Source organism: Jutongia hominis (assembly GCF_014384965.1).
Classification (GTDB): Bacteria; Bacillota; Clostridia; order Lachnospirales; family Lachnospiraceae; genus Butyribacter; species Butyribacter hominis.
The window spans coordinates 115344-230686 of sequence record NZ_JACRSW010000032.1 but is presented as its reverse complement, the minus strand read 5'-3'; the positions used below and the strand labels follow the sequence as shown (position 1 = coordinate 230686).

Below are 115343 nucleotides of genomic sequence, written 5' to 3'. Positions count from 1 at the left end.
GGCAACCGCAGCACTTCTGGCACTGAAAGCACTGCCTAAGAATCTTGAAGAACCGGACAGGCCTTTTGTGCCAAGTGTAATGCGGTCTTTGTCATCGGCTCTGGGAGTCTATGATTTCAGCAGCGGCTATCAGCCGGACAAGGTGTATGATTTTAATACAGAAGCCTATCATACGAAAGTGACGATCAGTAAGAAAGGAACGTATCTGGTCATTGAACGTTATCAGGCAGCAGCTAATAATATGTTGAATGGAAAAGCCTATATTTACCGGATTGATAACCGTAAGCTGGTACAGTGTGTCAATCTGGATGACATCAGTAAAACAGCGATACATACCTCTTCACATATGGCTTGTCTTACAAATGATGAAAAGATATTTTATTATCTCGGAAAAGACGGACTTTGTGCCATGGATCTAAAGAGCGGTAAAGAGCTTTTTACCGGGCAGAAAGGCTGTCAGATGGTATTGAGTGAGCAAAATGATGTGATTTCTGTTTATGATGATGATACGGCAACGTTATATTCTTATGCTACAGATGGCAGATTACAGGCACAGACAGCTTTATCCGCACAGAAAAAATATGCACTATATTGTATCAGCCCTGACAGCAGCATTGCGGTTCTGTCACAGGATGCTAAAGACGGTGTCGGAATCTTACTTGCTGACACGTCGAATGGCGGCACGCTTTTTGTAGATAAAAGCGAAAGCTGCAGTCAGATCTCATTTATCAATGATCACAGTCTATGTTTTGTGCGGCAGGATACACAGATGGGAAAGAGCCACATCGTTGTTTATGATCTGAATGAAAATGCAGATGATTATCTCGTAGATTCCGAACGAAGCAGCATTGGAACGATTGCCATGTCAGGCAATGAAACCTGCTTTTTCTATGTCGATAAAGACGTTTGTGAAGTCAGCAACAAGACCGGAAAAGTGATTTGGAAAAATACATATTCTTCCGATGTGACTTCTGTGAAAGCACAGGGCAATTATTTAATGGTTACACTCAAAAACGGACAGAGTTATTTTTATAACAGCAAAAAACATCTGTTGATCAACCAGTCTGCCGGAAATGAAGAAAATTTCTATGCAATGGCGTTAAATGAAGATTATGCCTGTAGTGCGGATTTTTGGGGGAAGAATATTCGTTTATACAGCAATAAAAAGAAGACAAGAAAAGACGTGACAACAAAAGAGATTATAACAAATACCACACAACGTCCTGAAAAGTGGTATACTGCTTCATCAAATGGAAAGACAATCCTGCTGGATTTTAAAAATGGAATGCAGGATACCGTAAAGACATTCCGTGCGGATACACTTGAGATGATTGGCAGTACAACATTAAAGGATATGGATTATGAGTCCTTTAATAATCTTTCCGTTTCTGCGGAAAATGACAAATATATCAGCATTCAGGATTACGCCTATGGAGCAAATGCTCATTTTAATGCAAAAACGATGAAAAAAGTATTTTCTTATGATGAAGATTCGTATTATTTCTATAATGATGATCGTTCTCTGATCACGATTGCACAAAAAAATGAGTTAGTGACCTATGATGCGGCGACAGGAAAAGTCAAAAAGAAAACAGCGATTCCGGATGCCTATGACCGTGGATTGCAAGTTGGAGACTATACGATCTTTGGAAATGATAAGAAAATAGCAATTCGGAAAAAAGGGAAAAAAGACGTGATCTTAAAAGATGCCGTGATCTATACTTCAAATGAAAAGCAAAAGCTGCTATGTTATCGCAGCGTGGATGCAGGCAAATGGTATGTCTATTCGTTAGAAAAGGGAAAAATCATCAGTCAGGGAAAAGCAGGAACATTTGCGTGTACGATTTTTTTTGATGATGGAACTTATTTTCTGAATGATTATAATGCCGTTTATGATGCACGATCAGGGAAAAAAGTTCTGGATATATCCGATATCAGCACCGGAGTATATGGAGTATATACGAATAAAAAGATTCCGTATTTTGTTGTATGGTATCAAAGCGGAGAATCCGATGCAAATGGTAAATCCAGCGGAAGTAACATGGCATATCTGTATAACAAAAAGCATCCGGAAGAGATTGTTGCAAGTATTCCGAATTTTGTGGCAATGGCAGAAGATGGCAGCGTGATCACATTTGACGGAGATCATACATTATATAAAACACCATTATATTCTGAAAAGGAACTGTTACAGAAAGGAAATGAATTTGTTAAAGGTATGAAGCTTACAAAAGAGCAGAAAGAAAAGTATCATTTGTTTACAGAGTAATAGGGCTGCAAATATGAGGTGAGGAATTTTATGAAAAAAAACTGCTTCTATCCGGTCCTTGGAAAACAAAAAAGCCTTCCGGTCTATTTATCCGGGATCGGAGTGGCGGATCCGGAATATCATATCAAACGGGAGAAAGGATTGATATCCCATCAATTCCTATATACACAAAGCGGATCTGGTCAACTGCTTGTCAATGGGAAGCGTTATTTGCAAAAAGAAGGAAGTCTTTTTTATCTGGCTCCGGGCATTGCCCATGAATATTATCCGGTCAGGGAAGATGAATGGATGACCTGCTGGGTAGTATTTCGTGGTAATCATCTGAACGAAATGATGAAGGAAATGGGATTTGCTGATTTTGCATTTGCAAATAATATCGTGAACGAAGAAATCAAAAAGACATTTCAACGATTATATTCAGCTGCGAAAGACCCATGGGATGGCGACGATCGGTGCTCAATCTTATTATATGAATATATTATGCATATCCGTAATGCCTTTCGGACAAACGAGAAATATGGAAAAATGACAACAAAAGGGATCTTATTCAAGCCACTTCAATATATCGAGAAACATTACACTGATGAGATCACCTTAGAACAGTTAGCGGATATCAGTAATGTCAGCAAGCAGCATTTTTGCCGGGTATTTAAAGCACAAATGAAGATGCGGCCAATGGAATATATCTCAAGAAAACGGGTTACTCAGGCAAAGGAATTGCTATTGTCGACATCTAAATCAATTGAAGAGATCGCAAAGCTGGCCGGATATGATAATCCGACTTATTTTGGTATGGTCTTTAAAAAGTATGAAGGCATGACACCGACTGACTGTCGGAAGAGAGAATGTGATCTGTGATATAAGGCGGGTTCATATTACTGGGATAGGACAATTATTTTATCTTGTGCATTTTTCTGCCAAAGCATATACTGTATACAGCAATGAAACTTGCAAATACAGTATATATAAAGGAGAAGAATATGCGTAAAATAATTGGGAAAAGAGTAGGTACATGTCTGCTTGTGTTTTCGATGCTCTTTACGGGGAGTGGGATGACCGCAATGGCAAAGACGACGTTAAAGCGAGGGACAGATGTGGAGACAAAGACAGGCAGCATTGTACTGGATGGAAATGATATCAAGGCAGATAATGTCAATGGTCTGACATACAAAGGCTTTGGCATGTTAAGCGGTAATTCGACAAGTGATCTTTTATTGGATTACAAAACACAAAACCCTGTAAAATATGCAGAGCTGATGCAATATTTATTTGGTGGAGAATATCCGATCTTTACCCATGTTAAACTGGAGATGGGAAATGACCGTAATAACTCAACCGGACCGGAAAGTGCAACAATGCGTACAAAAGGAGAAAGTGCGAATGTTATGCGCAATCCGGGCTGGCAGATCGCAGCAGATGCCAAAAAGATCAATCCGAAAGTAAAGGTCAGTATTTTAAGCTGGAATACACCGACATGGGTGACAACGACAGAAGAAAAATATTACTGGTATAAACAGAGCATTCTGGCAGCTTATGAAAAATACGGTTTTATGGTGGATTATATCAACCCGAATGTCAATGAAAAATGGAATTTAAGAACCGATGTTGCAAATACAAAGAGTTTTGCAAGCTGGATCGCAGCAGAAGATGCATCAACGATTCCGGATGCAGAAGCATTAAAACTGTATCATAAGATCAAACTGATCGTATCGGATGAAGCAAATGTAGTCAGTGACAGTGTAACAAGAAAATTAAAAGCTGATGCAGATTTCATGAATGCCGTGGACGTGGTTGGTTACCACTATAAGACAGCAGATGATAATAACGGTGGAATGACATGGCTTGCCCAGGAGCAGGATAAAGAGGTCTGGAACAGTGAAGAACAGGCAACCTTTTCGAATTCAGCATTTCGTCCGGCTAATAATAATCAGGATCCTACCGTGACAGGAACCGGGCTCGGTGGAGCAGGCAGTGCTTTAGAGATGGGAAATACCGTGATCAAAAGTTTTGTGGAATCCCGCCGGAGTCATGTGATCTATCAGCCTGTTGTCGGTTCTTTTTATGAAGGAGCACAATTTTCATTTAAAGAATTGGTCAGCGCAAGAGATCCATGGTCAGGATGGATGCATTATGATGCAGGATTACTTGTACTTGCTCATATCAGTAAATTTGCGGTGACCGGCTGGGAAAATGACGATAACACAGCCGGAATCTGGAGAGGTGTTCCTTCGGCATCAAAAGCGAGTGCAATACAATCAAGCTCAAGCAATGCAGTGGACGGACGCAATGGTGGCGAAAATTATGTGACACTTGCTGCACCAACAAAAGATAATTTTTCTACAGTAGTAGTCAATGATAGTGAATATCCAATGACATATACCTTAAAGACTACAAATATGAATCTGAAGGCAGACCAGAAGTTAGAAGTCTGGGAGACAAGAGCAGCCGATGAAGGTGCATTTAATGAAAATTATATGAAATGCACACAGTCGTTGACAGCCGATGAGCAGGGCGTGTATCATTTCGCGGTACAACCATATTCTACGGTTACGGTTACTTCTTTAGAAGTTGCAGACAGTGCAGAACATACACAAAAGCTGCCGGTAGAAGGAAAACGTACGGTTCTTGATACCGACCGGACAGGGGATGTTCAAAATACTGAAGATGCTTATCTTTATGCAGATGATTTTGAATATAAAGGAAAGACGGTACCGGTATTAGATGGTAAAGGTGGCTTTACCGGAGAGACACAGGATTATATCACAGCAAGAGGTGGTCAAAAAGGCGCCATGGCACGTTATACACATACGCTAAATGGAGCTTTTGAAGTATATCAGAGCAGAAATGGCAATCATGTGTTACGACAGCAGTCTGATCAGACTTCAACCGGAGTAGGAAGTGCATGGAATGCCGGAGATCCGGTGACTACGATTGGAGATTTCCGATGGACGAATTATACAGCAGCCGTTGATGTTTTGTTTGAACGTGCGGCACAGGGGCAGTATGCACAAGTAGGTATCCGTCAGACCGGTTCTTCTCATAAGATTACAGACAGCAGCGGATATTCTTTGAAAATCAAAGATAATGGTGAATGGGCATTATATCGTAAAACCGTTACAACAGACGGAAAAGAGCCGCAGGCATTAGCTAGCGGCACGGTGGATGAAGCACAGATTACACCGGGAACATGGTTCCAGATCAAACTTCGTGGAGAAGGAAATCTGATCAAAGCTTATATCAATAATGTGGAAGTCGGTTCGTATGAAGACGATACACCGATCACTTCAGGAAGAGTTGCATTAGGATGCAGCAGCACCTATACCCGTTTTGACAATCTTGCAGTTACAAAGATCAATGGTTTTGCACCATATTATTCGGAATATATTGATAATATGGAAACATATGATCTGACAGAGCAGAAGAATCAGAAGTTAGAATATAATGATAAATGGTCCATTACCTGTGCAAACCAGGGAATGTATGTATACCAGAGAAGTATATCTAAAAATACGGAAGCCGGAGCAACATTAAGTTATACATTTGACGGAACAGGTTTTGAAATCCTTGGTGAGAATGCCGGAGGAAAAGCAAAACTGAATGTAACGATCGATGGCAAGGAGTATCAGACGGATGCATCGATCAAGCGTGCAAGTAATATGTGCACGACCTATCAGGTGAACGGTTTAGAAAATGGAAAACATACATTTACGGTAGAAGTAGCAGAAGGAACTTTAGTAGTCGATGCGATCGCTATCCTTGGTGATATCTATACCGGATCGGAAGTTGATGTTTTGCCAAAAGAAGGAACAGAGACAAATCTTCCGGAAGAAGAACTCCCAACCGAACCGGTTCAGACACCACAGCCAACAGTCACACCGACACAGGAGCCAACGATGATACCGACACCGCAGCCGACACAGATACCACAGCCGACAGCAGGCACTTCACCAACACAAAAACCGACTACGGAAACAATCAAAAAGGGAACAAACTGGAAAATAAACGGTATGGTTTTTGAGGTGACAAATGCAAAGAAAAAGACGGTAAAATGTAAAAAGGCGATCAGCAAAAAAGTAAAGAAAGTTACGATACCGGCTGTGGTTGTCGTGTCAACAAAGAGTGGTAAGCAGTCATTTACCGTGACGGAAATTGCACCAAAAGCATTTAGCAATTGTAAAAAACTGAAAAAAGTTGTGATCGGTAAAAATGTAACACAGATCGGCAAAGAAGCATTTTCTAAAGACTCCTCTTTACAAAAGATTACGTTTCAGACAACAAAATTAAAAAAGGTTGGAAAAAATGCGATCAAAGGCATAGCTAAAAAGGCAGTTCTGACCTGCCCAAAGAAGAGCAAAAAAGCATATCAGAAGATTTTTACAAAAAAGACCGGTTTTCAAACGAAGATGAAATGGAAATAAAAGTTAGCTCTTGCAAAGTAAAAAAAAGTATGATATAGTGATATGGTGTGTTTTATGCGTATAAGACACAGGAAACAAATAATAAGCACGTATGCGGATTGCGCTCTTGGTGCCCACGGGGTCAAGCGTTTGGAAGTATACGGAAGCAGCAAAAACCAATTTGGAGGTAAAGACATGAGTGTTATTTCAATGAAACAGTTACTGGAAGCAGGTGTTCATTTCGGACATCAGACAAGAAGATGGAACCCTAAAATGGCTGAGTACATCTACACAGAGCGTAATGGTATCTACATTATCGACTTACAGAAGTCTGTAGGAATGGTAGATACAGCATACAACGCTGTAAAAGATATCGTTGCTAAGGGTGGTAACATTCTTTTTGTTGGTACAAAGAAGCAGGCTCAGGATTCTATCAAGGCAGAAGCAGAGCGTTGTGGCATGTTCTATGTAAATGAGAGATGGTTAGGTGGTATGCTCACAAACTTCAAGACAATCCAGACTCGTATTAAGAGATTAAAAGCCATCGAAGAGATGTCAGAAGATGGTACATTTGATGTTCTTCCTAAGAAGGAAGTTATCAACCTCAAAAAAGAGTGGGATAAGCTTGAGAAGAACCTTGGTGGTATTAAGGAAATGAAGCAGATTCCTGATGCTATCTTTGTTGTTGATCCTAAGAAAGAAAGAATCTGTATTCAGGAAGCACATACATTAGGTATTCCGCTTATCGGTATTGCAGATACAAACTGTGATCCGGAAGAACTTGATTATGTTATCCCTGGTAATGATGATGCTATCAGAGCCGTTAAGCTTATTGTATCTACAATGGCTGACGCTGTTATCGAAGCAAATCAGGGTGAATCTATGGAAGAAACTGAGGAAGCTGACGCATAATCAGTGTTGACAAAAAAATAACGGAGGAATGTAAAGATGGCAATTACAGCTAGTCAGGTAAAAGAATTAAGAGAAATTTCCGGTGCCGGTATGATGGATTGTAAAAAGGCACTTGGCGAGACAGACGGTGATATGGACAAGGCAGTGGAATGGTTAAGAGAAAACGGTCTTGCAAAAGCAGCTAAGAAGTCTGGTCGTATTGCAGCAGAAGGTATGGTAGCCGTAAATGTAGCAGAGGACGGAAAGTCAGCTTCTATCGTAGAAGTAAACTCTGAGACAGACTTTGTTGCTAAGAACGAGAAGTTCCAGTCTTATGTTGCAGAAGTAGCAGCACAGGCATTAGAGACATCAGCAGCAGATTTAGATGCATTTTTAGCAGAGCCTTGGAAAGCGGATACAAGCGTAACAGTTGATGAGAAGTTAAAAGCTATGATCGCTGTGATCGGTGAGAACATGAACATCCGTCGTTTCGAAAAGGTTACAACAGATGGTTTATTGGTTTCTTATATCCATGCAGGCGGTAAGATCGGTGTTATCGTAGAAGCACAGACAGATTCTTCAAGCGATGCAGTAAAAGAATGCTTAAAGAATGTTGCTATGCAGGTTGCAGCTTTGAATCCTAAGTATGTATCATCTGATGATGTAGATGCTGATTACAAAGAGCATGAGAAAGAGATCTTACTTGCACAGGCTAAGAACGATCCTAAGAATGCAAATAAGCCTGACAATATCATTGAGAAGATGATCACAGGTCGTCTTAACAAAGAATTAAAGGAAGTTTGCTTACTTGAGCAGGAATATGTAAAAGCTGAGAACAAAGAAAATGTTGGTAAGTATGTAGAGTCTGTTGCTAAGGCAGAAGGCTGTGCATTAAAGGTTACAAACTTTGTTCGTTTTGAGACTGGTGACGGTCTTGAGAAGAAAGAGGAAGATTTTGCAGCTGAAGTAGCAGCTCAGATGAAATAAGAATCTTTCATATTAGATTGCATAATATAATAACGGATAGAGAATCCCTGATACTTCGGAATGGAGAATCAGGGATTTTTGGTTCTAAGAAGGTGACTTTATTCGAGCTTTGGTTGAAAACGACGAAAAAATGTTGTAGAATTATAAGGAATGACTGAAGTGGAAAATAGCTTAATATTTTAAGCATGAATGCATTCAGACGTGGATTTTTTTGAATTGGAAACTTTCGCGTTATTTTGGTAAAAATCAATAGAAATGAGGATGGCTATGAAAGAACAGAACACAAATTCACAGAACGAAAAGAGAGAACATAAGAAAATTCCTATTTTTTCATCTTTAAAATTCAAGATGGTTTTGATGCTGATCGTTGCAACAGCAGTGACAGCAGCTACTTTGTTATTGATTATGGTTCCGTTTTCGGAAAGACAGATTAAAAATGAGACAAAAAATTATATGTACGATATTGCACAGAGCAGCTGCTCCATTTTAGATATTATGACGTCGACAGATGATGCTGCATTAAAAGAACATTTTCAGAATGTTGGTGTAGAGGGAATTTCATCCAGCTACGCATATATTGTTTCTTCCGATGGAACAATGTTATATCATCCGACAGCAGAAAAGATTGGAAAATCCGTAGAGAATGCTGTGATCAAAGGTGTCGTCAGTGAGTTAAAGAATGGACAGAAACCGGAAAATAAAGTAGTTACATATGATTTTAATGGTGTCAATAAATATGCGGCCTATAATATCAGTAAGGATCAGTCAAAGATTGTTGTGATCAGTGCGGACGAAAGCGAAGTGTTACAACCGGTTAACAATATGATGAAGTTAGCCGTATTTGCATTAATTGTTGTCGTAGTGATCGTCAGTGCGATCGGTGCTGTTATTACAGAAATTGCATTACGTCCGATTATTCGTGTATCACAGATTGTACAAAAGATGGCAGATCTTGATTTCTCTGAAAATGAAAATACAGAAAAGATGAAGAAACGTAAAGATGAAACCGGTGTAATGACACGTTCCGTTGCACTTTTGCGTGAAGAATTAGTCGATCTGTTAGAAGGAATTCAAAAGCAGAGCGTTCAGCTTTTTAAAACTTCAGCAAACTTAGATGGTGATTCTGATGAGACACAAAAGATGGTAGAACAGGTAGATCGTGCAGTAGGCGATATTGCAACCGGTGCAACCAGTCAGGCGCAGGAAACACAAAATGCAACAGAAAATGTTATTGCAATGGGGAACATGATCGAAGATACGAATGCGGAAGCGGAACGCTTAAATGGCAATGCACAGCAGATGAAAGATTCAAGTGACCAGGCAATGCAGATCTTAAAAGAATTAAATGAGATTAATGATCGCACGAAACAGTCGATAGAAGAGGTGTATACACAGACTAATATTACAAATGAATCCGTTCAGAAGATCAAAGAAGCTACTGTTTTGATCGCATCGATTGCAGAAGAAACCAACCTGCTTTCATTGAATGCATCGATTGAGGCTGCCCGTGCCGGAGAGCAGGGAAAAGGCTTTGCTGTTGTAGCTTCACAGATTCAGAAATTAGCAGAGCAGTCAAATGAATCTGCAAGCCAAATTGATGAGATAACGAATGCTTTGATTTCGGACTCTACAAAATCTGTTGAAACAATCGCGCAGGTTCGTGATATTATGAATGAACAAAGTGAAAAGATGGAGAAGACAGATTCGATGTTCCGTCAGGTAAATACGGGTGTAGATCATGCTATGGATAGTGTTAACACAATTACAGAAAAGACAGAGCTTTTGAATCAGTCACGCGAAAAGATCATTGATGTGGTACAGAATCTTTCTGCAATTGCAGAAGAGAATGCGGCAAGCAGCCAGGAAACATCTGCATCGATCACTCAGGTTAATACAGTTGTAACTGATATTTCGGATAATGCATCAGGATTAAAAGATATTGCGTACCATTTAGAAAATGATGTAAAAAGAGTACAGCTGTAGCATTCAATAATATAATAATGAAAAAATACAGCCCTTGTCCGGTATAGACAAAGGCTGTATTTTTATTTCTTACAGATAGTAGCAACTGTTTTTGCCCGGAAGAAAGGGTTATTGTCCGGATATTTATGCAAAAACAGTAATTGGTTCATTCTCTTCGTAATGGCAGTTGAAATCGGTAAATGTTGCTGTGTTTTGCTCACCGATCGCATACATACCAAAGAGAACACCGGTAAATCCACCGGATACTTCGCTGGAAAGATAACGTGTCATTCCTTTTCCGAGAATCGTTTCTTTACCTTGTTCTTTGACTGAGAAGGTATATTCTTCATTATCAAGACGAATACAAAGATCAGCTTCCGGATTAGCAAGAGGAACTACTTTTTCTTCGTGTTTGATCGTACCGACATTTAATTTTAAGACACATTCATACTGTTCTTTATTTTTGCGGATCGCAATGTCGTAATGTTCTAATTCTGACATATATATTGTGATTCCTGCCTCGCCAGTATCAATAGAAAGATGACAGCGAAGATTTCCTTTGAAATCTCTTTGACGGATCGCAAGGAAAGTAGGAGAATCCGCTTCATCGATCGTAACAGATGTTCCACGAAGAATTGCTTTGTTATCTTCTAAAGTATAATTTTCAAGATGAGGATGTCTTAAAAAGCACCAGTCAAGATTCCAGTTCGTATTTTCAAAGGTATAAGTATCCTTTGTGATCTGCTCAAAATCGCCTTTGAGTTCATATGTTTCTTCGGCAGTTCCATCGTTACCGGCAGTAAACCATCCATCTTGATCAAAGCTCACAGGAATTAAGAAAACCTCACGTCCAAGGTTGTGGAAGGTATGCCAGATGTGGATCTGACGAAAACCGAGGCAGAGAATATGCCAGTCACCGTTTGTATCCCGGATCAGATCGCCATGACCAATACCTTGAATGATATAAGGTGCTTTGTTACGGTTGGTCAAAACAGGATTGGATTTGTAATTTTCGAAAGGTCCCCATACAGAACTGCTTCGTGCATAAGTAACCATATGACCATATTCTGTGCCGCCCTCTGCTGCCATCAGATAATACCAGTCACCGATCTTATAAAGATGAGGACTTTCTAAGTAGCGTCCACCGGAACCTTGCCAGATACAGGTGCTTGGTGAAAGTTTTTTGCCGGTTTCGATATCAATCTCACACTGGATCACGCCCGGCTTGCCGGTATCATCTGAACCATTGCTCATAAAATATGTTTTATCTCCTTCAAAATAAAGAGATGGATCGATTCCGTTCTGATCGACATAGATCGGATCAGACCATTCTTTGTGAATATCGTCCGTATATACATAGAAATGCTGGTGTGTTGTGTCATTTGTGGTTACCATATAGAAACGACCGTTATGAAAACGAATCGTAGGTGCAAAGACACCACCACTACTGTTGACTTTTTCTAACATGATCTGGTTCTTTCTGGTTAATACATGACCAATCTGTGTCCAGTTCACAAGATCGTTGCTTTCAAAAAGCGGTACGCCCGGAAAATACTGAAAACTGCTGCATACCATATAATATTTTCCGTTTGCAAAGCAGACACTTGGATCCGGATAAAATCCTTTTACGATCGGGTTATTATATTTCATCTGATTGCCCTCCCTGCGAAATTTGTTCTATCTTTGTATTTGTTCCCAACATACGATGTATTAGCAACACATTTATTCTGTTATCACATTCAGAGGAGTATACTCTAAATACAATAACGGAATTTTATATTTGTATTGTAATACTTTGTATGACTTGTATTCATTATAAGAGAAAAGAAATAAAAAGTATTTGAACAAAACGGACATGATGATAGGAAAAACGGACAAGCATCTGCGTAATGATCGTCGTACTTAGCTGATAGAATGAAACGGACAAGCATCTGCGTAATAATCGTCGTACTTAGCTGATAGAAAAACAGATAAGTGCCTGCTTTACAATCCATGCACTTATGTGTAGAATACAGATTGTGATAAAAATGATCAAAAGGATGGTATTAGAATATTGAGCAGAGAAATGACCGAATTAGAAAAATATTATAATAAATTCAATGAAGAAAAGCGCCTGACAAGGCGGCATGGTAATGTGGAATATGTGACTTCTATGAAATATATCCATAAATATTTAGAGCAGATGGAAAAACCGGCTATTCTGGATGTGGGAGCAGGAACCGGACGGTATAGTGTTGCTTTAGCCGAGGAAGGATATGACGTGACGGCAGTCGAACTTGTAAAATATAATCTTGGCATCTTAAAAGCAAAGAAGAGTTCTGTTAAAGCATATCAGGGAAACGCGATGAAGCTGTCACGCTTTGCAAATGAATCTTTTGATCTGGTATTGGTATTTGGTCCTATGTATCATTTGTATACATTTGAAGACAAGTTAAAAGTTCTTTTGGAAGCTAAAAGGGTTGCAAAAAAAGGTGGTGTGATCGCGGTTGCTTATTGTATGAACGAATTTAGCGTGATTACGCATGCTTTCAAAGAAAATTTTGCAAAGCAGAGTGTAAAGGATGGAAAATTGTCAAAAGATTTTCATTGCCAGACGACGAAAGAAGATCTGTATTCCTATGTCCGTATAGAAGATATAAATGCATTGCAAGATGCGGCCGGATTACAAAGAGAACAGATCGTTGCAGCAGACGGAGCAGCCAATTATATCCGTCCGGTATTGAATGCGATGGACGAAGAAACTTATCAGCTTTTCATTGACTATCATCTGGCAATTTGTGAAAGACCGGAATTGCTTGGAGCAAGTGCACATACACTTGATATTTTAAGGAAAGAATCAGTCTGACAAAATAATCAGGCGCTTAAAGCAGAAAGAAATGATCTGACAAAATAATCAGGCATTTAAGACGCAGAGAATACAGATAATATTTTGAGGATGAATAAAAATAAGATAGAAGAAAGATATAAATGAGAAAAAATATCTGTAGCATATGTTACGGATATTTTTTTTAGAATTGTATATTATAATGGAGCAGGAAAGAAAAATATAAAAAAGTGTACCCTTTCCTAAAAAAATGGTGATGCGCACAGAAACGATCTTATTAGCCATTTTTAACCGGTCTTATCAGCAGAAAGTGGTACAACTGTACGTCAGAAAGGAGATAAGAATGCAAGATATAGGAAAAGCAAATTTAAGAAAGGTTGCAGTGATCGGCTGCGGTTTTGTGGGATCTGCATCTGCTTTCGCGTTGATGCAAAGCGGACTTTTTTCAGAAATGGTATTGATCGATGCAGACATGGATAAAGCACAGGGAGAGGCATTGGATATCAGTCATGGTGTACCATTAGCAAGACCGATCAATATTTATGGAGGAAATTATGATGATATTGTAGATGCCGCAATCATTATTATTACAGCAGGTGCAAACCAGAAACCAGGCGAAACGAGACTGGATCTTGTTAAAAAGAATGTGAATATTTATAAATCAATCATACCGGAGATTGCATCAAGGAACTGCCATGGAACGATACTTGTAGTATCTAATCCTGTTGATATTCTGACCTATACAGCATTAAAAATAAGCGGCTTCCCGAAAAACCGTGTGATCGGTTCGGGAACGGTTCTTGATACATCGCGATTAAAACACGAACTCGGAAAACATTTAAGTGTTGACAGCAGAAGTATCCATGCATTTATCATTGGAGAACATGGTGACAGCGAGATCGCAGCTTTCAGCAGTGCAAATGTATCCGGTATTCCGGTTAATGAGTTCTGTGAGTTGCGTGGCTTTTACCACCATGAAAAATCAACCAGAGAAATTGCCGAAAAAGTCAAGAACAGTGCTTATGAGATCATTGAAAAGAAGCATGCAACTTATTATGGAATTGCTATGGCAGTCAAAAGAATATGTGAAGCGATTTTAAGAGATGAAAAGTCTATTTTACCGGTATCTTCTTATATGGATGGTGCTTATGGGATTCATGATGTGGTACTTAGTATGCCGGCGATCGTTGGAAAAGATGGTGTGGAGATGCAAGTTCCGATCTCATTGGATGATCAGGAGATTGAACGACTGAAAGAATCAGCCGAAACATTAAAAAAAGTAATACAGGGAATAGAATTTTAAGAAATAATAAAAAAGTATATGTTCCGAAAAAAAGTATACACATTCCGAAAAAAGGTCTCCTTATTTTTAGTGTTTTGATGTATAATGAAAACAAAAAGAATGATACAATAGATAAGGCAAAAAATTGAGGTGGCTGATATGGAAAATATACCCCGAATGATATGGAAAGAAGTCCGGAAAGTGATGGAAACATCCGGGACGATCTTTGAGAAAGTACGATTAGTGGATCCGGTAAAATCAAGAGAGATACGGATTACGCCGGAGGGAACTTTAAAGGAAGATACATCTTGTTTTTCGTATTTGAACGCAGATGTAAAATGCAGTAATTGCAGCAGTATCCGTGCCTATCATGAAGGTCAGACTGTTGCAAAGACAGAAAACATGCAAGACGGTATTTACCAGGTGCTTTCTAAGCCAATCAGTGTAACAGATGCCGATGGACATAGTGCTGTATATGTTATGGAGATGATCGCGAAGACAGAAAACAAAGACGATGTCAAGAAACATAAGACGATTTTGGTAGTAGAAGATCAGGAGATCAATCGAAGCATGATTGCTCGTTTGTTACAAAAAGATTATGACGTGTTAGAAGCATCGGACGGAGAAAAGTGTCTGAAAATTCTCAACGAGAATTATGCAAAAATTTCAGCGATTATTTTAGATCTGATTATGCCAAAGATGGATGGTTTTGCTGTGTTAGAGTATATGGCGAAGGACAGCCGATTTGCTAACATTCCGATATTGGTTACAACAGGAGAACGTGATTATACCAGCGAAAAGAAGTGCCTGGAACTTGGTGCATGGGATTTTATTTCCAAACCGATCAACAAAGACACCTTGCTGTTGCGTCTTCATAATATTATTGGACGAAGTAAGGTTGATACACAAGAGTATGAAAAATATCTTGCTGAGCATGATCGTCTGACCGGTCTTTATAATCGTAATAAATTCTTTGAAGTGACAAGATGGCTCTTAGACAGCAATCCGGATAAGGAATATGCATTTATCCGTGTGGATTTGGATCGTTTCCGTCTGTATAACTCTTTCTTTGGTGAAGAAGAAGGAGATACACTTTTGGTATATTTTGCAAATAAAATTCATGACAAAGTTTCTAAGTTTGGAAAGTCAGCGTTCGGACGTATCGAGTCAGATATTTTTGGCGTCTGTATTGAATATAAAGAGGAATTTATAGAAGAACTTCAGCACGGTATTGTAGAGGATCTCCGGGATTACAATACAGCTTATTACATTGAACCATCAATTGGGGTGTATCTGATCGAAGACAGAAAAATTCCGATCGAGAGTATGTATGACCGTTCCTCTATGGCTGCTGAACAATGTAAACATAAGTTTATGGCATATATCGGATATTATAATGAAAGCATGACCAAACAGCTTGTGATTGAACAGGAGATTATGAATGATGCACAGAAAGCTTTAGATAACGAGGAGTTTGAAGTTTATTTACAGCCTAAGACGATCATTCATACAGAAGAATGTTACGGAGCAGAAGCTTTGGTTCGTTGGATTCATCCTGAAAAAGGTATGATTTCACCCGGAAAATTTATCCCTGTCTTTGAAAGCAACGGTTTTATCGGCAGATTAGATTATTATATGTGGGATCATACATGTAAACTGCTTCGTAATTGGATCGATGAGGGTTTAGAGCCTGATCCGGTTTCTGTCAATGTATCAAGAGCAAATATGTATAATCCAAATCTGGTTTTTATGCTAAAAAGTTTATTGGATAAATATGACCTGCCGGCACGTTTTTTACAGTTAGAACTGACAGAGAGTGCTTTTATGGATGAGCCGGATATGATGATACAGAAAGTACAGGAACTGCAGGAGATTGGTTTTGTAATTCTGATGGACGACTTTGGAAGCGGGTATTCTTCTTTGAATACATTAAAAGATATTCCGGTGGATGTCTTAAAAGTAGATATGAAGTTCCTTGGAAACGGCGACGGGGATGGTAAGAGCGAACGAATACTGGCTTCTGTCGTAAGGATGGCAGCATGGTTAAATCTTGTTGTAATCGTAGAAGGTGTTGAAACCAAAGAACAGCGTGATTTCTTGGAGGGAATCGGCTGCGAATATGCACAGGGATTTTATTATGCAAGACCGATGCCGTGGCGTGAATACGAAGCAATCTTAAAGAATATGGAAATTCGTCATCATGTAGATGGAAAACAAAGTGATGATAATATATTGTTAGATAAGATCTGGATGACTAATCCTGAAATGAAGAGAGTCTTTCATGTGATCATGCAGGCAGCAGCAATTTTTGAATACAAAGAGGATACGATTACGCTTCTGCAAGCTAACAAACAGTTTTCGGACCGTTTTAGTATTGGAGATACTTCACAGGATTATTTAGCAAAGAATAATCATTTGATCCCGGAGTATTATATCAAGCAGATCTATCAGTCATTTGAAGAATGCGTTATGAATAAAGCAGGAGCAGAATGCGATTATCTGCAGTTAGATGATCAGGGGAAAAGTCTCTGGTATCATTTGAAAGTACAATATATTACAAAAGGAGATAACGGATATGCAATTCTTGCATTCTTTCATGATGTAACTCAGGAAAAACAGTTAGAAAGAGAAGTACAGCGTTTTAAAGCAATTTCAGCAACAGCCGGTACGGCACTTTCTAAGATGCTTGTAGTCGATGATTTAGAAATCAGTCGTGCGGTTGTAGCAGAACTTTTTAAGGATGAATTTGAAGTCGTGGAAGCATCAAATGGATTAGAGGCATTGGATGTACTCGAAGAGAATGGAACAAATATTTCTATCATATTGTTAGATATGTATATGCCGGTCATGGATGGTGCGGAATTTTTACGATGCAAGAACAAGATCAAACAATATGCAGATATACCTGTGATCATTATTTCGGCTGAAGACAGTGAAAATTGCCAGGTTGATATGTTAGAGCTTGGAGTCAATGATTATGTGACAAAACCATTTGTACCGGAGGTCGTTCGAAGAAGAGTTCGAAATGTCTTGGAATATAATAGCAGATTCCGTGATATGCAGCAGGAATACCGGAGAAATAAAAACAGAAAGTAATGCGTATAGAAAAAGAGGATCGCCAGACAACGATTTGGAACACGGATTCTCTTTTTCAACGTAAAAGAGGGATTTTTATATGAATACGATCATTCAGAATGTCAGAAAAAAGGTGCCATTGATTCATAATATTACAAATTATGTGACAGTCAATGATGTAGCAAATATCATTTTAGCATGTGGAGCAAGTCCGATCATGGCAGATGACGAAAGGGAAGCAGAAGAAATCACTTCGATCTGTAACGGACTTAATATCAACATTGGTACATTGAATGCCAGAACGATCCATTCGATGAAACTTGCGGGAAAGAAAGCAAAAGAACTTGGACATACGGTATTACTTGATCCGGTTGGTGCAGGAGCAAGTACATTACGGACCAAGACTGCATTATCACTTTTAGAGGAAATTCCATTTGATGTAGTCAGAGGAAATATTTCCGAGATTAAGACGATATCGAAAAAGCAGGGAACGACAAAGGGGGTTGATGCTGATTGTTTAGATACAGTGACCAAGCACAATCTTTCGGAATCGGTCGCCTTTGCAAAAAGCTTTGCCAAAGAACATCATTGTGTTGCAGCAATCACAGGAGCGATTGATCTGGTTGCCGACAGTACGACATGCTATGCAATCCGAAATGGGCATCCAATGATGGGAAAAGTGACCGGTACAGGATGCCAGTTATCAGGATTAATGACAGCCTTTATTACAGCAAATCCCGATCAGATTTTAGAAGCTGCAGTAGCAGCTGTCTGTACTATGGGACTGGCTGGAGAGATTGCCTATTCACATTTAAAGGAATATGAAGGAAATGGTTCTTACCGGAACCACATTATTGATGCTGTCTATCATATGACAGATGAACAGTTAGAAAAGGGAAGTAAGATAGAGAAGTTTTAAGGAAAAATGATAACATAATGTACTTTCGGAAGCTTCTGGACAAAAAATTTTGTGAGTACATCATAGAAGAAAAGAGGAAAAACAGATGAAACGAACAGATATGCGTGTCTATGCAGTGACAGACAGACACTGGCTCAATGGTGAGACATTATACAGTCAGGTAGAAAAAGCATTAGAAGGTGGTGCTACTTTTATCCAGCTTAGAGAAAAAAAACTGGATGAAGAAAGTTTTTTAAAAGAAGCAATTGAGATTCAGAAGCTTTGTAAGAAGCATCATGTTCCTTTTGTAATCAACGATAATGTAGATATTGCATTAAAGATAAATGCAGATGGTGTTCATGTCGGTCAAAGTGACATGGAAGCCGGTGATGTGCGAGCAAAGCTTGGAAAAGATAAGATCATTGGTGTTTCTGCCCATACGGTAGAGGAAGCACTTACAGCACAGAAAAAAGGAGCCGATTATCTTGGCGTCGGAGCGGTCTTTCCAACTTCGTCGAAGGATGATGTATCGGTTCTTTCGCTTGAAACATTAAAAGCTATTTGTCATGCTGTTTCGATTCCGGTTGTTGCGATCGGAGGCATTTCCCAGGATAATATAGATAAGCTTTATGGAAGCGGCATTGATGGTGTTGCCGTGATCAGTGCTATCTTTGGGCAAAAGGACATTAAAAAAGCGACGAGAGAACTGGTTTGTAAGACAAAAAAACTATAAAAGAAATGAGGACGGATATGATAAATGGTGCAATTTTTGATATGGATGGAGTTTTGATAGATTCCATGCCAATATGGCATAATGCAGGGGCACTTTTCTTAGAAGCCAACGGAAAGAAGCCAAGGTCAGACTTGCAAAAAATCTTATTTGACAAATCTATGATGGCAGGAGCAGAGTATATGAGAGATGCTTATGATCTGCCGATGACAATGGAGGAAGTAATGCAAGGCGTGATCGATGTTGTTTATAAACATTATAAAGAAAGTATTCCGGCAAAAGCTAATGTAGAAAATTTCTTACGGAAGTTAAAAGAAAAGGACATTGCGATTGCATTAGCAACATCAAGTGACAGAAAGCTTTTAGAAGCCGGTTTATCAAGATTGCATTTGCTTTCGTATTTTGATACGACAGTAACCTGCTTAGAAGCCGGAGTAGGAAAGATTGAGCCGGATGTCTATCTGGAAGCCATGAAAAGAATTGGTACAACTTTGGAAAACACATGGGTGTTTGAAGATGCCTATCATGCATTACATACTGCAAAGAAGGCAGGTTTTCATACAGTAGCACTTTATGATGCATCTAATGATGAACATCAGGAATTATTAAAAAAAGAAGCCGATATTTATTTAAAAGATCTGACAGATTTTGATACATTTTATCAATTTGCAACAAGAGAGAGTTAAAAGACCGGATTTGTAGGTCTTAATTCGATTTTAGCATAGAAATCAGATAAAAAATGATAGAAGAAAGAGAGGTTTTGATCATGAAAACAGCATTAACGATTGCAGGAAGTGATTCTTGTGGAGGAGCAGGTATTCAGGCAGATATTAAGACAATGACAATGCATGGTGTCTATGCAATGAGTGCGGTCACAGCATTGACAGCACAAAATACAACCGGAGTATCGGGAATTATGGAAGTGGATCCTGCTTTCTTAGAAAAACAGTTAGAAAGTATCTTTACGGATATTTTTCCGGATGCCGTTAAGATCGGTATGGTATCTGGTGTCGAATTGATACAGGTAATCGCAATGATATTAAAAAAGTATCATGCAAAGAATATCATTGTAGATCCTGTGATGGTTGCAACAAGCGGTTCGAAGCTTTTGGCGGATCAGGCAGTCGAAACATTGGAAAAAGAGCTTTTGCCAATGGCTTATCTGGTAACACCAAATATCCCGGAAGCAGAAATTTTAGCCGGTATGCCGATCAGAACACAGGAAGATATGGAAAAAGCAGCAGAGTATATCGGAACAAAGTTTGGCTGTAATGTCCTTCTAAAAGGCGGTCATCAATTAAATGAAGCCAATGACCTTTTATGGAAAGACGGAAAGATAAGCTGGTTCTATGGAGAACGGATCAATAATCCGAATACACATGGTACGGGATGTACTTTATCCAGTGCGATCGCATCGAATCTGGCAAAAGGATATTCTTTGGAGATTTCAATCGAAAAAGCAAAAAATTACATTTCACTTGCTTTAGCTGCCATGCTGGATCTTGGGCAGGGAAATGGTCCGATGAATCATGCCTTTTCAATCACTGATCAGAAATAATCATTTATTTTACCGGAAAAAGTTCGTCAGAATCTAAGACAATTGTAAACGGACCATCATTTTCTAAGTCAATCTTCATATCGGCACCGAATTGTCCGGTTTCGACAGTGGAAACATATTCGGATGATTTTTTAATGATATATTCATAAAGAGCATTTGCCATATCGGGTTTTCCAGCTTGGAAAAAGGAAGGTCGGTTGCCTTTTTTACAATCTGCATACAGGGTGAATTGCGAGATTAAAAGTAATCCGCCCTGTATGTCATTTAAGGCAAGATTGATTTTGTCATTTTCATCAGAAAAGATCCTGAGCCGGATCATTTTTTGGATCATTTTATCCGCAATTTCTTCCGTATCCGTCTGGCTGATACCGATCAATACCAGATATCCTTTTTTAATAGAACCGATCGTCTCGCCGTCTATTGCAACGGATGCATGGTTTACTCTTTGGATTACAAAGCGCATAATCGTTTTCCTCCTTATTATCCTTTGTGTTATCTTAACATTATGTTATTTTTTTGTGTTTTTTTGTATCATATCATATTTTTATGGTATCATACAAAAAATGAAAAGAAAATAGGATGGAGAATACTATGTTTGGTTATGTTCGTATCCGCAAGGCCGAAATGAAGGTCAAAGATTATGAAACCTATCATGGTTTTTATTGTGGACTTTGTCATATCTTAAAACAAAAATATGGCTTCTTAGGGCAGATGACATTAACTTATGACATGACATTTTTAGTGATCTTGTTATCGTCTGTCTATGACAGTGCCATACACGAAGAGAAGAAACACTGTATCGTACATCCGGCAAAAAAGCATAGGATGATCACCAATGAGATGTCGGAATATGCAGCCGGGCTGAATATGATCTTAACGTATTATCATTTTCAGGATGACAGTGCAGATGAGAAGTCCAAAAAGGCGTTGGCAGGTATGCAATGCTATAAAGGAAAGATGAAGAAAGCTTCTAAACGGTATCAAAGGCAGGATCAGGCAGTCCGCAGAGAGCTTACACGTCTGCATCAGCTTGAGCAGGCAGACGAAACAGATATCTTGAAAGTGGCAGACTGTTTTGGCAGGCTGATGGAAGAACTTTTTGTTTACCGCAAAGGTTATATGGAAGAATATTTAAAAACGTTAGGATATCATCTGGGACGTTTTATCTATATTATGGATGCCTATGATGATCTGGAAAAAGATCAGCAGAAAGGGTGCTATAATCCATTGCTTGCGATAAGCAGGCAGGAGGATTTTGAACAAAAAACAGAGCAGCTTTTATTACATGAAATGGAAGAAGCTGCAGCAGCATACCAGATGCTGCCCTGTCTGGAATATAAAGATATTTTAGGAAATATATTATATGCAGGTGTCTGGAATCGCTTTGACGATATTCAGACCGAAAAAAAGAAAAAACAAATGAATTTACAGGAGGAACAATGAAATGAGAGATCCATATGAGGTACTTGGCGTACCGTCGAATGCATCAGATGATGAAGTAAAAAGGGCATACCGAGAGTTGAGCCGCAAATATCATCCTGACGGTTATGTGGATAATCCGTTAGCAGGCCTTGCAGAAGAAAAATTTAAAGAAGTACAGGAAGCATATCAGCAGATCATGAACCAGAGAACCGGAAATGGCAGCTATCAGCAGTCATCACAGAGCGGACAGGGATATTATCAGCAGGGTGGTTACCGTCAGCAGGGTGGCAGTCAGAGTAACCAACAGCAATACCAGTATTATGGAAACGGATATGGAAGAAATCCTTATAATACCGGAAATGGTGGCTGTGGAACCGGCAATTTATGTTGTGACCTCTGGTGTGCCGATACGCTGTGCGAATGTATGGGAGGTGATCTTTGCTCATGCATATAAGATCAAAAGAAATCGCCTATATGGGGATGCTGATGGCAGTTGCTATCGTCTTTATTTTGATTGGATGTTATTTTGATGTAAGTACGATTTTTTTTTTAGCAGCCGCTTCGTTTCTTGCAGGTTGTGTTGAAAGAAATCTTTCGCTTGTAAAAGCGATGATTTTTGTAATAGGAACAACGATTATTGGATTGATCCTTTCGCCACAAAAGCTGTATCTGGTAACTTTTTTTGGATTTTGCGTCTATGTACTTTTAGCAGAAAGGATACAGGAAAAAGAAGAGCAGGGACAGACTTCATTTTTGGTGAAAGGACATATATGGATCAAAGGAGTTGTATATCATGCTATGCTTGTGATTGTTGTGGTATTGATGCAATATCTGACCGGTCTTGATCAGATTAAAAAGTCTGTTGTCTATACGTTTTTTTCGGGACATATGGCTGTTTTTGCTATCATATGTATTGTGGCAGCAGAACTTCTTTGGGTTCTTTTTGATAAAGCATATTTTCTTTTTCAACAGCAATATGGTCATTATTTAAAGATCAATGAATAAGGCAGTTGCACAGATGGGAGTTTGGATATGAGCAATAAATTATCTGCCAAAGAGAAAGCTTTTTTCTGGGAAGAGGTGCGTCAGGTGTGTTCATCTTCCAGAATGAATAAGAGCAGAACATTTTACCAGCATGGAAAGATTAATATCTATGTGCATAGTCTGAGAGTGGCTTATATCTGTTATTACTGGGTTAAAAAATATCATTTGCATGTAGATGAAAAAGCGTTGATCCGTGGTGCTCTTTTGCATGATTATTTTTTATATGACTGGCACGATAAAGAACATGAGCATAAGCGGCCACATGGTTTTTTTCATCCATCAGCTGCACTTTGCAATGCAAAGCAGGATTTTATACTGACGAGGAAAGAAGAAAATATCATACAAAGGCATATGTTTCCATTGACACTGATTCCGCCGGGATGTAAAGAAGCCTGGCTTGTATGTATGGCAGACAAGGTATGCAGTACAAGAGAAACGGTCAGGGAAAGAAGACATGACAAATAGTCTTTGGTCGTTTTTTACATAGTTATAGAAAAAAGCAAAGCAGCTTTATTGCCGCAAAAGGGCATGTATGAAAGCGAAAGATCATTGTGCAGGCTGCCATGCATGCAAGAGAACGACTGAAAGGTATGGTTAATGCTTTTTTCAGACAGATTATAGACGTGATATTTATTTTGTGATATAATTTTGTAATATGGGTAAAAAATTTGAATTACGATGATTGAGGAGGATAAAACACATGGGTACTTTTGATGACGCAAATGTAGATAAAGATTTGTTAAGTCAGATTTTTGCAGATGAGGGTGATGATGCAGAGACAGATGCATTGTTAAATGAAATGCTAAGTGATGAGAAAGAAGACACAAATACTTCCGAAGATGATGTGTTGAAAGATCTGTTAAGTGATGATAATGATACAGAAGAAACATCGGAAACAGATACACCAGAGGAAAATAGTGAAGAAGAAACACAGGATGCCGTACCACAGGATACTATGGAAGAAACAGTGGAAGTACCGGCTGTGGAAGAAGATGTACCGGAAGAATCCGTAGCAGAACCGGAAGCAAAAGAAGAAAAAGACGAGAAGGCAGAACCGGCAGCAAAGCCTGATTTTGCAAGCCGTTCGGATAACGATCCTATTATGAGAGAAGCAAAAGAAGTGATGGATCGTGAAAGAAACAATGGTACGGTTACGACGATCACAAGCGGAACAACGATCCGTGGCGGTATTTCTTCTGATGGATCTTTGGAAGTCATGGGTGTGATCACCGGTGATGTGGAATGTCAGGGTAAAGTTTCCATCATTGGTCAGGTATCCGGTAATGTTATTGCTTCAGAAGTATATGTAAGCACACAGCGTCTGGAAGGAAGCCTTAGCAGTGAGGGCACAGTAAAGATTGGTGTCGGTACTGTGATCATTGGTGATATAGATGCGACATCCGCTTATATTGCCGGTGCAGTCAAAGGTGACATTGATGTAAATGGTCATGTGGAAGTAGATTCTACAGCGATCATTAAAGGAAATATTAAGGCAAAATCTATTCAGGTTAACAATGGTGCCGTAGTAGACGGATATTGCTCATTAAACTATGCAGGTGTCAACTTAGATGATTTCTTTGATGAGAAATAAAGGAGATAACAATGGCAGAATATAAGAGAGTGTTATTAAAACTGAGCGGAGAAGCTTTAGCGGGATCCAAAAAGACCGGTTTTGATGAAGCAACCTGCCTTGAAGTGGCAAGACAGGTAAAGCAGTTAGTGGATGATGGAATTGAAGTTGGCGTTGTAACCGGAGGCGGAAATTTCTGGAGAGGACGTACCAGCGAAAATATTGACCGTACCAAAGCAGATCAGATCGGAATGCTTGCAACGGTTATGAATTGCATTTATGTATCGGAGATCTTTCGCAGTGTCGGGATTAAGACAAACGTATTAACACCGTTTGAATGCGGTTCTATGACAAAGCTTTTTTCAAAAGACAGAGCAAACAAATATTTTGAAAAAGGCATGGTTGTCTTTTTTGCAGGCGGTACAGGGCATCCGTATTTTTCAACGGATACGGCTACGGTACTTCGTGCTGTTGAAATCGAAGCTGATGTAATTTTATCCGGTAAATCAATTGATGGTGTTTATGATTCTGATCCGGCAGTCAATCCGGATGCAAAGAAGTTTGATGAGATCAGTATTGATGAAGTGATCAATAAACGTCTTGGTGTGATCGATCTGGCAGCTGCCGTACTTTGTATGGAAAATCATATGCCAATGATGATCTTTGGACTGAATGAGAAAGACAGTATTGTAAATACCGTAAAGGGAGTTACCAAAGGAACTTTGGTAACGGCATAGCTAAATAAATGAAATACAGCAATCATGCTGATAAATTGGAGGAAATCATGAGTGTTGAATTAAAGGAATACAAAGAAAAAATGGGTAAGTCAATTGATAGTCTGGCAAGTGAGTATACATCAATACGTGCCGGAAGAGCCAACCCACATATTTTAGATAAGATTACAGTAGATTATTATGGACAGCCAACGAATTTACAGTCAGTTGCAAATATCTCGGTATCAGAAGCACGTACTTTAGTGATCCAGCCATGGGAAGCCAGTCTGATCAAAGAGATCGAAAAAGCGATCATGGTATCGGATATCGGCATTACACCAAATAACGATGGTAAAGTGATCCGCCTTTCTTTCCCGGAACTGACAGAAGAGCGTCGTAAAGAGCTTGTCAAGGATGTGAAGAAAAAAGGTGAAGGTGCGAAGGTAGCGATCCGTAATATTCGTCGTGATGCAAATGATATGATCAAGAAGCAGCAGAAAGCCAATGAGATATCAGAGGACGAACAGAAGGATGCAGAAGATGAGATCCAGAAAATGACAGATGAGTTTATAGCCAAAATTGATACAATGGTAGAAGATAAATCCAAAGAGATCATGACAGTGTAGTAATTATTCGTTTGTTTCCTTTTGGGTTATACAGATAAAGGGCAAAACGCTTGTTTTGCCCTTTTTAGTGGAAAGAGACAATACGCATAGAAATCTATTGATAAAGTGCTGAAGATGCAGCTTTTTTGCGAAAAGAGACAAATGAAAACAAAGATAAAAGGATGGAATGAAGATGTCTGAAAAAGAAAGAAAGATTCCAAGACACATTGCGATCATTTTAGATGGCAATGGACGATGGGCGAAAAAAAGACTGCTTCCAAGAAATGCCGGTCATGCGGCTGGAAGTAAGAACGTCGAGAAGATATGTAAAGCAGCCTGGGACATGGGAGTGGAATATGTCACGATGTATGCTTTCTCGACTGAGAACTGGTCTCGTCCACAGTCAGAAGTAGATGCGTTGATGAAACTGTTACATCAATATCTCTCCGACTGTCTGAAAACGAGTAAGAAAAATAATATGCGGGTTCGTGTGATCGGAGATATTTCCCGTTTGGATCAGGACTTACAGGATAGAATAAAAGAACTCGAAGAATATTCGGCACAAAATACCGGTCTGCATTTTCAGGTAGCATTAAATTATGGTGGACGGGATGAGATTACGCGTGCTGTCAGAAAGATTGCACAGGATGCCCATGATGGCAAAGTAACACCGGAAAAGATTGACGATACTCTGGTAGCTGACTATCTGGATACCAAGGGAATCCCGGATCCTGATCTGATGATACGCACAAGTGGCGAGCAGAGATTATCCAATTATCTGTTATGGCAGTTAGCCTATGCAGAATTTTATTTTACAGATGTGCTTTGGCCGGATTTTTCGAAAAAAGATTTGGAAAAAGCAATTGATTTTTATTGCAAACGCGACAGACGTTTCGGTGGCATATAAAAATGAGATTGGATGGAGGTAATTATGTTTAAGACAAGATTAATAAGTGGCATTGTATTGATGGCAATTACGATCGCTTTGATGGTCAATGGCGGTTTTCCTTTATTCTGGGTGATCACGGCGATTTCCGTGATCGGTCTTTTTGAATTATATCGTGCCGTAGGCATGGAAAAGACACTTCCTGCTGTTGTAGGATATCTGTCAAGCATTGTGATTGATATTTTAATCCTTGATAATTATTATGAATATCTGTTGATGTGGCTGATCGCTTCATTGATGGTACTGATGGCATGTTATGTCATTGCATATCCGAAATACAACTCGGAACAGATGACGATGTTGTTCTTTGGCCTGATCTATGTTACCGTCATGCTTTCGTTTGTATTTAAAGTACGTTTTGTACAGAATGGTATTTTATATGTATGGCTGATCTTTATCGGAGCATGGGGATCAGACACCTGTGCTTATTGTGTTGGAAAGCTGCTTGGAAAGCATAAGCTTCCATCAAAGTTAAGCCCGAATAAAACGATCGAAGGTTGTCTTGGCGGTATTATCGGAGCAGCATTGATCGGATTTTTATTTGCATTAGCCTTCTTTAAGAATACTGATTATTGGTGGCAGTTTGCCGTGATCGGTGCCATCTCATCTGTTATTTCACAGATTGGTGATCTGACAGCATCGGCGATCAAGAGAAATCATGAAATTAAAGATTATGGTAATCTGATTCCGGGACATGGTGGTATTTTAGATCGTTTTGACAGTATTATCTTTATTGCACCGATTGTCTTTTATCTGGTTTCATTTTTTGGTCTGTAGCAGGAAAGGAAGAATATTATGAAAAATATTATGCTTTTAGGTTCTACCGGTTCGATCGGAACACAGACCTTAGAAGTTGTCAGACGCAATCCGGACATGAAAGTGGTCTCGTTGGCAGCACATAGTAATATCACATTGTTAAAGCAGCAGATTGATGAATTTGCACCGGAACTTGTCTGTGTCTATGATGAAGCAAAAGCGGTTGCATTAGAAAAGCAGCTTTTAGGTTCTAAGACAAAAGTAGTAACCGGTATGGATGGATTGATTGCTTGTGCCACATTAACAGCAGGAAATATTGTAGTTGCTGCTGTTGTTGGCATGATCGGTATCCGTCCGGTGATCGAAGCAATCAAAGCAAAAAAAGATATTGCTTTTGCAAACAAAGAAACCTTAGTGACAGCCGGGCATATTATTATGCCGTTAGTGGAGAAGATGGGAGTTGCTTTTTTGCCGGTAGACAGTGAGCATGCAGCTATATTTCAATGTCTGAACGGAGAGCATCATAGCGAAATTGAAAAAATTATTCTGACAGCATCAGGAGGACCATTCCGTGGAAAGAAAAGAAAAGATTTAGAAGATGTTACGGTAGAAGATGCTTTAAAACATCCGAACTGGTCTATGGGAAATAAGATCACGATCGATTCTTCAACAATGGTGAATAAAGGATTGGAAGTGATCGAGGCAAAATGGCTTTTTGATGTAGCATTTGATCAGATAGAAGTTGTATTACAGCCACAAAGTATTATTCATTCCATGGTAGAATTTAAAGATGGTGCTGTAATGGCACAGCTTGGTACACCGGATATGTGTCTGCCGATCCAATATGCGTTATGTTATCCACAGCGCAGGAAACGCATTGGCAAACCGCTGGATTTTAAGACCATTTCTTCAATTACGTTTGAACAGCCGGATATGGAGACATTCCGTGGCTTAAAGTTAGCATATGAAGCCGGAAAGATTGGGGGAAGTCTTCCAACTGTTTTTAATGCAGCCAATGAGCGTAGTGTGGCGCTTTTCTTACAAAAGAAGATTTCATATCTGACAATGGCAGATATTATTGAAGAAGTATGTCAGGAACATCAGGTGATCAAAAATCCTTCTTTGGATGAAATCTTAGCGGTAGAGCAGGAAGTATATCAAAAGATCGATCAGAAATTTTGCTAAAAGAGACAGAGAGGTAGACGAATGAATATTATCGTAGCGTTATTGATATTTACAGTTATTGTAGTTGCACATGAGCTGGGGCATTTTCTGCTTGCCAAAAAGAATGGGATCGGTGTGCCTGAATTTAGTGTAGGAATGGGTCCGAGACTGATCACGATCGCAAAGACATCAAGTGGCTGGAAAGTGAAGCTTTTATGTTCACAAAAGATCTTTGAAAATACAGAAGAATGGGCAGATGTTACAAAATATTCCTGGAAAATTCTACCACTTGGCGGCTCGTGTGCAATGGTAGGAGAAGACGAGGATGATACTTCTGAAAACTCTTTTAACAGCAAGGGAAAATGGGCACGTTTTTCGGTGATTTTTGCAGGACCGTTTTTTAACTTTATCTTTGCGTTTATTGTGGCGATCATTATTATTGCCAATACCGGTATTGACTATCCAATCGTAAATTATATTTATGACAAGCAGCCGGCAAGCCAGACGGATCTAAAGAAAAACGACCGTGTAAAAAGCATTAACGGACATAAGATTTCTATTGGCAGGGAATTAGACACCTATTTGCAGCTTCATCCATTATCAGGGGATGTTAGACTTGTTGTCGAAAGAGAGGGAAAAGAAAAGACGATCACATATGATCCGACCTATAAGACACATTTATTTGGATTCTCTTATTCGGCACAAAAGACAGACAAAGCAGAAGTTTCCTCTGTTTCCGAAGATTCTCCGTTTGAAAAAGCAGGGATCAAACAGGGCGATATTATTACAGCAGTCAATGGTGAAAAGGTATCCAATGGTGCAGAGTTAGCACAGACGATTGATAAATATAATAAAGATGGGAATGAGATTTCTTTTGAAATAGAAAGAAACGGATCAACAAAGAACTATCAGATCAAGCCAAAAGCCAGTGAAAGCAAGACGCTTGGTTTTGTCGCATCAACGTATAAAAATGGCTCTAATGCATTGGTGGTATTAAAATACAGTCTGATCGAAGTTAAATACTGGATCGAGACAACAATCGCAAGTTTAGGACAGCTTGTGACCGGCCAGCTAAGTGTCAAACAGCTTTCCGGTCCGGTTGGTATAGTTGATACAGTCGGAAATGTGATGGAACAAAGTGTTGACTACGGAATGAAAGCTGTCGTGATGAATATGCTGTATATGGCAGTCCTTTTAAGTGCAAACCTTGGTGTTATGAACCTGCTGCCATTACCGGCACTCGACGGAGGCCGTCTGGTATTTATCCTGATCGAAGCAGTCAGAGGAAAACCGATCGACAGAGACAAAGAAGGCTATGTACATTTTGCCGGTTTTGTGATTTTGATGTTATTTATGGTATTTGTCATGTATAATGACATTATTAAGATCTTACATTAATATCTGGTAAAAAGTGCTGATAAGTATGAGGTATTTCTTAAAAAGTCAAATGTGGCTTCGTTCACATTTGGCTTTTTGTCAACAGACGGGATACAAAAGAAGATTGTGTTGATGTGATAGCGGAAGAAAAAGACAGATAACAATTGTTATTGCAAAAAAGACCGGTTCAGGATCGATGCAATAGTAAAAGAAAAAAATAGCAACAGAAGTAGAAGAATAGAGGAGGAAAAATGGTATGACGCAAAGAGAGCAGACAAAGGTAGTACAGATTGGTGACCGTAAGATCGGAGGTGGCAATCCGATCGCAATCCAGTCTATGACCAATACAAAGACAGAAGATATTGATGCCACGGTAAAGCAGATTCTTGCTTTAGAGAAGGCAGGCTGTGATATCATCCGTTGTGCTGTGCCAACGATGGAAGCAGCAAAAGCATTAGCCAAGATCAAACAGCAGATTCATATTCCGTTGGTTGCGGATATTCATTTTGATTACCGCCTTGCAATTGCTGCAATGGAAAATGGTGCAGATAAGATTCGTATCAATCCGGGGAATATCGGTTCGAAAGAACGTGTACAGGCAGTTGTGGATACCGCAAAAGAACGTAATATACCGATCCGTGTCGGTGTAAACAGCGGTTCATTGGAAAAAGAGATCGTAGAAAAGTATGGTCAGGTGACAGCAGAAGGTCTGGTTGAGAGTGCGTTAGATAAGGTTGCTATGATCGAAGAGATGGGATATGACAATCTGGTGATCAGTATTAAATCATCGGATGTGTTAATGTGTATCAAAGCGCATGAACTGATCGTCAAGCAGACAAATTATCCGCTGCATGTAGGAGTCACAGAATCCGGTTCATTGATTGCCGGTAATATCAAATCAGCAATCGGTCTTGGGAATATCTTATATCAGGGAATTGGCGATACGATCCGTGTATCACTGACCGGTGATCCAGTGGAAGAGATTCGTTCGGCAAAATTGATCTTAAAGAGTCTTGGTCTTCGTAAAGGAGGCGTGACCGTAGTATCATGTCCGACCTGTGGACGTACACAGATCGATTTGATCGGTCTTGCCGGTAAAGTAGAAAAGATGGTATCTGATCTGGATCTGGATATTAAGGTTGCCGTGATGGGATGTGTTGTAAACGGACCGGGAGAAGCAAAAGAAGCCGATCTTGGTATAGCAGGAGGAAAAGGAGAAGGCCTTTTGATCAAAAAAGGCGAAGTGATCGCAAAAGTACCGGAAGATCAATTATTAGATGCATTAAAAACAGAATTGGATAAGATCGCAAAAAAAGGAAAGTTTTTTTAGAAAAAGGGGATTTTTAGCGTAATGTGCAAGCACAACGTGCATAGGAAAAGAGGAGTTATTACAAGATGGACAAGGGTGTATTAGACACATTTGAAGGATTAAATCTGACGGATAGACAAAAGAAGATTTTTGCCGATGTAATCGTCAAAAGAGTCGTCTTATCTAAGCAGGAAGGAATCGTAACCGTATATCTGACCTGCTCTCATGTTATTGCATATCGTGAGATCATGCTTTTAAGAAATGCGATCGCGTCTAAGTTAGAATGTACCGGAGTGAAAGTTGAGATCAAAGAAGAGTTTGCTTTATCCGATGCCTATTCGCCGACTATTTTCTGGGAAGAATACAAAGACAGTATCTTATTATTGCTCAAAGAAAAAAATGTATTGCTTTTTAACATGGTCTATCGTGGCAAGGTAGAGATGGAAGAGAACAGCTTTCTTTTGCTATGTGAAAAAGATATGCTGTTTCAAGCCAGAGAACAGGAATTTTGTGATACCGTTGCACAAATCTTTAGGCAAAAAGCAGGATATCTTGTTTCTGTTTCGGTTGATTATTCATTGGAAGTAGAACAAAAAGAGAACGAAGGATATGAAGTCTATACCAGAACAGCACAGGGTTCTTTTGCAAGCAGCCGTATTACCGATTTAGAAGAGTACCGCAAGAAAAAAGCAGGAAGAAAACAGCAATTTGCAGCAGAGGATGTCTTGCAACAGGCAAATGGCAATATGGAAGATCAGGAAGCATTTATGGCTGCACAGGAAAGTGCAAGAGACATGGAAAGTATGGTAGTACAGAATGCTGCGATGCAGGGATTTGCTACAGCAAATGGTTCCGAAAATGCAATGTCAGGTTATGATGCTTCCGGTAGTGCCGGAAATGTAATGATGGGCTTTGACGATTCTGACAGTGCCGGAAATGTAATGATGGGCTTTGATACGACAGACAATGCCCAAAATGCGATGATGGGATTTGATACAGCCGATACAGCCCAAAGTGCTTCGAAATCAAAAGAAACAAAGAATGTTGCAAAGACAGTAAAGAAAGATAATACAGCCGGATCTAAAAAACAGTTTTCAGCTGGAAAGACCGAAAAGAAATCATCTGGAAACGGCAGACAAAACGGATATCAGAATGGTTTTAAAGGTAAAGGAAGATCCAAATGGGGACAGGGAAATATCGATGAAGATTGCTTTTATGGAAGAAATTGCGATGGAGAACATGTAAAGATTGCTGATATTCAGGATGAGATCGATGAAGTTGTGATCGAGGGTATGGTAGTCAGTGTAGAAGAACGTGAGATACGAAATGAAAAGGTAATCTATATGTTTAATATTTCTGATTTTACGGATTCGATTATGGCAAAGATTTTTATTGATAAAGAAGAACTCGAATTGATGCGTTCGAATATCAAAGTCGGAAAGTTCTTAAAGTTAAAAGGAAATCCGATGTTTGACCGGTACAGCCGTGAAATTACGATCACTTCTGTCAAAGGAATCAAGCCCGGAAAAGATACCAGAGTCAAAAGAATGGATCAATATGAAGGACAAAAGAGAGTAGAACTGCATGCCCATACGCAGATGAGTGAAATGGATTCGGTTGTTCCGGTCAGGGATTTTGTCAAACAGGCAAAAAGCTGGGGACATAAAGCACTTGCGATCACAGATCATGGTGTTGTGCAGGCATTCCCGGATGCAGATCATGAAGTGGATCCAAAAGAAGAGTTTAAAATGCTTTATGGTGTAGAAGCCTATCTTGTAGATGATCTGTTTGAGATTGTTGAGAATAATAAAGGACAGTCGATCGATGGAAGTTTTGTGGTATTTGATTTAGAGACAACCGGATTTGGTGCAAAAAGCAGTGAGATCATAGAAATCGGTGCTATCCGTGTTGTTAACGGTGTTTTTCAGGAGACTTTTAGTGAATTTGTCAATCCAAAATGTCCGATTCCGTATACGATCCAGGAACTGACAGGAATTAATGATACGATGGTTGCACATGCCAGAACGATTCAGGAAGTTTTACCGGAATTTCTGGAATTTTGTAAAGGTTCGGTTATGGTAGCGCATAATGCCGGATTTGATATCAGCTTTATCCGCCAAAAAGCCAAAGATCAGGGAATCGAAACCGATTTTACCGTGATCGATACCGTTGCTTTATCCAGAGCGTTATTAAAAGATCTGAAGCGTTATAAGCTTGACACTGTTGCAAAGAAACTGGGAGTATCTTTAGAAAACCATCATCGTGCCGTAGATGACGCAACCGCAACCGCAGAAATCTTTGTTAAGCTTGTTGACCGGCTAAAAGAAAAAGAGATTGATACATTAGAAAAGTTAAATGCATTTGGTGTACCGGATGATGACACGATCCGCAAAATGCCATCGTATCATGCCGTGATTCTTGCAAAAAATGAGACCGGACGTGTTAATCTGTATCGTTTGGTTTCGGAATCCCATTTGCGCTTCTTTAACCGCAGACCAAAGCTTCCAAAGAGCCTGTATCTGGAATGGTCAGAGGGGCTGATGATCGGATCGGCCTGCGAAGCCGGAGAACTGTATCAGGCATTTTTACAGGAGAGACCGGATGAAGAAATTGACCGTTTAGCGAAGTTTTATGATTATTACGAGATCCAGCCGCTTGGCAATAATGAATTTATGATCCGCGATGAAAAGAAGTATCCGCAGATTCAGGATGAGAATGATCTGATGGAGATTAACCGTAAGATCGTGCAATTAGGAGAAACTTACGGTAAGTTAGTTGTAGCTACCTGTGATGTGCATTTTATGGAACCGGAAGATGAAGTATACCGCAGGATCATTATGGCGGGAAAAGGCTTTGCCGATGCAGATGATCAGGCACCGCTTTATTTTAGAACGACAGAAGAAATGTTAGCGGAATTCCAATATCTGGGTGCTAAGAAAGCAGAAGAGATCGTTATTACGAATACGAATCTGATCGCGGATATGATCGATAAGATCCAGCCATGCAGCCCACGGAAATGCCCGCCTGAGATTGAGAATTCCGATCAGGACTTGCGAGATATCTGTTATAATCGTGCACATGCGATTTATGGCAAGGATCTGCCACCAATCGTAGTAGAACGACTGGAACGAGAATTGAACTCGATCATTAGCAACGGATATGCCGTTATGTATATTATTGCCCAGAAGTTGGTATGGAAATCCAACGAAGACGGCTATCTGGTTGGATCGAGAGGTTCGGTCGGTTCATCGTTTGTCGCAACGATGTCAGGTATTACCGAAATCAATCCATTACCGGCACATTATTATTGTAAGAAGTGTCATTTTGTGGATTTTGATTCCGAGGAAGTCAAAGCTTTTTCAGGCAACTCTGCCTGTGATATGCCGGATCGTGTCTGCCCGCAATGTGGCGAGATGTTAGAAAAAGACGGACATGATATTCCTTTTGAGACATTTCTTGGATTTAAGGGAGACAAAGAGCCGGATATTGACTTAAACTTTTCGAGTGAGTACCAGAGTAATGCACATGATTATACCGAGATCATCTTTGGAGCAGGACATACATTCCGTGCCGGTACGGTTGGTACGCTGGCAGAAAAGACTGCTTACGGATATGTTAAAAAATATTGTGAAGAAAGAGAAATTTCCAAAAGAAGTGCTGAGATTGAGCGTATCGCACATGGCTGTGAAGGTGTCAGACGTTCAACCGGACAGCATCCCGGTGGTATCGTTGTACTTCCGATGGGCGAAGAAATCTATACATTTACTCCGGTACAGCATCCGGCAAATGATATGACAACTAAGACTGTTACGACGCATTTCGATTATCATAAGATTGATGCAAACCTGTTAAAATTAGATATCTTAGGACACCAGGATCCGACAATGATCCGAATGCTTGAGGATCTGACCGGAGTAGAAGCCGCTAAGATTCGTATGGATGATGCAGATGTATTGTCCTTGTTTGAAAACACTTCGGCACTTGGGATCACACCGGATGATATCGGTGGCTGTACGCTTGGCTGTCTTGGACTGCCGGAGTTTGGTACACCGTTTGTTATCGGAATGCTTTTAGATGCTAAGCCAAAGAATTTTTCTGATCTGGTGCGCATTTCGGGATTATCACATGGTACGGATGTGTGGTTAAACAATGCACAATATTATATCAGTACCGGTGACTGTACCCTTTCTTCGGCAATCTGTACGCGAGATGATATTATGATATATCTGATCCATATGGGTGTAGAAAATGAGCGTTCGTTTAAGATCATGGAGAGTGTACGAAAAGGAAAAGGGCTGACACAGGATATGGAAGACGATATGAGAGCATGTAATGTACCGGACTGGTATATTGAATCCTGCAAAAAGATCAAATACATGTTTCCGAAAGCACATGCGGCAGCATATGTTATGATGGCACTTCGTGTTGCGTATTTTAAGGTGCATTATCCATTATCCTATTATGCAGCGTATTTTAGTATCCGTGCAACCTGCTTTAACTATGAATTAATGTGTATGGGAAAAGAACGTCTGGATTATTATATCAATGATTATAATAAACGGAAGAATGAACTGTCCGATAAAGAAAAAGGCACATTAGAAGATATGAAGATCGTACAGGAAATGTATGCCCGTGGTTTTGAATTTGTAAAGATTGATATTTATCGTGCAAAAGCAAACCGCTTTCAGATCGTTGACGGCAAGCTGATGCCGTCATTTGCAACGATCGATGGTCTGGGTGACAAAGCAGCGGAAATGATAGAAGATGAAGCAAGTAAAGGTAAATTCTTATCGAGAGAAGACTTTAAAAACCGCTGTAAAGTCAGTGCTAATACCGTAGAAAGTATGGCAAAGCTTGGCTTGATGGGAGATCTTCCCCATACGAACCAGATCTCTTTACTCGATTTTATGGAAATGTAACTGCTCTTTTGGCAGAGTGATCCATTTTCATGGCAGTTGAAATGAAAATACAATTGCCCTTTTGAGAGATGATACATTCTTTTTTCGGCACTTGCAACGGAATAATACATATGTTATAATAACATTTGTTTAAAAAAGAAAATTCTTCAGGGCGGGGTGTGATTCCCCACTGGCGGTACAGTCCGCGAACCGAGATGATCGGCTGAACCGGTGAAACTCCGGTACCAACAGTATAGTCTGGATGAAAGAAGATTTTTGTTCATTTTATTGTATGATTTTATAAAACGAACAGGCTCTGAGTAGAATTCTCAGAGTCTTTTTTGTTTATGAAAACATGCTCGCACAGTAGTGGATTTTTCCGTGAATGGTTAGATGTTCATGAAATGAAAAATGCCGGCTTTGCATATTGTTTTCAGAAATTCAAATACAAAAAGAACGTTCCAAAGGATTTTCTGTATACAGAAAGGAAGAGGAAAAATGGCAACAGTAGGAAAGACAATGAAAACCGTTCATGTAACAAAAAAAATCAATCACACATCAGGAAAAGGGAATGTAAAACGCCTGACAACAACAGCAATGTTATCTGCAATTGCAGTTATTCTGATGTATATGGAGATTCCTGTACCGTTTATGCCGGGCTTTATCAAGTTAGATATTTCAGATCTGCCGGCTTTGTTTGGAACATTTGTATATGGTCCGTTTTGTGGTGTGACAATTTGTCTGGTAAAGAATGTATTACATTCTTTCGCAACAAATACCGTATTTGTCGGTGAGATCTCTAATTTCATTTTGGGATGTGCTTTTGTTGTTCCGGCAGGTATGATCTATCAAAAGATGAAGAATAAAAAAGGTGCGATCATTGCATCTTTGACCGGATCCGTTGCAATGGCATTATTAAGTATTGTATCGAATTATTTTTTTGTATATCCGATCTATTATAACTTTATGTCAAAAGATTTGATCTTGCAGGCATATCAGGCAATCTTTCCGGGTGTAAAGAATATTTTACAGGCATTGGTGGTATTTAATGTACCGTTTACTTTATTAAAAGGGCTGATCTGTGTGGTATTGGCATGGATCCTGTATGTGCCTCTTGCTCCGATTCTTCGAACCGGCGAAGAGTAGGATGCTTCGAACCGGCGAAGAGCAGGATACTTGACAAAAAGAAAAGCCGGTGCTAGAATGCATCATATAAAAAGTGCAATAGATAAGCGCAGACATTTTTGTTTGCGCTTTGATTATACAAAGCTGTTAGCACTCGTGAAGATGAAGTGCTAACAAAAATAGAGTTGACTGCTATGGTATGTATTCTCGTTTTTTTTTTCAGAAAATTCCGAGAGTACATTGGTAAGAAAGGGAGGTTCCTATGTTAGTAATACCGGTATATGATACATTGATCCTATCGAATATCCAGATCAATGTACAGGAGGAAGTTTTTTCGGAACAGGAAATTGAAAATATAAAAGAGGAAGATGAATTTATTATCGTACCGATCAAAACACAGAAATCACGCAGTACATTAGCAGCAGAAGATTTTTATGATGTAGGTATTTTGGCTACTGCCAGCACATTTACTAATAATGAAGGTACACAGCTTTTTGCAGTGGATACAAAAGAACGTGTTAAGATCACGGCACTTACTTTTTCAGAAGGCAGAGTGGATGCCGGTTATGAGGTGCTTCAGGATATACCTGATATCAGCGAGAAAGAAGAAAAAGATTATTTTGACGCATTTAAACATTATGCGGAAGAAGTGATCAAAGGATATCCGGGTGCTCCGATGCTTCGAGGACTGATACGTCGCTGGAAGAGTCTGAATGAAGCAGCCACTAATATGGGATCTTATCTGGATATTGATTCCAAAGAGCGTTTTACAATCTTATCGTCAGATTCTTTAAAAGAACGTTATGAGCTGATCTTAGAGGGGATTAAGCGTCTGGTAGGAAGTAGCAGCGTTAAGCGTGACATAGAAGATAAAATGTCAAAGGAGCAGGAAGATTCCTATAAAGTCATGGCGATTAAAAAGCAGTTAAAATATTTAGAAAAAGAATTGCAGGGCTTAGAAGGTGATTCATCTTCGGATGAAGAAAAGTTTGAACAAAAGATTGCACAGTCCGATATGCCGCAGGAAGCAAAAAAAGAAGCGAACCGTGTCTTAAAAAGAATGAAAATGGAAGGCGGTCATGGTAGTGAATATGGAACTTTGTACGACTATCTGGACTTTATGACATCTTTATCATGGAAAGCATCCAAACAGGAAAACGTCGATATTGCGAAAGCAAGAAAAATCTTAGACCGTGATCATTTTGGATTGGAAAAAGTAAAAGAGCGTATTTTAGAGCAGATTGCCGTCAATTCCCTGAAAGGAAAGCAGGCAGGTTCTATTCTGCTTTTTGTCGGTGCTCCCGGTACCGGCAAGACCAGCATGGGACAAAGTATTGCTCATGCACTGGGACGTGAATATGTGCGGATCAGCTTAGGCGGTGTTCATGATGAAGCAGAGATCAGAGGACATCGAAGAACGTATGTCGGAGCAATGCCCGGCAGAATTATGGAAGGAATCAAGCGTTCCGGTGTCAGTAATCCGGTAGTCGTATTAGACGAGATTGATAAGTTAGCCAAAGATTATCGTTCGGATCCATCCAGTGCATTGCTTGAAGTGCTTGATCCGGAACAGAATCATACTTTTATGGATCATTATCTGAATGTACCATATGATCTGTCTCAGGTTTTTTTCTTATGCACAGCTAATACGTTAGATGGAATTCCACGTCCGTTGCTTGACCGTATGGAAGTAATCTCTTTGTCCGGCTATACACCAATGGAAAAATACCATATCGGGCGGAAATATCTGCTTCCGAAAGCAATCGAGGATGCTGGCTTACAAAAGGGACAAGTGACGATCACGCAGGGAGCATTAAAAAAGATCATTGCCAATTATACGATGGAAGCAGGTGTGCGTGGCTTAAAGAAGCAGTTAGATAAGATCTGCCGCTATAGTGCAATACAAATATTAGAAAAAGAATCAGAAAAGATTTCAATCAAAGAAAAAGATCTGCAGGAAATCCTTGGAAACAAAAAAGCAAGTCATGATGAAGCATTAAAGAAGCAGATACCGGGTGTGGCCACCGGTCTTGCATGGACACAGGTAGGTGGTGAGATCCTGTTTATCGAAAGTGTACAGACAGAGGGCAGTGGAAAGATTCAGATCACAGGACAATTAGGCGATGTGATGAAAGAGTCTGCAGAAATTGCTTATACACTTGTAAAATCACACTTTGCCGATAGTGGTTTTGCGTTTGACAAAAAGGATGTGCACATTCATGTACCGGAGGGCGCTACGCCAAAGGATGGTCCGTCTGCCGGTGTGACACTCTTTACGGCATTGGCTTCGCTGGTTCTTAAAAAGCCGGTTAAGAAAAAATTAGCAATGACCGGAGAAGTATCGCTTCGTGGTGAGGTACTTCCGATCGGAGGTCTTCCTGAAAAGCTGATGGCAGCACAAAGAGCCGGTATTACAACGGTTCTGATTCCGAAAAAGAATGAAGAAGATTTAAAGGAAGTACCGGAAGAAATCACAGGTAAATTATCGATCATTCCGGTTGAAACAATCGCACAAGTTGCAAAAGAGAGCATGGGAGTTGTGATGAAATAATAAAAAAGTCAGAGTGCTTCATAACGGATACAATATCTTATTCACAGCAGATTAGTGAAAGGGGTTTCCGTTAGAATGCATTCTGACTTTTTATTTATGCTGATTTAATACAGACATACTATCTGCTTAATTCTATATAATTATTTTATATGCTGTTTGGATGCATCTGCGTTATCATTTATTAAGAAAGAAAATCATCATTTTCTTCCGGTGGGGTTAATGGTTCGAATTTTCTGGCAGAGTGTGGTGCATGCTGCTTTCTTTTGGTGTTGGCAAGTGCTTCCTCGCAGAAATATTCCTGAGCAGACAGAGGTTCTTTTCCACGACGTGCTACACGCTTGTAGGTACCATCTGCTTGCATCTCTCTTGCTTTTTTATTATCACGAAGCAGGATATCCATTATGTGTATCACTTCTTCTTTTAAAGAAACATCTTCTACAGGGAAAAGGATCTCCACACGTTTATCTAAGTTTCGAGGCATCCAGTCAGCGCTTCCCATGTAAACCTCTTCAAATCCGTTATTATGGAAATAAAAGATACGGCTATGCTCTAAGAAATCGCCTACGATCGAACGGACCGTGATATTATCACTGATACCCGGTATGCCGGTCTTTAAGCAGCAGATACCACGGACTACTAAGTCGATCTTTACTCCGGCAGCAGAAGCTTCATAAAGGGCTGCAATGATACCTGCATCGCAAAGGGAATTCATTTTTGCCTGAATGAATGCTTTCTTCCCTGTTTTTGCAAAGTCACGTTCTCGTTTGATCAACTGGATAAAGCGATCGCGAAGCCAGATCGGAGCTACGATCAACTTGTTCCAGACAGCCGGTTCTGAATAACCGGAAAGCATATTAAAGACAGCAGTAGCGTCTTCACCGATCGCTTTTTGCTGTGTCAAAAGTCCCATGTCGGTATACAGCTTAGCGGTACTGTCATTGTAGTTACCGGTACCAAGATGAACGTAACGACGGATACCGTCTTCTTCTTTACGGACAACTAAAGTGATCTTACTATGTGTCTTTAAACCAACAAGGCCATAGATAACATGACAGCCTGCCTGCTCAAGCTTTCTTGCCCAGATGATATTATTTTCTTCGTCAAAACGTGCTTTTAATTCGACTAATACCGTAACCTGTTTGCCATTCTCGGCTGCCTGTGCCAAAGATGCGATGATCGGAGAGTGACTGCTGACACGATAAAGAGTCTGTTTGATCGCAAGTACATCGGGATCTTTTGCTGCCTGTCTGACAAAGTCAACGACAGGATCAAATGTTTCATATGGATGATGTAACAGAATATCATGTTCTTTGATCTGGTCAAAGATATGCTCATCACCATGAAGCCATTTTGCCGGCTGTGGTGTGTAAGGTTTGCTTCGTAAATGGTCGTATTCAGGAAGAGAAGAAAACTTCATAAGAAACGTCAGATCCAATGGTCCGTGAATCTTAAAGATATCGGATTCTTTGATATGAAGTTCTGTCTTTAATGTCTGTAAAAGTTTTTCATCAATATCGGCTTCTACTTCCAGACGGATCGCTTCGCCCCATTGTCTTTTCTTTAACTGCTTTTCAATTTCGATCAACAGATCGGCCGCATCATCTTCTTCAATCGTCAGGTCAGCATTTCTCATGACACGATATGGAAAAACCGAAAGAATTTCATAGTTCATAAAAAGTTTGTCAATGTTTTTCTCAATAATCTGTTCAAGCAGGATAAATGTTTTTTCCCCTTCCTTATTTGAGGGGATTTCTACATAACGTGGCAGAACAGATGGAACCTGAACTGTTGCAAAATCAATATCATCATTTTTTTTCTTTTTCTTTCCGTTATGTGACATATACAGATCACGGAATTTTTTCGGATTTTCCTCCGAAGTTTCATGTGTTGTTTTGAGCAATGCACCAATGTTTAATGATTTATTGCGGATCAATGGAAACGGACGTGACGAATCCACTGCCATTGGTGTCAGAACCGGATAGACCTCAGAACGGAAATACTGATCAACATATTGTTCCTGTTCTAAAGACAAGTCTTCATGATGGTCAATGATCGTGATATGTTCTTTTTTCAAAGCCGGAAGCAGCATTTTATTATAAGTATCATACTGGTCTTTGACTAAAGCATGCGTTTTTTCATTGATCGCTTCAAGCTGTTCGCCCGGTGTCATCCCGGCAATATCTTTCTTGGTATAGTTTACCTGAACCATGTCTTTTAAAGAGGCGACACGGATCATAAAAAATTCATCAAGATTGGAAGCTGTGATACTCAAAAATTTAAAACGATCCAGTAAAGGCAGTGTTTTGTCTTTCGCTTCTTCCAAAACACGATAGTTAAAAAGAATCCAGCTTAGTTCGCGGTTGTAAAAATATTGTGGTTTATTATATTTTGATTTTTCACTCATAATCGTCCTCATTTCTGCGTACAGATCCTGATACTGGCACGCACAGATTTGCAAAGTATGTTATGGTTGCCGGTTAAGAAGATTAAAACTTTTTCTTTTGCTTCAAGATAGGATGGATACCAAAGACTTCTTCAAAGAAAGAACCACAGGCACAAAAGGTTCCCTGTTCAAGTGCAATATCATATAAGGTATATCCTGTGACATACAACGTGTTATTACGATGTAATACCGTGATTTTTTTGAATTTCTGTCGGTGGCTTTTATCCATTGCATCTGCGAGTCGCAGGATTGCATTTAGTTTCACCATGGTAATATATTCTTCTTTTTCAAATGCATCGGTCATATTGACATAATGTGGTACATGACTGGTATAATACCGGATGATATTTGCAACCATCATACGCTGTTTGTGTGAAATTCCGATGATCTCTGTAGAAGTAACAATCTTGTAGGAATTTTCACCAACGTCATTCAGGTTGATAAAAGCACCACAGGTATGCAGGATTGATGCAATTTGTAGTAACAGCCGGTCCTGTTTGGTAAGATTGTTTTGTTTTTTGACTGCATCAAAGATTTTTAATGCAATATTTTCGATATAGCGTGTGTGTCTGGTCGCACAGTCATAGCGTTCTGCAATCTTACGGGAAGCGGATAAAATATCATCCGCAAAACTATGTGCCGGCAGAATCCTTGTTTTGCGTTCTGCAAAGTCTGCAGCCATACCGTCACAGATCGTAATATTGGAAAGCCACATCTGTTCTGCGTTTGTCTCTTCAAAAATATTATGATAGATCATAGCCGTTGGCAGCAAAAGAGAAGCTTTTTCTAAGCTGATATTAATCTCTTTGCTTAATGATTCGGGTGATTTAGCAGAAATGGATTGATAAAACGTTTCGTATTCTTCACGATTGACAGAATCGTTTTTGTTTCCTTTAGCATCAAACGGAGAAGTGTTTCCAAAGTTGTGTGTCGTTAAATATTTGATAAAAGAATCCAGCTGATTTCCTACTGCAATGATATTTTTAACTTTTACATTCTTTAAGAAGATCTTGTTAAAAGCATGAAGGTCATGCGCGATATATTCATAGATCAGATTGCGGTAGTTGTCGGTTGTATTCTTTAAATCTTCAAGATATTCATGGATACGCAGGGATCCTAGCAGAATATTTTGCGTGGAGATCAATGCATTTTGATCAAAAAGAGATAACTGAATACTTCCACCACCGACATCCACAAGAAGCGTTCCTTTCTGGATCAATTTGTGGAAGGTATTTTTACTAAAGGCGATTGCTTTATAGCAAAGATAACGTTGCTCGGAATTGCTTAATATCTTGATCTTAAAGCCGGTACGCTGTTTGATCTGGTCTAATACGATCAGATTGTTATCGGCTTCTCTTAAAGCACTTGTCGCAATGATCATATAATCTACAACCGCATATTCTTTCATTTTTTCTGAAAAGCCGTTTAAAATCGTACATAATTTTTCAATCGAGTGATAGCTGATATGCTGTGTCGAATATGTTTCATAGCCGAGTCTGGAAGTATGATGTACATGATCTAAAAGACGGATGCCATTCTTTTTGGAAATTTCATATATTTTGAGTGTTGTCTCATGTGATCCTATATCAATCGCTGCAAAAGTTGTATATGTCATAGTATTCCTCATTTCTTGTACTTTTTTATATTTATGATTTTACGTCATTTTGCATAAAAAAACCAGTCGATTTGTGCAAATAGATAGATATTTACCTGTATTTTACATAAAATATGATTCTATTATACATAGTTTGAAAAAAGGTTTTATATAAAATAGATATTGTATAAAATTCTTTCTATGTGTAAAATAAATATGTGCAAAGCTGGCACTTTGCTAAATAAAACACTTCTTTATGAACAATTGTCTATTCCGTAAAAGAGAATAGATCAAGATACCGATATATTGTTAGAAATGGTGGTAAGAGTTCATTTGTAAATTTGAATAGAATTCATGAAGTAATAACTCCAAAATCCAAGCATTGCATGCTTGTCGCACTTCGTGCTTGATGATTTTGTCGTTCATAAATTCTGCACAGAAAAGCAAGCTCTTCTGTGTTGCGAATTCATGAAGTAATAACTCCAAAATCCAAGCATTGCATGCTTGTCGCACTTCGTGCCTGATGATTTTGTCGTTCATAAATTCTGCACAGAAAAGCAAGCTCTTCTGTGTTGCGAATTTATGAAGTAATAACTCGTAAAAGTTTTCAAAGAAAAGAGGAAAAATATGGAGAAAAAAGATTGGACCGATGGTCTTTTTCGAATGATAGAGGAAAGTCCTGTTTCTTTTCAGACAGTAGACTATATGAAGAAAACACTTTTAGCAAATGGTTTCTTAGAATTAAAAGAAGGAGAAACATGGGAGATTAAGAAGAAGCAGAGTTATTTTGTGACAAGAAATGATTCTTCTATGATCTGCTTTCGGATACCGGATAAAAAGGCGGATGGCTTTCATCTGATCGCAAGCCATACCGATTCCCCTTCTTTTAAGATCAAGGCAAATCCTGAAATTACCGTTGAAAAAGCATATGTAAAATTAAATGTAGAAAAGTATGGCGGCATGATTATGTCAAGCTGGTTTGACCGTCCGTTATCGATCGCAGGGCGTGTCTTTTACGAAGAAGACGGAAAGATCGTATCCGAATTGTTGCATATAAAGAGGAATCTTTTAGTCATTCCAAACCTTGCAATCCATATGAATCGCGAGATCAATCAGGGATATAACTACAATCCACAGGTGGATCTGTTACCGATTTTGACACAGGAAGAGGATATGACTTTATATGATCTTATTGCAAAGGAGCTGGGTATCCAAAAAGAGCAGATTCTTTCGGATGAGCTTTTCTTATATGTCAGACAGAGTGGGACGATTCTTGGAGCAGGCAAAGAATGGATCCTGTCTCCTCGTCTTGACGACTTGCAATGTGCTTATGCAGCGTTACAGGGGATTTTAGGAGCCATGCCACAGGATAAGATCGCGCTTTGTGCATTTTTTGATAATGAAGAAGTCGGAAGCGGTACAAAGCAGGGAGCGGATTCTGACTTTTTAGAAGTTACGTTAGAACGGCTTTGTATGGCACTTGGACTGGATGCACAGGAGCGATATTGTATATATAGCAATAGTCTGCTGCTCTCAGCAGATAATGCACATGCACTTCATCCAAACCATCCGGAAAAATGTGATCTGACAAACCGCCCTAAGATGAATCGGGGAATTGTCTTAAAATATCATGGTGCACAGAAATATACAACAGATGGCTATTCGAGTGCTTTCTTTATCAAACTTTGTAAAGATAATAACATTCCTTACCAGACATTCTTAAATCGTTCCGATCTGGCAGGAGGCTCTACGCTTGGTAATATTTCAACAGCACATGTATCCATTCCATCGGTGGATATCGGTTTTGCACAGCTTGCCATGCATTCGGCTGTCGAGACAGCAGGAAGATGGGACTTAGATAGCGGAATTGAGTTGTTTACGCGTTTTTTTCAGATGTAAAGAGGTCTGTGTGATCGCATTGATGTATCTGATCAAAATAAATACAGGTGTATGAGGGTACTGTATTTTTATTTTTTGTGCCATCTTTTATTATTAAAAAAACGAACAAAAATTCGAATTGCGAGGTGTTTTTATTGGACACCTCTTTTTTTATAATACGATTAGATGAAATCGAAGGGGGAATGAAAAGTATTTTAAGGAAATGGAAGCAGTGTATCGGAAATCCGACCCAAAGAATTCGTTTTGAGAAGATACCGAGAGTACATACACTATAAAAAAGGGGGAAGATATTAATTTTGTAAAAAATGTTATTGGCAAACGGAAAGATACGAAGAAAAGTGTAGGAGGATTTTTATTATGAAAACGAGAAGATTTTTTTCTGTAGCGATTGTTATGTTATTATGCTCTTTATTATTGATGGAACCAATCAGTGCAAGTGCAGCAAGTTATGGTGAACAGAATGCAGCAAGGACAGCAAAGCTTTATCTGCTTTCTGGTGCATTTTCTAAAAAAGGACTCATCAAGCAGTTAAAGTTTGAAGGCTATACGGGCAAAGAAGCCAAATATGCTGTGAATCATTGTGGAGCGTCATGGAAAAAGCAGGCAGTCAAAGGTGCAAAAGCATATCTGCGTTCCGGTTCTTTTTCAAAAAAAGGACTGATCAAACAGCTTAAGTATGAAGGTTATACAAGCAAAGAAGCAGCATATGGAGTAAAAAAGTGTGGAGCAAACTGGAAAAAGCAGGCAGTTAAGAGTGCAAAGGCATATTTAAGAAGCAGTTCATTTTCAAGAAGTGGATTGCTGAATCAATTGATCTATGAAGGATATACGCGAAGCCAGGCACAATATGGAGTAAATAAAGCATATAAGTAAATTGTATAAAAAAATAAAGGAAGCGATGACCCCGCCCGGAATGGGGGCAGGGTATCGCTTCCTTTGGTGTGTCGGAAAATGCACCTACCCCCTGTGGAGTACATGGATTTTCCGATTGTTTTCAGAATAGTTGAACATACAGAAAATGTCAATATAGATGGTAAGATTTATTAAAATGGTCTAGAGAAAAAGATAGCAATTATGATATCATCAGGCAAGTTCTGCGATGCGACTGACACCAACGAAGATTTCAGAAATCTTATACCATGTTGGATAATCTACGACACCTGTCTGTGGCAGTTTAAACACTTTTTGGAAGACTTTGACCGCATCGGCAGTTTGTTCACCATAGATACCGTCTGCATTGATCTTTGGAATCAGCGGGTAAGCATTGGAGATTGTGTTAAGCTGTTCCTGCATCTGGCGCACCTTGCTTCCGGTACTTCCGATTGTCAGGTCAGCGCCGGGCCAGGATGCCGGAACACCGGATATTTCTTCGGAAGAATCAATATAAATATTGTCACCATAGAAGCTTTGCAAGATTTCTAAAGCATTATATCCATTGTCCCCTAATGTTTTTGATTCCCATTGCCGCATCCATTTTGGGCAGGAAACACGTTTGCCATCACAATATTGCGTAAAAAGCGGCTGCGTGACATTTGGACGGGCAATGTAATTGGCAAAGATCGTATCCACAGCAGCCGAAATATTATCAAAAATGTTACGCCCTGCCATCCATTTCTGGTCATATGCTGTAGAAGACGTGATCGTGAAATCTTTTCCTTTATTGCGATACCATTCGGTATAAACACGGTTTAATGTGATAGACTGAATAGCAAGGATATTGGCATACAACGTTTCCTGCGGCCATGTTGCGTAGATCTCGCTTGATGCTACATTTTTAATATAATCTTTGTATTTTACATAATAATTCTGTGCTCTGTTATCGGAAGGCGGTCCGTCATGTACAATTACATATTCGGGGGATGCTGTATGAAAGATATATAAGAATCTTTTTTATAGGATAAGGAAGATATAGGACAAGAAAGAGAATGATTCTGATTTTTGAAAAAATATATACAATGTTTCCGGGAAGAATAGATGCTATTTTGTATCAAAAAGAACAGGAGTAGATTTTAAAGAATGCTTCTGTTACAATAAAATATAAAAATGACTTTGAAATCCGGATATTGCTCATTTGGCAAAAATGGAGCTTAAAGATTTTATCATTTATAAATTCTGTATAGGAAAGCAGATGACTAAAACTGTTTTCATTTTAGTTGAAAGCGAGGAACATAACATTTTGAAAAAAGAGAAGAAAAAGAAAGAGATTGAAACAGAAAAGAAAACATCCAAAAAAAGAAGAAATCATACAATAGAATGGGAAAAACTGGATAATACAGCAAATCTTTTCCCGGCGATCGCAACGCAGAATATGACAAATGTATATCGTATTTCCGTTACTTTAAAAGAAGAAATACAGGGGGCGGTTTTGCAACTTGCATTAGATAAAGTATTAGAACGTTTTGATACATTTCGTGTTCGGATGCGAAAAGGTATCTTTTGGTATTATTTTGAAACAAATACAAAGCCTGCACCAACGGTATACCGGGAAAATGATTATCCATGCCGTTATATAGAGCCATATGAGAACAACAACTATCTGTTTCGCGTGACATATTATAAGAAGCGGATCAATCTGGAAGTTTTTCATGTGCTGGCAGATGGAATGGGTGGCATGAACTTTTTAAGAGAGATCACATACCAATATCTGCGTTTGATCCACAAAGAGATTTCCAATGACCGGGAAGAATATTTCTCGGATGATACTTCGTTGAACACAGAAGACAGTTATTTGAAAAACTTTAGAAAAAGCCATAAGAAAAGCTACCGGACGCAGAAGGCAATTCATCTGAAAGGGGAAAAGACCAGCGGAGGTGAGCTTTCTGTGATCCATGGGTTTATGGATCGCAATCAGATCAAAGAGGTTTGCAAAAAGTATGATGCAAGCGTGAATGAATATCTGACAGCCGTTTTTACTTATAGTATTTATATGGAGTATCTGCATGGACAGCCGGCAAAAAGACCGATCGTGATATGCATTCCTGTCAATCTGCGTCCTTATTTTGATTCGATGACGACAAGAAATTTTTTTGCAATGGTCAGTGCGTCCTTTTTGCCGGAACAGGAAAATATGACGTTAGATGAAGTGGTCAGAATTGTAAAAGAAAGCCTGCGAAGCCAGATCAACAAAGAGCATTTGGAAGAGATTTTTTCTTATAATGTATCGAACCAGAAAAATATCTTACTTCGTTCGGTGCCAATCTTTATCAAAGCGATCGCCATGCGATTAGTTTATATCTCATCGGCCCGCGCAAGCACATCAACAATCACAAATTTAGGAAAGATCGCAATTGATGAAAAATATCAAAAATATATTGCACATTTTACGGCGATGATCTCAAGATCAGCCGGTCAGATCATGAAAGGGGCTGTATGCAGTTATCAGGATGTGTTAAGCTTTACTTTTACCTCTGCATTAAAAGATCTGTCGGTTGAGCGGTGCTTTTTTAGGACACTGGCAAAAGACGGGATCAAAGTAGCGGTCGAGACCAATCTGGAGTAAGCAATAAAAATAAGAATGGAGAATAAAATGAATCATTGTAAAAGGTGTAATATTGATATTATAGATAATACAGAAGTCTGTCCTTTATGTGATCATGTGTTGACACAGGGGACAGAGAAAAACCAGAGAGTCTATCCGGATGTTTGGAATAAAACAAGAGGATGGAAAAGACTGGTGACAATCTTTAGCTATTTTTTGATTGTATTAGAGATCGCATGTTGTATCATTAATTATTATACATACCAGCATTCGCACTGGTCTGTGATCACAGGAATTTGCTTTGCTTATATTATTTTTACCATGTGCTATTCCTTTAATCGCAGAAATGGGCATATACGAAAGATCTTTGTACAGGCAGCAGGTGCGATTGTTCTTTTGCTGGCATTGGATTATGTGACAGGAGCAGGCGGATGGTCTGTAAGCTATGGTCTTCCCTGTATGGTTTTATTGCTGGATGGAATCTTAGTTGTTTGTATGCTTGCGAATTTCCAAAACTGGCAAAGTTATCTTTTAGTACAATTATTTGCATTGCTTGTCAGCATTGTTTTATTGGTTTTATTATTGACCGGTGTAACCAAAGGAATTGTACTGATATGGGTTGCATTTGGAATATCTGCATTGATCTTTTCATTTTGTTTTACGATTGGCTACCGGAAAGCCAAAAATGAATTGCGCAGACGATTCTTTATCTGACCGGCTTTGTCTGACCGAGTTTTTCGTACAATGAATCACTAATAATTGATCATGTACTCTTGGAATCTTTTGAACAAAGAATTTCGAGAGAAATTTTAGAGTTATGATACCGGAAATCCAGCCGAAAGGATTCGTTTCGAGAAGATATTGAGAGTGCATGATATAAAAATGGAGTAATATGGATAAAAAGAACAAAGAAATCAGTTTACAGGCTAAAATGCTTCGAAAATGTATTCAAATGGCAACGTCAGAACATTTGATCGGACCAAAGATCAAGGATGGTACATTGCGTAAAAAAGTCAAAGAACCACAATGGCATTGTCCCGAAGGATACTCTTTTTTGCGGATACAGGTAAAGAAGTGTTATGTGGAAATTCTGACACCGCCAAAAATACAGAGCAATATGGTCGTTTTACAAATGCATGGCGGCGGTTATATTGGCAGAATGAAAAATGCATACCGTAATTATGCAAAGGAATATGCAGATATGCGAAATGGCATGAAAGTATATAGTTTAGATTACCGTGTGGCACCAAGACATCCTTATCCGGCAGCGTTGCATGATGCGGTTGCTGTATATCATTTACTCGAAAGTCTTGGTTATGACAGCAGTCAGATCATTCTTGCAGGAGACTCCGCAGGTGGCGGCCTTTGTCTTGCTCTGTGTGCCTATTTGCGGGATCATGGAAAATCAGTGCCTGCTAATGCTGTTTTGATGTCACCTTGGACGGACTTGACAGCATCCGGCAGCTCTTATGAAGAAAATTACACAAAAGATCCGCTGTTTGGCAATACGAAAGAAAGCATGATCTATTCGGGAGAATATTATGCCGGTCATGATCCGCGTGATCCTTATATTTCACCGGTTTTTGACAGTTTCAAAGAGTTTCCGAGAATGCTTTTTCAGGTTGGCAGTATTGAGATGTTACTAAGTGATACGCTAGATGCCGTAGTAAAAGCAAAAGAAGCCGGTTGTAAAGTGGACTGTACGGTATATGATGGAATGTTTCATGAATTTCAAATGGCAAATCCGTTCCTGCCGGAAGCAAAGAAAGCATGGGAGGAAGTAAAGGAATTTATTGAAAGAATCAAAGAATAGTTCCAAGCGGTCGAGTCATATAGTTATAACAAAAAAGGTTTGGATTCGCATGCCTGTTTGTTATAACGATCTGTTACAGAATAAAGAAGAAAAAAAGCTCTGGAGAGCAGGAGCATATCTGCGTGTTTCCAGAGAAGATGGAAAAGAAAGAGAAAGTGACAGTATAGACAGCCAAAGAAAGGTTATTCGTTCGTATCTGAAAAAAGAAGCAGATATTTGTCTGGTACGGGAATGGATCGATGATGGTATCAGCGGGATCCGGTTTGACAGGGAAGGATTTGAGCAAATGCTTTGTGCGATCAGGCAGGGACGGATCAATTGTGTCCTTGTTAAAGATCTTTCCCGGTTTGGCAGGGATTATATACAGACCGGATATTATATACAGCACTTTTTCCCGCAAAACCGGATTCGTTTTATTGCGATTAGTGAACGATATGACAGCATACAGGTGGACTTTTGGGAGAGAAACTTATATCTGCCGATCTTAAATATCTTAAATGATGGTTATTGTCAGGATATTTCCCAAAAAGTCCGTTTAGGACAGGAAAGTAAAAGGAAAGAAGGTGCCTATACAGGTGCTTTTTGTGTTTATGGCTATCAAAAAAATGAAAAGGATCACAATGTGTTAGAAATTGATCCACAGGCAGCCATGATGATTCGTAAAATCTTTGAATGGCGGATACAGAGACATTCGGCTGAAAAGATTGCCAATTACCTGAACCAATTAGCTGTTCCATCTCCCTACCGCTACAAACAATTACGGCAGGAAGCGTTTTATACCGATTTTGCCCAAAAAGAGATTCTTTTGTGGTCACCGACTGCTGTACGAAGAATCCTTCATAATAAAATGTATGCCGGATATTTGCAACAGGGAAAGAGTAAAAAGATCAATTATAAATTAGCCGACCGGATGCTGCTTCCAAAGGAACAATGGATCGAGCAAAAGAAAGAAGAACTTGGGATCATTTCAGAGGATATCTATTGGCAGGTACAACAGCCAATCTCAAAACGAGGAGAGTTCGATGTATAAAAAAACAGCCATTTATGCCAGAATATCTGTTAGACATTTAAAAAGAAAAGAAGGCTCGATCCAAAGCCAGATTCAGTGTTGTAAAAGCTGGATTATAAAAGAGATGCCCAAAGAAACGGCATATCAGGTCTATGTCGATGAAGGGTATTCAGGAAAAGATTTTTTCAGACCGGCATGGCAGCAACTGATCAGGGATTGTCAAAATGGAAAGATCAACTGTCTTTTAGTCAGGGATCTTTCGCGTATGGGAAGAGACTATTTGCAAGTTGGAGAATATATGGAACGCTTTTTTCCGGGGCATCAGATCCGTCTGGTTGCAATAGCAGACCGTTATGACAGTGACCGGTACGACTGCTATTTTGGAACCTATGCATTGAAAAACTTTTTCAATGAATGGTATCGAAAAGATATTGCCGGAAAAGTAAGTCTTGTAAAAGCAGAGCAGAAAAAGGAAGGTTCTTTTCTGGGAAGTCATGCAAGATATGGCTATACGATCGTATCGTACCGGCAAAAGAGAATATTAGTTGCAAACGAAACAATCATCATACGTTTTATTATCTGCTTTTTGTCGGTACGAGGTTATCGCAGCACACAGATCGTAAGCTGGCTTTATAGACACCGGGTATCGACGCCGTCAGAGTATGAAAAGACAAAGCATATGATCTGTCAGAAACACTTTCTTACTCATTGGAATGATGCTGTCATACGAAAGATCATAAAGCAGGGAATTTGAAAAATTTTTCATACAGCAGAGGGGATTACGACACGGCTTAGAACAATCTCACCGGTCTGGGTGACATCTTTGATCTCGTCTTCCGGTATTTTTGGAGGATAATCCCCATAGAGAGTATGCGGTGGAATCACATAAAGCTGAGCAGTATCGGATTCCGTTCTTTCGAGTGGAAGCATTTGGACATCTTGTAAAGCAGTCTGCCCGGATAAGATTTCTGCACCTGAGAAGTTTTGTGTTTCATAGCCGGGAGCAGATACCTGTATGTTATAAACGGAATAAGGCTGTGTATCATTTGGTTCTAAACTGTATTCTACCGGTGGTGCGGCAAGTTCGATCGAATCGGTCTGCCCATTTTGATCAGTTGTGATCTCATCAATGACGATATTGGGATCATTGATATTACTGATCCGTACCGTAGCATTTTCAATCGGTCTGGCACCAAGACGTGAAGTGATATTGGCACGGAAAAGACCGCGGTCAGGCAGATCCTGTGTGATTTGAAGTGATGGCATATAGATCATCCTTTCTATGCATGATATTTTCTATCCATACAGTAGATTTCTGTTATGATATAAAGATGACAGAAAGCCGTATTTATAGAAGCTTTGTTTCATTTTATGCAAAAATAAAAAAGGTGTCATTGCTATTTTAGAAAAGATACAGTACAATAGAATGTTGTGGCATCCATGTAAAGAAGAAAATGATAAAACGTGACAGCAAAGTATGAACACGATATCGCCTGGTTTACAATGTGAAGGCATTCTTCTGAATAAAATAACCCAATGAAAACAAAAGAAATGAGGAAAACAAATGGAACAGATTAAGATTAAATATTTTACAGACAAGATAGATAAATTAGAATATATTGATGGCAAATCGGACTGGATCGATCTGCGTGCATCCGAGGAAGTGACATTAAAAAAAGGAGAGTTTAAGCTGATTCCACTTGGTGTAGCCATGGAACTTCCAAAAGGCTATGAAGCTCATATCGTACCAAGAAGCAGCACATATAAGAATTTCGGACTGATCCAGGCAAACCATTGCGGTATCGTAGACGGTTCTTATTGTGGCGATAATGATATGTGGAGAATGCCGGTGATTGCAATGCGTGATACAACAATCCATGTTAATGACCGCATCTGTCAGTTCCGTATTATGAAAAACCAGCCTCGCATCTGTTTTGAACAGGTCGATCATTTAGAAGGAGCCGACAGAGGTGGTTTTGGTTCTACCGGAAAGAATTAAAGGAAAAAGTAAAAAGGTTGTCAAAAAGAGGAAAAACAGAATCTTTGGAAAAGAGGAAAGAGAATAGTATGAGAGTAAATAAAAGAAAAATAGCAAGTTTATTGTTAGCTGGAGCTTTGGTTTGTTCCGGTACAACACCGGCATTGGCAGCACCTAAAAGCAGTGCATCACCATCACCGACAGCCACGGTATCAACCAAACCCAAAAGTACACAAAAGCCGCTTGATACGACAGTAGATCCAAATGGAATCTATCATGCAACATTAGGTTTTGAAACAGAATCAACTTATCGAAGTGTCTACCGCTATGGTCATTTTGATGATAAAAACCGTTCTAAGCCGGAATGGAAACAGATCGTCAGTGGCACAAAAGGAAGTTATAACTATCGTACCTATCCAGGCACATTTAAAAATGCGATCATCAAAGGAAACGGAACTTATAGTGTACAGCTTCGTAATGCCAATTACCGTTATGCAAGCACATTTAAGCTGTTGCAGGTATGTACGGATATTCCAAATACAGGAGATATTAAGTTCTCTGATTTACAGGTTACTGTAAACGGACAAAAGAAACTAAGCTTTAAGAAAGTATCTTTGGCAAGCAGTCAAGATTATACAGTATTATATGCAATCAATGATAAGAAAAAAGATTTAGCTGATCTTGGCAGCCGGAAGCGTATCGTACCGCCATCGTATCAGAATAACTCGGTTGTGATCAAATTCAAAGTCAGTGGTTTTAACTATAATAAGGGCGAAGCTGTTCCGACACCGACAGTAGAACCGACTAAGACACCGGATCCAACCGTTGCACCAACGCAAAAAGCGAAGACTACGCAAAAAGCGGATGCTGACCAGTCCGTACAAAACACTAAGAAGAATAGCAAGGATACAGAGGTGATCACACAGGAAAAGCAGATTGGCATGGGTGTTGTTGTGATCGTAGCGATTGCCGGTATTTTAGCATGTCTGATCATTGTGAATAAGAGAAAGAGATAGCGTGGTTTTTCTTGACACGGATTGTATTTGTGTATACACTATAAATAATATGCATTCCACTGTTTTTTCAAATGGTATTGATCTATGAAAAAAGAAAGATACAAAAGAAAATAATAAGGGATATGAAAATTTTAAGAAAAGTCAGTATGCATAGAGAGAAATTTAATAAAGGAAGGAAGCGTTAGGATGAATTATAAGATAGCATCGATTGCCGGAGATGGAATCGGTCCTGAGATTGTCAGAGAGGCAAGAAAGGTCTTAGATAAGATCGGTCAGAAGTATGGTCATACATTTGAGTATGAAGAACTTCTTATGGGAGGATGTTCGATTGATGTCTACGGAGAATCATTAACAGATGAAACATTAGAAAAGGCAAAAGCCTGTGATTCTATCCTTTTGGGAGCTGTCGGAGGAAATGTCGGTCAGTCAAACTGGTATCAGATCGAACCAAGCAAACGTCCGGAAGCAGGATTATTAAAGATTCGTAAAGGATTAGGTCTGTATGCCAATATTCGTCCTGCAATCCTTTTTGATGAATTAAGCGGTGCATGCCCATTGAAGCCGGAATTAACAGAAGGCGGATTTGATTTTGTTGTTATGCGTGAGCTGACAGGTGGTCTTTATTTCGGTGAAAGAAAAACCATTGAAGAGAACGGTGTGACAAAAGCGATCGATACGCTTTCTTATGATGAAAATGAGATCCGTCGTATTGCAAAATGGGGCTTTGATGTAGCCATGAAGAGAAATAAAAAAGTATGCAGCGTAGATAAAGCCAATGTGCTGGATTCTTCCAGATTATGGAGAAAAGTAGTAAAAGAAGTTGCAAAAGACTATCCGGAAGTAGAACTGACAGATATGCTGGTGGATAACTGTGCGATGCAATTAGTACGTGATCCAAAGCAGTTTGATGTGATCTTAACAGAGAACATGTTTGGTGATATTCTTTCCGATGAAGCGAGTATGGTAACCGGATCGATCGGAATGCTTTCTTCTGCAAGTCTTGGAGCAACGAAACTTGGTCTCTATGAGCCGAGCCATGGATCGGCACCGGATATTGCAGGACAGAATAAAGCCAATCCAATCGCCACAATTCTTTCAGCTGCTATGATGCTTCGTTATTCTTTTGATCTGGAAGAAGAAGCAGATGCCGTTGAAAATGCAGTAAAACAGGTATTAAAAGACGGATACCGCACAGTTGATATCATGGCAGAAGGCAAGACTTGTGTCGGAACAACCGAGATGGGTGATCTGATCGCAGAAAGAATCTGATAAGACAGATACATAGTATAGAAACGAGGTAAAAAAGATGAAAAGTGATGCAGTAAAAAAGGGAATTGCAACAGCCCCTCAAAGATCATTGTTTAATGCATTGGGCTTAACAGAAGAAGAATTACAAAAACCGTTAGTCGGTATTGTCAGCTCTTATAATGAGATTGTACCGGGACATATGAATATTGATAAGATTGTAGAAGCCGTTAAACTTGGTGTTGCAATGGCAGGCGGTACGCCGATTGTTTTTCCTGCAATAGCTGTCTGTGACGGTATTGCCATGGGACATGTCGGTATGAAATATTCTTTGGTAACAAGAGACTTGATTGCAGATTCGACAGAATGTATGGCAACAGCACATCAGTTTGATGCATTGGTTATGGTGCCAAACTGTGATAAGAATGTACCGGGACTTTTAATGGCAGCAGCGCGTGTCAATGTTCCAACTGTATTTGTTAGTGGCGGACCAATGCTTGCCGGTCATGTAAAAGGACAAAAGACAAGTCTTTCTTCTATGTTTGAAGCCGTTGGTGCTCATGCAGCCGGAAAGATGACAGAAGAAGATGTTGATGATTATGTATGCAATGCATGTCCTACCTGTGGTTCCTGCTCCGGTATGTATACCGCAAACAGCATGAACTGTCTGACAGAAGCAATCGGTATGGGCTTACAGGGTAACGGAACGATCCCTGCTGTTTATTCCCAGAGATTAAAATTAGCAAAGCATGCCGGAATGAAAGTGATGGAATTGTTAGAAAAGAACATCCGTCCAAGAGATATTCTGACAAAAGCAGCATTTGAAAATGCATTGACAGTAGATATGGCACTTGGCTGTTCAACGAATACAATGCTTCATCTGCCTGCAATCGCACATGAAGCAGGTGTGGAGATCAATCTCGACATTGCAAACCAGATCAGTGAAAAGACTCCAAACTTATGTCATTTAGCACCTGCCGGACATCATTATATGGAAGAATTAAATGAAGCCGGTGGTATCTATGCTGTTATGAATGAATTAGCAGAACTTGGTCTTCTTCATACAGATCTGATCACGGCAACCGGTAAGACTGTCGGTGAAAATATCAAAGGCTGCACTGTAAAAGATACAGAGATCATCCGCCCGGTAGAAAATGCATACAGCCAGACAGGCGGAATTGCCGTATTACGTGGTAATATCGCGCCGGACAGCTGTGTGGTAAAACGTTCCGCTGTTGTACCGGAGATGATGGTACATGAAGGACCTGCCCGTGTCTTTGACTGCGAAGAAGATGCGATCAAAGCAATTACAGGCGGTCAGATTGTAGAAGGAGATGTTGTAGTGATCCGCTATGAAGGTCCAAAAGGTGGTCCGGGTATGCGTGAGATGTTAAATCCAACTTCTGCGATTGCAGGAATGGGTCTTGGCTCCAGTGTTGCATTGATTACAGATGGTCGTTTCTCAGGTGCATCCCGTGGTGCGTCAATTGGCCATGTTTCACCGGAAGCAGCCGTTGGAGGTCCGATCGCATTAGTAGAAGAGGGCGATATCATTTCAATCAATATCCCTGAAAATACGATCAATGTAAAAGTTTCAGACGAAGAACTGGCGAAGAGAAAAGCAAATTGGGCACCAAAAGAGCCAAAAGTTAAGACAGGATATCTTGCCAGATATGCATCTATGGTTACTTCTGCCGATAAGGGTGCTATTTTACAGATTAAATAAAAAAGATACATAGAAAGGCATGGTTAGTAAGAATGCAATTAAATGGTTCGCAAATTGTAATAGAATGCTTAAAAGAACAAGGTGTAGATACCGTATTCGGGTATCCGGGGGGCGCAATTTTAAATATTTATGATGAATTATATCGTCATCAGGACGAGATCAGACATATTCTGACTTCCCATGAGCAGGGAGCATCTCATGCAGCAGACGGATATGCAAGAGCAACAGGAAAAGTCGGTGTATGTATGGCAACAAGCGGTCCGGGAGCAACCAATCTTGTTACCGGAATCGCTACTGCCTACATGGATTCCGTACCGATGGTAGCCATTACCTGTAATGTGGGAATTTCTCTGCTTGGAAAAGATTCCTTTCAGGAGATTGACATTGCAGGAGTAGCAATGCCGATCACAAAATATAGTTTTATTGTAAAAGATGTAAAAGATCTTGCACCGACATTGCGCAGAGCATTTTCTATTGCACGTTCCGGTCGTCCGGGACCTGTTCTTGTGGATATTGTAAAGAGTGCAACAAGTGATGTGACAGAATATACCAAAGAAAATCCGGTCATTGAAGAGTCTTCGAATGACAGATTATCAGAAGAAAATGTACAAAAGGCAATAGAACTGATTCAGACTGCAAAGAAACCGATGATCTTTGTCGGTGGCGGAGCCGTGATCTCCGGGGCACAGGAAGAGTTAAAGGAGTTTGCAAAGAAAGTAGATGCACCGGTTACGGATTCCTTAATGGGAAAAGGTGCATTTGACGGAACCGATGAACGTTATGTCGGAATGCTTGGTATGCATGGAACAAAGACTGCAAATTTAAGTCTGATGGAAAGCGATCTGTTAATTGTAGTCGGCTCGCGTTTCTCAGACCGTGTGGCAGCAAATCCAAAGACCTTTGCACAAAATGCAAAGATTATCCAGATCGATATTGATGAAGCAGAGATCAATAAAAATGTAGCTGTTGATATCAGTCTGATCGGTGATGTCAGAAAGGTTCTTACGGTATTAAATCAAAGACTGGATTCGCTTTCGCATACTGACTGGATGCAGGAAGTAGCTGAGCGCAAAGTTGAAGTGCCACTTAATTACAATCATGATGTATTGACCGGACCATATATCATTGAGAAACTCGATGAGATCACAAATGGCGAAGCAATCATTGCAACAGAAGTAGGACAGCATCAGATGTGGGCTGCGCAGTATTATAAATACAAACACCCACGTACTCTTTTGACATCCGGCGGACTTGGCACGATGGGATACGGACTCGGTGCTGCGATCGGAGCAAAGACTGCATATCCTGACAAAGTTGTAGTCAATATTGCAGGAGATGGTTGCTTTCGTATGAATATGAATGAGATCGCGACTGCGACAAGAAGCAACATTCCTGTGATCGAACTGGTCTTTAACAACCATGTACTTGGCATGGTAAGACAATGGCAGACTTTGTTTTATGGAGAGCGTTATTCGCATACGGTATTAAATGATAAAGTTGATTTTGTAAAGCTTGCCGAGGCAATGGGAGCAAAAGCATACCGTATCACGAAGAAAGAAGAAGTGGAGCCGATATTAAAAGAAGCGATCGCATTGGGGGAACCGGTTGTGATCGACTGCATCATTGACAGCGATGACAAGGTATTTCCTATGGTTGCTCCGGGCAAAAATCTCGATGATGCTTTTGATGAACAGGATTTGTTAAATCAAAAATAAGAGAAAATAGAAAAAAATTCACACATTTTGTATAAATTGTGGTACAATAGTCTAGTGTGACACGGAATTGTTGTCAGACAACTTGATGTCAGATGATATACAACTTGAATCCAAAAGATGAAAAGCGATATCATTTTACATAAATAAGCAAGATTAGATGAACGATCATCTAAATTTACAGAAGGAGGCAATTTGGAAAATGAGCAGAGTGTATAATTTTTCAGCCGGTCCGGCGGTATTACCGGAAGAAGTTTTAAAAGAAGCTGCAGATGAAATGTTAGATTATCAGGGTTCAGGCATGTCCGTTATGGAGATGAGCCACCGTTCCAAAGTATATGATGACATTATCAAGACAGCAGAGAAAGATTTAAGAGAGTTGATGAACATTCCTGACAATTACAAGGTAATGTTCCTTCAGGGTGGTGCCTCGCAGCAGTTTGCAATGATTCCTATGAATTTGATGAAGAACAAAGTAGCAGATTACATTGTAACCGGTCAGTGGGCAAAGAAAGCATGGATGGAAGCTACAAAATATGGTAAGGCAAACAAGATCGCATCCTCTGAGGACAAAACATTCTCGTACATTCCGGACTGTTCCGATCTGCCTATTTCTGAAGATGCTGATTATGTATATATTTGTGAAAACAACACAATTTACGGTACAAAGTTTAAAGAACTTCCAAACACAAAAGGCAAGACTTTAGTAGCAGATGTATCATCATGCTTTCTGTCAGAACCTGTAGATGTTACAAAATATGGTGTAATCTATGGCGGTGTTCAAAAGAATATCGGACCGGCAGGTGTTGTTATCGTGATCATGCGTGAAGACCTGATCACAGATGATGTGTTAGAAGGAACACCAACGATGTTAAAATATAAGACACATGCTGATGCCGATTCTCTTTATAACACACCACCGGCATATGGTATCTATATCTGTGGTAAAGTATTTAAGTGGCTTAAGAAAATGGGCGGCTTAGAGGCTATGAAGAAGAGAAACGAAGAAAAAGCAAAGATCTTATATGATTTCCTTGATCAGAGTAAACTCTTTAAAGGTACTGTTGTACCAAAGGATCGTTCTTTAATGAATGTTCCGTTCGTTACAGGAGATGCTGATATGGATGCGAAGTTTGTCAAAGAAGCTACAGAAGCTGGATTTGTCAACTTAAAAGGACACCGTACCGTTGGCGGTATGCGTGCAAGTATCTACAATGCAATGCCAAAAGAAGGGGTAGAAAAGCTTGTAGAATTTATGAAGAAATTTGAGGAGGAGAATGCATAATGTTTAATTATACATGTTTAAATCCGATCGCTCAGGTAGGACTTGATGAATTATCAGATCAGTATCAGAAAGTGGAAGATATCAACGATGCAGATGCTGTCTTAGTCCGTAGTGCTGCCATGCATGATATGGAATTTTCTGATAAGCTTTGTGCAATTGCCAGAGCCGGTGCCGGAGTCAATAACATTCCATTAGATAAATGTGCCGATCAGGGTATTGTCGTTTTTAATACACCGGGTGCAAATGCAAATGGCGTAAAAGAGCTTGTATTATGTGGTATGCTTCTTGCTGCCAGAGATATTGCAGGCGGTATGGAATGGGTTAAAGAAAATGCTTCCGATGAAAATATTGGTAAGGCAATGGAGAAAGCGAAAAAGCAGTTTGCCGGAACCGAATTAAAGGGAAAGAAATTTGGTGTTATCGGACTTGGTGCGATCGGTGTTCTTGTAGCCAATGTAGCAAGACATCTTGGTATGGATGTATATGGTGTTGATCCATTCTTATCTGTTAAGAACGCACTTTCTCTTTCAAGAGATATCACAGTTGTAAAATCATATGATGAATTATATGAAATATGTGATTATATTACAGTTCATGTGCCATATATCCCTGATACAAAGGGTATGTTAAACAAAGAAGCTTTTGCAAAGATGAAAGATGGCGTAGTTATCCTGAACTATGCAAGAGATCTTCTTGTAAATGATGAAGATATGAAAGCAGCATTAGAGTCAGGAAAGGTTGCAAGATATGTAACTGATTTCCCAAATCCTGCTGTTATGCAAATGCCTCATGTAATCGCAACACCACATCTTGGTGCTTCTACGGCAGAGTCTGAAGATAACTGTGCTGTTATGGCTGCACATGAGATTAGTGAGTTTATGGAAAATGGTAACATTATCAACTCTGTAAACTATCCAAATTGTGATGCAGGTGTATGTAATACAAAAGGACGTATTACCGTAGCGCATAGAAACATTCCTAAGATGTTAAACAGATTTACGGAAGTATTGTCTGATGAAGGAATTAACATCGATCATATGACAAATAAGAGCCGAGGGGATTATTCTTATTGTGTATTTGATATTGATGCAGATTCCACACAGGAGATCGCAGATAAATTAAATGCGATCGATGGTGTATTAAAAGTGCGTGTTATCAAATAAAACAGAATACATAGGCAGGATATGTTTTCGTGGACATCCCATTCTGTCATTGTAATTGAACTTAGTCCGCAGCAGGTTTTCTTGCTGCGGACATTTTTATGAGTTAGAAAAATGCTCATATGGTAGTGGTATAGCTCCAAGAATTGCGATAGCAATTCTTGCAAAGTTTAATGGAACATTAAACTTTTGATAAAGCGCTGGCTTTGCACTTTTTTATGGAATAGGAAATTGCTCGTACAGTAGTGGTACACATAGCAAAGCGCTGGCTTTGCACTTTTTTATAGAATGGAAGAAAAATAAAATGCAATATGAAGAAGCGTTAGAATATATTAAAAATATTGAAGTGAATTTAGGCAGTGACTATTCGCTAAGAGATGTTACAGAGCTTTGCAAACGTGTTGGCAGGCCGGATCGTAAGATCAAAGTGATCCATATAGCTGGAACAAATGGAAAAGGTTCTGTCGGAACGTATCTTGCGAATATCTTAATGGAATCGGGCTATAGGGTAGGCAGATATCTGTCACCGACGATTTTAGATTATCGGGAACGAATCCAAAAGATAGAACGGAAAGAAAAAACAAACACAGCAGATATAAATTGTGAAGAAAGAAAAGCAAACACAACAGACATAAATTGCGAAGAAAGAAAAGCTGCCTTGCTGGAACAAATGCAAAGCACTTTTGCAAAAGAGGAAGAGGTCGCAGACTGTCTGACCGTACTTAGAAGCATTTGCAAACAGATGGTGCAGGATGGATTTGGGCAGCCAACCGCATTTGAGATCGAAACAGTCATGGCATTTATGCTTTTTGAAAAATGGAATGTTGATATTGCAATCGTAGAATGCGGACTGGGTGGAAGAATGGATGCAACTAATTTTCTTATCAATCCTTATTTATGTCTGTTTACTTCGATTAGTAAAGATCATATGGGAATACTGGGAAATACAAAAGAAGAGATTGCAAAAGAAAAATTCGGGATCATAAAGAAGAATACAACCGTTGTATCATTAAAGCAGGATTTTAGCTTGAAACTGTTAGAACAAACATGCAAAGAGCAGGATGCAAAACTGTATCTTTGTGATACGAAGCAGATTATAAACAAAGTATTTTGTCTGAATCACAATACATTTTCTTATTTGGGAGAAAAGTATGTGTTAGAACAAAATGGAGTATATCAGACAGAAAATGCAGCTCTTGCAATTCATGCGGCAAAAATATTAGAAAAAAAAGGAATGCATCGGATCACGATACCTTCGATTCAAAAAGCATTAGAAGAAAGTTTTTGGTATGGCAGGTTTGAACTGCTTTTAAAAAAGCCATGTATGATTGTAGATGGAGCACATAATGAAGATGGAGCATTGCGATTAAAGGAATCATTAGAAATGTATTTTCCAGAGGAAAAATGTATCTTTATCGTGGGGATGTTTCGTGATAAAGCATATGACAAAGTATTAGAAATTATGCTTCCGTATGCTAAACGTTTATATACCGTATCTACGAAAGGAAAAAGAAAGCTGGATGCAAAAGAGCTTGCAAGTCATGCGGCTGCGCTAAATCAGGATCTCTCGATACAATCCTGTGACAGTATACAGCAGGCAGTCAGAGACGCAAAAAAAGAGGCAGACAAGAACAAAAACAAAGATAAGATCATCCTGTTTGGTACATTATCTTTGATCCACGAGATCTATCAGGAAGTATTGTAGAATTTATAAAAAGAAGGGATACAAGAGAAATGAAGATAGGAAATAAAGTATTTGATTTTACCAAAGACCATACTTATGTAATGGGTATTTTAAATGTGACACCGGATTCTTTTTCTGACGGAGGCAAATTCAACGAAAAAGACAAAGCACTGTATCATGTAGAACAGATGATCAACGAAGGTGCTGATATCATCGATGTCGGTGGAGAATCGACAAGACCGGGATACCAGAAGATTTCAATCGAAGAAGAGATTGCAAGAATAACCGGTATGTTAGAAGCAATCAAGGCACGTTTTGATATTCCGGTTTCGATCGATACCTATAAGGCACCGGTAATGAAAGAAGCATTAAAAGCCGGAGCAGATATGGCAAATGATATCTGGGGACTGCGTTACGATCATTTTTATGCAAAAGAAGGTGAAACTTCGGTATGGGATTGCAAAACGATGGCAGAAGTGATCGCAAAAGAAAATGTTCCGGTATGCATCATGCATAACAGACCAAAAGCAGTGTATCAGGATTTTATCCCGGATGTTTTAGCAGATTTAAAAGAGAGTGTAGCGATCGGTGTGTCGGCAGGCATTCCGAAAGAAAATATGATCTTAGATCCCGGTGTCGGATTTGCAAAAAGCTATGAAGATAATCTGGAAGTACTTCGGCATTTAAAAGAGTTTCATGTTCTTAATATGCCGCTTTTGCTTGCAACATCGAGAAAGTCCGTGATTGGTCTGACATTAGATCTGCCGGTTGATCAAAGAGAAGAAGGCACGCTGGTTACGACTGTTTTAGCAGCAAAAGAGCATTGGAATATGGTTCGTGTGCATGATGTTAAGAAGAATGTGCGCGCGATTAAAATGATGGAAAAAATCATGCATAAAATATAACACATGCATGGAAAATGATGGAAAAACCATGCAAAGTTGACATTTCAAAATAAAAGTGCTAAATTAAATGAGAAATGCGTGGATCAGGAATAGTAAATACCGACAGGTCGATAGAGAGAAGCCGGATGGTGCAAGGCTTTGACCGGAAAGTATGGAACCAGCCTGGGAGCAGTAAGATGAAAAAGTTTGTATATTGTGAAGGAATGATGGTTACAGATGCGAAGAGAAATCTTACCGGCAGTCTCCGTTATCAGAGGCACGTAAGTAAAAAGCTTATGATGAGAGCAGGTTTTTCCTGAAATTAGGTGGTAACACGGATAAGTAGATTCGCCCTAAACAGTGTATTCTGTTTGGGGCTTTTATATTTTACACTTTTTATTGAAAAATAGGAGGAAAATTAGAATGAAGTTAGACAAGTTAATTGGTTCAAGATTCAAAGAAAGACCGGCAGACTGCGTGATCGACAGCCATGCTTTGATGATCCGTGGCGGTTACATGAAAAATGTTGGTAATGGTATTTATTCCGAATTCCCTGTACTAAAAAGGATCACAGCAAAGATTGAAAATATCATCCGCGAGGAGATGGATGCGATCGACGGACAGGAAGTGCTTTTCCCTGTTGTCCTTCCGGCAGATCTCTGGGATGAATCCGGCAGATATGAATCAGTAGGAAGTGAGCTTCTTCGCTTTACAGACCGTAATAAAGCACGCATGGTACTTGCGATGACACATGAGGAAGCTGCTGTTCAGCTTGTCAGAGAATATGCACAGTCTTATACAAAGTATCCGTTCATGATCTATCAGATCCAGAGAAAATTTCGTGATGAGGCAAGACCTAGAGCCGGTATGATCCGTGTTCGTGAATTTACAATGAAAGATGCCTATTCTTTCCATACTTCACAGGAAGATTTAGAGAACTATTATGATAAATGCTATGTTGCATACAACCGTATTTTCCAGAGAGCCGGTATCCCTGAGGTGGTTACCGTAGCTTCTGATTCAGGCATGATGGGTGGAAATCTTTCGCATGAATATATGCTTTTAACTCCGGTTGGAGAAGACTCGATCGTACTTTGTACAGAATGCGACTACAGTGCTAACATGGAAGCTGCTGAAAATAAGATGGTCAATGAAGAGACTGGAACAACACAGGAATTACAATGCATCGAGACACCGGATTGCAAGACGATCGAAGATGTCTGTGCATTCTTAAAGAGTGATGTAACGTCTTCTTGCAAAGCAGTTGTATATCAGAAGAATTTCGATGATACCTTTGTGGTTGCATTTGTACGTGGTGATTATGAAGTCAATGAGACGAAACTTCGTAATCTGGTAGGAGAAGAGATCCATACTGCTGAGATCACGGAAGACGACTGCTTAGCAGCCGGATATATCGGACCATATCAGATCGCAAAAGAAGCAGAAGTTTATCTGGATGTCAGCTTAAAAGGCTTAAACAATGTTGTAGCCGGAGCAAACAAAGAAGGCTATCATTATACAGGATTAAATCTCGAAAGAGATTTGGAAAATCCAGAGTTTGTGGATATTTCAAAGGTGCAGGAAGGAAATGTATGCCCTTGTTGCGGTAAGAAAACGATCACGATCAAGCGTGGTATCGAAGTTGGTAACATTTTCCAGCTTGGTACAAAATATACAAAGAGCATGAATATGACCTATACCGATGAGAACGGCAGACCACAATATCCGATCATGGGATGTTACGGAATCGGTGTCGGAAGAATGGCAGCTTCAATCTGCGAGGCACACCATGATGAATATGGTCCGATCTGGCCAATCTCTATTGCTCCTTGGGAAGTGCATATCTGCTGTCTGCGTGCTGATGATGAAGAGACAAAAGTCGTTGCAGATACATTATACAAAAAGTTACAGGATGCCGGAATCGAAGTGATCTATGATGATCGTACCGGTGTACGTCCTGGTGCGATGTTTAGTGATGCCGATCTTTTAGGTGTACCGGTTCGTGTTGTAGTAAGCCCGCGTAACTTAAAGGAAAACAGTGTCGAGATCACGACCAGAGATAAATCTGTCAAAGAGATGATCGCAGTTGATGATGCATTTGACTACATTAAAGATCTGAAAGACAAATTATACAGCCGGATCAATGAAAAAGTTGAAGAAAGCAAGTAGAGCATGAGAAAATGTATCAGAAGTCTGTGAAGCTGTCTATTGCAATAAAAGGCACTTTCATGTAAAATAAAAAGTATTCATGAATTGACTAATAAGAAATACAGCTAGGAAAGGTGGAAACAACATGTTTAAGATCAATGATAATTATTTGAAACTTCCGGGAAGTTATCTTTTTTCAACGATTGCAAAGAAGGTAGCAGCATATACAGAGGCGAATCCGACAAAAGACATTATCCGTCTGGGAATCGGTGATGTAACACTCCCTTTGGCACCGGCTGTTATCAAAAGACTGCACAGTGCGGTAGATGAGATGGCAGATCAGAGTACATTTAAAGGTTATGCACCGGATCTTGGTTATGAATTTCTTCGTACTACGATCGTAGAGAATGATTATAAAGCAAGAGGATGCGATATTGCGGCTGATGAGATCTTTGTCAGCGATGGTGCAAAGAGTGATTCAGGAAATATCGGAGATATCTTTTCACAGGATAATACGATTGCCGTTTGCGATCCGGTCTATCCTGTTTATGTAGATTCGAATGCAATGGCAGGACGTACCGGTGTCTATGATCCGGCAACCGAAAAATGGTCTAATGTCATTTATATGCCGTGTACAAAAGAGAACAACTTTGTACCGGAACTTCCAAAAGAAACACCGGATATCATTTATCTTTGTTTCCCGAATAATCCTACAGGTACGACGATCACAAAAGATCAGCTTCAGGTATGGGTAGATTATGCATTAAAAGTCGGTGCCGTGATCATTTACGATGCAGCTTATGAAGCATATATCTCATCAGAAAACGTACCGCATTCGATCTATGAATGTGACGGAGCAAAGGGATGTGCAATTGAGATCCGCAGTTTTTCAAAGAATGCAGGATTTACAGGTACACGTCTTGGTTTTACAGTTGTTCCCAAGGAATTAAAGAGCGGTGATGTTACATTACATTCACTTTGGGCACGTCGTCATGGAACAAAATTTAACGGTGCACCATATATTATTCAGGCTGCCGGTGCTGCTGTGTATTCTGAAGAAGGCAAGAAAGAGACAAAAGAGCAGATCGCTTATTATATGAACAACGCAAAAGTGATCCGTGAAGGTCTTGTTGGTGCAGGATATGAAGTCTATGGTGGTATTGATGCTCCTTATATCTGGTTAAAAACACCGGATAATATGAAATCATGGGATTTCTTTGATTATCTATTAGAAGAGTTAAATATTGTTGGAACACCTGGTTCCGGATTTGGTCCTAGCGGAGAAGGATACTTCCGCCTGACAGCTTTTGGCAGTGCTGAGAATACAGTTAAGGCAATGAAACGTATTAAAGCAGGAAAAGCAGAATAATTATAGTAAAATAGTATAATGTGTAGTCAGAATTCTTTGGATGTTTCGAAAAATTCTGGCTACATTCATATTATTTTAGGATATATAATAAAGAAGAATCAGTAAGAGTATGTAGAAATGAGGATTGGTTTATGAAGAAAATATGGAAGAAAGCCTTTTTGTTTGCTGTTTTGCTTCTGTTTTCCGGAATGCAATACCGGTCGGCATCTGCGGATGCTGTTGTAAAAGATGAAGATACAACATATGACCGTTATATTGCGTTTGGTGCAGATCTGACAGTAAAAGAAAAAGCAGCTGTTATGAAAGAATTCGGTATTACAAATGCCGATCTGTCAGACTATAAAGTGATTGAGATCACGAATAAAGAAGAACATGAATATCTTGGAGATTATATTTCTTCTTCGGTGATCGGCAAAAGAGCGTTATCTTCGGTTATGGTCGTAAAGACGGAAAAAGACAGCGGTATTGCTGTAGATACGAAGAATATCAGCTATTGTACATCCGGTATGTATTGTAATGCACTGGTTACGGCAGGATTAGAGGATGCACAGGTGACGGTTGTCGGACCATTTAATATCTCAGGAACTTCGGCATTGGTCGGAGCTATGAAAGCCTATGCCACGATGACCGGAGAAGACATTTCAAAAGATACGATGGATACAGCAACCAATGAGCTGGTTGCTACCGCAGATCTTGCAGACAGCATTGGAGATAAAGAAAAAGCAGCTGAACTTGTGGCAGCAGTAAAACAGAAAGTTTTTTCAGACGGATTGACTTCTTCTGCGGATATCCGTGATGCGGTAGATGCTTCTGCAAAAGCACTGGATGTTAATCTTTCTGATGATGATGTGAACAATATCGTTGATATGATGGATAAAGTATCAAAAGAAGATATTAATATTGATGCGATCACAAGTCAGGCAAAGGACATTTATGATAAGTTAAAAGACAATGGCATTGATTTTAGTAAAGTCGATACCAAAGGACTTGCAGAAAAAGTCGGCAGTGTATTTGCCAATATATTTAATGCAGTCAAAGATTTCTTTACCGGACTTTTCGGATAAGCAAAATGAAGTGTAGTATAAATGGAAAAGAAGGCAGGTGTTCGCTTTTTTATAGGGTGCATTTAAAAAAATGGCAGATCTGCTTTTGAATTCAGAAACGGAGCGTTATATGGCAAATATTATTTCAGATGAAACAATTGAATATGTAGGGATTCTTGCTAAGTTAGAGCTTAGCGAAGAAGAAAAAGAAAATGCAAAAAAAGACATGGGTGAGATGCTAGATTACATCGACAAATTAAATGAATTAGATACAACAGGGATAGAACCAATGTCGCATGTTTTCCCGGTACACAATGTTTTTCGTGAAGATGTTGTAAAAAATGGGGATGGAAGAGAAGAAACATTAGCCAATGCACCGGAGCGTAAGGATGATTGCTTTGTTGTACCAAAGACAATCTGATCATGTGATTGAAAGCACAGCCGGGCAGAGAATCTATATGCTTATGATGAAAGTGTAAATATATAGAAGACAGATTCGGGATTACTAACGATGCAGGAAAACAGAGTAAGAGCAGAAAAGGAGATTACTATGTCTTTAATGAGTTTAACGGCAGTTGAATTAGGAAAAAAGATCAAAGCAAAAGAAGTAACTGTGGTAGAAGCAGTACAGGAAGCTTTAGATGCCGTAGAAAAGAAAGAAAAAGATGTAAACAGTTTTGTAACTGTTATGCGTAAAGAAGCATTAGAAAGGGCAAAAGAAGTACAGGAAAAGATTGATAACGGAGAATTAACAGGTCCTCTTGCCGGGGTTCCGGTTGCGATCAAAGATAACATGTGTACAAAAGGAACGCTGACAACCTGTAGTTCCAAGATTCTCAGAAATTTTGTGCCAACTTATACAGCACAGGCAGTTGCTAACTTAGAAGAAGCCGGAGCTGTGATCATTGGTAAGACAAATATGGATGAGTTTGCCATGGGAAGTACCACAGAGACTTCTGCATTCGGACCGACAAAAAATCCATGGAATACAGAGCATGTACCGGGAGGATCTTCAGGTGGTTCCTGTGCAGCAGTTGCAGCAGAAGAATGTTCATATGCACTGGGTTCGGATACCGGTGGATCAATCCGCCAGCCAAGTTCATTTTGCGGTGTTACCGGTATTAAGCCGACCTATGGAACGGTATCCCGTTATGGTTTGATCGCTTATGGGTCTTCTTTGGATCAGATCGGACCGGTTGCAAAAGATGTGACAGACTGTGCGACAATCTTAGAAGTGATCGCATCACATGACACAAAGGATTCAACTTCTGTAGAAAGAGAAGACTATGATTTCACTTCTGCTTTGGTTGATGATGTCAAAGGCATAAAGATCGGTATTCCAAAGGATTATTTCGGAGAAGGTCTTGATCCTGAAGTAAAAGAAGCTGTTTTAGCAGCTGCGAAAGTATTAGAGCAAAAAGGTGCGATCGTCGAAGAATTTGATCTTAGCCTGGTAGAATATGCGATTCCGGCATATTATACGATCGCCTGTGCAGAAGCAAGTTCGAATCTGGAACGTTTTGATGGTGTCAAATACGGATATCGTGCCAAAGAATATCAGGGACTCCATAATATGTATAAAAAATCCCGTTCCGAAGGATTTGGTGCAGAAGTAAAACGTCGTATCATGTTAGGTTCTTTCGTATTAAGTTCAGGATATTTTGATGCTTATTATCTGAAAGCACTTCGTACAAAGGCATTGATCAAGAAAGCCTTTGATAAAGCCTTTGAAAAATATGATATTATCTTAGGACCGGCTGCTCCGACAACTGCTCCAAAGCTTGGAGAAAGTTTAAGTGATCCGTTAAAGATGTATCTTGGAGATATTTATACCATTTCCGTCAATCTTGCAGGACTTCCGGGAATTTCCCTTCCTTGCGGAACAGACAGCAAAGGACTTCCGATCGGTTTACAGTTGATCGGTGACTGCTTTGCAGAGAAAAAACTGATCCGTACCGCATATGCGTATGAGCAGACGAGAGAATATGCCCATAGTCCGTTAGCATAGACAGGATAGAAAGAATAATGACATATTGATTGGTTAAGAACTTTATAAAAAGTTCGGAAATGGAGATGAAGATGAAACAATTTGAAACCGTTATCGGTCTTGAAGTACATGTCGAATTAGCGACAAAGACAAAGATATTTTGTTCGTGTTCTACAGAGTTCGGTGGAGAACCCAATGCTCATACCTGTCCGGTCTGCACCGGTATGCCGGGATCTCTTCCTGTTTTAAATAAACAGGTTGTAGAATATGCAGCAGCCGTTGGTCTTGCTACAAATTGTACGATCACACAGAATTGTAAGTTTGACCGAAAGAATTATTTTTATCCGGATAATCCTCAGAATTACCAGATCTCACAGTTATATCTTCCAATCTGCAGGGATGGAAGCATTGAGATTGAGACAGAAGACGGACAGAAGAAAACAATCGGGATCCACGAGATTCATATGGAAGAAGATGCCGGTAAGCTCGTACATGATGAATGGGGCGAGAATTCTTTGGTAGATTATAACCGTTCCGGTGTGCCATTGATCGAGATTGTATCTGAGCCGGATATGCGTTCGGCAGACGAAGTAATCGCATACTTAGAGAAGTTAAGAATGATCGTTCAATATCTCGGAGCTTCTGACTGTAAGTTACAGGAAGGTTCGATGAGAGCGGATGTCAACTTATCTGTCAGAGAAGTCGGTGCGAAAGAATTTGGTACACGTACAGAGATGAAGAATTTAAACTCTTTTAAAGCAATCCGTCGTGCGATTGAAGCAGAAAGGGAGCGTCAGATCGATCTGATCGAAGCCGGAAAAGAAGTGATTCAGGAGACCAGACGCTGGGATGATACCAAAGAATACTCTTATGCAATGCGTTCGAAAGAGGATGCACAGGATTATCGTTACTTCCCGGATCCGGATCTTGTACCGGTTATTATAAGTGATGAATGGCTTGCTGACTTAAAGGCACGTCAGCCGGAATTACAGACAGAGAAGATGGAACGCTATAAGACAGAATTCAAGCTGCCTGAATATGATGCAAAGATCATTACCGGTAACAAAAAAATGGCAGATGTGTTCGAAGCTGCCACGGCAATCTGTAGCAATCCGAAGAAAGTTTCGAACTGGCTGATGGTTGAAACGATGCGCTTATTAAAAGAAAATGATCTAGACGCTGATCAGATCCCATTCAGTCCTGAAAACTTAGCAAAACTGATCAAGCTGACAGATGACCGCACGATTAACAGTACCGTTGCAAAAGAAGTCTTTGAACAGGTTTTTGCAAATGATGTAGATCCGGAAGTTTATGTCGAAGAGCATGGATTAAAGACCGTTGCGGACGATGGTGCACTTCGCAGCACGATCGAAGAGATCGTAGCGAACAATCCACAATCTGTAGAAGACTATAAGAGTGGTAAGAAGAAAGCAATCGGTTTCCTTGTCGGACAGACCATGAAAGCAACGCAGGGAAAAGCAGATCCTGCTACGATCAACCAGATCTTAGTCGAGTTATTAAAATAAAGATCCTATCAGGAAAGGGGTGGCAGAAATGGAAGAACAGCGTAGATCCAAAAGAATTCCTGTTTACATGGAGTTAGAAGTATCTTCTTTATTTAAACAGGATAATGTAAAAGTAGGAAATATCCATGCACCGATCGAGGTACAGAATATCTCTCGCAGAGGAATTGGTTTTAAGACACAAAGTATCCTGCCAATCGGATATTATTTTAATGCCCGTCTGGAAATGGAAGGAGAGGATGAAAACCTCAACTGTGTTGTGAAGATCGTACGTCAGGCTAAGACAGAGGATGGCTGTTATTTTTACGGCTGTGAATTTGTAGGAATGGCTTCTGTATTTGATTATATCTTTGAAGATATTGAAAAAAGATATGGGGATTATGCATAAGCTCTTTGGAAAGCGGGAAGAAATCTTTTATTCTAAAAGAGCGATCTTGGATTGGAAACAGAATGCATGATGTAAAGTTCAAAGAAGAGAAACGGAATAGTTGAGACTTAAAGCAAAAAGGACAACGTGATTATTTGACGTTGTCCTTTTATCAATACGCTGTGTCTATCGTTAGTGGATCGCAGATTCTGTGTGGTTTTTAAGCTCGGATATCAAAAGAGAAGCGTTTCATCTCATCGGTGGCATGTGTGTTGACTTTTGTATTGATAAAATGGTCTAGAGATGGCGAATCTCCTTCTTTTTGCTTAAATTGCATCTGGCATGAAAATCCTTGTGCGTTCAAGGCGTTTTTGAGCAGATCTTCATTGATGCGAAATAATTGCACGCTGGATGCATCGTTTAAAGAAAAATCAGCAAGGATATCATTGTGGTTGCGGTCAATTTTTATATCAATCGTTCCTAAGTGTTCCATGTCCAGATGAAGCAGGACGCTTGATCTTTCCGGATTTTGACGAAGTTTTTGCTTCTGGGTGTATACATAGAGTTCACTATGGGCATCCTGATTTTGCAATTTTAATGGCATTTGGAAGAAAGAAAATGTCTCACTCAATGTCTTCATAAATTGGATATTGCTTGTCATATCATGTGCATAGCCACCCAGTTCTTTGGAATCACTTCCGGATAAAGAATTCTGGATCAGTGATTCGAATTGGTTGATCTGCTTACTCATATGGTTATAGAACTTAGACAGATCACCGTTCTTTAATTGTTCCGGTGTGATCGTCCAGTTGCTTTGCAACAGACGGGAGAACAATTTCTGAAAAGGTTCGGAAGCAAAAAGTTCTTTTACCTGTGCACTGTCAGAAAGAGAGATCGTGTTATAGATCACGGTCAGAACATCTCTTGTCGCAGCTTCACCGGATGCGATCGATAAAAGCATACTCTGGCTGATCGGCATTCCTTGTAAGCTTTTTAATAATGCATTGCGGTCATCGACAGAAAGACTTGTATTTAAAAAGTCTTGTTCTCTGGCTGCATACAGATATTTTTCGGCTAACAGATCAATAGCTGTTTTTGGAATGCTGTTGTCTTTTAAAGAAGTATCATTGGAAGAGCGTATATTTTCTAACGTATCATTTAATGCATTTTTGGCACTTTCCGAAAAGTTTTTTAGAAATTTTCCAGCCAGTGCAAAGCGACTTTGTGTCTGTGGTTCTTCATTAGTTTCTACGGATGGATTGATTGATTCTGCATCTGCCGGTTTTTCTGCTACCGTATCAGTAGCAGAAGAACCGGCATTTTCTTCTTTTAGAGAAAGAATGTTTTTGACAAAATCTTCTGTAACAGGAGCAGCATTTGCAGAAGAAGGCTCTAATGCCTGATTGATCGTATTAAGCAGCCGTGTCAGCTCTGAACTGTCAAGGTCACTTTTTAATGTACCTGAAAGGATTGCATCACGCAAAAGTGTCATCGCATCTTGTAAAGATAATGTCTTTTGATCAATTTGTTTTGCAATATCCTCTGTTAATGCGGTATCCGATAATAGTGTTTGAATCTCTTCTAGCGTGTCAGACGGCAGACTTGCAATCGTTGGTGTTGTACTTTCAATAGAAGCATTTCCGACAGAAAGGCCGATTGACAGCATTTCTTTGCCAAATTGTGCCACAGCATCGGCATTGCTGTTTTGAGCCAGAGCAGCAAGTAAAGCGGGAACGTCTTTCGAAAAGGATTGTACGCGTTCTACAAGATCAGCCTGTTCATGCAGATAATTACTAAACTGTTGTACGGAATCTTTAGAAAGCGGCATCATGAGACGCTTCATGACAGCGAGTGTGTTCATATCTTTTGTATCAAAATCATATGCCTGCTGCATTAACTGCTGGATCGATTCTCGGTTGATCGGAAGAAGATTATCCATCAATGCTTTGACGGTGTCCTGATTATAGGAAGTCGGTGGAAGATTTGCTTCATCGAGAGCCTTGTTGATCAAATTCATTTCTGTGTCATTTTCACCAAGAGAAATATTTTCCAGATAAAGTGTATTACCGGCAATGTCGCTGAGCCGGAAAGCACCGGTCTGACCGATGCTGTATTTGGAACTGTCAGCAATCTGGGCACGTACTACTGTATTATCTTCTAAAGTCAATGAAATCTGGTTATTACGCAGATCGGTAATCTCTCCTTTTAATACATCACCGACATGGATCGCACTGGGACTTCTGGTGGTTGCATAGTTCATCGTGCTTCCAACGGTACGTGTATTCATAGAAGAAGCACTCCGCTGATTGATCGTTCGCTGTCTGCTGGTTGTACTCTGATTCGAAGAAGCAGTTTGTGATTGATTGGTATTTAATGATTGGATTCTTTGGTTCATAGTCATCTCCGTTTCTTTCTTATACAGATCTAAGATGAAAACAATATTTATAATAGAAGCATTGTCGTGTTTTTACCACAGAATGCTATAAAAATATTATAGCAAGATACATCTTTTGGCACAAGTTATTAATAATAAGAAGAAAGAGTGCATTGATAAGGAAACTCTGCAAAAGAGCGGAAATTCACTTTGCGAATAAATAATAAGAAAAAATAAAAAAAAGTTTCAAAAAGTTCTTGACAATGATTTTAAGGAGTGATATCTTAACTATTAGAAATTAGCACTCCTTTTTATTGAGTGCTAACAAATAAGAGGGGAGGGAATGATCCTATGGAATTAGACGAGAGAAAGCTTAAGATCTTACAAGCAATCATCCGAACGTACTTAGATACTGGTGAACCGGTTGGCTCTCGTACCATTTCTAAATATACTGACTTAAATCTCAGTTCGGCAACGATTCGTAATGAGATGTCAGATTTAGAGGATATGGGATATATCATCCAGCCTCATACATCTGCCGGGCGGATTCCTTCTGACAAAGGATATCGTCTATATGTAGACACAATGCTTGATGCAAAGACGAATGAAGTCAATAACTTAAAAGAGGAGTTGACGCAGAAAGCAGATAAGATTGATGATGTATTAAAGCAGGTTGCAAAATTTTTAGCAGCGAATACAAATTATGCATCAATGGTTTCAGGACCACGTTATCAATCCAAACGCGTGAAATTCATTCAGATCACTTCAGTTGATGAAGAGCATCTTCTTGCAGTTATTGTTTTAGATAACAATGCTGTAAAGAACCAGATGATCAGGGTGGAAGAATCGGTGGAAGAAGAACAGATCGTTAAATTGAATTTTGTCTTAAATACAACATTAAACGGTTTGGATGTAATGGATATGAATCTTGCCTTGATCCAGAAGCTAAAGGAGCAGGTGGGAAGTCATACCAGAGTAATTGATTCGGTATTGGAAGTGATCGGCAAGACATTAGTTGAAGAAGATGACTTGGAAGTCTATACCAGCGGAGCGACAAATATTTTAAAATATCCCGAATTGGCAGATAAGTCCAAAGCGGCTGATCTTCTTGGAGCATTTGAAGAAAAGAAGATCATTAATAACTGGCTTGGACTTCCGGATAAGCAAAATACCGAAGAGTCTCATGATATTCAGGTTTATATCGGCGATGAGACACAGGTAGAAAGCATGAAAGACTGTTCCATGGTAACTGCCACTTACAAGATACAGGAAGGTGTCTATGGTAAGATCGGTATTGTCGGTCCTAAGAGAATGGATTATGACAAAGTAGTTGGAACATTAAATTCTTTGATGAGTCAGTTAGATGACATTTTCAAAGAGGATAAATAAACAGAGAGGTGATAGAACAGTGGCAGAAGAAAAGCAGTTAGCAAACGAAGAAGAAAAGACAACTACAGAAGCAGCACAGAATACGGATGCAAAGGAAGATACCAAAGAAGCAGCAAAAGAGAAGACAGAAGAGACAGCAGAAAAAAAGATTTTTAGCAAGAAGAAAGATAAAAAAACCGAAAAGTTAGAAGAAAAGCTTGCTGAATATGAAGATCTTCGTGTCAGACAGCTTGCGGAGTTTGAAAATTTCAGAAAACGTTCTGAAAAAGAGAAAGCACAGATGTTTGAGATCGGAGCAAAGACAGTCATTGAAAAGCTGCTTCCGGTCATTGATAATTTTGAAAGAGGCTTAGCAGCCGTTACAGAGGATGAGAAAGAAACTCCTTTTGCACAGGGTGTTGAACTGGTATATAAACAGCTTTTAACATCATTTGATGAGCTCGGTGTCAAGCCGATTGAAGCAGTTGGAAAAGAATTTGATCCAAATCTTCATAACGCAGTGATGATGGTAGATGATGACAGTTTAGAAAGCGGTACGGTAGCCGAAGAAATGCAAAAAGGCTATATGTACAAAGAAAGTGTTGTCAGACATAGTATGGTAAAAGTAGTAAACTGATAACAGCGTAACTACCGGATTTCCGGATGAAATAAAGACAATAATATGAATTTATTATAGGAGGTAATCATTATGAGTAAGATTATTGGTATTGACTTAGGAACAACAAATTCATGCGTAGCTGTAATGGAAGGTGGTAAGCCGGTCGTTGTAGCAAACACAGAAGGAGCAAGAACAACTCCATCTATCGTAGCATTTTCAAAAACAGGTGAAAGATTGATCGGTGAGCCTGCAAAACGTCAGGCTGTAACGAATGCGGATAAGACAATTTCTTCTATTAAAAGACATATGGGTACAGATTATCGTGTAACGATCGATGATAAGAAATACTCACCACAGGAAATTTCAGCAATGATCCTTCAGAAGCTGAAAGCAGATGCAGAAAGCTATCTTGGAGAAAAAGTAACAGAAGCCGTTATCACAGTTCCTGCTTACTTTAACGATGCACAGCGTCAGGCAACGAAGGATGCCGGTAAGATCGCAGGACTGGATGTAAAACGTATCATTAATGAGCCTACAGCAGCAGCTTTGGCATATGGTCTTGATAATGAGAAAGAGCAAAAGATCATGGTTTACGATTTAGGTGGTGGTACATTTGATGTATCTATCATTGAGATCGGTGATGGCGTTATCGAGGTATTAGCAACATCAGGTGATAACAGACTTGGTGGTGATGACTTTGACCAGAAGATCACACAGTATATGATCGATGAGTTTAAGAAAGCAGAAGGTGTTGATCTTTCTACAGATAAGATGGCACTTCAGAGATTAAAAGAAGCAGCAGAAAAAGCAAAGAAAGAATTATCATCTGCTACAACAACAAACATCAATTTACCTTTCATCACAGCAACAGCAGAAGGTCCAAAGCATTTCGATATGAACCTGACTCGTGCAAAATTCGATGAATTGACACATGATCTTGTAGAAAGAACAGCAACACCTGTTTCAAATGCACTCCGTGATGCAGGAATCACAGCCGCTGATTTAGGAAAAGTATTATTAGTCGGTGGTTCTACACGTATCCCTGCTGTACAGGATAAAGTAAAACAGTTGACAGGTCATGAACCAAACAAATCATTAAACCCTGATGAATGTGTAGCAATCGGTGCTTCTGTACAGGGTGGTAAACTTGCCGGTGACGCAGGTGCCGGTGATATCCTTCTTCTTGATGTCACTCCACTTTCTCTTTCTATTGAAACAATGGGTGGTGTTGCTACAAGACTGATTGAAAGAAATACAACGATCCCTACAAAGAAGAGCCAGATCTTCTCTACAGCAGCCGATAACCAGAGTGCCGTTGATATCAATGTATTACAGGGTGAACGTCAGTTTGCTAAAGATAACAAATCACTTGGTCAGTTCCGTTTAGATGGTATCCCACCTGCAAGAAGAGGTGTGCCACAGATCGAAGTTACATTTGATATTGATGCAAACGGTATCGTAAATGTATCAGCAAAAGATCTTGGAACAGGTAAAGAGCAGCATATCACGATCACAGCCGGATCAAATATGTCTGATGATGAGATCGAGAAAGCAGTACAGGAAGCTGCACAGTTTGAAGCAGAAGATAAGAAGAGAAAAGAAGGAATTGATGCACGTAATGAGGCAGACAGCTTAGTATTCCAGACACAGAAAGCTCTTGATGAAGTTGGTGATAAGGTAGATGCTTCTGAAAAAGAAAAAGTACAGGCAGACATCGACAAATTAAAAGAGCTTGTCGAAAAATCAAATCCGGAATCTATGACAGATGCGGAGATTTCAGATATTAATGCAGCAAAAGAAGCATTAATGCAGAGTGCACAGAATGTATTCCAGAAGATGTATGAAGGTGCACAGGCAGCCGGCGGAGCAGCAGGTCCTGACATGGGAGCCGGTGCAGGTCCTGATATGGGAGCAAATACTTCACAGGATAATGCAGATGATGTAGTAGACGGTGATTATCGCGAAGTATAAGATAGGCAGGTAATACATTGGCAATGCAGAAGATGAATATATTCTTCTTGTAATTGTATTACAAATATGAAATGATAAAATAGGCTACTGTCTTTTTGGGCAGTAGCCTATACAGGATAGAAATGGTCATTTGACTAAGACAGGGGAGCAAATTAATGGCAGAGAAAAGAGATTATTACGAGGTTTTAGGTGTTAGTAAAAATGCATCCGATTCCGAATTAAAGTCAGCATACCGTAAGTTGGCAAAAAAATATCATCCTGATATGAATCCGGGTGATAAGGAGGCAGAAGCAAAGTTTAAAGAGGCTTCAGAAGCATATGCAGTATTAAGTGATGCGGAGAAACGCCGCCAGTATGATCAGTTTGGTCATGCAGCCTTTGATGGTGGAGCCGGTGGTGGAGCCGGTGGCTTTGATTTTAGTGGTATGGACATGGGAGATATCTTTGGAGATATCTTTGGAGACTTTTTTGGAGGCGGCAGTCGCCAAAGAAGAGCGAATAATGGTCCGATGAAAGGTCAGAATCTGCGTTATAGTGTTAATATCAGCTTTAAGGAAGCCTGCTTTGGAGTGGATAAAGAATTAAATATTCCATTAAAAGACGAATGTACTTCCTGCCACGGAACAGGTGCAAAAGCAGGTACGACACCACAGACTTGTTCTAAGTGTGGTGGAAAAGGTCAGGTTGTGTTTACGCAGCAGTCTTTGTTTGGCATGGTCAGAAATGTCCAGACCTGTCCGGATTGTCATGGTACCGGTAAGATTATTAAAGAGCGTTGTCTAGATTGTCATGGTACCGGATATATCAGCCGGAAAAAGAAAATTGCTGTCAGCATACCGGCTGGAATTGATAACGGACAATGTGTCAGAATCCGTGATAAAGGAGAGCCGGGTGTCAATGGCGGTCCAAGAGGTGACTTGTTAGTTGAAGTGATTGTACAGAGAGATCCGATTTTTAAGAGACAGGATAGAGATATATATTCTACTGTACCGATTACCTTTACAACGGCTGCGTTAGGTGGAGACATCCATATTAAAACAATTGATGGTGAAGTGATTTATACGGTTAAACCGGGCACACAGACAGATACCCGTGTTCGTCTGCGTGGCAAGGGTGTTCCCTCTCTCCGTAACAAGCAGATCCGGGGCGATCATTATGTAACTTTGGTTGTAGAAGTTCCTGAAAAGATGACTGCAGAGCAGAAAGAAGCATTAAAAGCGTTCCAGACAGTTATGTATGGTGAGGAAAAAGAGTCACAGGAAACAACTGCCCATACGGATCCTAAAGGAAAGAAAAAAGGTTTTAAGAGAAAAAAATAGATCTAAGAAGCCAAAATAAAAATCAGTACGTTTTTTGAACGTACTGATTTTTATTTTTCGTATTGTGAATTTTAAATCGAAAAATACTATGTTGCTTTTCCCGGTGTTTTTTTCATAGTTTACCAGTCTTCTACATCAGCAAAAGCATTCACGGTATTTTCGGGAGCATCCGGACCATTTTCATTTTCATCAGATGCAGTAAAATCTGTTTGATTCGGCAGAGTTTCTGTACTATCGATAACATTGTCCTCAAGCAAAGACTGAATCTGTTCCGGTGTTACACTGTCTTCATCCGGAGCATCTGGAACTTCAGGAATGGAATGCTGTTCTTTTTGCTGTCTAGCCGCAATTTCACGCAGAATCTCTTTGATATGGCTGTCTTTATTATCGATGCAGTAGGCATCTTCTTTTGTAGCATATAAGTAATATTTTATCATACTTTTGCTGTGCAAAGTAAGTTTTTGTGCATTGCAATAATCACTATCCCTTTTATAAGGCAATGCATCATACATTGTAACATGAAAATCAAGTGCTGAATCATATTTGTATGATAGGCCATGCACTGTATAAGGTTGAGTCATGAAAAGTCCTCCTCACGATATTCATTATCTTATAATAGTATATCGTATTTTAGAATGGTATTCAATATATAATTTGTTGAATGCATGGAATTGACAGGCAGTATCGTTTGACTTTTTGAGTGTGTATGCTATAATATGTGACGTATTGTCAAAAATAAGAATAATGTGTTTTTACACATGAAAGTGGAGTGAATATGAGTATAACAAGGTATATGAAGAATTTCTTTCGCTATAAAAATCTCTTATTTGAATTAGTGAAGAAAAATATTAAATTAAAGTATCGCCGTTCCTATTTGGGAATTCTATGGACATTAATAGAACCATTATTAACGATGATGGTATTAACACTGGTATTCGGAACGTTCTTCGGTAATGACGATCCGCAATATCCAGTCTATATTCTGTGTGGACGTTTGCTCTATACGTTCTTCTCATCAGCATCGAAAGCCGGATTAAAGTCGATCAGTGGTAATGCAGCAATGATAAAGAAAGTATATGTACCAAAATATATTTATGTTTTATCATCCGTGATCTCAAACTTTGTAACATTCCTGATCTCTTTGATCGTTTTAGTTGGAGTAGGAGCGGTATTAAAGGTAGAACCGTCTTTCTATATTATTCAGGCAATCGTACCACTTCTGATCCTATTTGTATTTACATTAGGACTTGGTATGATCTTGGCAACGTTGAATGTATTTTTTCGTGATATTGAATATATCTGGACGGTTGCAACGATGTTGGTAATGTATGCATCGGCTATTTTCTATCAGACAGAGAGAATTATCAATACAGGAAACGGATGGGTGTTTAATATTAACCCTGTTTATATGTGTATCTCTAACTTCCGAGATGCTGTCTTATATGCACAGCCAATGAATATGCATTATTGTCTGACATCAGCAGTTGTGGCAGTTATCACATTAATTTTTGGTGCAGTGTTATTTTATAAAGAACAGGATAAATTCATTCTTTATGTATAAAAGGATCGTAAGGGCTTGTCTGGTGCACGGACAGTTCTTATAAAGAAGATCAAACTTCTTTGAATGACAGTTGTGCACAGAAATGAGGATCATCATGAAAAAAAATGTGGCAATTTCCGTACAGGATGTCGGAATCCGCTTTAATCTGAACCACGAAAGAGTGGATAACCTGAAAGAATTTGTGATCAAATTTTTAAGAAAAGATTTGAAATTCAATGAGTTTTGGGCATTAAAGGATATTAATTTTGAAATAAAAAAAGGTGAACGTCTTGGTGTTCTCGGATTAAACGGGTCAGGAAAAAGTACACTTTTAAAAGTTGTATCAGGTGTCCTGAAACCATCGGCCGGTCATATTGAAACATCCGGCGTGATTGCACCGCTGCTTGAACTTGGTGCGGGTTTTAGCCCGGAATACACTGGCAGAGAGAATATTTACTTATATGGCTCTGTTTTGGGATATTCGAAAGAGTTCTTAGATGAGAAATTCGATGAAATTGTGGATTTTTCGGGTCTTGGTGAGTTTATCGAAGTTCCGATCAAGAATTATTCGTCAGGTATGAAAGCGAGACTTGGCTTTTCTGTAGCTACAGTTGTTGAACCGGATATTCTGATCCTTGATGAGGTGTTGTCGGTCGGAGATAAAAAATTCCGTCAGAAGAGTGAAAATAAGGTGATGAGTATGTTTGATAAAGGTGTTACCGTGCTATTTGTATCGCATTCATTAGAACAAGTGAAAAGACTTTGTGACAGAGCGATCATTTTAGACAGTGGACGTCTGGTAGCAGAAGGTCCCGTTGATAAAATAGCACGAGTATATAAAAACATGACAGAGTAATCAGAAAAAACAAAATGGAGGAGACAATGAAACAGCTTATAACAAAGAAAACAAAATGTTTAAATGTTTGTCGTATCTTTTTAGTCATGGCTGTGGCGGTTCTTTTTGGAACAGCTTACAGCAGCAGTCATGCAGATGCCGCATCTGCATATCAGATCAGGATCAATAAGCAGGCAAACTGTGTAACAGTCTACAAGCAGAATAGCAATGGAACCTATAAGCCGGTTAAAGCAATTATCTGTTCTACCGGATATGCAACAAAGCTTGGAACCTATTCATTAGGTCAGAAGATGCGCTGGCACACGTTGATGGGACCATGCTATGGTCAGTATTGTACCAGAATTTACGGTGGTGTATTGTTCCATTCTGTATGGTATACCAGTCAGAATCCGTCAACATTATCGATTTCTTCGTACAATAAGTTAGGTATAACAGCATCACATGGCTGTGTTCGTCTGACTGTTGCAGATGCAAAGTGGATTTATAATAATGTGCCATCTGGTTCAAAAGTGATCATTTACTCAAGTAAAAATCCGGGACCGCTAGGAAAGCCAAAGGCAATCAAACTTCCGGGAGGCATTGCATGGGATCCGACCGATACGGATAATCCATCTAACCCATGGAATAAAAAGAAACCATCAATTACCGGCGTAAAAAACAAAAAATTGAATTATGGTGCATCTTATAAGGTGATGAAAGGTGTAAAAGCAAAAAATACAACAGGTTTTAATGCTAAAAAGCTGTTAAAGGTTACGATCCGTTATAACGGTAATAAGGTGTCAAAAGTCAATACGAAAAAGCCGGGAACCTATCGTGTGACTTATAAATTAGTAGATGAGATTTCACGCAAAGCGGTAAAGAGGATCAGGGTTAAAGTATTAGCAGCGAAAAAGACACCTGTGCTTTCTGTACCAACGGAGATTTATATTACTTCTAAGAAGAGCCTGAATAAGAAGTCATTGCTTTCTTATGCAAGTGCAAAGCAGGCAGGTAAAAAGCTTGCTTCAAAATATATTTCCGTGAAGTGGAAGAAACTGAAAACAAATGTATATCGTGTTACTTATACAGCGCAGAATGCAAGTGATGCAGCAATCGTAAAGACAAAACTGTATATTGATAACAGTGCTCCTGTGATCGAAGGTGTTACAAATGGTTCAGTGATCCGCGTAGCAAAGAATGCAATAATTAATAAGGAATATGCTAAGAGCCTTATTAAGTCTGTGAGGGACAATTATACAAAACTTACGATCAACAGTGTTGTGACAACGATCACAAAGAAGAATAATGAATATGTGATCACATATCAGACTACGGATAAAGCCGGTAATACAACGATCGTCAAAGTGACAGTAATTCCAACAGATTTTGTTACGATCAATGGTTCTGATTCGGTTACTGTAAATAGTTCGGTATTAGGTGTGGATGCCAATGCATCTTCTGAAGTTGTGATCGAAAAAGTAAAGGCATATCTGCTTTCCGGTACTGCATACAATGCAGTAACCTATCAGAATAAAGATATTACATCTTCTATGACAGTAGTTGTTACAAAACAGGCAGAAACAACATATCAGGCAGCATTGACAGCAAAAGACAGCGAAGGTCATTTCGTCACAAAGAATGTTACTGTTAACGTGAACTTGAATAATTAAGTGAAGGCAATGATTCCGTTCATATTGCTTCGTCAGAAACAATATGAAAGAACAAGACACAATATTTTGACATTTATATGGTAGAATGTTAAGCACAAAATGAAAATTAGTGGTATAATGAATCAGGTTATTGAAAATTATGCCACTTCTTTTCTTTTTTGCAGAATAAAAAATGCGACTGCAGCAGTATAGGAATAAAGTAGAATTGATAACAGGTAGAATAAGGACAGAGCGTGGCATTGGTCCTGTGAAGTACAATTAGAGGAATAGGGGAGAATGATGACAAAGAAACAAAAGCAGCAGATGAAAAAGATTCTGCATTATGGAATTTGCTATATCGCAGTTCCCTTCTTACTGGAACTGGTAATTGAATCATTAAGTAGAAAGTCTGTAATGGGAGGAATACTCTACTTTTTTGACAGGCCGGTTTTGTGTCTGTTTAATACGTTGATCATTATGCTGACAGTATCTGTCGCATTATTTTTTAAGAGAGAAGTATTTGTGTACACATTGGTTTCTGCAATCTGGTTGATCTTTGGTGTCGTTAATTTTGTTACACTTCATTTGCGTGTGACACCATTTTCAGCCGTTGATATCACATTATTAGAAAGTGCGATCAGTGTTTCGGGACATTATCTGAATATTAAAAATATCATTATGATCGTTATTGCAATTGTTGTTGTATTTGTCAGTATGAGTATTCTGTACCGCAAAGCACCAAAACATGAGCACCGTACACAAAAAAAGCTGATCCTTTCCGGGATTGCGGTAGCTCTTTTGGCAGGCTGTATTTTTTTTATACGAAGTAAGAGTAATTCTGTACAGGCTTTGGCAACCAATTATACGAACATTTCAGAAGCATATGAAAATTATGGCTTTGTATATTGTTTTACAAACAGTATTATAGATACCGGAATATCCAAACCGGATAATTACAGCAAGGAATCGGTTGATGATGTACTAAATACGTTAAATGTATCGACTTATACTACGGATACCGGCGTAAGACCAAATATCATCTTTATTCAATTAGAGTCTTTTTTTGATGTTGATATGGTAAAGGATTTAGAACTGTCTAAAGATGCTATTCCGAATTTTCATAAGTTGCAAAAGAGTTTTTCAAATGGTTTCTTAACTGTTCCAACAGTAGGTGCAGGAACAGTTAATACGGAATTTGAGATGCTTACCGGAATGAGCCAGAGAGATTTCGGCACATCAGAGTATCCATATAAAACAATTCTTCGCAAGACAGCAGCTGAAAGTATCTGTTATGATCTAAAGCAGCTAGGGTATGCATCACACTGTGTTCATAACAATGAGGGCACATTCTATGGAAGAAATAAGGTTTTTAAAAATCTTGGATTTGATACCTTTGCTTCTATGGAATATATGAATGGCTTGGAAGACAACCCGAATGGATGGAAAAAGGACCGCGTGTTGACCGGTGAGATATTAAAAACATTGGATTCGACGCAGGGACCTGACTTTACACTGGGATTATCGGTACAAAGCCATGGTAAATACAAGGGATTTTCGGTAGAGGATGCAGCCATCCGGGTGAAGAAAGTACCGGAAAGCGGAGATAAAGATTCATATCAATATTATGTCAATCAGCTTAGTGAAGTAGATGAGATGATAGGCAACCTTGTCAATGCATTAGAACAGAGAAATGAAAAGACGATCCTTGTGTTATATGGAGATCATCTGCCAAGTCTGGATATCAAGAAAACGGATTTAAAAGATTCTAATCTCTATCAGACACAATATGTGATCTGGGATAACCTTGGATTAAAAAAGATCAGCAAGAATCTTTCAGCTTACCAAATGTATTCATATGTATTGAACAAATTAGGGATACATGAAGGAAATATTACAAAGTTCCAACAGGCAATGAAAAAGAATACCAAGACATACCATAATGATTTAAAAATGTTAGAATATGATATGCTTTATGGAGAGCAATATGCTTATAATGGAACAAAGCCGTATACAGAGACACCGCTTCAAATGGGAACATATCCGGTTACAGTCACAAATGTTGAAAGAAATGACCGCGGTTATTTAGTGACCGGATCAAACTTTACACCATATGCACATCTTTTATTCAATGGAGATGAGGTTTCAACAGAATGGGTGGATGCAAATCATATACAGATCTTAGAAACCCTGGAGTATGATCAGGATGCAGCCAATGAGCAGGAAACCGCTTCACCGGCACCTACACAGGAAACAACATCGGATGCAGATGCCGATCAGGAAGAGAAGCAAAAAGAAGAGGAAGCCATTCCCAATGCTTTTATTGTACAGATTCAGACAGATGGTGGAACAGTTCTAAGCGATAGTGAACCTTTAAAATGGGAAGATACTTCCCTTGGAAAAGAAACAGCAAAATAAGAATAGGATAAAGAGTTATGTTTTGTCGAACAACAGAACATAACTCTTTTTTTTGCTGCGCTCTTTTGACACCTTTCGCTCCCTATTGACGTTATACTTAATAACGTAACAGTGTGACAGAGAAAGGAAGTGTTAAAAAGAGAGGCAGGTTTGAATGGGAGAATGATTTTTTATGTTGATATGTATTTCATTTTAAACTTCATTTTAAATCTGTTCTTTGCTTTGATGACAGCAATGCTGCGGCAAAAAAGATGGAGATTGCTTCGATTTCTGTCTATGGCACTGCTTATGGCAGCTTTTAGCAGTTTGATCATTGTATGGATCCGAAGCTTTGCTGCTATATTGGAATTATGCCGTTTGATTTTCTTTTGTCCGGCTTTTTTTGGCAGGGGTTCAAAGAGAGATTGGTGCAAAGACACCGGGACACTCTTAGGAATCAGTTTTTTTACAGGCGGAACACTCTTAGGAATCCGAAGCCTGCTTGAACAATTTCGTTTTAAGCAGTTTGGGCATTCTTTTTTCTTTTTGCTGGTTGGTATGATTTCGCTTCTATTTCTTTTTTTATTATTTCGCTTTGAAATCCTAAAACAGGCAAAGCTGCAAAAAAATGTTCTTCATGCGAAGATTGTACACCATGATATGGAAGAAGAGATTCTGGTATTATGTGATACGGGTAATCAGCTGATCAGTCCGTATACCGGAGAAAATGTGCTTATTATTTCGCAAAAACTTGCAGACCGGATCGCACTCACACAAGGGCGGAATCCGATTCTGATACCATATCATTCGATCGGTGCACAGGGTTTTTTAAAGGCATACCGTGTCGACCGTCTGTGTTTAGAGGGAGGAAGTGCAAAAGAACATATTCTTGCCGCAGTCAGCTGTGAACTTTGTACTCGGGATAATATTGATATGATCATCAATGGATTTGAATTATAACATGAATGGGAGGAAGAATATGCTGAAGATATCAATGGCAAACAGATTTCAATTCCGTATCATGACGGAATTTAGCGGACTGTTTGGAATGAGAAGAAAGGGAGAGATTCATTATATTGGAGGTGCGGAAATATTACCGGCGCCATTTACAAGCGAAGAAGAGAAAAAAGTGATCGAAAAGTTAGGCAGCAGCCAGGACCAGGAAGCAAGAAGCCGTTTGATCGAACATAACCTGCGTCTGGTCGTGTACATAGCAAAGAAATTTGACAATACCGGAATTGGTGTGGAAGATCTGATTTCAATCGGAACGATCGGATTGATTAAAGCAATCAATACATTTAATCCAATGAAGAATATCAAGTTAGCAACTTATGCATCACGTTGTATTGAAAATGAGATTTTAATGTATTTACGACGTAATAATAAGATCCGTTATGAAGTATCGATCGATGAACCACTTAATGTTGACTGGGATGGTAATGAACTGCTTTTGTCAGATATTCTTGGAACGGACGAAAATGTAATATCAAAAGATATGGAAGAAGAGGTAGACAAAAAACTGCTTCGAATGGCACTGGAAAAGTTAAATGACAGGGAGCGTGACATTATAGAGCTTCGTTTCGGGATTAATTGTAAGGACGGGAAGGAGCGTACTCAGAAAGAAGTGGCGGATATGATGGGAATTTCACAATCGTATATATCACGATTAGAAAAAAAGATCATGAGGCGGTTAAAAAAAGAAATTCTTAAAATGGAACAGGTATAAATTTTAACAAAAAGTAAATCCTATTTTATATCAGTTTGGCAAAGGAGAAAAGCCTTATGTATAAAGTAGAGATTTGTGGTGTCAATACATCAAAGCTACCGCTTCTTACAGAAGAAGAAAAAAAGACTCTTTTTGACCGGATCCAAAAAGGAGATACGGATGCACGCGAGAAATTTATCAAAGGAAATCTTCGATTAGTATTAAGTATTATACAGCGTTTTTCAAACACCGGCGAAAATATTGATGATCTTTTTCAGATTGGCTGTATCGGTCTGATGAAGTCGATCGATCATTTTGATGTCACAATGAATGTTAAATTCAGCACCTATGCAGTTCCGATGATCATTGGAGAGGTGCGCCGGTATCTGCGTGACAACAATAGTATCCGTGTAAGCCGTTCTGTCCGTGACACGGCATATAAGGCAATTTATGCAAAAGAGGCTATGATGAAGGAAAGTGAAAAAGAGCCAACCATAGAAGAAGTGGCACAAAAGATAGGCATTAAAGCAGAGAATATCGTCTTAGCACTGGATGCGATACAGAATCCGGTTTCATTATATGAACCGGTTTATGGAGATGGTACAGATACTCTTCATATTATGGATCAGATCAGTGATAAGAAGAACAAAGAAGACAGTTGGATAGAAAAGATCTCATTAAAAGCAGCGATTGATCATTTATCTGACAGAGAACATAAGATCATTAAATTACGTTATTTTGAAGGAAAGACACAAATGGAAGTAGCAGAAGAAATCTGTATCTCACAGGCACAGGTCAGCCGACTGGAAAAGAAAGCATTAAGCAGTATGAAACATTATTTAGGATAATCATCATAGAATAGAACAAAGAGTTTTTAAGAGGTGCTTTATGCGGCTGTGTGAATTACGTGAAAAAGAAGTGATCAATATCTGCGATGGAGAAAAACTCGGAAATGTGTGTGATATAGATTTTGATATAAAAACAGGGAGAATCTGCGCACTCGTTATTCCGGGACCATGCAAACTGTTTGGTGTTTTGGGTAGGGAACATGAATATATTATTCCTTATTGTAATGTACAAAGAATCGGTGCAGATGTCATTTTGGTAGAAGCGGATATCGAAAAATGTCTTCATAAGTGCGAATGGAACTAAATGACTTGCTTTTTTGCGGCAGGGTATTTATACTATTATCAAAAAAGAGGATGTTTTTACATCAAAAATGGCTGGAAAGGTGGAAGAAAGATGAAATGTCCATTTTGTGGAGAAGAAGATACCAGGGTGATCGATTCAAGACCTGCTGATGAAGGGAGTTCCATCCGCAGACGCAGACAGTGTGATAAATGCAGGAAACGTTTTACAACCTATGAAAAAGTGGAAGCAATCCCTCTTGTTGTGATTAAAAAAGATATGACAAGAGAGCCTTATGATCGCTCGAAGATTGAACGTGGAGTTTTTCGTTCCTGTCATAAAAGACCGGTTTCTGTCAGTAAAATGAATGCGATGATCGATAAGATCGAAGCAGATATTTTTAATCGCGAAGCCAAGGAGGTAACAAGCAATTATATTGGAGAACTGGTAATGAATCATTTAGAAGAATTGGATGCAGTTGCTTATGTGCGATTTGCATCGATCTACCGCGAATTTAAAGATGTGGATACTTTTATGGAAGAATTAAAAAAGATTTTGGATAAATAGCACCATAATCATATAAGAAAAAACATAGATCCTGTTTGACGGAAGAAACATTTTTAGATAAAAAATTCTATAGTTAGGATAGTACGATAAGTAAGATGTACTATCCTTTTTTCGTTGCGTTTTTTTAGTGACTATGTTACTATCAATAAATAGGGGAGCTTCTTTTTCCGATTAGGTGAAAGGAGTCAATATGTATAGTGAAGCATATTGTATGGCTGTCAAGGGGATTGACGGCTGTATGATTCGGGTAGAAGCAGACGTATCGGATGGGCTGCCTGCCTTTTCTTTAGTCGGTTTTTTGTCTTCGGAGTTAAAAGAAGCAAGAGAAAGGGTTCGGATTGCTATGAAAAATTCCGGATTCCGGTTACCACCGAAGCGCATTACCGTCAATCTTTCTCCGGCAGATATCCGCAAGGATGGAACCGGTTATGATCTTGCCATTGCAGTTTCCGTATTAACTGCGTTCGGCTTTATTCCACAAGATAGTATCAGAAAATATGCATTTATAGGTGAACTGAGCCTGGAAGGAAGGATACAAGGGATCTGTGGTGTTCTTCCGCAGGTTTATACAGCGTATGAAAACGGAATCACACATTGTTTTGTTTCTCAGGACAATGCAGAAGAGGCCGGTGTCGTACAAGATATTCAGATTATTGCTGTCAGTGATTTAGCAGAGTTAGTGTCTGTCTTACAAAATAATACGGTCAGTCAAAAAAAATATAATCCGCACGGACAAGGAGCGGAAGAAACATTTCAGGAACTTGATTTTTCAGATGTCAACGGACAAAAGATGGTAAGAAGAGCTGTTGAAGTTGCTGTTGCCGGGAGACATAATCTTTTGATGATCGGACCGCCTGGATCCGGTAAAACAATGATCGCAAAAAGAGTTCCGGGAATCATGCCGCAAATGGATTTTGAAGAACAGATGGAAATATCCAAAATCTACAGTGTAGCAGGTCTGTTATCGAAAGAACTTCCGTTTGTCAAAAAACGTCCGTTTCGTGATCCGCATCATACGGTCACACAGCCGGCACTGCTTGGCGGAGGCCGTTATCCCAAACCCGGAGAAGTCAGTCTGGCAAGCGGAGGCGTACTTTTTTTGGATGAATTAGCAGAGTTTCACAGACAGACAATAGATGTTCTTCGTCAGCCGTTAGAGGACGGATTTGTGAATGTGACGAGGATTGATGGGACATACCGGTATCCGGCACGATGTCAGTTGATCGCAGCAACGAATCCATGCCCTTGTGGGTATTATCCTAACCGAAAAAAATGCAACTGTACCAGTGTACAGATTAAAAATTATTTAGGAAAGATCAGCCAGCCTATCTTAGAAAGAATGGACATCTGTATAGAGACACTTCCATTGGATTATCAGGATTTTTGTGAAGAAAAGACAATCTGCAATGAAAACTCAGCGCAGATGCAGCAAAGAATTCAAAAAGCACAGACAATTCAATCAGAGAGATATCAAAAAATGTCTGTTTTTCATAATGCTCAGCTGCTTCCATCTATGATCGATACTTATTGTAAAATGGATACGACCGCACAAATCTATGTTGAAGATATTTTTCATAAGATGGAATTTAGTGCCAGAGTATATCATAAGATATTGAAGGTCGCACGTACGATCGCTGATCTGGATGGAAAAGAAATGATTGAGAAGGAACATTTAGTGGAAGCTGTTTTTTACCGGACAGCAGATTTGAAATATTGGGGGAATGAACTGTGACAGATGAGAAAATGTATACGTTCTGGCTATGTAACAAGCAGGGGATCGGCATCAAAAAAATAACAGATCTGCTTTGTTTTTTTAAGGAAGCAGAGTATATTTTTAAAGCTTCAAAAGAAGAACTTATGCAAGTCAGAAGTTTAAAAGAAAAAGACATTGATCTGCTTCTTTCCGGACAGGACGAAGACAGACTGAAAAGAGATTATGAGGAAATGTATAAGAAAGGAATACAATTTGTATATAAAAAAGAAGAACAGTATCCGGATAAACTGCGTTTCCTACAGGATGCACCATATGGTCTTTTTTATAAAGGACACTTGCCGCAAAAAGGAAAAGTAAGTGTAGCGATTGTCGGTTCGAGAAGAGTGTCTCACGAAGGGAGAGCTTTGGCACAGCGATTTGGAAAAGAGCTGGCAGAGCATGGGATCGAAGTAGTCAGCGGGCTGGCTTTAGGTGTTGATATTGCTGCACAGCGCGGGGCAATGGAAGTACCTTGTGGCAAAACATTTTCGGTACTCGGAAATGGTGTAGATATCTGCTATCCGGCACAGCATATAGAAGAATACATGAGAATGCAGCAATATGGTGGAGTGCTGTCCGAGTTTCCTTTAAATGCACCATCCATGCCATATCATTTTCCAATGCGTAACCGTATTATCAGTGGATTGTCGGATGGGATACTGGTCATAGAAGCAAAAAAGGGCAGTGGTTCTTTGATCACAGCAGAGACCGGATTAGAACAGGGAAGAGAAATCTTTGTTGTACCAGGAAGCATTACCAATCCGCAATATGAGGGTGGTAATGAACTGTTAAAAAGCGGAGCCTGTCTTGTAACAAACATCAAAGATATTCTTGATGGGCTGGGACTGTTTTATGATGAGGATGTAGAGAACAGAAAGAAAAAATATGAGGTTATGCTTGAAACGACAGAAAAAATAGTGTATGCTATTTTAAGTTTAGAGCCACTTCATATCTCTCAGATTGCTCAGATGTGCGGTTTAGACATTAATTGTACAATGGAAGCATTACTTTCTTTGCAAACAAAAAAGATGGTTGAGATGGCAGGTGGCAGTTATTATATGATAAAAATGTGATACTGAACGCAGCAAAAGGGAGTTTTTCCTACACTGTAATTTAAAATGGAAAAGGGTTGAAAGGCAGGTAGTACAATGGCAAAGAATCTTGTGATCGTGGAATCACCTTCAAAAGCGACTACGATTAAAAAATTTCTGGGAAGTACATATGAAGTAGTGGCATCGAATGGACATGTTCGTGATCTGCCAAAGAGTCAGCTGGGAATTGATATTGAAAATGATTTTGAACCGAAGTATATTACGATTAGGGGAAAAGGTGAACTTTTAGCAAAACTTCGTCGTGAAGTAAAAAAGGCAGATAAGATTTATCTTGCAACCGACCCTGACCGGGAGGGAGAAGCTATTTCCTGGCATTTAATGCATGCATTAAAGCTGGAGTCAAAAAATACCAGTCGTATCACTTTTAATGAAATAACAAAAAATGCGGTAAAGCAGTCGATCAGGCAGGCAAGAGAGATTGATATGGGTCTTGTGGATGCACAGCAGGCAAGACGTGTATTAGACCGGCTTGTAGGTTATCAGATCAGTCCGGTCCTTTGGGCTAAAGTAAAACGCGGACTAAGTGCTGGTCGTGTACAGTCCGTCGCTCTTCGTATTGTTGCAGACAGAGAAGAGCAGATCAATGCTTTTATTTCAAAAGAATATTGGACACTGACCGGAGAGTTTAGTGTAGAAGGAGATAAAAAACCTTTTACAGCGGATTTTTATGGTACAAAAGATAAGAAAATGACGATCGGGTCAGAAGAAGAGATGGACGCGATCATCAAAGAAATGAAAAAAGCAAAGTTTTCTGTATCAGATGTAAAAGAGACAGAGCGTACCAAGAAAAGTCCGTTGCCGTTTACTACGAGTACATTGCAGCAGGAAGCAGCGAAGAGTTTGAACTTTTCGACACAAAAAACAATGCGTTTAGCACAGGGATTATATGAGGGTGTTGCAGTCAAAGGAAGAGGAACAGTAGGTCTGATCACATATCTTCGTACTGATTCTACACGAATTTCAGAGGATGCCAAGAAAATGGCATATGATTATATTGAAGAAAACTATGGTGCAGACTATCAGGGTACAGCACAAAAGAAAGAAACGTCAGGTAAAAAGATACAGGATGCTCATGAAGCAATCCGACCGACTTATGTTGACCTGACGCCTGCAGCAGTCAAGGACTCTTTGTCAAGAGATCATTTCAGACTGTATCAGTTGATATGGAAACGTTTTTTAGCGAGTCGTATGGCTCCTGCTAAGCTTGCAACGACAACGGTAAAGATTGATTCAGACAAATATCGCTTCACCAGTGCAGCATCTAAGGTTGTATTTAACGGGTATCTTGCGATTTATCAGACAGATGAAGATAAGATTGATAAAAAGAAGATTTCGAAAAAGATTACGGTCGGTACACAGATGAATGCAGAACAATTTGATAAAAAACAGCATTTTACACAGCCACCGGCTCATTTTACGGAAGCTTCGCTTGTTAAAACGCTTGAAGAGCTTGGAATCGGCCGGCCAAGTACCTATGCACCGACAATTTCAACGATCATTAATCGTCACTATGTTGCAAAAGAACAGAAGAATCTGTATATCACAGAGCTTGGTGAAGTAGTTAATTCCATTATGAAAAAGTCCTTTGCAAGTATTGTGGATGTGAATTTTACAGCCTATATGGAAGGCTTGTTAGATCGCGTGGAAGATGGTTCTGTAAAGTGGAAGACAGTAGTGGAAAACTTCTATCCGGATCTTCATGAAGCGGTGGAGGTTGCACAAAAAGAATTAGAGGAAGTTAAAATCGAAGATGAAGTCACAGATGTGATTTGCGAAGAATGTGGCAGAAACATGGTCATTAAGTATGGACCACATGGCAAGTTTCTTGCCTGCCCGGGATTTCCTGAATGTCGTAACACTAAACCATATCTCGAAAAAATTGGTGTGGCTTGTCCGAAGTGCGGAGAAGATATCGTGATCCGCAAGACAAAGAAGGGCAGACGTTATTTTGGATGTATCAGTTATCCGGATTGTGATTTTATGTCTTGGCAAAAGCCGGTAGCAAAACGCTGTCCACAGTGTAACGGACCAATGGTAGAAAAAGGAAACAAGATTGTTTGTATGGATGAACAATGCGGTTATGTTCAAAAGGCAGATAAGAAGTAAGAAAAACGGGGAAATAACGAATAAATGCTTAAGAGATTAGGAAGACAGTCTGTTATTGCCGGACATGTGATTTGAAAATCTTAGTTTTGTGTACAAAAAGAAGAAGCAGGTGTGAAAATGAGTTTAGATTTATTAGATAAGACACGACGTATCAACCAGCTCTTGAATGAGAGAGAGTCAGAAAAAATTGATTTTACGACTTTTTGCAGGGTGTTATCACAGACTCTTTTAGTGAATGTTGTGTTGGTAAGCCGCAAAGGCAAGGTTCTTGGATTAAAAGAGAAGAGTGATATTCCATGTATTCCACAATTAGAAAAATTAAATTATGGTGATTATATGGAAGAAACGATTCAGAATCGTTTTATGAATATTTTATCAACAAAGGAAAACGTAAATTTACTTACGCTGGGGTTTGAGTTCAAAGATGTCTTAAATTATCAGGCAATGATCGCACCGATCAGCATGGCAGGAAGCCGACTGGGCACACTTTTTGTCTATCGTTGTAAAGATCCGTTTTCGATTGATGATATTATTCTGACAGAATACAGTACGACAGTGATCGGTCTTGCAATGCAGCGGGCAGAATCAGAAGAGTTATCGGAAGAAACACATAAAACACAGGATGTCATGGCAGCAATGCATACGTTGTCAAAACTGGAAGTAAAAGCAGTATTATCGGTATTAAACGAACTTGATGGAAAGAAAGAAGGTATTCTTGTGACAAGCCGGCTGGCAGATAAAGTCGGGATTACACGATCTGTTATTGTCAATGCATTAAAAAAATGTGAAAGTGCCGGGATCATACATACAAAATCATCAGGTATGAAAGGAACAACTGTGCAGATCGTAAATGATCTGCTGCGTTATGAACTGATAGCACAATACCAGGAAACAGAAGGGGAAGTAAGATAAAAACAGGACGTTAAAGCGGATAAAACCGTTATAACGTCCTGCTTTTATCTTATAAATTTCTTCTTCTAAATATCTTTGCAAGGAAAAGAAACTTCTGATATCATATTTTTTATAAACAACAGAAAAAAGATATATTTTTCGTTTTTTTTTATCTTTTTACTTGTATTTTGTCGAGATATCTCTATAATTATATATGTATGATTAGGTAACTAGCATACTTTTATAAGATTAGATAATGAAAGGAGATATTCAATGGTATCATCAGGAGCTTTTAATTATGTGAATGTTCTCGATAAAGCGTTAGATGCGAGCTGGACAAGAAACTCCGTTATTGCAAATAATATTGCGAATGTAGACACACCGGGGTTTAAGAGACAGGATGTGAAATTTGAGGAATATCTTTTGAATGAAGTCGGATATACAGATGATTTGGATAGTGAAGTAGCTAGAGCAGATTTGGATAATCTGTCAGCCATGACTTATACAGATTATGGTAATGTCAGCTACCGGCTTGATGGCAATAATGTAGATATTGACACAGAAAATGCAGAATTGGCAAAGAATCAGATTAAATATTATACGATGCTTGATTCTACATCGCAGGAATTTTCAAGACTTAAGACAGTTACAAGGAGTAGCAGCTGATCAAATTAAATAAAGCTTATATTAAGAAGAAAAGACAGGAGGAAGAAATCGTATGGGAGTATTTTCCGGTATGAATATCAGTGCGTCAGGTATGACGGCACAGAGAACAAGATTAGATATTATTTCTGAGAATATCGCAAATGTTAATACGACGCGTGATGCCAATGGAAATGTTTATAATAGAAAATCCGTTATTTTTCAGGAAAAAGATTATCCGTCATTTAATGAGACTTTACTTGGAACAACAGGTTCAGTAGGAAAAGGCGTTAAAGTAGCACAGATCATTGAAGATACAGAGACAGAGGGAAGAATGGTATATGATCCATCAAATCCTGATGCGAATGAAGATGGCTATGTTACATATCCTAATGTCAATACAGTAACAGAAATGACAGATATGATTGATGCAAGCCGCTCGTATGAGGCAAATGTTACAGCGTTTAATGCATCAAAGAATATGCAGTTAAAGGCATTAGAACTTGGAAAAAATTAAAATGATTTAAAATAAAAAGGCGTGGAGGGAAAAATGGATATTTCAGCATTGATGGGAACAAGTTTAGATTCCGTAGTACAGACACCAACGATGTCATCAAAACTTACAACGGATTCTGATTCTTTATTGATCAGAGATAATGATGGACAGAGTGTATTTGGTACTGTATTGGATTCTGCTGTGAATCTGATAAATGAGACAAATGCATATAGCAATGCGGCAGAAGAAGAAGAAATTAAATATGCTCTGGGCGAGACAGATAACATTCATGATCTTCAGATCGCACAGCAGAAAGCAAATGTTTCATTACAATATACAGTAGCTGTCAGAGATGCATTTGTGACAGGCTATAAGGAACTGATGAATTTACAGTTCTAAAAAACAAACAGCAGGAGATTAGATTATGCAAGAAAGAATAAAAGAAATTCCTACCAGGATTATGGAGTTCTGGAAAAAATATTCCAGTAAGCAAAAGACAATCATTATTGCGGTAATTTGTGCTGTATTGGTTGCTATTGCCGTGGTAGCATATTTAGTATCCAGACCGACATGGACGAAGTTTCAGGAATTTAGTAAATTAGATGATGCCAATAAGATGGCAAGTGCATTAGATGATGCGGGGATTGACCATTATTCATCAAAGGATGGTCTGACAATCTATGTACATGATGATGATATGACGAATGCACTCTATACCATGAGTGATCAGGGACTTACCGATACCGGTTATACATGGGATAAAGCTTTTGACAATTCTATGTCAACGACAGAAGACGAAAAGAGCCAGAAGCGTGTGCTGGCTCTTCAGTCTGAGATTCAGAAAAGTCTTATTGATTATTCCTTTATTGATGATGCAGATGTTTTTATTGATGTACCGGATTCTACATATAGTGTATTAGATGAAAAAGATGATACATCCATTACAGCAAAAATCACAGTAAGTGATGCACATAAAAAAGATCTGACAGAAGATACGTCTGCAGCATTAGCAAGCTGGCTTGCCAATGCGGTAGGAACGACGGTAGAACATGTTATTATCAATGATTCGGATGGAAACTGCCTTTATAACGGATCGACGGCAGACTCCCTTGGAGGCAGTATTACCGGTGGAACATCGGAGTATGTAGAAAAACTTAGAAATACGATCGCATCAAATGTCACGGATCTGTTAGTGAAGAGCGGATATGATGATATTCAGGTCGGAACACAGGGTGTTAAGTTCAATATGAACAAGGTCGAGACGTTAAGTAAGACTTATTCTGTTGCCGATGGTCGTGAGTATGGTTATCCGACAAACTTGTATACATATGAGGGAAGTGGCGGTAACTCAGCAAGTGGAGAGCCGGGAACGGCATCTAACAGCGACGATACCGATACAATGATGCAGGAAAGTTCAGGATCTTCTTCAAGCACCAAGATAGAGAAGTTAGAAGATCTTTTAACAAATGAAACGATTGAAAATATCAAGCAGGAAACACCAGCCATTCAATATGATGATTCTTCTTTAGGAATTGTTGCATTGCAATACAAAGTTGTTAAAGAAGAAGATTTAGAGGCTGATGGTTCGTTAGACAATATGACATTTGATCAGTATGTTGCAGCAAACAGTGATCGGACTGCTATTACATTGTCGGATGATGAGATTAATCTGATTGCACAGGCGACCGGTGTGAACGCTGCCAATATTTCTGTGATGGCATATTCTGTACCGAAGTTTGTAGCAAAGACGAGCACTTCGCGAGGAATATCGGATTATCTAATGATCATTCTTGCTGTTTTGATCATTGCATTATTGATCTTTGTAGTTGTTCGTGGTACAGCACCGGTCAAAGTATCCGAAGAGGAACCGGAGCTTTCAGTGGAGCAGCTTTTGGCTACAACAAAAGAAAATCAGTCTTTGGATGATATTGAATTTAGTGATAAATCCGAGACACGCAAGTTGATCGAGAAGTTTGTAGATGAGAATCCGGAAGCAGTTGCTCAATTGCTTCGTAACTGGTTAAATGATGAATGGGATGTATAAACTCATCAGAAAGAATTGCGAAAGGAAGGTTACATTATGGCAAAGACAGAAGAAATCAGTGGTGTACAGAAGGCGGCAATTCTTCTGATATCACTTGGTCCGGAAAAATCTGCCAATGTGTTTAAACATTTAAAAGAAGATGAGATTGAACAGCTCACTTTGGAAATTGCAAATACAAGGAGCGTCTCGCCTGCAATGAAGGACGCTGTACTGGATGAATTTTATGAGGTTTGTTTGGCACAGCAGTATATTGCGGAAGGTGGTATCGCTTATGCGAAAGAGCTTCTTGAAAAATCACTTGGTGCAGAACGTGCCAAGGATGTTATTGGTAAACTGACTGCATCCTTGCAGGTTCGTCCATTTGAGTTTGTCCGCAAAACGGATGCAAATCAGTTATTAAACTTTATTCAGGATGAACATCCACAGACGATCGCTTTGATCTTGTCGTATCTGCCTTCAGCACAGTCAGCAGCAATTATTTCTGCATTGACACCGGATAAACAGACAGATGTAGCAAAGCGTATTGCACAGATGGATCGTACTGCACCGGATGTGATCAAAGAGGTGGAAAAAGTATTGGAACAGAAACTTGCTTCTCTTGTCAATCAGGATTACACGATCGTTGGCGGTGTCGACTCTATAGTAGAAATCTTAAATACAGTTGATCGTGGAACAGAAAAACATATTATGGAAAGTCTCGAAATCGAAGATCCGGAACTTGCAGACGAGATCCGCAAAAAGATGTTCGTATTCGAAGATATCTTGTCGCTTGATGACCGTTCGGTTCAGCGTGTATTACGAGAAGTGGATAACAATGAACTTGCCGTAGCGTTGAAGGGTTCTACAGAGGAAGTACAGAATTTGATCTTTAGTAATCTTTCATCCCGTCTGGCAACGATGATCAAAGAAGATATGGACTTTATGGGTCCTGTACGAATGAAAGATGTTGAAGAAGCACAGCAGAAGATCGTTAATATCATCCGTAAGTTGGAAGATTCTGCTGAGATCATTATCTCCAGAGGCGGAGGTGACGAGATAGTTGTCTAATTTAATTAAATCCGTCTATTTTAATTTTGATACAAAAGCTACAAGATCAATTGATTCTGATGAAAGAATAGAGGAGTTTATTCCTGATATTTTTGAAGAAAAGAAAGAAGAACCGTCTTTTGAACAACTCAATGTTGCAGCACTTTCGGGAGCTGACCGGACAGATCAGATGTTTGATAATGGGATTCCGGTGATCTCAATGGATGATGTGGTCAGTCAGGAAAGAGAAAAATTGCAATCTGAATTACAGGAAGAGCAGGAGTCCATTCTTGCAAAAGCAAAAGAAGAAGCCGATGAGATTGTAAGACAGGCACAGGAAAATGCAGATGCAATCCGACAGCAGGCACAGGAAGATGGATATCAGACAGGTCTTGAACAAGGGCGCATAGAAGCACAGGAAGAGCTGCAGAAACAATCTGAGGCGTTCACACAGGAAATGGATCAAAAAAGAGCAGAACTTGAAGAACAGGAAAAAAAGCTTGAACCGGCCTTTGCCGAATTGGTTGTTTCGCTTGTGCGTAAGATTACCGGGATCAGTTGCGAGAATAAGAAAGATATTATTTTATATCTGATCGGAAACTCGCTTCGCAATATAGAAAAGACAAGCCATATCACAATTCGGGTATCAAAAGAAGATATCAGTCGTGTGGCTGCCAAAAAAAGTACATTAAAAGCAATCGCAAAAGACAGTGCTGAACTTGAAGTTGTGGAAGACAGCAGTTTAGAGGCAATGCAATGTATTATTGAAACAGATCATTCGATGATCGATTGCAGCCTGGATGCGCAATTGCAAAATCTGGAAGATCATGTAAAGTTGCTTTTATATTAACAGTGAGGAGCATATCGGTATGGTAGAAATTGACGTATCAAAATATAATATGCTTTTGGATCAGACTTATGAAACACGTTTGGGAAAAGTGGCAAAAGTTGTTGGTTTAACGATCGAATCAATTGGTCCGACTGCAAAACTAAATGATCTGTGTCATATTATCACGAAAGATACCAATCAGGTCATCAATGCAGAAGTCGTTGGTTTTCGTGACGATCGTGTGCTTTTGATGCCATACGATCAGGTTGCGGGAGTAGGGCTTGGCAGCCGTGTGGAAAATACGAATGCTCCATTAAAAGTAAAAGCCGGTGAAGAACTGCTTGGAAAAACGCTGGATGGTTTGGGAAATCCAATTGATGGTACAACGTTAGCACCAATGCAGGAATATTCGGTAGAAGCACAACCTCCTGATCCGTTGACAAGAGAGATTATTGATCAGGTTTTACCATTAGGTGTGCGTGCAGTAGATGGTTTGATCACGATCGGAAGAGGACAGAGAATTGGTATATTTGCCGGTAGTGGTGTGGGAAAGAGTACATTACTTGGTATGTTTGCAAGAAATACAAAAGCAGATATCAATGTGATCGCACTGATTGGAGAGCGTGGACGAGAAGTCAGAGAGTTTATCGAGCGGGATTTAGGTCCGGAAGGTATGGCAAGATCTGTTGTGGTAGTTGCAACTTCTGATAAGCCGGCATTGATCCGTAATAAAGCTGCAAAAACTGCGACTGCAATAGCAGAATATTTCAGAGATCAGGGAAAAGATGTGCTTTTAATGATGGATTCGTTGACACGTTTTTCTATGGCACAGCGAGAAATTGGTCTTGCTTCAGGTGAACCACCTGTTTCCAGAGGATATCCGCCCAGTGTGTATTCAGAAATGCCAAAGCTGCTTGAAAGAGCGGGACGTTCTGATAAAGGATCGATTACAGGTCTGTACACCGTATTAGTAGATGGTGACGACTTTAATGAACCAATCACGGATACAGCCCGAAGTATTTTGGATGGTCATATTGTCCTAGACCGTAAGATCGCACAGAAAAATCATTATCCGGCCATAGATATTCTTGCAAGTATTTCACGTGTTATGAGCAGCATTGTAACAAAGGAACATAAAAAAGCCAGTGGTGAATTAAAGAATGTTTTAGCAACTTATGCGGAAGCGGAAGATCTTGTCAACATTGGTGCATATAAGCCGGGGTCTAACAAAAAAATTGATTTTGCATTATCTAAAATTGATGAAGTAAATGATTTTTTGATGCAGGATGTTTATGAAAAGTGTAATTTTGACGATGTAGTTAATGAGTTGATCGCTATCTTTAATGATGAAGAGAAAACGGATGCAGAGCAATAGATCATTGCAAAAAAGAAATATGGGTATGATATTTTATGGCTAAATTTGTTTTTAAATTACAAAATATACTTTCAATCAAAGAAAAGTTAGAAGATCAGGCAAAAGCAGAGTATGGTATGGAAATAATAAAGCTTCGTGAAGAAGAGGATTGTCTGAAACTTTTGATACATAAGAAAGAAAGCTATCAGCAGGAGTTAAAAGAGGCTCTTGCACAAATTCTGGTTTTATTTGAAATAAAAAAATTAGAACATGGAGTGGAGATTGTAAAAGATCGCATCGAAATGCAAAAGATTATTATAAAGAAGCAGCAAAAAAAAGTGGATCAGGCAAGAGAAAAGCTTGATGAAGCGATGAAAGAAAGAAAAACTTTTGAAAAGCTTAAAGAAAAAGCATTTGAAGAGTTTAAATTGGAAATAGAAGCACAGGAAAAGAAAGAAGTGGATGAATTAACCAGCTTTCGGTTTGGAAGTGCAAGGGAAAGTGAGGAAATATAATCAATGCCAAGAAGAAAAAAAGGTGACCAGGCACCAGAGACACAGGAGAAAGAAAGTGGAGGAAGCAGATTAGTTACAGCATTGATCGCCATTGTGATCATTTTAATATGGCTTGCTGTGTTTGCTTTTCTTGTTAAATTGGATGTTGGTGGAATAGGAAGTAATGTTTTATATCCTGTGTTAAAAGATGTTCCGGTGATCAACAAGATTCTGCCGGAAGCATCTGAAGAACAGCAGGCACAGGAAGGAAACTATAAATACAACACATTGAAGTCAGCAAACGACAGAATCAATGAGTTGGAAAAAAGATTAGAGTCTGAGACAGGCACGACAACAGCAAATTCCGATTATATTTCGGAATTGGAAGCACAGGTTAAAAAGTTACAAAAATATAAAGACGAACAGGATGCATTTGAAAAGAGAGTCAAAGAGTTCGATCAAAAGGTTGTGTTTAATGATAATGCACCGGATATCAGCGAATATCGAAAATATTATGAAGAAATCGAACCTGCAAATGCAGAAAAGATTTACAAACAGGTATTAAATGAATTACAATATACTGAGAAAGCAAAAGAGCTTGGAACACAATATTCTAACATGGATGCAGCCTCTGCAGCAAAGATCTTAACAGAAATGTCGGAAGACTTAGATCTTGTATGTGATATTCTTGAAAATATGAAAGAATCACAAGCAGCACAGATTTTACAGAATATGGATAGTGATTATGCAGCGCAGATCACGAAAAAGATTGCTGCGGTAAAAGACAAATAATTTAATGTATTACCGCAAACAACATGATTTGGTGTCCACAGAATAATTCTGTTGACATAGATAGCAAAAAGATCGTCCGTACACGATCGGTATTTGCGAATAGAAAAAAAGGAGGTGAATACATGGCAGGAGTACAGACAGTCAATTTGACTAAGATTGCTGTTTCTGATACCAAAGTAACCGTACAGGCTTCAAATTCCGGACAACAGTTTCAGAATATTTTAAATAGTACCGGAAGTGTAGAAAACAATGGAAATGCTGCAAAAAACAGCGTTTCAACAAATCAGAAGGTGTCTGATAAGACTCATGTTTCTGACAAAAGTTACCAGAAGATAAAAAATACAGACCAGACGACAAATACTGTTCGTACAGATGATAACACAACGGTTGATACGACAAATAAGTCATTAGCACAGGTACAGGATGATATTAAAGAAATTGTACAGGATGCAACCGGGATGGATGATAATATGTTGCAAAGTATGTTGGATTCTATGGGAATCATGTTGACAGATTTGTTAAATCCATCGACGTTACAGGACTTTGTTTTGCAGGTAAATGGAGCGTCTGAGAGTATGGATTTGGTGATGAATGAGTCTTTGATGAACAGTTATACAGCATTACTACAGGATCTGGCTGACTACATGTCAGGGAATGGTGATCAGATCGCAGCTGCGTTAGAGCAGTTATCACAGCCGACTTCAGTAGAAAACTTTGGAATTTCTATGGATGAGGTTCTCGATCCGGCACAGACAGAACAGACTGTGACAGAAGACATACCGGTACAGACACAGGATGCAGAATCAGTTGTTGTGAACACAGCAAAGAATGCACAGATAACAACACAGGATTCTAATGCAAACGATGATGCAATAGCGGATGATGGAAAGACAGAGGTAAAGAGTGTATCCGTTGTTTCTGAACAGCAGAATACATCTTTTGATGATTCTGATACAACAGAAGATAATAGTACACAGGAAGAACTTCAAAAGCTTTTTACATCGGATGCACAGCAGGAAACTGCTTTTGTACAGCAGGATGATACAGCAGTTTCGCAGCCATATGCAGTTGTTCAGGGGAATGTATCTCAGATTTATGATGCAAATGCAGTAAACAGTCATCAAATGCAGCAGATGGTACATATCGTACATCAGGTCAGTGAACAGATGCAGCAGTCTGTAACACAGAATACTACAGCCTTAGAGATGCAGCTGAATCCGGAAAGTCTTGGTAAAGTTCTTTTGAATCTTGTATCCAAAGAGGGTATGATGACAGCAACATTTCATGTGCAGACAGAAGAAGCCAGACAAGCTTTGGAAAGTCAGATGTACACTTTGAAGGAAAACTTAGAGGCAAAAGAGATTAAAGTGGAATCAGTGGAAGTGCATGTGTCAGACTTTAGTTTTGAGCAGAGCACCGAAGCAGAAGCACAAAGACAGAATGACATGCAAAATGGAAGTCAGCGCAAGTTCCGTTATAATGTAGCAGACGAGGAAGAAGATGATGGTATCATCGATGAGAAAGAAGCACTTCGTAAGGAAGTAATGCGCAACAATGGAAGCAGTATTGATTATACAGCGTAAGAAAGGAGGAAAAGCATGAGTGATTTAATAGCACCCGTAGATAGTGACGGAAAAGTGAATATATCAGAAACATCGCAAAAGACAGAAAGAAAATCAGGAGATACACTGGATAAAGAAGATTTCTTGCTGCTGTTAGTAACTCAAATGCAATATCAGGATCCGTTAGAGCCGACGAGTAATACAGAGTATGTAGCACAGCTTGCCCAGTTTAGTGAGTTAGAGCAGATGCAGAACTTAAACAGTACCACAGTAAATACTTCGGCATACAATCTGGTTGGAAAAGAAGTTTTGCTCAATCAGACATTATCATCAGGAGATGTGGTAGAAGTACAGGGAACAGTGGATTATGTTACTATTCAGAATGGAACAGCTTATGTATCGGTAAATGGTTCTTTATATGAGTTTGATGACATTGTTCAGGTAATTGATTCGAACTATCTGATATCGCAGTATATACCAAAAGTAGAGCAGCAGGTGATCAACTATTCACACGATGATCCACAGGATGTTATGGTATCCGGTATCAGTCTTGGTACAAATGGATATGAAGCAACCGGTTTTGCTGTTGTTATCATGGATGCAAACAATTCAAGTAATGTTACAAAAGTCGATGCATCGAAGTTAAGCTACAAGGATGGCAAGCTGACGATCGACAGAGAAGTATTTTCTAATCTTGATGCAGGAAATTACAAGATTGCATTTGTGTTTGATGATGCAAATAAGACAATGGATTATTCCAGTGTTTCATTATTTATCAAAGGAATCAAACAAAATAACAGCAGTTCTTCAGGTTCTGATTCATCAGATGATACAGATAAAACAGATGGTACAGAAAGTGTGAATGGTACAAACAGTACTGATAAAACAGACAGCACAGGTGATAATGACAGTACGGAAGGAACTGATGCAGTCTGAAAATAATGAGTACAGAAACAACCGGTCAAATGGAAATTAGATTGTAAGAAACAGGATTTGATCATAAGGAGGAAGAGTAATGCAGCGATTATATGAAAATTATTCATCTATCGAGCAGATGACTGATCGTTTGCTGCAAAGTGATAACAAAAAGACAAAGCATTCTTCCGAATCAGACCTTTCTTTCCGGGAAATTTTAAGCTCAACACAGGAAAAGAGCACATCATCAGCAGTCACAGGATTAAAATTTTCCAAACATGCAAATGCAAGACTGGCAACGAGGAATATCAATCTTTCAGACCAGCAGATGGAACGCTTAGAAAATGGAACAACGAAGGCACGGGAAAAAGGAATTCAGGAGTCTTTGATCATGGTAGATGATCTTGCATTTATTGTAAATGTCAAGAACAACACAGTTATTACAGCCGTTGGTGATTCGACGGATTCTATATTTACGAATATAGATGGAGCAGTTATCAGTTAGAACGTAAGAGTATAATGCCGGACCTTTTATGGAGGCGTTGAAATCTTGAATGACAGAGAGATTTCGCTTTACGTTTAAGTTTAAGGAGGAAAAAATTATGATGAGATCACTTTATTCTGGTGTAGCAGGTCTTAAAACACACCAGACAAAGATGGATGTTATTGGTAATAACATCGCAAATACAAATACAGTTGGTTTTAAATCCAGCAGTGTCAATTTTTCAGATACATTCTATCAGACTGTATCAAGTGCATCAGGAGCAAATGCAGAATTAGGAACCGCCGGTACCAATGCAAAGCAGATTGGTCTTGGTTCACAGGTTGCTTCGATCACAACCAATATTACCGACCAGGGTGGTCCTTCTACGACAAACCGTGCTTTGGATATCGCAATCAACGGTAGTGCCTTTTTAGTAGTACGTTCCGGAACAGATACCTACTTTACAAAATCGGGTGCATTAAATGTTGATGAAGCCGGTAACTTATATTGCACAACAAATGGTGCAACGGTTCAGGGCTGGTTAGCTGACGCAGATGGCAATATAGTAAAAGATACCGTAAAGGATCTTGCAATCATGAATGCAGAAAATTCATCTTATGCACCGGAAGCTACAACAGCAGTTACCGTATCCGGTAATATTGATCCAAATGATACAAAGTTAGAAGGTACAACAAATGCGACAACCGGTATTACAACAGGTGGACAGATTGTAAGCTTTAGTTTCTTTGATAATCTGGGTGAAAGCTATACAGCAAAATTATATATTACAAAATCTGCAAACCAGACAGCCGGTACAACTACATATGATATCCGCGTTGCTGATATTTTAAACTCTGATTCTCAGTCTATCTTTGTGAAGAAGAACGTTGATCCTACGACAGGTGCCGTTACATATTCCGAAACAGGTGCAACAATTAAGTTCGGTAGCGATACAGCAGCCGGTATCGCTGCAGGAAGCCTGAATGCAACAACCGGTGAATTTTCTTTAGATCCTGGTCTTGCATCAACAATCACATTCAGTAGTCAGACCGGCGATTTTGTATCAACGCCGACACGTACGAATGCAGAATTTTCCGGTAAAGCGATTAACTTATCCATCGTTGGACTGGATGCAACAAATACAGGTGTAAACAGCTCGTTTCCACAGTATGATGCAGCCTCTGATACAGGTGGTGTTAACATTTTCCTGAATAAGCTGACACAGTATTCTCAGGGTGGAACATCTAAGATCAGTAGTGTCAAGGGTGATCCGGATGGATACGATGCCGGTAATAAAGCGGGTGCATTATCCGGCATTTCCATTGATCAGGAAGGTAAGATTTATGGACAGTACAGCAATGGCTTAAAGAAGTGTCTCGCTCAGATGGCATTTGCTACTTTTGCAAACCCATCCGGTTTAGAGTCTGTTGGTGATAGTTTGTTTGCAGCTACATTGAATTCTGGTGAGTTTGATGGTGTTGGTGAGGAAGTAAACCAGTCAGGAAGTCTGACAGTAGGCGCATTGGAAATGTCTAATGTTGACCTTGCTAATGAATTTACACAGATGATCACAACACAGCGAGGTTTTCAGGCAAATTCAAGAATCATTACAACATCGGATACTATGTTAGAGGAATTAGTTAATCTGAAACGGTAATAACTTAAAAGTATAATAGGATGACACCGGGTTGTCATGCAAAGCGTGGCACTCGGTGTTCTATCATGTTAAGGGAGGAGAAAGAATGATTGAAGTAACGAGATTAAATGGAAAAGGATTGACGATCAACTCAGATCTGATCGAGATGATTGAAGAAACTCCTGATACTGTCATTACATTGACAACAGGAAAAAAAATAATTGTAAAAGAAAGTAGACAGATGGTAAAAAATCTTGTAAAATTATATAGGCAGGAATGCAATTCTACTGATTTTGTAGAATAATTATTACATAAGGTGGTGTGAATTTTGGATATAACAACTTTAATTGGTTTAGTGGCATGTTTTTGTTTTGTCTTTTTAGGTATTGTAACAGGTAATGAAGGTTTTGCTGCCTTAGGTCACTTTGGTGATACGGTGTCTGTATTCATTACATTAGGTGGTTCTACCTGTTGTATGCTTATTCAGGCAAAAAGTATTGGCGAATTCGTCGGATGCTTGAAATCATTTACACTTGCATTAAAGAAAAATGAGTCCAATGATGCAGAGGTGATCCAAAATATTGTGGATCTTTCTAATGTAGCAAGAAAAGAGGGACTTTTGGCTCTTGAAGAGATGGCAAATAACATTGAAGATGATTTCTTGAAAAAAGGAATTATGTTAATAGTAGATGGTACAGATCCTGAGCTGGTTCGTAATATTATGGAGACAGAACTAAATTCTGTGGACAAGCGTCATAATGAAAAGATTAATTTCTGGGCGAACTGGGCCGGCATGGGTCCTGCATGGGGAATGATCGGTACTTTGATCGGTCTGGTAAACATGCTTTATAACATGGAAGATATGTCTATGATCGGTCCAAACATGGCAGTTGCACTGCTTACAACTTTGTATGGTTCTTTGCTGGCAAACTGGATTTGTGTGCCGATTTCCTTTAAATTAAAGATGTTCAATGAGATGGAGATCACAGTTAAGGAAGTTATGGTAGAGGGCTTGTTGTCTATTCAGGCAGGTGAAAACCCTCGTGTAATTGAAGAAAAATTAAAATCATTCTTAGCTCCTTCTGATAGAGATATGGGCAATGATGAAAATGGTGGTGCTGCAGCAGCACCTGAAGGTGGTGAAGCTTAATGGCAAAAGCAAAAAAGCAGGAGACTGAAATTAAGACAGATGGTTGGAAAGATACCTTTTCTGATCTTATGAACCTTCTACTTTGCTTTTTCGTATTATTATATTCCATGTCCAATTTGGATGAAGTAAAGTATGCGGAACTGGTTGCTTCCATGTCAAATAGTTTTAGTATTTTTAGTGGCGGTGCACAGGCATTAGGGGATGGTAACCTGATATCAAGTGGTGCAACGCAGCTTAGTAACCTGGATGATTATTATACCGATATGGGAAAAGCAGCCGAGTCAGAGAATGAAACTGATCCGTCAAAAGAGTATGAAAAGGAAAAAGCAGCCGAACAGAAAAAACAGGCAGAACAATTATATAGTCAGGTTGTAGAAAAGACCGAGACGAATCGCTTGGAAGATTCATTAGATGTTACAATGGACAGCAATTACAATTATGTTATGATTTCTTTAAGCGGTGGTGTCCTTTTTCAGTCGGGAAGTGCAGAAATTCAATCCGGTGCAAAGCAGATACTTAGCGGAGTAGCTGTAATATTGAAACCTTATGAAGACCGGTTGATCAAAATTGAAGGACATACCGATAATGTTCCGATCAGTAATTCGAAATATGAAAGTAATCTGTGGCTGTCAACTGCCAGAGCAACCAAAGTATATGAATACTTTGTGGAAAAGAAACATTTAAGCGAGAAACATTTAGAAGCGTCCGGCAGAGGAAGTGTGGATCCGGTTGCTTCCAATAAGACGGCGGGAGGCCGGGCAAAAAACCGGCGTGTCGAGATTAAGATATATACAAATTCTAACTAGGCTGAACCAGAAAGGTGAGAAAAAAATGAAGAAAAATATTTTTAGTGTGATTATTACAGCTTTAACGGTTATCAATGTTGTTCTGACAGCGATTCTCTTTTTTGTAATGCTGCCAACATTCCAAAAAACAAATACATTGATTACACAGGTAGCATCTGTTTTAAATATTGAATTAGATGCTGACAAGAAGGCAAATGCAGACGAAAATTATACATTTAAAGATCTTGAAAATCTTGCTGTAGCATTTGATGCACAAGAAACTTATAACTTAAAGTCAGGTGCAGATGGAAAAGCGCATTATGCAATGTTAAAAGGTTATACATTGTCCTTGAATAAAACTTCAGAAGATTATAGTGATCTGAAAGATACGATTGATACAAATAAAGCAGAGATTACAGATATTATCCGTTCTGCAATTCAGAATCATACCATTGACGATGCAGACCAGGCAGCAATTCAGAAAGAATCTCTTGAAAAAATCCAGAAATTGCTTGATTCTAAGGTTATTGTTAAGGTAATGTTAGATGGATATGTAACACAATAAAATTGTTGCTTTTCATTAGAGTGAAAGTATGATATGATTATATTGTTGTAGATAAACTGAATAGAAATAGTATATTTTTATTCGGGTGTGAGGTGAAAAATATGGGTGATACCTTATCTCAAGCAGAGATAGATAGTTTACTCAATGCGCTGAGTACAGGTGAGATAAATCCGGATGAGTTAAATGACGTGGATGAGCGTGTTGTAAAAAATTACGACTTTGCCAGACCATCAAAGTTCTCAAAAGATCATTTAAGAACTTTGGAGATTATTTTTGAAAATTATGGACGATTATTATCGACAAACTTGCCGGCGTATTTAAGAAAAAACGTTCAGGTAGAAGTAATGAATGCGGAAGCAAATACCTATTCTGAATTTTCAAATGCTTTGTCGAATCCGGTACTTTTAGGGGTTGTTAATTTTGCACCCTTAGAAGGAAATATTATTTTGGAATTGGCAGATAATATTGGATTTGCTATAGTGGACCGCATGCTTGGCGGTACGGGCACTCCGTTAGATAAGAGCAGGGATTTTACAGAAATTGAATTAGTGATTTTAGAAAGAATCATAGAAGTATGTACAAATTTGCTGGTAGATCCTTGGGAAAGTGTTGTGGCTGTAGAACCAAGACTCGAACGAATCGAGACAAATTCGCAATTTGCACAGTTTATTTCACCAAGTGAAATGACAGCAATCGTTACAATGAATATTAAGATAGGTGATACGGAAGGATTAATGAATATATGTATTCCGTTTTCTTGTGTAGAGCCTGTTATTGATAAACTGAATACAAAATATTGGTATTCCGCTATGAAGGATGATACATCCGGCATGTATAAAGATGCAATTGAAACAATTATTGATCGTGCTAAGATTCCGGTACGTGCAATGCTTGGAAGAAGCACTATTTCCGTAAATGATTTTGCAAATATACAATTGGGTGATATTATTAAATTAGATACAAAAGTTGACGATGAACTGAATGTATATGTAGGTAATATTAAAAAGTTTACTGCATTACCTGGATCGAGTGCAGATTCCTATGCGGTCAGAGTCACTTCAGTTATAAAGGAGGAGCAATAGGTTATGGATGGAATGTTATCACAGGAAGAAATTGATGCCTTAACCGGTGGTAATTCTGCTACAAGTGAAGCGGATAGTGGTAGTTCGTCAGAACATACATTGACGGCTGCAGAAAGAGACGCCGTTGGCGAGATTGCCAACATCAATATGGGGACTGCGGCTACAACATTATCAACGCTGTTAAATCATAAGGTTACAATTACAACACCTCGTGTTTCTTATGTTACAATGAATGAGCTGTCCAAACAGTATGACAGACCATGTGTTTTTATACATATTTCTTATATTGACGGTATTGATGGTAATAATATTTTGATCTTAAAAGAACAGGATGTTAAGATCATTACAGATCTGATGATGGGCGGAGATGGTTCGAATACAGATGGAGAGCTTTCAGAACTTCATTTGAGTGCGATTAGTGAAGCCATGAATCAGATGATGGGGTCAGCGGCTACTTCTTTATCATCTATGTTGGAAAAGAAAGTGGATATCAGTCCGCCATCTGCAAGTCTTGTTGACTTGAATGATACAATAGACGATGATAAGATTGTAAGCTTTTTAGATGATGAAATTGTTCAGATTTCTTTTGATATGAAAATCGGTGATCTGGTTGACAGCCAGATTATGCAGTTATATCCTTTTGACTTTGCAAGAGATTTGTATCAGAAATTCATGGGCAATACCGAAGCTTCTGCTGATAAAGCAGCTGCAGCACAGCAGCCAGAACAGCCGCAGGTACCGGTTCAGCCGGCACCACAACCACAGATGGATGCGCCTCAGATGCAGGCAAATCCACAAATGGCACAGCCACAGATGCAGGCAAACCCACAAATGGCACAGCCACAGATGCAACAGCCATATATGATGCCGGCACCAAATATGGCTGTACAACCGGCACAGTTCCAGACATTCAATCAAGAGATAAGTCCTTTATTACAGCAGGAAAATATTGATCTGATCATGGATGTTCCTTTGGAAGTCACTGTTGAACTTGGCAGATCAAATAAATCTATTAAGGAAATTCTTGATTTTGCACCGGGAACGATTATCGAGCTTGATAAGTTAGCGGGCGAACCGGTTGATATTTTAGTTAATGGAAAGTTTGTTGCAAAAGGTGAAGTTGTTGTCATTGAAGAAAACTTTGGTATACGTATTGTAGAAATTACAAAATAGTAAAAATGCTGGAGGTGTAGTTATGTTTTTAGTTTTAACGGAAATGTCTACATTTACCAGCATTATTAAATTATTTTTGTTATTGGTACTTTTTTTTGTATTACTTTATGGAGCACATTTATTTACAAAATGGTATGCAAAATCCGGTTATGTGAATGCGAAGTCATCGAATATACAAATTATAGAGACGCAGCAGGTAGTTCCGGGTAAAAGTATTGTAATTGTTAAAGTAGGTGAAAAATACATTGCTTTTCTTCTTATGAAAGACAATGCGGTTTTTTTAACAGAATTATCAAAAGATGAACTATCTTTTAATCAGGTGATCCAAAAGACGGACGTTTCTAAAATGACAATGAATTTTACAGATGTTTTTCAAAAAGTAAAAAATTATAATCATAAAAAAAAGGATCAGGAAACCAAAAAAGAGGATGATTTTTGAATTTATTATAAATAGATGTGATACAACCGACAGTATTGTATGCAGTTAAGGAGACAGGAATATAAAATGATCTTAAAATATATTAGAAAGAACAAAAAAGCAATTATGAAGTTTAGCATGAGTTTCATGCTATGCTGTTTTATCTTTTTAGCTGCGGTACCGGCTTATGCAGGTGCAACAGGCAGTAAGAGTAATGTTTCGCAGCAGGATACAGAAGATTCTTTTCATCTTAACATTACATCTAATGCAGGAAGTACTACATTGGAATCCACATTACAAATGCTTTTGATCTTAACAGCACTTTCTTTAGCTCCTTCCATCATCATTATGGTGACTTCTTTTACGAGAATCATCGTGGTATTTCATTTTCTGCGAACAGCTTTGGGAACGCAGACCACACCGCCAAATCAGGTGTTAATCGGACTTGCTCTTTTTATGACATTAGCAATTATGTCTCCGGTTATGACAAAAGTGAACAAAGAGGCAGTTCAGCCTTATATGAATGGAAAAGTAAAGCAGGAACAGGCGATAGAAAAAGGACTGGCTCCAATTCGGACGTTTATGTTAAAGCAGACAAGAGACAAAGATCTCAAATTGTTTATGACGATTAATGATCAGAAGTCATCAGACGTAAAAAGTTATGATGATATTCCAACGACAACGATTATACCTGCATTTATTATCAGTGAGTTAAGAACAGCATTTATTATTGGATTTTTAATTTATCTGCCGTTTATTGTTATTGACATGGTAGTCGCTTCTACATTGATGTCAATGGGTATGATGATGTTGCCACCTACAACGATTTCACTTCCATTTAAGATTCTG

General features: G+C 39.2%; 96 protein-coding genes, 1 pseudogene, 1 riboswitch and 1 other annotated feature (2 of these 99 cut by a window edge). Of the genes and pseudogenes, 89 read left to right on the top strand and 8 right to left on the bottom strand.

The genetic code is table 11. From position 1 onward, the window contains the following. The 6 genes from H8700_RS09910 to H8700_RS09885 form a co-directional block, all read left to right on the top strand. On the top strand, window positions 1–2269 hold the 3' portion of the coding sequence (locus tag H8700_RS09910) for a toll/interleukin-1 receptor domain-containing protein (RefSeq protein ID WP_249305489.1). 728 nt of this gene lie to the left of the window's left edge; 2269 of the gene's 2997 nt are visible here — the last part of the coding sequence; its start codon lies off the left edge, out of view; its stop codon occupies window positions 2267–2269. Window positions 2270–2299: 30 nt separating this feature from the next. Then, on the top strand, window positions 2300–3127 hold the full coding sequence (locus H8700_RS09905) for an AraC family transcriptional regulator (protein WP_249305487.1): 828 nt from the start codon (window positions 2300–2302) through the stop codon (window positions 3125–3127). 122 nt (window positions 3128–3249) lie between these two features. Beyond that, on the top strand, window positions 3250–6687 hold the full coding sequence (locus H8700_RS09900; RefSeq protein WP_249305485.1) for a leucine-rich repeat protein: 3438 nt from the start codon (window positions 3250–3252) through the stop codon (window positions 6685–6687). Window positions 6688–6861: 174 nt separating this feature from the next. Beyond that, window positions 6862–7578, top strand: a complete 717-nt coding sequence (gene rpsB, locus H8700_RS09895; RefSeq protein ID WP_022141143.1) for a 30S ribosomal protein S2 — start codon at window positions 6862–6864, stop codon at window positions 7576–7578. 36 nt (window positions 7579–7614) lie between these two features. Next, entirely contained in the window at window positions 7615–8544 is a 930-nt protein-coding gene (gene tsf / locus H8700_RS09890; protein WP_022141144.1) for a translation elongation factor Ts, read from the top strand. Window positions 8545–8811: 267 nt separating this feature from the next. Beyond that, entirely contained in the window at window positions 8812–10527 is a 1716-nt protein-coding gene (locus H8700_RS09885) for a methyl-accepting chemotaxis protein (protein ID WP_249305482.1), read from the top strand. A gap of 123 nt (window positions 10528–10650) precedes the next feature. Here H8700_RS09885 and H8700_RS09880 read toward each other — a convergent pair whose 3' ends face one another. Continuing rightward, the gene (locus H8700_RS09880; RefSeq protein WP_249305480.1) at window positions 10651–12156 is read right to left on the bottom strand and encodes a glycoside hydrolase family 43 protein; all 1506 of its coding nucleotides are present in this window, start codon (window positions 12154–12156) and stop codon (window positions 10651–10653) included. A 415-nt stretch (window positions 12157–12571) separates the two neighbouring features. On the opposite strand from H8700_RS09880, the gene H8700_RS09875 reads away from it, so the two are divergent. The 7 genes from H8700_RS09875 to thiD all read left to right on the top strand — a co-directional run bounded on the left by H8700_RS09875 (window position 12572) and on the right by thiD (window position 20873). Further along, complete coding sequence (locus H8700_RS09875; RefSeq protein WP_249305512.1) at window positions 12572–13351, top strand: class I SAM-dependent methyltransferase; 780 nt, start codon at window positions 12572–12574, stop codon at window positions 13349–13351. A 322-nt stretch (window positions 13352–13673) separates the two neighbouring features. Next, window positions 13674–14633, top strand: coding sequence for an L-lactate dehydrogenase (locus H8700_RS09870; protein WP_249305478.1), 960 nt, complete (start codon window positions 13674–13676; stop codon window positions 14631–14633). Window positions 14634–14771: 138 nt separating this feature from the next. Further along, entirely contained in the window at window positions 14772–17708 is a 2937-nt protein-coding gene (locus H8700_RS09865) for an EAL domain-containing protein (protein WP_249305476.1), read from the top strand. A 79-nt stretch (window positions 17709–17787) separates the two neighbouring features. After that, entirely contained in the window at window positions 17788–18606 is an 819-nt protein-coding gene (gene thiM, locus H8700_RS09860; protein ID WP_249305474.1) for a hydroxyethylthiazole kinase, read from the top strand. 85 nt (window positions 18607–18691) lie between these two features. Next, on the top strand, window positions 18692–19318 hold the full coding sequence (thiE, locus tag H8700_RS09855) for a thiamine phosphate synthase (protein ID WP_249305472.1): 627 nt from the start codon (window positions 18692–18694) through the stop codon (window positions 19316–19318). Window positions 19319–19335: 17 nt separating this feature from the next. Then, the gene (locus tag H8700_RS09850; RefSeq protein ID WP_249305470.1) at window positions 19336–20001 is read left to right on the top strand and encodes an HAD family hydrolase; all 666 of its coding nucleotides are present in this window, start codon (window positions 19336–19338) and stop codon (window positions 19999–20001) included. Between the two features lie 80 nt (window positions 20002–20081). Continuing rightward, window positions 20082–20873, top strand: coding sequence for a bifunctional hydroxymethylpyrimidine kinase/phosphomethylpyrimidine kinase (gene thiD, locus H8700_RS09845; RefSeq protein WP_249305468.1), 792 nt, complete (start codon window positions 20082–20084; stop codon window positions 20871–20873). Window positions 20874–20877: 4 nt separating this feature from the next. Here thiD and dtd read toward each other — a convergent pair whose 3' ends face one another. Then, a complete protein-coding gene (dtd, locus tag H8700_RS09840) occupies window positions 20878–21336 on the bottom strand; it encodes a D-aminoacyl-tRNA deacylase (protein ID WP_249305467.1) in 459 nt (152 codons plus the stop codon). 128 nt (window positions 21337–21464) lie between these two features. Between dtd and H8700_RS09835 the strand changes: the two genes are divergently transcribed. The 15 genes from H8700_RS09835 (at window position 21465) to lon (ending at window position 40353) form a co-directional block, all read left to right on the top strand. Further along, on the top strand, window positions 21465–22316 hold the full coding sequence (locus H8700_RS09835) for a DUF5685 family protein (protein WP_249305466.1): 852 nt from the start codon (window positions 21465–21467) through the stop codon (window positions 22314–22316). A gap of 1 nt (window position 22317) precedes the next feature. Then, a complete protein-coding gene (locus tag H8700_RS09830) occupies window positions 22318–22749 on the top strand; it encodes a J domain-containing protein (protein WP_022141156.1) in 432 nt (143 codons plus the stop codon). Continuing rightward, window positions 22740–23300: a hypothetical protein gene (locus H8700_RS09825; RefSeq protein WP_249305464.1), complete on the top strand. Its 561-nt coding sequence runs from the start codon at window positions 22740–22742 to the stop codon at window positions 23298–23300. Before H8700_RS09830 ends, H8700_RS09825 begins: the two co-directional genes overlap by 10 nt. Before the next feature lie 27 nt (window positions 23301–23327). After that, a complete protein-coding gene (locus H8700_RS09820) occupies window positions 23328–23804 on the top strand; it encodes an HD domain-containing protein (RefSeq protein WP_249305462.1) in 477 nt (158 codons plus the stop codon). Between the two features lie 235 nt (window positions 23805–24039). Then, entirely contained in the window at window positions 24040–24930 is an 891-nt protein-coding gene (locus tag H8700_RS09815; RefSeq protein WP_249305458.1) for a polymer-forming cytoskeletal protein, read from the top strand. 11 nt (window positions 24931–24941) lie between these two features. Then, complete coding sequence (pyrH, locus tag H8700_RS09810) at window positions 24942–25646, top strand: UMP kinase (protein WP_249305455.1); 705 nt, start codon at window positions 24942–24944, stop codon at window positions 25644–25646. A gap of 47 nt (window positions 25647–25693) precedes the next feature. Next, window positions 25694–26248, top strand: a complete 555-nt coding sequence (frr, locus tag H8700_RS09805; RefSeq protein WP_249305452.1) for a ribosome recycling factor — start codon at window positions 25694–25696, stop codon at window positions 26246–26248. A gap of 172 nt (window positions 26249–26420) precedes the next feature. After that, window positions 26421–27134: an undecaprenyl pyrophosphate synthase gene (gene uppS, locus H8700_RS09800; RefSeq protein WP_249305450.1), complete on the top strand. Its 714-nt coding sequence runs from the start codon at window positions 26421–26423 to the stop codon at window positions 27132–27134. 24 nt (window positions 27135–27158) lie between these two features. Further along, window positions 27159–27950, top strand: a complete 792-nt coding sequence (locus H8700_RS09795) for a phosphatidate cytidylyltransferase (RefSeq protein ID WP_249305448.1) — start codon at window positions 27159–27161, stop codon at window positions 27948–27950. Between the two features lie 18 nt (window positions 27951–27968). Then, complete coding sequence (locus H8700_RS09790; RefSeq protein ID WP_249305446.1) at window positions 27969–29114, top strand: 1-deoxy-D-xylulose-5-phosphate reductoisomerase; 1146 nt, start codon at window positions 27969–27971, stop codon at window positions 29112–29114. Window positions 29115–29135: 21 nt separating this feature from the next. Continuing rightward, complete coding sequence (rseP, locus tag H8700_RS09785) at window positions 29136–30491, top strand: RIP metalloprotease RseP (RefSeq protein ID WP_249305444.1); 1356 nt, start codon at window positions 29136–29138, stop codon at window positions 30489–30491. A 235-nt stretch (window positions 30492–30726) separates the two neighbouring features. Further along, the gene (gene ispG, locus H8700_RS09780) at window positions 30727–31800 is read left to right on the top strand and encodes a flavodoxin-dependent (E)-4-hydroxy-3-methylbut-2-enyl-diphosphate synthase (RefSeq protein WP_249305442.1); all 1074 of its coding nucleotides are present in this window, start codon (window positions 30727–30729) and stop codon (window positions 31798–31800) included. 65 nt (window positions 31801–31865) lie between these two features. Beyond that, complete coding sequence (locus tag H8700_RS09775; protein WP_249305440.1) at window positions 31866–36698, top strand: PolC-type DNA polymerase III; 4833 nt, start codon at window positions 31866–31868, stop codon at window positions 36696–36698. A 138-nt stretch (window positions 36699–36836) separates the two neighbouring features. After that, window positions 36837–36955, top strand: a riboswitch (FMN riboswitch). A gap of 220 nt (window positions 36956–37175) precedes the next feature. After that, window positions 37176–37823 (top strand): ECF transporter S component, encoded by a 648-nt coding sequence (locus H8700_RS09770; protein WP_249305437.1) that lies wholly within the window; start codon window positions 37176–37178, stop codon window positions 37821–37823. 241 nt (window positions 37824–38064) lie between these two features. Next, window positions 38065–40353: an endopeptidase La gene (gene lon / locus H8700_RS09765; protein ID WP_249305435.1), complete on the top strand. Its 2289-nt coding sequence runs from the start codon at window positions 38065–38067 to the stop codon at window positions 40351–40353. A gap of 181 nt (window positions 40354–40534) precedes the next feature. On the opposite strand, the gene H8700_RS09760 is transcribed toward lon, so the two are convergent. Further along, on the bottom strand, window positions 40535–42757 hold the full coding sequence (locus H8700_RS09760) for an RNA degradosome polyphosphate kinase (protein WP_249305433.1): 2223 nt from the start codon (window positions 42755–42757) through the stop codon (window positions 40535–40537). An 82-nt stretch (window positions 42758–42839) separates the two neighbouring features. Continuing rightward, complete coding sequence (locus H8700_RS09755; protein ID WP_249305430.1) at window positions 42840–44411, bottom strand: Ppx/GppA phosphatase family protein; 1572 nt, start codon at window positions 44409–44411, stop codon at window positions 42840–42842. A gap of 606 nt (window positions 44412–45017) precedes the next feature. Between H8700_RS09755 and H8700_RS09750 the strand changes: the two genes are divergently transcribed. Together H8700_RS09750 and H8700_RS09745 are read left to right on the top strand one after the other, a co-directional pair. Continuing rightward, a complete protein-coding gene (locus H8700_RS09750; RefSeq protein ID WP_249305428.1) occupies window positions 45018–46289 on the top strand; it encodes a M18 family aminopeptidase in 1272 nt (423 codons plus the stop codon). A 357-nt stretch (window positions 46290–46646) separates the two neighbouring features. Then, entirely contained in the window at window positions 46647–47162 is a 516-nt protein-coding gene (locus H8700_RS09745) for an Ltp family lipoprotein (RefSeq protein WP_249305427.1), read from the top strand. Between the two features lie 210 nt (window positions 47163–47372). On the opposite strand, the pseudogene H8700_RS09740 reads toward H8700_RS09745, so the two are convergent. Continuing rightward, a pseudogene (locus H8700_RS09740) lies at window positions 47373–48146 on the bottom strand (peptidoglycan-binding domain-containing protein); the annotation flags it as partial. Window positions 48147–48417: 271 nt separating this feature from the next. Between H8700_RS09740 and H8700_RS09735 the strand changes: the two are divergent. The 5 genes from H8700_RS09735 to H8700_RS09715 all read left to right on the top strand — a co-directional run bounded on the left by H8700_RS09735 (window position 48418) and on the right by H8700_RS09715 (window position 53343). Then, window positions 48418–49788 carry a condensation domain-containing protein gene (locus H8700_RS09735; RefSeq protein ID WP_249305425.1) on the top strand — a complete coding sequence of 457 codons (1371 nt, stop codon included), beginning with the start codon at window positions 48418–48420 and terminating at the stop codon, window positions 49786–49788. Between the two features lie 27 nt (window positions 49789–49815). Further along, entirely contained in the window at window positions 49816–50481 is a 666-nt protein-coding gene (locus H8700_RS09730; RefSeq protein WP_249305423.1) for a DUF6320 domain-containing protein, read from the top strand. Window positions 50482–50659: 178 nt separating this feature from the next. Beyond that, the gene (locus H8700_RS09725) at window positions 50660–51580 is read left to right on the top strand and encodes an alpha/beta hydrolase (protein ID WP_249305421.1); all 921 of its coding nucleotides are present in this window, start codon (window positions 50660–50662) and stop codon (window positions 51578–51580) included. A gap of 49 nt (window positions 51581–51629) precedes the next feature. Next, a complete protein-coding gene (locus H8700_RS09720) occupies window positions 51630–52610 on the top strand; it encodes a recombinase family protein (RefSeq protein WP_249305419.1) in 981 nt (326 codons plus the stop codon). Further along, window positions 52603–53343, top strand: coding sequence for a recombinase family protein (locus H8700_RS09715; RefSeq protein WP_022141878.1), 741 nt, complete (start codon window positions 52603–52605; stop codon window positions 53341–53343). Before H8700_RS09720 ends, H8700_RS09715 begins: the two co-directional genes overlap by 8 nt. A gap of 8 nt (window positions 53344–53351) precedes the next feature. Here H8700_RS09715 and H8700_RS09710 read toward each other — a convergent pair whose 3' ends face one another. Continuing rightward, a complete protein-coding gene (locus tag H8700_RS09710; protein ID WP_249305417.1) occupies window positions 53352–53855 on the bottom strand; it encodes a carboxypeptidase-like regulatory domain-containing protein in 504 nt (167 codons plus the stop codon). A gap of 298 nt (window positions 53856–54153) precedes the next feature. On the opposite strand from H8700_RS09710, the gene H8700_RS09705 reads away from it, so the two are divergent. The 16 genes from H8700_RS09705 to H8700_RS09630 all read left to right on the top strand — a co-directional run bounded on the left by H8700_RS09705 (window position 54154) and on the right by H8700_RS09630 (window position 73737). Continuing rightward, entirely contained in the window at window positions 54154–54588 is a 435-nt protein-coding gene (locus H8700_RS09705; protein ID WP_249305415.1) for a dUTP diphosphatase, read from the top strand. Window positions 54589–54656: 68 nt separating this feature from the next. Beyond that, the gene (locus tag H8700_RS09700) at window positions 54657–55583 is read left to right on the top strand and encodes a DUF3558 domain-containing protein (RefSeq protein WP_249305413.1); all 927 of its coding nucleotides are present in this window, start codon (window positions 54657–54659) and stop codon (window positions 55581–55583) included. Between the two features lie 186 nt (window positions 55584–55769). Then, window positions 55770–56852 carry a 3-isopropylmalate dehydrogenase gene (gene leuB, locus H8700_RS09695; RefSeq protein WP_249305411.1) on the top strand — a complete coding sequence of 361 codons (1083 nt, stop codon included), beginning with the start codon at window positions 55770–55772 and terminating at the stop codon, window positions 56850–56852. Between the two features lie 37 nt (window positions 56853–56889). After that, entirely contained in the window at window positions 56890–58554 is a 1665-nt protein-coding gene (gene ilvD, locus H8700_RS09690) for a dihydroxy-acid dehydratase (RefSeq protein ID WP_022141883.1), read from the top strand. Between the two features lie 32 nt (window positions 58555–58586). Then, a complete protein-coding gene (gene ilvB, locus H8700_RS09685; RefSeq protein ID WP_178413342.1) occupies window positions 58587–60269 on the top strand; it encodes a biosynthetic-type acetolactate synthase large subunit in 1683 nt (560 codons plus the stop codon). A 199-nt stretch (window positions 60270–60468) separates the two neighbouring features. Continuing rightward, on the top strand, window positions 60469–61551 hold the full coding sequence (gene serC / locus H8700_RS09680) for a 3-phosphoserine/phosphohydroxythreonine transaminase (protein ID WP_022141885.1): 1083 nt from the start codon (window positions 60469–60471) through the stop codon (window positions 61549–61551). Continuing rightward, window positions 61551–62714: a phosphoglycerate dehydrogenase gene (locus H8700_RS09675; RefSeq protein WP_249305409.1), complete on the top strand. Its 1164-nt coding sequence runs from the start codon at window positions 61551–61553 to the stop codon at window positions 62712–62714. The genes serC and H8700_RS09675 overlap by 1 nt, the downstream gene beginning before the upstream one ends. 301 nt (window positions 62715–63015) lie before the next feature. Next, window positions 63016–64416 carry a bifunctional folylpolyglutamate synthase/dihydrofolate synthase gene (locus H8700_RS09670; RefSeq protein ID WP_249305408.1) on the top strand — a complete coding sequence of 467 codons (1401 nt, stop codon included), beginning with the start codon at window positions 63016–63018 and terminating at the stop codon, window positions 64414–64416. A 29-nt stretch (window positions 64417–64445) separates the two neighbouring features. Then, window positions 64446–65300, top strand: a complete 855-nt coding sequence (folP, locus tag H8700_RS09665) for a dihydropteroate synthase (RefSeq protein WP_249305406.1) — start codon at window positions 64446–64448, stop codon at window positions 65298–65300. Between the two features lie 70 nt (window positions 65301–65370). Then, window positions 65371–65638: a binding site (T-box leader), on the top strand. Between the two features lie 64 nt (window positions 65639–65702). After that, complete coding sequence (locus H8700_RS09660) at window positions 65703–67448, top strand: proline--tRNA ligase (protein WP_249305403.1); 1746 nt, start codon at window positions 65703–65705, stop codon at window positions 67446–67448. Between the two features lie 124 nt (window positions 67449–67572). Further along, window positions 67573–68796 carry an LL-diaminopimelate aminotransferase gene (locus tag H8700_RS09655; protein WP_249305401.1) on the top strand — a complete coding sequence of 408 codons (1224 nt, stop codon included), beginning with the start codon at window positions 67573–67575 and terminating at the stop codon, window positions 68794–68796. A gap of 131 nt (window positions 68797–68927) precedes the next feature. Then, window positions 68928–69860 (top strand): DUF1002 domain-containing protein, encoded by a 933-nt coding sequence (locus tag H8700_RS09650; protein WP_022141892.1) that lies wholly within the window; start codon window positions 68928–68930, stop codon window positions 69858–69860. A gap of 109 nt (window positions 69861–69969) precedes the next feature. Then, entirely contained in the window at window positions 69970–70260 is a 291-nt protein-coding gene (gene gatC, locus H8700_RS09645; protein WP_022141893.1) for an Asp-tRNA(Asn)/Glu-tRNA(Gln) amidotransferase subunit GatC, read from the top strand. 129 nt (window positions 70261–70389) lie between these two features. Continuing rightward, window positions 70390–71847, top strand: a complete 1458-nt coding sequence (gatA, locus tag H8700_RS09640; protein WP_249305398.1) for an Asp-tRNA(Asn)/Glu-tRNA(Gln) amidotransferase subunit GatA — start codon at window positions 70390–70392, stop codon at window positions 71845–71847. Window positions 71848–71918: 71 nt separating this feature from the next. Continuing rightward, the gene (gatB, locus tag H8700_RS09635) at window positions 71919–73352 is read left to right on the top strand and encodes an Asp-tRNA(Asn)/Glu-tRNA(Gln) amidotransferase subunit GatB (protein ID WP_178413697.1); all 1434 of its coding nucleotides are present in this window, start codon (window positions 71919–71921) and stop codon (window positions 73350–73352) included. Window positions 73353–73380: 28 nt separating this feature from the next. After that, on the top strand, window positions 73381–73737 hold the full coding sequence (locus H8700_RS09630) for a PilZ domain-containing protein (RefSeq protein WP_022141896.1): 357 nt from the start codon (window positions 73381–73383) through the stop codon (window positions 73735–73737). Between the two features lie 199 nt (window positions 73738–73936). On the opposite strand, the gene fliK is transcribed toward H8700_RS09630, so the two are convergent. Then, window positions 73937–76111, bottom strand: a complete 2175-nt coding sequence (gene fliK, locus H8700_RS09625; RefSeq protein ID WP_249305396.1) for a flagellar hook-length control protein FliK — start codon at window positions 76109–76111, stop codon at window positions 73937–73939. Window positions 76112–76441: 330 nt separating this feature from the next. On the opposite strand from fliK, the gene hrcA reads away from it, so the two are divergent. From hrcA to dnaJ, 4 genes are all read left to right on the top strand, one after another. Next, the gene (gene hrcA / locus H8700_RS09620) at window positions 76442–77479 is read left to right on the top strand and encodes a heat-inducible transcriptional repressor HrcA (protein WP_022141898.1); all 1038 of its coding nucleotides are present in this window, start codon (window positions 76442–76444) and stop codon (window positions 77477–77479) included. 19 nt (window positions 77480–77498) lie between these two features. Beyond that, window positions 77499–78095, top strand: coding sequence for a nucleotide exchange factor GrpE (grpE, locus tag H8700_RS09615; RefSeq protein ID WP_249305394.1), 597 nt, complete (start codon window positions 77499–77501; stop codon window positions 78093–78095). Window positions 78096–78167: 72 nt separating this feature from the next. Next, complete coding sequence (dnaK, locus tag H8700_RS09610) at window positions 78168–80048, top strand: molecular chaperone DnaK (RefSeq protein ID WP_249305392.1); 1881 nt, start codon at window positions 78168–78170, stop codon at window positions 80046–80048. A 155-nt stretch (window positions 80049–80203) separates the two neighbouring features. Continuing rightward, window positions 80204–81367 (top strand): molecular chaperone DnaJ, encoded by a 1164-nt coding sequence (dnaJ, locus tag H8700_RS09605; protein ID WP_249305390.1) that lies wholly within the window; start codon window positions 80204–80206, stop codon window positions 81365–81367. Between the two features lie 119 nt (window positions 81368–81486). Here dnaJ and H8700_RS09600 read toward each other — a convergent pair whose 3' ends face one another. Next, on the bottom strand, window positions 81487–81948 hold the full coding sequence (locus H8700_RS09600) for a hypothetical protein (RefSeq protein WP_249305387.1): 462 nt from the start codon (window positions 81946–81948) through the stop codon (window positions 81487–81489). A 194-nt stretch (window positions 81949–82142) separates the two neighbouring features. Here H8700_RS09600 and H8700_RS09595 point away from each other — a divergent pair, with 194 nt between their 5' ends. The 34 genes from H8700_RS09595 to fliP form a co-directional block, all read left to right on the top strand. After that, window positions 82143–82928 (top strand): ABC transporter permease, encoded by a 786-nt coding sequence (locus H8700_RS09595; RefSeq protein ID WP_249305385.1) that lies wholly within the window; start codon window positions 82143–82145, stop codon window positions 82926–82928. Window positions 82929–83022: 94 nt separating this feature from the next. Further along, a complete protein-coding gene (locus H8700_RS09590; protein ID WP_022141904.1) occupies window positions 83023–83763 on the top strand; it encodes an ABC transporter ATP-binding protein in 741 nt (246 codons plus the stop codon). A 26-nt stretch (window positions 83764–83789) separates the two neighbouring features. Continuing rightward, window positions 83790–85412: a L,D-transpeptidase gene (locus H8700_RS09585; protein WP_249305382.1), complete on the top strand. Its 1623-nt coding sequence runs from the start codon at window positions 83790–83792 to the stop codon at window positions 85410–85412. Between the two features lie 276 nt (window positions 85413–85688). Continuing rightward, window positions 85689–87806: an LTA synthase family protein gene (locus tag H8700_RS09580; RefSeq protein WP_249305381.1), complete on the top strand. Its 2118-nt coding sequence runs from the start codon at window positions 85689–85691 to the stop codon at window positions 87804–87806. A gap of 150 nt (window positions 87807–87956) precedes the next feature. Further along, window positions 87957–88745, top strand: coding sequence for a sigma-E processing peptidase SpoIIGA (locus tag H8700_RS09575; protein ID WP_249305379.1), 789 nt, complete (start codon window positions 87957–87959; stop codon window positions 88743–88745). Window positions 88746–88806: 61 nt separating this feature from the next. Continuing rightward, entirely contained in the window at window positions 88807–89511 is a 705-nt protein-coding gene (sigE, locus tag H8700_RS09570; protein WP_330606355.1) for an RNA polymerase sporulation sigma factor SigE, read from the top strand. 56 nt (window positions 89512–89567) lie between these two features. Beyond that, window positions 89568–90338 (top strand): RNA polymerase sporulation sigma factor SigG, encoded by a 771-nt coding sequence (gene sigG, locus H8700_RS09565; protein WP_249305375.1) that lies wholly within the window; start codon window positions 89568–89570, stop codon window positions 90336–90338. 40 nt (window positions 90339–90378) lie between these two features. Continuing rightward, window positions 90379–90642, top strand: coding sequence for a PRC-barrel domain-containing protein (locus tag H8700_RS09560; protein ID WP_022141910.1), 264 nt, complete (start codon window positions 90379–90381; stop codon window positions 90640–90642). Window positions 90643–90732: 90 nt separating this feature from the next. Next, a complete protein-coding gene (gene nrdR / locus H8700_RS09555) occupies window positions 90733–91185 on the top strand; it encodes a transcriptional regulator NrdR (RefSeq protein WP_022141911.1) in 453 nt (150 codons plus the stop codon). 190 nt (window positions 91186–91375) lie between these two features. Next, window positions 91376–92917 (top strand): YifB family Mg chelatase-like AAA ATPase, encoded by a 1542-nt coding sequence (locus tag H8700_RS09550; RefSeq protein WP_249305373.1) that lies wholly within the window; start codon window positions 91376–91378, stop codon window positions 92915–92917. Continuing rightward, a complete protein-coding gene (dprA, locus tag H8700_RS09545; protein ID WP_022141913.1) occupies window positions 92914–94011 on the top strand; it encodes a DNA-processing protein DprA in 1098 nt (365 codons plus the stop codon). The genes H8700_RS09550 and dprA overlap by 4 nt, the downstream gene beginning before the upstream one ends. A gap of 75 nt (window positions 94012–94086) precedes the next feature. Then, window positions 94087–96156 carry a type I DNA topoisomerase gene (gene topA / locus H8700_RS09540; RefSeq protein WP_249305371.1) on the top strand — a complete coding sequence of 690 codons (2070 nt, stop codon included), beginning with the start codon at window positions 94087–94089 and terminating at the stop codon, window positions 96154–96156. A gap of 117 nt (window positions 96157–96273) precedes the next feature. After that, window positions 96274–97068, top strand: coding sequence for a GTP-sensing pleiotropic transcriptional regulator CodY (gene codY / locus H8700_RS09535; protein WP_022141915.1), 795 nt, complete (start codon window positions 96274–96276; stop codon window positions 97066–97068). A gap of 252 nt (window positions 97069–97320) precedes the next feature. Continuing rightward, window positions 97321–97713 (top strand): flagellar basal body rod protein FlgB, encoded by a 393-nt coding sequence (flgB, locus tag H8700_RS09530; protein ID WP_249305369.1) that lies wholly within the window; start codon window positions 97321–97323, stop codon window positions 97711–97713. A gap of 52 nt (window positions 97714–97765) precedes the next feature. Next, window positions 97766–98206, top strand: a complete 441-nt coding sequence (flgC, locus tag H8700_RS09525; RefSeq protein ID WP_022141917.1) for a flagellar basal body rod protein FlgC — start codon at window positions 97766–97768, stop codon at window positions 98204–98206. A 33-nt stretch (window positions 98207–98239) separates the two neighbouring features. Continuing rightward, window positions 98240–98584, top strand: coding sequence for a flagellar hook-basal body complex protein FliE (gene fliE, locus H8700_RS09520; RefSeq protein WP_022141918.1), 345 nt, complete (start codon window positions 98240–98242; stop codon window positions 98582–98584). A gap of 25 nt (window positions 98585–98609) precedes the next feature. Beyond that, window positions 98610–100229: a hypothetical protein gene (locus H8700_RS09515; RefSeq protein ID WP_249305367.1), complete on the top strand. Its 1620-nt coding sequence runs from the start codon at window positions 98610–98612 to the stop codon at window positions 100227–100229. A 36-nt stretch (window positions 100230–100265) separates the two neighbouring features. Continuing rightward, window positions 100266–101276: a flagellar motor switch protein FliG gene (gene fliG / locus H8700_RS09510; protein WP_249305365.1), complete on the top strand. Its 1011-nt coding sequence runs from the start codon at window positions 100266–100268 to the stop codon at window positions 101274–101276. Beyond that, window positions 101269–102105 (top strand): FliH/SctL family protein, encoded by an 837-nt coding sequence (locus H8700_RS09505; protein WP_249305363.1) that lies wholly within the window; start codon window positions 101269–101271, stop codon window positions 102103–102105. The genes fliG and H8700_RS09505 overlap by 8 nt, the downstream gene beginning before the upstream one ends. 19 nt (window positions 102106–102124) lie before the next feature. Beyond that, the gene (fliI, locus tag H8700_RS09500) at window positions 102125–103459 is read left to right on the top strand and encodes a flagellar protein export ATPase FliI (RefSeq protein ID WP_178413492.1); all 1335 of its coding nucleotides are present in this window, start codon (window positions 102125–102127) and stop codon (window positions 103457–103459) included. Window positions 103460–103494: 35 nt separating this feature from the next. Then, window positions 103495–103953: a flagellar export protein FliJ gene (gene fliJ / locus H8700_RS09495; RefSeq protein ID WP_022141923.1), complete on the top strand. Its 459-nt coding sequence runs from the start codon at window positions 103495–103497 to the stop codon at window positions 103951–103953. A 3-nt stretch (window positions 103954–103956) separates the two neighbouring features. Then, entirely contained in the window at window positions 103957–104724 is a 768-nt protein-coding gene (locus H8700_RS09490; protein WP_022141924.1) for a magnesium transporter MgtE N-terminal domain-containing protein, read from the top strand. A 122-nt stretch (window positions 104725–104846) separates the two neighbouring features. Further along, window positions 104847–106307 (top strand): flagellar hook-length control protein FliK, encoded by a 1461-nt coding sequence (locus H8700_RS09485; RefSeq protein WP_249305359.1) that lies wholly within the window; start codon window positions 104847–104849, stop codon window positions 106305–106307. 15 nt (window positions 106308–106322) lie between these two features. After that, the gene (locus H8700_RS09480) at window positions 106323–107222 is read left to right on the top strand and encodes a flagellar hook capping FlgD N-terminal domain-containing protein (protein ID WP_249305357.1); all 900 of its coding nucleotides are present in this window, start codon (window positions 106323–106325) and stop codon (window positions 107220–107222) included. 79 nt (window positions 107223–107301) lie between these two features. After that, window positions 107302–107706 (top strand): TIGR02530 family flagellar biosynthesis protein, encoded by a 405-nt coding sequence (locus H8700_RS09475; RefSeq protein ID WP_022141927.1) that lies wholly within the window; start codon window positions 107302–107304, stop codon window positions 107704–107706. A 97-nt stretch (window positions 107707–107803) separates the two neighbouring features. Then, window positions 107804–109342 (top strand): flagellar hook protein FlgE, encoded by a 1539-nt coding sequence (locus H8700_RS09470; protein WP_249305355.1) that lies wholly within the window; start codon window positions 107804–107806, stop codon window positions 109340–109342. Between the two features lie 85 nt (window positions 109343–109427). Further along, window positions 109428–109625 (top strand): flagellar FlbD family protein, encoded by a 198-nt coding sequence (locus tag H8700_RS09465; RefSeq protein WP_022141929.1) that lies wholly within the window; start codon window positions 109428–109430, stop codon window positions 109623–109625. Window positions 109626–109649: 24 nt separating this feature from the next. Beyond that, on the top strand, window positions 109650–110471 hold the full coding sequence (locus tag H8700_RS09460) for a motility protein A (RefSeq protein ID WP_249305352.1): 822 nt from the start codon (window positions 109650–109652) through the stop codon (window positions 110469–110471). Then, complete coding sequence (locus H8700_RS09455; protein ID WP_022141931.1) at window positions 110471–111277, top strand: OmpA/MotB family protein; 807 nt, start codon at window positions 110471–110473, stop codon at window positions 111275–111277. Before H8700_RS09460 ends, H8700_RS09455 begins: the two co-directional genes overlap by 1 nt. Window positions 111278–111302: 25 nt before the next feature. Further along, window positions 111303–111821 carry a flagellar basal body-associated FliL family protein gene (locus tag H8700_RS09450; RefSeq protein WP_022141932.1) on the top strand — a complete coding sequence of 173 codons (519 nt, stop codon included), beginning with the start codon at window positions 111303–111305 and terminating at the stop codon, window positions 111819–111821. A gap of 101 nt (window positions 111822–111922) precedes the next feature. Beyond that, window positions 111923–112903, top strand: coding sequence for a flagellar motor switch protein FliM (fliM, locus tag H8700_RS09445; protein WP_022141933.1), 981 nt, complete (start codon window positions 111923–111925; stop codon window positions 112901–112903). A 3-nt stretch (window positions 112904–112906) separates the two neighbouring features. After that, the gene (gene fliY, locus H8700_RS09440) at window positions 112907–114076 is read left to right on the top strand and encodes a flagellar motor switch phosphatase FliY (RefSeq protein WP_249305350.1); all 1170 of its coding nucleotides are present in this window, start codon (window positions 112907–112909) and stop codon (window positions 114074–114076) included. Window positions 114077–114098: 22 nt separating this feature from the next. Next, complete coding sequence (locus H8700_RS09435) at window positions 114099–114515, top strand: flagellar biosynthetic protein FliO (RefSeq protein WP_249305349.1); 417 nt, start codon at window positions 114099–114101, stop codon at window positions 114513–114515. Window positions 114516–114581: 66 nt separating this feature from the next. After that, window positions 114582–115343 carry the 5' portion of a flagellar type III secretion system pore protein FliP gene (gene fliP, locus H8700_RS09430; protein ID WP_022141936.1) on the top strand. Its footprint extends 63 nt past the window's final position, so only the first 762 of its 825 coding nucleotides appear in the window; its start codon is at window positions 114582–114584; its stop codon lies beyond the right edge, outside the window.

What these genes read in the sequence shown, in the direction of transcription:
- H8700_RS09670 (WP_249305408.1), top strand. Translation starts at nt 63,016, where the DNA reads ATGCAATATGAAGAAGCGTTAGAATATATTAAAAATATTGAAGTGAAT.
- H8700_RS09885 (WP_249305482.1), top strand. Translation starts at nt 8,812, where the DNA reads ATGAAAGAACAGAACACAAATTCACAGAACGAAAAGAGAGAACATAAG.
- H8700_RS09475 (WP_022141927.1), top strand. Translation starts at nt 107,302, where the DNA reads ATGCAGCGATTATATGAAAATTATTCATCTATCGAGCAGATGACTGAT.
- H8700_RS09865 (WP_249305476.1), top strand. Translation starts at nt 14,772, where the DNA reads ATGGAAAATATACCCCGAATGATATGGAAAGAAGTCCGGAAAGTGATG.
- flgB (WP_249305369.1), top strand. Translation starts at nt 97,321, where the DNA reads ATGGTATCATCAGGAGCTTTTAATTATGTGAATGTTCTCGATAAAGCG.
- H8700_RS09770 (WP_249305437.1), top strand. Translation starts at nt 37,176, where the DNA reads ATGGCAACAGTAGGAAAGACAATGAAAACCGTTCATGTAACAAAAAAA.
- fliM (WP_022141933.1), top strand. Translation starts at nt 111,923, where the DNA reads ATGGGTGATACCTTATCTCAAGCAGAGATAGATAGTTTACTCAATGCG.
- gatB (WP_178413697.1), top strand. Translation starts at nt 71,919, where the DNA reads ATGAAACAATTTGAAACCGTTATCGGTCTTGAAGTACATGTCGAATTA.
- H8700_RS09580 (WP_249305381.1), top strand. Translation starts at nt 85,689, where the DNA reads ATGATGACAAAGAAACAAAAGCAGCAGATGAAAAAGATTCTGCATTAT.
- H8700_RS09880 (WP_249305480.1), bottom strand. Translation starts at nt 12,156, where the DNA reads ATGAAATATAATAACCCGATCGTAAAAGGATTTTATCCGGATCCAAGT.
- thiE (WP_249305472.1), top strand. Translation starts at nt 18,692, where the DNA reads ATGAAACGAACAGATATGCGTGTCTATGCAGTGACAGACAGACACTGG.
- H8700_RS09485 (WP_249305359.1), top strand. Translation starts at nt 104,847, where the DNA reads ATGGCAGGAGTACAGACAGTCAATTTGACTAAGATTGCTGTTTCTGAT.
- H8700_RS09725 (WP_249305421.1), top strand. Translation starts at nt 50,660, where the DNA reads ATGGATAAAAAGAACAAAGAAATCAGTTTACAGGCTAAAATGCTTCGA.
- tsf (WP_022141144.1), top strand. Translation starts at nt 7,615, where the DNA reads ATGGCAATTACAGCTAGTCAGGTAAAAGAATTAAGAGAAATTTCCGGT.
- H8700_RS09870 (WP_249305478.1), top strand. Translation starts at nt 13,674, where the DNA reads ATGCAAGATATAGGAAAAGCAAATTTAAGAAAGGTTGCAGTGATCGGC.
- H8700_RS09735 (WP_249305425.1), top strand. Translation starts at nt 48,418, where the DNA reads ATGACTAAAACTGTTTTCATTTTAGTTGAAAGCGAGGAACATAACATT.
- H8700_RS09675 (WP_249305409.1), top strand. Translation starts at nt 61,551, where the DNA reads ATGTTTAATTATACATGTTTAAATCCGATCGCTCAGGTAGGACTTGAT.
- H8700_RS09480 (WP_249305357.1), top strand. Translation starts at nt 106,323, where the DNA reads ATGAGTGATTTAATAGCACCCGTAGATAGTGACGGAAAAGTGAATATA.
- H8700_RS09515 (WP_249305367.1), top strand. Translation starts at nt 98,610, where the DNA reads ATGCAAGAAAGAATAAAAGAAATTCCTACCAGGATTATGGAGTTCTGG.
- fliK (WP_249305396.1), bottom strand. Translation starts at nt 76,111, where the DNA reads ATGAACCAAAGAATCCAATCATTAAATACCAATCAATCACAAACTGCT.
- lon (WP_249305435.1), top strand. Translation starts at nt 38,065, where the DNA reads ATGTTAGTAATACCGGTATATGATACATTGATCCTATCGAATATCCAG.
- pyrH (WP_249305455.1), top strand. Translation starts at nt 24,942, where the DNA reads ATGGCAGAATATAAGAGAGTGTTATTAAAACTGAGCGGAGAAGCTTTA.
- H8700_RS09450 (WP_022141932.1), top strand. Translation starts at nt 111,303, where the DNA reads ATGAAGAAAAATATTTTTAGTGTGATTATTACAGCTTTAACGGTTATC.
- gatA (WP_249305398.1), top strand. Translation starts at nt 70,390, where the DNA reads ATGTCTTTAATGAGTTTAACGGCAGTTGAATTAGGAAAAAAGATCAAA.
- H8700_RS09815 (WP_249305458.1), top strand. Translation starts at nt 24,040, where the DNA reads ATGGGTACTTTTGATGACGCAAATGTAGATAAAGATTTGTTAAGTCAG.
- flgC (WP_022141917.1), top strand. Translation starts at nt 97,766, where the DNA reads ATGGGAGTATTTTCCGGTATGAATATCAGTGCGTCAGGTATGACGGCA.
- H8700_RS09655 (WP_249305401.1), top strand. Translation starts at nt 67,573, where the DNA reads ATGTTTAAGATCAATGATAATTATTTGAAACTTCCGGGAAGTTATCTT.
- H8700_RS09705 (WP_249305415.1), top strand. Translation starts at nt 54,154, where the DNA reads ATGGAACAGATTAAGATTAAATATTTTACAGACAAGATAGATAAATTA.
- H8700_RS09550 (WP_249305373.1), top strand. Translation starts at nt 91,376, where the DNA reads ATGTATAGTGAAGCATATTGTATGGCTGTCAAGGGGATTGACGGCTGT.
- topA (WP_249305371.1), top strand. Translation starts at nt 94,087, where the DNA reads ATGGCAAAGAATCTTGTGATCGTGGAATCACCTTCAAAAGCGACTACG.
- H8700_RS09720 (WP_249305419.1), top strand. Translation starts at nt 51,630, where the DNA reads ATGCCTGTTTGTTATAACGATCTGTTACAGAATAAAGAAGAAAAAAAG.
- ispG (WP_249305442.1), top strand. Translation starts at nt 30,727, where the DNA reads ATGACGCAAAGAGAGCAGACAAAGGTAGTACAGATTGGTGACCGTAAG.
- H8700_RS09650 (WP_022141892.1), top strand. Translation starts at nt 68,928, where the DNA reads ATGAAGAAAATATGGAAGAAAGCCTTTTTGTTTGCTGTTTTGCTTCTG.
- H8700_RS09700 (WP_249305413.1), top strand. Translation starts at nt 54,657, where the DNA reads ATGAGAGTAAATAAAAGAAAAATAGCAAGTTTATTGTTAGCTGGAGCT.
- H8700_RS09875 (WP_249305512.1), top strand. Translation starts at nt 12,572, where the DNA reads ATGACCGAATTAGAAAAATATTATAATAAATTCAATGAAGAAAAGCGC.
- thiM (WP_249305474.1), top strand. Translation starts at nt 17,788, where the DNA reads ATGAATACGATCATTCAGAATGTCAGAAAAAAGGTGCCATTGATTCAT.
- H8700_RS09590 (WP_022141904.1), top strand. Translation starts at nt 83,023, where the DNA reads ATGAAAAAAAATGTGGCAATTTCCGTACAGGATGTCGGAATCCGCTTT.
- fliJ (WP_022141923.1), top strand. Translation starts at nt 103,495, where the DNA reads ATGGCTAAATTTGTTTTTAAATTACAAAATATACTTTCAATCAAAGAA.
- codY (WP_022141915.1), top strand. Translation starts at nt 96,274, where the DNA reads ATGAGTTTAGATTTATTAGATAAGACACGACGTATCAACCAGCTCTTG.
- frr (WP_249305452.1), top strand. Translation starts at nt 25,694, where the DNA reads ATGAGTGTTGAATTAAAGGAATACAAAGAAAAAATGGGTAAGTCAATT.
- nrdR (WP_022141911.1), top strand. Translation starts at nt 90,733, where the DNA reads ATGAAATGTCCATTTTGTGGAGAAGAAGATACCAGGGTGATCGATTCA.
- H8700_RS09755 (WP_249305430.1), bottom strand. Translation starts at nt 44,411, where the DNA reads ATGACATATACAACTTTTGCAGCGATTGATATAGGATCACATGAGACA.
- H8700_RS09465 (WP_022141929.1), top strand. Translation starts at nt 109,428, where the DNA reads ATGATTGAAGTAACGAGATTAAATGGAAAAGGATTGACGATCAACTCA.
- ilvD (WP_022141883.1), top strand. Translation starts at nt 56,890, where the DNA reads ATGAAAAGTGATGCAGTAAAAAAGGGAATTGCAACAGCCCCTCAAAGA.
- thiD (WP_249305468.1), top strand. Translation starts at nt 20,082, where the DNA reads ATGAAAACAGCATTAACGATTGCAGGAAGTGATTCTTGTGGAGGAGCA.
- rpsB (WP_022141143.1), top strand. Translation starts at nt 6,862, where the DNA reads ATGAGTGTTATTTCAATGAAACAGTTACTGGAAGCAGGTGTTCATTTC.
- sigG (WP_249305375.1), top strand. Translation starts at nt 89,568, where the DNA reads ATGTATAAAGTAGAGATTTGTGGTGTCAATACATCAAAGCTACCGCTT.
- leuB (WP_249305411.1), top strand. Translation starts at nt 55,770, where the DNA reads ATGAATTATAAGATAGCATCGATTGCCGGAGATGGAATCGGTCCTGAG.
- rseP (WP_249305444.1), top strand. Translation starts at nt 29,136, where the DNA reads ATGAATATTATCGTAGCGTTATTGATATTTACAGTTATTGTAGTTGCA.
- dtd (WP_249305467.1), bottom strand. Translation starts at nt 21,336, where the DNA reads ATGCGCTTTGTAATCCAAAGAGTAAACCATGCATCCGTTGCAATAGAC.
- dnaK (WP_249305392.1), top strand. Translation starts at nt 78,168, where the DNA reads ATGAGTAAGATTATTGGTATTGACTTAGGAACAACAAATTCATGCGTA.
- uppS (WP_249305450.1), top strand. Translation starts at nt 26,421, where the DNA reads ATGTCTGAAAAAGAAAGAAAGATTCCAAGACACATTGCGATCATTTTA.
- H8700_RS09710 (WP_249305417.1), bottom strand. Translation starts at nt 53,855, where the DNA reads ATGCCATCACTTCAAATCACACAGGATCTGCCTGACCGCGGTCTTTTC.
- H8700_RS09660 (WP_249305403.1), top strand. Translation starts at nt 65,703, where the DNA reads ATGAAGTTAGACAAGTTAATTGGTTCAAGATTCAAAGAAAGACCGGCA.
- H8700_RS09820 (WP_249305462.1), top strand. Translation starts at nt 23,328, where the DNA reads ATGAGCAATAAATTATCTGCCAAAGAGAAAGCTTTTTTCTGGGAAGAG.
- dnaJ (WP_249305390.1), top strand. Translation starts at nt 80,204, where the DNA reads ATGGCAGAGAAAAGAGATTATTACGAGGTTTTAGGTGTTAGTAAAAAT.
- H8700_RS09585 (WP_249305382.1), top strand. Translation starts at nt 83,790, where the DNA reads ATGAAACAGCTTATAACAAAGAAAACAAAATGTTTAAATGTTTGTCGT.
- H8700_RS09595 (WP_249305385.1), top strand. Translation starts at nt 82,143, where the DNA reads ATGAGTATAACAAGGTATATGAAGAATTTCTTTCGCTATAAAAATCTC.
- gatC (WP_022141893.1), top strand. Translation starts at nt 69,970, where the DNA reads ATGGCAAATATTATTTCAGATGAAACAATTGAATATGTAGGGATTCTT.
- H8700_RS09775 (WP_249305440.1), top strand. Translation starts at nt 31,866, where the DNA reads ATGGACAAGGGTGTATTAGACACATTTGAAGGATTAAATCTGACGGAT.
- fliE (WP_022141918.1), top strand. Translation starts at nt 98,240, where the DNA reads ATGGATATTTCAGCATTGATGGGAACAAGTTTAGATTCCGTAGTACAG.
- H8700_RS09900 (WP_249305485.1), top strand. Translation starts at nt 3,250, where the DNA reads ATGCGTAAAATAATTGGGAAAAGAGTAGGTACATGTCTGCTTGTGTTT.
- H8700_RS09745 (WP_249305427.1), top strand. Translation starts at nt 46,647, where the DNA reads ATGAAAACGAGAAGATTTTTTTCTGTAGCGATTGTTATGTTATTATGC.
- H8700_RS09600 (WP_249305387.1), bottom strand. Translation starts at nt 81,948, where the DNA reads ATGACTCAACCTTATACAGTGCATGGCCTATCATACAAATATGATTCA.
- H8700_RS09850 (WP_249305470.1), top strand. Translation starts at nt 19,336, where the DNA reads ATGATAAATGGTGCAATTTTTGATATGGATGGAGTTTTGATAGATTCC.
- serC (WP_022141885.1), top strand. Translation starts at nt 60,469, where the DNA reads ATGAGCAGAGTGTATAATTTTTCAGCCGGTCCGGCGGTATTACCGGAA.
- H8700_RS09760 (WP_249305433.1), bottom strand. Translation starts at nt 42,757, where the DNA reads ATGAGTGAAAAATCAAAATATAATAAACCACAATATTTTTACAACCGC.
- H8700_RS09825 (WP_249305464.1), top strand. Translation starts at nt 22,740, where the DNA reads ATGCATATAAGATCAAAAGAAATCGCCTATATGGGGATGCTGATGGCA.
- H8700_RS09750 (WP_249305428.1), top strand. Translation starts at nt 45,018, where the DNA reads ATGGAGAAAAAAGATTGGACCGATGGTCTTTTTCGAATGATAGAGGAA.
- ilvB (WP_178413342.1), top strand. Translation starts at nt 58,587, where the DNA reads ATGCAATTAAATGGTTCGCAAATTGTAATAGAATGCTTAAAAGAACAA.
- H8700_RS09715 (WP_022141878.1), top strand. Translation starts at nt 52,603, where the DNA reads ATGTATAAAAAAACAGCCATTTATGCCAGAATATCTGTTAGACATTTA.
- H8700_RS09490 (WP_022141924.1), top strand. Translation starts at nt 103,957, where the DNA reads ATGCCAAGAAGAAAAAAAGGTGACCAGGCACCAGAGACACAGGAGAAA.
- fliG (WP_249305365.1), top strand. Translation starts at nt 100,266, where the DNA reads ATGGCAAAGACAGAAGAAATCAGTGGTGTACAGAAGGCGGCAATTCTT.
- H8700_RS09730 (WP_249305423.1), top strand. Translation starts at nt 49,816, where the DNA reads ATGAATCATTGTAAAAGGTGTAATATTGATATTATAGATAATACAGAA.
- H8700_RS09790 (WP_249305446.1), top strand. Translation starts at nt 27,969, where the DNA reads ATGAAAAATATTATGCTTTTAGGTTCTACCGGTTCGATCGGAACACAG.
- H8700_RS09470 (WP_249305355.1), top strand. Translation starts at nt 107,804, where the DNA reads ATGATGAGATCACTTTATTCTGGTGTAGCAGGTCTTAAAACACACCAG.
- H8700_RS09455 (WP_022141931.1), top strand. Translation starts at nt 110,471, where the DNA reads ATGGCAAAAGCAAAAAAGCAGGAGACTGAAATTAAGACAGATGGTTGG.
- H8700_RS09795 (WP_249305448.1), top strand. Translation starts at nt 27,159, where the DNA reads ATGTTTAAGACAAGATTAATAAGTGGCATTGTATTGATGGCAATTACG.
- folP (WP_249305406.1), top strand. Translation starts at nt 64,446, where the DNA reads ATGAAGATAGGAAATAAAGTATTTGATTTTACCAAAGACCATACTTAT.
- H8700_RS09560 (WP_022141910.1), top strand. Translation starts at nt 90,379, where the DNA reads ATGCGGCTGTGTGAATTACGTGAAAAAGAAGTGATCAATATCTGCGAT.
- sigE (WP_330606355.1), top strand. Translation starts at nt 88,807, where the DNA reads ATGACGGAATTTAGCGGACTGTTTGGAATGAGAAGAAAGGGAGAGATT.
- H8700_RS09835 (WP_249305466.1), top strand. Translation starts at nt 21,465, where the DNA reads ATGTTTGGTTATGTTCGTATCCGCAAGGCCGAAATGAAGGTCAAAGAT.
- H8700_RS09830 (WP_022141156.1), top strand. Translation starts at nt 22,318, where the DNA reads ATGAGAGATCCATATGAGGTACTTGGCGTACCGTCGAATGCATCAGAT.
- fliY (WP_249305350.1), top strand. Translation starts at nt 112,907, where the DNA reads ATGGATGGAATGTTATCACAGGAAGAAATTGATGCCTTAACCGGTGGT.
- hrcA (WP_022141898.1), top strand. Translation starts at nt 76,442, where the DNA reads ATGGAATTAGACGAGAGAAAGCTTAAGATCTTACAAGCAATCATCCGA.
- fliI (WP_178413492.1), top strand. Translation starts at nt 102,125, where the DNA reads ATGGTAGAAATTGACGTATCAAAATATAATATGCTTTTGGATCAGACT.
- H8700_RS09630 (WP_022141896.1), top strand. Translation starts at nt 73,381, where the DNA reads ATGGAAGAACAGCGTAGATCCAAAAGAATTCCTGTTTACATGGAGTTA.
- H8700_RS09435 (WP_249305349.1), top strand. Translation starts at nt 114,099, where the DNA reads ATGTTTTTAGTTTTAACGGAAATGTCTACATTTACCAGCATTATTAAA.
- H8700_RS09905 (WP_249305487.1), top strand. Translation starts at nt 2,300, where the DNA reads ATGAAAAAAAACTGCTTCTATCCGGTCCTTGGAAAACAAAAAAGCCTT.